General features: G+C 75.3%; 69 protein-coding genes (1 of these 69 running past the window's edge). 34 read left to right on the forward strand and 35 right to left on the reverse strand.

Annotation, left to right across the window (positions count from 1 at the left end; genetic code table 11):
- Positions 1-16 precede the first annotated feature (16 nt).
- Positions 17-1642 carry a tannase/feruloyl esterase family alpha/beta hydrolase gene (locus tag AC3EVP_RS22580; RefSeq protein ID WP_435132329.1) on the reverse strand — a complete coding sequence of 542 codons (1626 nt, stop codon included), beginning with the start codon at positions 1640-1642 and terminating at the stop codon, positions 17-19.
- A gap of 426 nt (positions 1643-2068) precedes the next feature.
- Here AC3EVP_RS22580 and AC3EVP_RS22585 point away from each other — a divergent pair, with 426 nt between their 5' ends.
- The 8 genes from AC3EVP_RS22585 to AC3EVP_RS22620 all read left to right on the forward strand — a co-directional run bounded on the left by AC3EVP_RS22585 (position 2069) and on the right by AC3EVP_RS22620 (position 9012).
- Positions 2069-3703, forward strand: a complete 1635-nt coding sequence (locus AC3EVP_RS22585; protein ID WP_435132332.1) for an ABC-F family ATP-binding cassette domain-containing protein — start codon at positions 2069-2071, stop codon at positions 3701-3703.
- Positions 3704-3783: 80 nt separating this feature from the next.
- The gene (locus tag AC3EVP_RS22590) at positions 3784-5514 is read left to right on the forward strand and encodes an ABC-F family ATP-binding cassette domain-containing protein (RefSeq protein ID WP_435132335.1); all 1731 of its coding nucleotides are present in this window, start codon (positions 3784-3786) and stop codon (positions 5512-5514) included.
- Between the two features lie 66 nt (positions 5515-5580).
- The gene (locus tag AC3EVP_RS22595; protein ID WP_435132338.1) at positions 5581-5850 is read left to right on the forward strand and encodes a hypothetical protein; all 270 of its coding nucleotides are present in this window, start codon (positions 5581-5583) and stop codon (positions 5848-5850) included.
- A gap of 77 nt (positions 5851-5927) precedes the next feature.
- A complete protein-coding gene (locus tag AC3EVP_RS22600) occupies positions 5928-6686 on the forward strand; it encodes a TetR/AcrR family transcriptional regulator (protein ID WP_435132341.1) in 759 nt (252 codons plus the stop codon).
- Between the two features lie 117 nt (positions 6687-6803).
- Positions 6804-7427 carry a hypothetical protein gene (locus AC3EVP_RS22605; protein ID WP_435132343.1) on the forward strand — a complete coding sequence of 208 codons (624 nt, stop codon included), beginning with the start codon at positions 6804-6806 and terminating at the stop codon, positions 7425-7427.
- A gap of 132 nt (positions 7428-7559) precedes the next feature.
- The gene (locus tag AC3EVP_RS22610) at positions 7560-7889 is read left to right on the forward strand and encodes a hypothetical protein (RefSeq protein ID WP_435132346.1); all 330 of its coding nucleotides are present in this window, start codon (positions 7560-7562) and stop codon (positions 7887-7889) included.
- 93 nt (positions 7890-7982) lie between these two features.
- Positions 7983-8201: a hypothetical protein gene (locus AC3EVP_RS22615; RefSeq protein ID WP_435132348.1), complete on the forward strand. Its 219-nt coding sequence runs from the start codon at positions 7983-7985 to the stop codon at positions 8199-8201.
- 214 nt (positions 8202-8415) lie between these two features.
- Positions 8416-9012, forward strand: a complete 597-nt coding sequence (locus tag AC3EVP_RS22620) for a hypothetical protein (protein WP_435132351.1) — start codon at positions 8416-8418, stop codon at positions 9010-9012.
- A gap of 35 nt (positions 9013-9047) precedes the next feature.
- On the opposite strand, the gene AC3EVP_RS22625 is transcribed toward AC3EVP_RS22620, so the two are convergent.
- Positions 9048-9473, reverse strand: a complete 426-nt coding sequence (locus AC3EVP_RS22625) for an Ohr family peroxiredoxin (RefSeq protein ID WP_435132353.1) — start codon at positions 9471-9473, stop codon at positions 9048-9050.
- Positions 9474-9766: 293 nt separating this feature from the next.
- Between AC3EVP_RS22625 and AC3EVP_RS22630 the strand changes: the two genes are divergently transcribed.
- Positions 9767-11056: an alpha/beta fold hydrolase gene (locus tag AC3EVP_RS22630; protein ID WP_435132567.1), complete on the forward strand. Its 1290-nt coding sequence runs from the start codon at positions 9767-9769 to the stop codon at positions 11054-11056.
- Between the two features lie 96 nt (positions 11057-11152).
- Here the strand turns inward: AC3EVP_RS22630 and AC3EVP_RS22635 are convergent, their stop codons facing one another.
- From AC3EVP_RS22635 to AC3EVP_RS22650, 4 genes are all read right to left on the reverse strand, one after another.
- Positions 11153-11617 carry a MarR family winged helix-turn-helix transcriptional regulator gene (locus AC3EVP_RS22635; protein WP_335979304.1) on the reverse strand — a complete coding sequence of 155 codons (465 nt, stop codon included), beginning with the start codon at positions 11615-11617 and terminating at the stop codon, positions 11153-11155.
- Positions 11618-11666: 49 nt separating this feature from the next.
- Positions 11667-12416 (reverse strand): SDR family oxidoreductase, encoded by a 750-nt coding sequence (locus AC3EVP_RS22640; RefSeq protein ID WP_335979302.1) that lies wholly within the window; start codon positions 12414-12416, stop codon positions 11667-11669.
- Positions 12417-12519: 103 nt separating this feature from the next.
- A complete protein-coding gene (locus AC3EVP_RS22645; RefSeq protein WP_435132356.1) occupies positions 12520-14253 on the reverse strand; it encodes an LppU/SCO3897 family protein in 1734 nt (577 codons plus the stop codon).
- 22 nt (positions 14254-14275) lie between these two features.
- Positions 14276-16618, reverse strand: a complete 2343-nt coding sequence (locus AC3EVP_RS22650) for a DNA/RNA non-specific endonuclease (RefSeq protein ID WP_435132359.1) — start codon at positions 16616-16618, stop codon at positions 14276-14278.
- 313 nt (positions 16619-16931) lie between these two features.
- On the opposite strand from AC3EVP_RS22650, the gene AC3EVP_RS22655 reads away from it, so the two are divergent.
- Entirely contained in the window at positions 16932-17906 is a 975-nt protein-coding gene (locus AC3EVP_RS22655; RefSeq protein WP_435132362.1) for an STM4015 family protein, read from the forward strand.
- Between the two features lie 94 nt (positions 17907-18000).
- Positions 18001-18783 carry a class I SAM-dependent methyltransferase gene (locus tag AC3EVP_RS22660; protein ID WP_435132365.1) on the forward strand — a complete coding sequence of 261 codons (783 nt, stop codon included), beginning with the start codon at positions 18001-18003 and terminating at the stop codon, positions 18781-18783.
- Positions 18784-19009: 226 nt separating this feature from the next.
- Here the strand turns inward: AC3EVP_RS22660 and AC3EVP_RS22665 are convergent, their stop codons facing one another.
- From AC3EVP_RS22665 to AC3EVP_RS22695, 7 genes are all read right to left on the reverse strand, one after another.
- Entirely contained in the window at positions 19010-20011 is a 1002-nt protein-coding gene (locus AC3EVP_RS22665) for a sugar phosphate isomerase/epimerase family protein (protein WP_435132368.1), read from the reverse strand.
- Complete coding sequence (locus tag AC3EVP_RS22670; protein WP_435132370.1) at positions 20008-21105, reverse strand: sugar phosphate isomerase/epimerase family protein; 1098 nt, start codon at positions 21103-21105, stop codon at positions 20008-20010. The genes AC3EVP_RS22665 and AC3EVP_RS22670 overlap by 4 nt, the downstream gene beginning before the upstream one ends.
- Positions 21106-21190: 85 nt before the next feature.
- A complete protein-coding gene (locus tag AC3EVP_RS22675; protein WP_435132372.1) occupies positions 21191-21982 on the reverse strand; it encodes an ABC transporter ATP-binding protein in 792 nt (263 codons plus the stop codon).
- The gene (locus AC3EVP_RS22680; protein ID WP_435132375.1) at positions 21979-22968 is read right to left on the reverse strand and encodes an ABC transporter ATP-binding protein; all 990 of its coding nucleotides are present in this window, start codon (positions 22966-22968) and stop codon (positions 21979-21981) included. Before AC3EVP_RS22680 ends, AC3EVP_RS22675 begins: the two co-directional genes overlap by 4 nt.
- Positions 22965-23981, reverse strand: coding sequence for an ABC transporter permease (locus tag AC3EVP_RS22685; protein WP_435132377.1), 1017 nt, complete (start codon positions 23979-23981; stop codon positions 22965-22967). Before AC3EVP_RS22685 ends, AC3EVP_RS22680 begins: the two co-directional genes overlap by 4 nt.
- Positions 23978-25015 carry an ABC transporter permease gene (locus tag AC3EVP_RS22690; protein ID WP_335979279.1) on the reverse strand — a complete coding sequence of 346 codons (1038 nt, stop codon included), beginning with the start codon at positions 25013-25015 and terminating at the stop codon, positions 23978-23980. The genes AC3EVP_RS22685 and AC3EVP_RS22690 overlap by 4 nt, the downstream gene beginning before the upstream one ends.
- Entirely contained in the window at positions 25015-26616 is a 1602-nt protein-coding gene (locus tag AC3EVP_RS22695; RefSeq protein ID WP_435132379.1) for an ABC transporter substrate-binding protein, read from the reverse strand. Before AC3EVP_RS22695 ends, AC3EVP_RS22690 begins: the two co-directional genes overlap by 1 nt.
- Positions 26617-26896: 280 nt before the next feature.
- On the opposite strand from AC3EVP_RS22695, the gene AC3EVP_RS22700 reads away from it, so the two are divergent.
- Genes AC3EVP_RS22700 through AC3EVP_RS22720 form a run of 5 tightly spaced genes read left to right on the forward strand, consistent with a single transcriptional unit; the run spans position 26897 to position 32942 of the window.
- A complete protein-coding gene (locus tag AC3EVP_RS22700) occupies positions 26897-27646 on the forward strand; it encodes an aspartate/glutamate racemase family protein (protein WP_435132382.1) in 750 nt (249 codons plus the stop codon).
- A gap of 50 nt (positions 27647-27696) precedes the next feature.
- Positions 27697-29511 carry a 2-oxo-4-hydroxy-4-carboxy-5-ureidoimidazoline decarboxylase gene (locus AC3EVP_RS22705; protein WP_435132385.1) on the forward strand — a complete coding sequence of 605 codons (1815 nt, stop codon included), beginning with the start codon at positions 27697-27699 and terminating at the stop codon, positions 29509-29511.
- Complete coding sequence (locus AC3EVP_RS22710) at positions 29508-30212, forward strand: GntR family transcriptional regulator (RefSeq protein WP_335979271.1); 705 nt, start codon at positions 29508-29510, stop codon at positions 30210-30212. The genes AC3EVP_RS22705 and AC3EVP_RS22710 overlap by 4 nt, the downstream gene beginning before the upstream one ends.
- A 1-nt stretch (position 30213) precedes the next feature.
- Positions 30214-31485, forward strand: a complete 1272-nt coding sequence (locus tag AC3EVP_RS22715; protein ID WP_435132388.1) for an amidohydrolase — start codon at positions 30214-30216, stop codon at positions 31483-31485.
- Positions 31482-32942 (forward strand): chlorohydrolase family protein, encoded by a 1461-nt coding sequence (locus AC3EVP_RS22720; RefSeq protein WP_435132390.1) that lies wholly within the window; start codon positions 31482-31484, stop codon positions 32940-32942. The genes AC3EVP_RS22715 and AC3EVP_RS22720 overlap by 4 nt, the downstream gene beginning before the upstream one ends.
- A 22-nt stretch (positions 32943-32964) precedes the next feature.
- Here the strand turns inward: AC3EVP_RS22720 and AC3EVP_RS22725 are convergent, their stop codons facing one another.
- Positions 32965-33396: a hypothetical protein gene (locus tag AC3EVP_RS22725; protein WP_435132392.1), complete on the reverse strand. Its 432-nt coding sequence runs from the start codon at positions 33394-33396 to the stop codon at positions 32965-32967.
- Positions 33397-33610: 214 nt separating this feature from the next.
- Between AC3EVP_RS22725 and AC3EVP_RS22730 the strand changes: the two genes are divergently transcribed.
- A complete protein-coding gene (locus AC3EVP_RS22730; RefSeq protein WP_435132395.1) occupies positions 33611-35017 on the forward strand; it encodes a cupin domain-containing protein in 1407 nt (468 codons plus the stop codon).
- A 68-nt stretch (positions 35018-35085) separates the two neighbouring features.
- A complete protein-coding gene (locus AC3EVP_RS22735) occupies positions 35086-36147 on the forward strand; it encodes a YqcI/YcgG family protein (RefSeq protein WP_435132398.1) in 1062 nt (353 codons plus the stop codon).
- A gap of 111 nt (positions 36148-36258) precedes the next feature.
- Here the strand turns inward: AC3EVP_RS22735 and AC3EVP_RS22740 are convergent, their stop codons facing one another.
- Positions 36259-37005 carry a TetR/AcrR family transcriptional regulator gene (locus tag AC3EVP_RS22740; RefSeq protein WP_435132401.1) on the reverse strand — a complete coding sequence of 249 codons (747 nt, stop codon included), beginning with the start codon at positions 37003-37005 and terminating at the stop codon, positions 36259-36261.
- A 139-nt stretch (positions 37006-37144) separates the two neighbouring features.
- Here AC3EVP_RS22740 and AC3EVP_RS22745 point away from each other — a divergent pair, with 139 nt between their 5' ends.
- Positions 37145-38056, forward strand: a complete 912-nt coding sequence (locus AC3EVP_RS22745; RefSeq protein ID WP_435132403.1) for a siderophore-interacting protein — start codon at positions 37145-37147, stop codon at positions 38054-38056.
- A 126-nt stretch (positions 38057-38182) separates the two neighbouring features.
- Entirely contained in the window at positions 38183-38761 is a 579-nt protein-coding gene (locus AC3EVP_RS22750; RefSeq protein ID WP_435132405.1) for a GNAT family N-acetyltransferase, read from the forward strand.
- Between the two features lie 111 nt (positions 38762-38872).
- Here AC3EVP_RS22750 and AC3EVP_RS22755 read toward each other — a convergent pair whose 3' ends face one another.
- Both AC3EVP_RS22755 and AC3EVP_RS22760 read right to left on the reverse strand, forming a co-directional pair.
- Positions 38873-40486, reverse strand: coding sequence for a (2,3-dihydroxybenzoyl)adenylate synthase (locus AC3EVP_RS22755; protein ID WP_435132407.1), 1614 nt, complete (start codon positions 40484-40486; stop codon positions 38873-38875).
- 124 nt (positions 40487-40610) lie between these two features.
- Positions 40611-41969 (reverse strand): salicylate synthase, encoded by a 1359-nt coding sequence (locus tag AC3EVP_RS22760; protein WP_435132409.1) that lies wholly within the window; start codon positions 41967-41969, stop codon positions 40611-40613.
- A 280-nt stretch (positions 41970-42249) separates the two neighbouring features.
- Between AC3EVP_RS22760 and AC3EVP_RS22765 the strand changes: the two genes are divergently transcribed.
- The 8 genes from AC3EVP_RS22765 (at position 42250) to AC3EVP_RS22800 (ending at position 65177) form a co-directional block, all read left to right on the forward strand.
- A complete protein-coding gene (locus AC3EVP_RS22765) occupies positions 42250-42615 on the forward strand; it encodes a phosphopantetheine-binding protein (RefSeq protein ID WP_435132412.1) in 366 nt (121 codons plus the stop codon).
- Positions 42612-43418, forward strand: coding sequence for a thioesterase II family protein (locus AC3EVP_RS22770; RefSeq protein ID WP_335979253.1), 807 nt, complete (start codon positions 42612-42614; stop codon positions 43416-43418). The genes AC3EVP_RS22765 and AC3EVP_RS22770 overlap by 4 nt, the downstream gene beginning before the upstream one ends.
- 138 nt (positions 43419-43556) lie before the next feature.
- Positions 43557-45737, forward strand: a complete 2181-nt coding sequence (locus tag AC3EVP_RS22775; RefSeq protein ID WP_435132414.1) for a beta-ketoacyl synthase N-terminal-like domain-containing protein — start codon at positions 43557-43559, stop codon at positions 45735-45737.
- Positions 45738-46080: 343 nt separating this feature from the next.
- Positions 46081-49506, forward strand: a complete 3426-nt coding sequence (locus AC3EVP_RS22780) for a non-ribosomal peptide synthetase (protein WP_435132417.1) — start codon at positions 46081-46083, stop codon at positions 49504-49506.
- On the forward strand, positions 49503-52904 hold the full coding sequence (locus tag AC3EVP_RS22785) for a non-ribosomal peptide synthetase (RefSeq protein ID WP_435132420.1): 3402 nt from the start codon (positions 49503-49505) through the stop codon (positions 52902-52904). Before AC3EVP_RS22780 ends, AC3EVP_RS22785 begins: the two co-directional genes overlap by 4 nt.
- Positions 52901-59008: a condensation domain-containing protein gene (locus AC3EVP_RS22790; protein ID WP_435132423.1), complete on the forward strand. Its 6108-nt coding sequence runs from the start codon at positions 52901-52903 to the stop codon at positions 59006-59008. The genes AC3EVP_RS22785 and AC3EVP_RS22790 overlap by 4 nt, the downstream gene beginning before the upstream one ends.
- Before the next feature lie 8 nt (positions 59009-59016).
- Complete coding sequence (locus AC3EVP_RS22795) at positions 59017-64695, forward strand: SDR family NAD(P)-dependent oxidoreductase (RefSeq protein ID WP_435132426.1); 5679 nt, start codon at positions 59017-59019, stop codon at positions 64693-64695.
- 59 nt (positions 64696-64754) lie between these two features.
- Positions 64755-65177 carry a hypothetical protein gene (locus AC3EVP_RS22800; protein ID WP_435132429.1) on the forward strand — a complete coding sequence of 141 codons (423 nt, stop codon included), beginning with the start codon at positions 64755-64757 and terminating at the stop codon, positions 65175-65177.
- On the opposite strand, the gene AC3EVP_RS22805 is transcribed toward AC3EVP_RS22800, so the two are convergent.
- Positions 65174-65656 carry a Fic family protein gene (locus tag AC3EVP_RS22805; protein WP_435132432.1) on the reverse strand — a complete coding sequence of 161 codons (483 nt, stop codon included), beginning with the start codon at positions 65654-65656 and terminating at the stop codon, positions 65174-65176. The genes AC3EVP_RS22800 and AC3EVP_RS22805 overlap by 4 nt on opposite strands.
- Positions 65657-65890: 234 nt before the next feature.
- Between AC3EVP_RS22805 and AC3EVP_RS22810 the strand changes: the two genes are divergently transcribed.
- Positions 65891-66964 (forward strand): BUD32 family EKC/KEOPS complex subunit, encoded by a 1074-nt coding sequence (locus AC3EVP_RS22810; protein ID WP_435132435.1) that lies wholly within the window; start codon positions 65891-65893, stop codon positions 66962-66964.
- Between the two features lie 83 nt (positions 66965-67047).
- On the opposite strand, the gene AC3EVP_RS22815 is transcribed toward AC3EVP_RS22810, so the two are convergent.
- Genes AC3EVP_RS22815 through AC3EVP_RS22830 form a run of 4 tightly spaced genes read right to left on the reverse strand, consistent with a single transcriptional unit; the run spans position 67048 to position 71076 of the window.
- A complete protein-coding gene (locus AC3EVP_RS22815; protein ID WP_335979236.1) occupies positions 67048-68052 on the reverse strand; it encodes an ABC transporter substrate-binding protein in 1005 nt (334 codons plus the stop codon).
- A 17-nt stretch (positions 68053-68069) separates the two neighbouring features.
- Positions 68070-68912, reverse strand: coding sequence for an ABC transporter ATP-binding protein (locus AC3EVP_RS22820; RefSeq protein WP_435132438.1), 843 nt, complete (start codon positions 68910-68912; stop codon positions 68070-68072).
- Positions 68909-70009 (reverse strand): FecCD family ABC transporter permease, encoded by a 1101-nt coding sequence (locus AC3EVP_RS22825; protein ID WP_435132441.1) that lies wholly within the window; start codon positions 70007-70009, stop codon positions 68909-68911. The genes AC3EVP_RS22820 and AC3EVP_RS22825 overlap by 4 nt, the downstream gene beginning before the upstream one ends.
- Positions 70006-71076, reverse strand: coding sequence for a FecCD family ABC transporter permease (locus tag AC3EVP_RS22830; RefSeq protein ID WP_435132444.1), 1071 nt, complete (start codon positions 71074-71076; stop codon positions 70006-70008). The genes AC3EVP_RS22825 and AC3EVP_RS22830 overlap by 4 nt, the downstream gene beginning before the upstream one ends.
- 24 nt (positions 71077-71100) lie before the next feature.
- Here AC3EVP_RS22830 and AC3EVP_RS22835 point away from each other — a divergent pair, with 24 nt between their 5' ends.
- From AC3EVP_RS22835 to AC3EVP_RS22855, 5 genes are all read left to right on the forward strand, one after another.
- Positions 71101-71910: a siderophore-interacting protein gene (locus tag AC3EVP_RS22835; protein WP_435132447.1), complete on the forward strand. Its 810-nt coding sequence runs from the start codon at positions 71101-71103 to the stop codon at positions 71908-71910.
- Between the two features lie 274 nt (positions 71911-72184).
- Positions 72185-73885 carry a glycine betaine/L-proline transporter ProP gene (gene proP, locus AC3EVP_RS22840; RefSeq protein WP_435132450.1) on the forward strand — a complete coding sequence of 567 codons (1701 nt, stop codon included), beginning with the start codon at positions 72185-72187 and terminating at the stop codon, positions 73883-73885.
- A gap of 109 nt (positions 73886-73994) precedes the next feature.
- Positions 73995-77084, forward strand: a complete 3090-nt coding sequence (locus tag AC3EVP_RS22845; protein ID WP_435132452.1) for a helix-turn-helix transcriptional regulator — start codon at positions 73995-73997, stop codon at positions 77082-77084.
- A 266-nt stretch (positions 77085-77350) separates the two neighbouring features.
- Positions 77351-81352, forward strand: a complete 4002-nt coding sequence (locus tag AC3EVP_RS22850) for a carboxypeptidase regulatory-like domain-containing protein (RefSeq protein ID WP_435132455.1) — start codon at positions 77351-77353, stop codon at positions 81350-81352.
- Positions 81353-81509: 157 nt separating this feature from the next.
- Complete coding sequence (locus tag AC3EVP_RS22855; protein WP_335979219.1) at positions 81510-81962, forward strand: protein kilB; 453 nt, start codon at positions 81510-81512, stop codon at positions 81960-81962.
- A gap of 99 nt (positions 81963-82061) precedes the next feature.
- Here AC3EVP_RS22855 and AC3EVP_RS22860 read toward each other — a convergent pair whose 3' ends face one another.
- The 13 genes from AC3EVP_RS22860 to AC3EVP_RS22920 form a co-directional block, all read right to left on the reverse strand.
- Positions 82062-93587, reverse strand: a complete 11526-nt coding sequence (locus tag AC3EVP_RS22860) for a WXG100-like domain-containing protein (RefSeq protein ID WP_435132458.1) — start codon at positions 93585-93587, stop codon at positions 82062-82064.
- Positions 93584-93973, reverse strand: coding sequence for a WXG100 family type VII secretion target (locus AC3EVP_RS22865; RefSeq protein WP_435132461.1), 390 nt, complete (start codon positions 93971-93973; stop codon positions 93584-93586). The genes AC3EVP_RS22860 and AC3EVP_RS22865 overlap by 4 nt, the downstream gene beginning before the upstream one ends.
- 86 nt (positions 93974-94059) lie before the next feature.
- The gene (locus tag AC3EVP_RS22870) at positions 94060-94497 is read right to left on the reverse strand and encodes a YbaB/EbfC family nucleoid-associated protein (RefSeq protein ID WP_335979212.1); all 438 of its coding nucleotides are present in this window, start codon (positions 94495-94497) and stop codon (positions 94060-94062) included.
- Between the two features lie 83 nt (positions 94498-94580).
- The gene (locus AC3EVP_RS22875; protein ID WP_435132464.1) at positions 94581-98138 is read right to left on the reverse strand and encodes a WXG100 family type VII secretion target; all 3558 of its coding nucleotides are present in this window, start codon (positions 98136-98138) and stop codon (positions 94581-94583) included.
- 150 nt (positions 98139-98288) lie between these two features.
- Positions 98289-98855: a hypothetical protein gene (locus AC3EVP_RS22880; protein ID WP_335979209.1), complete on the reverse strand. Its 567-nt coding sequence runs from the start codon at positions 98853-98855 to the stop codon at positions 98289-98291.
- A 6-nt stretch (positions 98856-98861) separates the two neighbouring features.
- The gene (locus AC3EVP_RS22885; RefSeq protein ID WP_335979207.1) at positions 98862-99149 is read right to left on the reverse strand and encodes a WXG100 family type VII secretion target; all 288 of its coding nucleotides are present in this window, start codon (positions 99147-99149) and stop codon (positions 98862-98864) included.
- A 72-nt stretch (positions 99150-99221) separates the two neighbouring features.
- Entirely contained in the window at positions 99222-99557 is a 336-nt protein-coding gene (locus AC3EVP_RS22890) for a WXG100 family type VII secretion target (protein WP_202238224.1), read from the reverse strand.
- 90 nt (positions 99558-99647) lie between these two features.
- On the reverse strand, positions 99648-102944 hold the full coding sequence (locus tag AC3EVP_RS22895; RefSeq protein ID WP_435132468.1) for a right-handed parallel beta-helix repeat-containing protein: 3297 nt from the start codon (positions 102942-102944) through the stop codon (positions 99648-99650).
- Positions 102941-106450 carry a hypothetical protein gene (locus tag AC3EVP_RS22900; RefSeq protein ID WP_435132471.1) on the reverse strand — a complete coding sequence of 1170 codons (3510 nt, stop codon included), beginning with the start codon at positions 106448-106450 and terminating at the stop codon, positions 102941-102943. The genes AC3EVP_RS22895 and AC3EVP_RS22900 overlap by 4 nt, the downstream gene beginning before the upstream one ends.
- Positions 106443-107819 carry a type VII secretion protein EccB gene (gene eccB, locus AC3EVP_RS22905; RefSeq protein ID WP_435132474.1) on the reverse strand — a complete coding sequence of 459 codons (1377 nt, stop codon included), beginning with the start codon at positions 107817-107819 and terminating at the stop codon, positions 106443-106445. Before eccB ends, AC3EVP_RS22900 begins: the two co-directional genes overlap by 8 nt.
- Positions 107820-107852: 33 nt before the next feature.
- Positions 107853-109253 carry a type VII secretion integral membrane protein EccD gene (gene eccD, locus AC3EVP_RS22910; RefSeq protein WP_335979200.1) on the reverse strand — a complete coding sequence of 467 codons (1401 nt, stop codon included), beginning with the start codon at positions 109251-109253 and terminating at the stop codon, positions 107853-107855.
- Positions 109254-109380: 127 nt separating this feature from the next.
- Entirely contained in the window at positions 109381-113328 is a 3948-nt protein-coding gene (eccCa, locus tag AC3EVP_RS22915; RefSeq protein ID WP_435132477.1) for a type VII secretion protein EccCa, read from the reverse strand.
- A gap of 1516 nt (positions 113329-114844) precedes the next feature.
- Positions 114845-115343, reverse strand: the 3' portion of a protein-coding gene (locus tag AC3EVP_RS22920) for a glycoside hydrolase family 30 protein (protein ID WP_435132480.1). It continues 1604 nt past the right edge of the window; the window shows 499 of its 2103 coding nt (coding positions 1605-2103); its start codon lies beyond the right edge, outside the window; it ends in the stop codon at positions 114845-114847.

The following is a 115343-nucleotide window of genomic DNA, read 5'->3' on the forward strand; positions in this document are numbered from 1 at the left end:
GTCGCCGGCTGCGCGGTCAGTGCCGGTGGGACGGGTCGACGCAGTGGAAGCCGGCGGCGGTGGCCGGGTCGCTGTGGCCGTCGTAGCGGCTGACCTGGGGATAGGTGCACAGGTTGCGGGTGACGGACTGCCCGGCGGCGTTGGTGAGGGTGGCGGGCAGGGTCTTGGGCGCCTTGCCGTGCTCGACCCAGGCGGTCACCGCGGCGAGGCCGTCGGTGGTGCCGTCGATGCCGTTGAGTCCGCAGTGGCTGGTGCCGGGTGCGAGGAAGAGGCGGTAGAAGTCGCCGGTCTTCGCCGCGCCGCCGGTCTTCTGCTGGACCTGGTGGAGGTACTGCACGGTGCCTTGCGCGGGGATGTACTGGTCGGCCTCGCCCTGCCAGGTCAGCAGCTTGCCGCCGGCGTCGCGGAAGGCGGTCAGGTCGGGGTCGTCGGTGCCGATCACCTGGTCGTACTCGGCCTCGGACTGCCGGAAGAGCTGGGTGAACCGGCTGTAGGTGATGGTGGACAGGTCCAGGGAGGGGTCCTTCGCCACCCACAGCTGGACCCAGGCGGCGGGCACCTGGAAGGGCGCGCCCTTGACGTTGCCGTCGGCGTCGGGCGCGGTGACACCGGCCAGGCCGCTGATGTCGGCGCCGATCGGGGTGCCGGCCCACAGCTTCCGGCCGGACGTGGTGCGCGGGCCGTCCCAGATCTTCCGGACGACGGTGGCGTCGGCGGCGGTGACGGTCAGGTCCTTGCCGTCGCATGCGACGGTGGTGCCGATCAGCGTGCGGGGGTCGAAGTCGCAGCGGTCGGGGTCCTCGACCAGGCCGTCCTGGACGCCGTCCAGCTTGTCGCAGGCCTTGACCGCGGCCGAGGTGAAGGCGTTGAACTCGCAGGCGGTCGGGTAGGTCTTCTCGTTGTTCATGACGACCTGCGGCCACAGGGTGGCGACTTCGAACTCGTCCCAGTTGACGGCGGGCGCGTCAGCCACGATGCCGTCGTAGTCGTCCGGGTAGCGCTGGGCCTCCATGTAGCCCTCGCGCCCGCCGGTGGAGCAGCCGGTGAAGTAGGAGTAGGCCGGGCCCTGGCCGTAGACGCCGTTGACGACTTCCTTGCCGACGACCGACGCCTCGTGCTGGGAGCGGGAGGCGAAGTTCTCCAGCAGGGCGGTGTTGACCTGGCCCTTGCTGTTCAGGGCCCAGCTGGTGTCGAGGGCGTCGCCGACGCCGGCGTCGGTGCTGACGGCGGCGTAGCCGCTCTTGACGGCGTCGGCCAGGCCGACGCCGTTGTCACCGGCGAGGAAGGCGCTGCCGCCCAGGCCCTGGAAGCGGCCGTTCCAGCCGGTGGCGGGCAGCCAGGTCTGCACGGTGGCGTGGTCGCCCTGGCCGGGGTGGGTGAGGGTGACGGTGACCTGGCAGTAGGCGGGGACGTCCGTGGCGGTGCCGCCGAGGACGCCGGTGCCCTGGACGGTGCCGCCGGCCCGGCTGACCGCGGTCACGGACTCGACCCTGGTGCCCGAGGGGGCCTTCACCGACGGTGCGGTGCAGCTGAACGCGGCGGGGACGGTGCTGTGCCGGGGCGTGGCCGACGCCGTCGGCAGGTACACGCCCGCCGCGGCCAGGGGTACGCCGGCCGCGAGGAGGGTCAGGAGTCGTTTCAAGGGTTTCTCCAAACAGTGAGTGTGCACCTGGGTGTGCGGCCCGGGGCCGTCTTCGCCGAAGACCGATCAGACCGTATCACCGCTTTGAGTGGTGACGAAAGACGGATCGGCGCGGGGTAGTTCGCGTCCGTCGGGACGTGGACACACGTGTGTTTTGCGGAGGACATGTGACCCCGCGGCCCCGCGGGGTGCGCCGTCCACCGGTGGAGATCCGGAAACTGCTAGACTTCGCGGCAGGTAGATCCACGAGTCGAGGAGTCACGAACGTGGCGGGTGAGGACGACATCTCCGGGTGAGCCCCGGACCTGACGGCCATCGGACGCGCTGAGCGCGCCTTCCTGGTGGCCTGGTTTGTCGTATCTCGTCTCCCCCATCTGCCCAGGGCGGAAGTCTGCCTTCTGCCCGCAAGCCGTCGAGGTCACCTCCATGTCCGACGCGTCCATCGTCTGCTCAAACCTCTCCTTCGCCTGGCCGGACGACACCCCCGTCTTCCACGAGCTGTCCTTCACGCTCCCGGCCGGCCGCACCGGCCTGGTCGCCCCCAACGGCGCCGGCAAGTCCACCCTGCTCAAGCTGATCGCCGGCCGGCTGCGGCCCACCGCCGGCTCGGTGACGGTCAACGGCACGCTGGGCTACCTCCCGCAGTCCCTGCCGCTCACCGGCGGCCTGACCGTCGCCGAAGTGCTCGGCGTCGCCGACGCGATCCGCGCGCTGGACGCCGTGGAGTCCGGGGACGTGAGCGAGGAGCACTTCACCGCCATCGGCGACGACTGGGACATCGAGGAGCGCACCCGCGCCCAGCTCGACCGCCTGGGCCTTTCCGGCCTCGCGCTGGACCGCACCCTGCACACCCTCAGCGGCGGCCAGATCGTCTCGCTGGGCCTGGCCGCCCAGCTGCTCAAGCGCCCCGACGTGCTGCTGCTCGACGAGCCCACCAACAACCTCGACCTGCCCGCCCGCCACCACCTCCACGACGTGCTCGCCGACTTCTCCGGCTGCCTGCTGCTGGTCAGCCACGACCGCGCCCTGCTGGACCGCATGGACCGCATCGCCGAACCGGGCAGCAGTGAACTACGCCTGTACGGCGGCGACTTCACCGCGTACGAGGAGGCGGTGCGGGCCGAGCAGGAGGTCGCCGAGAAGAACGTCCGCAACGCCGAACAGGACCTCAAGCGCGAAAAGCGGGAGATGCAGCAGGCCCGCGAACGCGCCGAGCGGCGGGCGAGCAACGCCGCGAAGAACCTCAAGAACGCCGGGCTGCCCAAGATCTTCGCGGGCACCATGAAGCGCGGCGCCCAGGAGGCGGCGGGCCGCTCCGGCACGCTGCACGCCTCACGGGTCGGCGAGGCGAAGGCCCGGCTCGACGAGGCCGGCCGCGCCCTGCGCGACGAGCAGCGCCTGACCCTGGAGCTGCCCGACACCCAGGTGCCGGCCGGGCGCAACCTCTTCCTCGGTACGGCGATGCAGGTGCGGCTCGGCGAGCGGGACGTCTTCGCGCCCGGCGGCGTCGACCTGACCGTCCGCGGCCCGGAGCGCATCGCGCTGGTCGGGCCCAACGGCGCCGGGAAGACCACCCTGCTGCGGCTGGTCACCGGCGAACTCGCCCCCGGCAGCGGGGAGATCCGGCGCAACGACGGCCGGATCGCCTACCTCTCCCAGCGGCTGGACCTGCTGGACGTGGACCGCACCGTGGCGGAGAACTTCGCGGACTTCGCCCCCGCGCGGCCCGAGGCGGAGCGGATGAACCTGCTCGCCCGCTTCCTGTTCCGCGGCGCGCGCGCCCATCTGCCGGTGGGTGTGCTCTCCGGCGGCGAGCGGCTGCGCGCCACCCTGGCGTGCGTGCTGTGCGCGCAGCCCGCGCCGCACCTGCTGCTGCTCGACGAGCCGACCAACAACCTCGACCTGGTCAGCGCCGGCCAGCTGGAGGGCGCGCTCAACTCCTACCAGGGCGCCTTCCTGGTGGTCAGCCACGACGAGCGGTTCCTCGCCGCGATCGGGGTGGACCGGTGGCTGCGTCTGGCCGGCGGGGCGCTGACGGAGGCGGCCGCGCCCGAGGTGTGAGCCGCCGGTGTGCGACCGGGCCCGCGTGCGAGGCTCCACGCCCCGCGGGCCGCCCCCGACCACTTGGAACGGTTCCCGCCATGCCCCATCCTGCCCTCATCGCCGACGGCCTGGTCCGCGTCCTCGGCGACCGCCGCGTCCTGGACGACGTCTCGCTGACCGCCTCCCCCGGCCACCGGATCGGCCTGATCGGGGAGAACGGCGCCGGGAAGTCCACCCTGCTGCGGCTGCTCTCCGGTGCGGACGAGCCCGACGCGGGCAGCGTCACCCGCCCCGCCGACCTCGGCTTCCTGCACCAGGAGATGCCGTACGACGCCGCCACCGCGGTTGCCGCGGTGCTCGACGACGCGCTGCGCGAGGCCCGCGAGGACCTGGCCGTGCTGGACCGGCTCGGCGCGGAGCTGGCCGCCGTCCCCGAGGGCGACGCCCGCCACCAGGTGCTGCTGGACGCCTACGGCAGGCGCCTGGAGCAGGCCCAGGACCGGGAGTCCTGGGACGCCGACCGCCGCGCGGCCCTGGTGCTGGAGGGACTGGGCCTGGGCGCGCTCCCCCACGACCGCACGCTCGGCTCGCTGTCCGGCGGGCAGCGCGGGCGGCTGGCGCTGGCCGCGCTGCTGGTGCGGCGGCCCTCGGCGCTGCTGCTGGACGAGCCGACCAACCACCTCGACGACGGCGCCGCCGCCTTCCTCCAGGAGCAGCTGCGCGCCCTGCCCGGCGCGGTGGTGCTCGCCAGCCACGACCGGGTGTTCCTCGACGCGGTCTGCACCGACCTGGTCGATCTCGATCCGGCGGTGGCCGGCCCGGTCCGCTTCGGCGGCAACTACAGCGCCTACCTGGCCGTCCGCCGCGCCGAACGGGCGCGCTGGGAGCGCCGGTACGCCGAGGAGCAGCAGGAACTGGCGCGGCTGCGGGTCTCGGCGGAGGTGACCGCGCACCGGGTCGCGCCGGACCGCGGGCCGCGCGACCACGAGAAGATGGGGTACGGCCACCGGGCCGGCCGGGTGCAGAGCCAGGTCTCGCGCCGGGTGCGGGACGCCGCGCGGCGGCTGGCGGAGCTGGAGCGGGCCCAGGTCGCCCGGCCGCCCCGGCCGCTGCGCTTCGCGGCAGCCGCGCTGGCCGCCACCGCCGGGCCGGACGCGGGGCCGGCGGTGGCGCTGCGCGAGGTGCGGGTGCCGGGGCGGCTGGCGGTGGCGGCGTTGGAGGTGCCGGCGGCCGACCGGCTGCTGATCACGGGCGGCAACGGGGCGGGCAAGTCGACGCTGCTCGCGGTGCTGGCCGGGCAGCTGCTCGCCGAGGGCGAGGTGCGGGCGCGCCCGGGGCTGACGGTCGGGCTGCTCACCCAGGACACCTCCTTCGCCCGGCCCGACCGCACGGCCCGGGACACCTACGAGCGGGCACTGGGTGCGCGGCGGGCGCAGGAGGTGCCGCTCGCCGCGCTGGGCCTGATGCACGCGGCGGATCTGGACCGGCCGGTGGGGCAGCTGTCCGTCGGGCAGCGCAGGCGGCTGGCGCTGGCGTTGCTGGTGGCGCGCCCGCCGCAGTTGCTGCTGCTGGACGAGCCGACCAACCACCTTTCGCCGCTGCTGTGCGACGAGTTGGAGGCCGCGCTCGGGCCCGGCCCCGGCGCGATCGTGGTCGCCAGCCACGACCGCTGGCTGCGCGGCCGGTGGCGGGGGCGCGAACTGCGCCTGGCGCAGGGGCACGTGGTGTATGAGCAGCCGGCGCGGGAGCGGGAGCGGGAGCGGGAGGCGGAGGCGGGCTCGGGGGCGGGGTCGGAGCGAACGTCGGCGCCAGCGGCGGGGTCGGAGTGAGCGGCGGGCAGCCGGGCGCAGCAGCGCGGCCATGACCCGGCGGAAGACGTCGGTGAGGACGTCGCGTTGCGCACCGGCGTCGTCCGGCGGTTCGGAGCGCGGGGCGGCGAGGAGGAGGAAGAAGAAGCGGAGGCCGGCGGTGAGGCGCTCGACGTCGGCGGCGACCGCCTCGATCGGGTGCAGGCCGGTCAGCTCGTGTCCGCGCGCGCCGCGCAGGACGTACCGGGCCCCCGGGGGTTGGGTGCGGCGGGGTCCGGGCAGCCGGCCGGCGGTTCCCGACGACGCCTGCCGATGTGGCGGCGGGAGGTGTGCGCCGCGTCGGCCAAGTGGCCGTAGGGCGGGCGGTGGGGCCGCCCCGCCTGCGGGCATCACCGATCGGACCAGTGATGGAGCATGCCTGATAGCGTCCCTCCATGACGACGGAGCCGCCGCCGCAGCAGGCCGTGCCCACCGTGCGGCAGAAGATCGTGCTGGCCGCCGCGCACCTGCTGGAGGCGGAGGGGCCGGAGGCGGTCTCGGCGCGGGCCGTGGCCGCCCGCGCGGGCGTGCCGACGCCGTCGATCTTCCGGATCTTCGGGGACACGGACGGGCTGCTGGAGGAGGTCGCCGAGCACGGCTTCCGGCACTATCTCGCGGCGAAGGCCGAGGTGCTCGCCGGGTCCGACCCGGTCCAGGCACTGCGGGACGCGTGGGACCTGCATGTCCGCTTCGGCCTGGACCACCCCCGGTACTACGCGCTGGTCTACGGCCAGGTCCGCCCCGGTCACCTGCCGCGGGCCGGGCTGCGGACCGCCGCCAGGCTGCGCGGGATGGTGGCGCGGGTCGCCGCCGCCGGGCGGCTGCGCACGAGTGTCGAGTCGGCGACCCAGGTGCTGCACTCCGGCGGGGTGGGCACGGTCCTGACGCTGACCGCCCTGCCCGAGGACGAGCGCGACCTCAGGATCTCCGCCGCGTCCCGCGAGATGGCGCTCGCCGCCCTCACCCTGCCGCCCGCCGCGGCCGGTGCCGCCGCCGGTGTCACCGCCCCCGGCGGCGCGGTGGCGTACGGCGCCAGGGCCCTGACGGCCGCGCTCGGGCGGGAGGGCACCGAACTCCTCAGCGCCGCCGAGCGGGCCCTGCTCGCCGAGTGGCTCGACCGGTTGTCCGGCGCGCACCGCTCGGCCGGCTCCTGACCTGCGGCCTGCGCCCGCACCGCGCCGCCGTACGCTTCTGCCGCATCCACGGCCCCCCGGAGCCGCTTCCGGACCGCGCCCGCTCATGGGCCCGAGCCCAGCCAGGAGCCCCGCCCCATGCAGACGTTCACGCCGCCGCGGCCCCCGGCGTACCGGGCCGCGCGACCGCGCGAGAAGAGCGCCCTGCTCCTGTCGCACGTCCTCGCGCCGGCCAACCTGGTCATCGCGCTGCTGCCGCTGATCGGCTGGCACAGCACGCGCAGTTGGCAGGGCGCCGCGTGGGGCCTGCTCGCGACGGTCTTCTGCGGGGCGGTGCCGATCGGCATCGTGGCCATGGGGGTGCGCCGCGGGGCGCTGACCGACGCGCACATCCGGGTCCGCCGCCAGCGCCTGGTGCCCATGGGCGCGAGTCTGCTGTCCGTCGTGGCCGGAATGGCGCTGCTGTACGGGGCGCACGCGCCGCGCGCCGTCCTGGCCCTGGTCGTCTCGATGCTCGTGGGCCTGGTGCTGTCCCTGGCGGTCACGGCCTGGTGGCAGATCTCCCTGCACAACTCGGTGGCGGGCGGCACCGTCATCGTCCTGGCCCTGGCCTTCGGGCCGGTGGTGCTGGCGGTCGCGGTGGTGGGCGCCGCGGCGATCGGCTGGTCGCGTCTGGCGCTGCGCGCCCATACGGTGGCCCAGGTCGTGGCCGGGACCGCGCTGGGGGCCGCCTCGGGCCTGGTCTTCGCGCTGCTGCGCTGAGCCTGGGCGCAGGCGTGGGCATGGGCGCGAATATGTGTGCACATGTGCGGGGGGACGGCCCCGGCACACCTGGGTGGCCGCCGTTGTCGGGGCCGCGTACGACAACATGTCACCCGCGGTTAGGGTGTGCCCATGACTTCTGCGCACAAGGGCCTCGTTCTCGATTTCGGCGGGGTGCTGACCACGCCGCTGCTGCCCTCCGTCCTCGCCTTCGAGCGGCGCGAGGGGCTGGCCGAACACGCCGCGGTGCGGGTGCTGCTGGGCGACGCGGAGACGGTGCGGCGCACCGAGGCGCTGGAGCGCGGGGCGCTCACCCAGGCCGAGTGGAACGAGGGCGCCGCCGCGCTGCTGGGTGTCCCGCCCGCGAACCTGCTGGGCCGGCTCTTCGCAGACCTGCGTCCGGAGGCATCCGTCATCGCCGCGGCGGCGGCCGCCCGGGCGAGCGGCAGTTGCGGCGCATGAGGGAAGTCCAGGGCTGCTCATATGTTTCTCGGCCCGGGTGCCCCGGAAGTGTGCCCGGTCCGGCACGGCGGGTGCCCGTGCGCTTGCCCGCCGGTGCACGGCCGGTACGCCGAGCGCCGGGCGGCCGGTCCGGCCCGGCTGAAGATCGCCGGCGACGGCACCACCGCCCTGTTCGAGCCGCCGGTGCCGCCGTCGGCCCAGTGGCTGCGGCAGGCCTGCGCGCGGGTGCCGCCCGGGCAGGAGGGGGCCGTACTGGGCTGGGACGCGTTCGCCGCGGGCCAGCTCACCGACCCGGACGTGTCGGCCGGCTGAGCGCTGCCACCGCGGAACGGTCCGGGAGGACCGGACGGTAGGTGTGAGTGCGGTGTCGAAACCCCGTATTTGCCACCCATGACGGGTGCGGGAATGATAGGTGGATGCACATGGGCGCCTGTTCCCACGGCCCCGGCGTCAGCGCGCTCGCCGGCGTGGAGCTGTCGGCCCGGGTACTAAGCGCAGCCCATCCACGCCAAGGGAGTGAACGGCCGTGACCAGCCAGTCCGCCTCCACACTCCGATCGCGGTACGTCGAGCAAGCCGCGTCGGACCTGGAAGAAAACCGCCGAGTGCAGCACGAACTGGCCGAGCGGATCAAGGTGTTGCGGCAGGAGGAGGCGCTGCTGCTCGACATCCTCACGCTCGCCGAGCGGCTGGGCCCCTCGGCCGAGTCCGCTCCGCTACCGGAACAGGCGCACGGCGAGGCCGAGTTCGCCGTGCCCGCGGAGAGCCCTGCGCCCGCGGAGAAGCCCGCACCGGCTGCGAAAGCCGCACCTGCTGCGAAGGCCGCGCGGGCGGGCGGGACGTCGGGCGGCGGGGCCGGCCGCGTCAGGCGGGCCGCGAACCGGCCGCTCCTGGGCGACCTGCTGACGCAGCTGCTCGGTACCTACCAGGAGCCGCGGCTGGCGAAGGAGCTGCGGGAGGAGCTGATGGCGAAGCACCCGGAGCGCACCCCGACTCCTCAGGTGGTGCGCAACACCCTGGAGGCGCTGGTGGCCAAGGGCCGTATCCGCCGGCACAAGCAGCAGCGCTCGGTGATGTACTCGCTGGTGCCTTCCGCGCGGTCGGCCGCCGCCGCCAAGAGCTGACCTTCTGCCCCGGCGCGGGGCGGCAACGCCAGGCGTCAGGCCACGGAGACGTGGACGGTCACGGGCACGTTGCCGCGGGTGGCCTTGGAGTACGGGCAGATCCGCTCGGCGGCCGCCGCCAGTTCCTCGGCCGTGGCCTGGTCGACCCCGCCGAGGAAGGGGTTCAGCACGGCGGTGAGGTGGAACTCGCCGTCGTCGCCGTGCACCAAGGTCATCTCGGTGGTGATGTCGGTGCTGGTGAGCTTGATCTTCCGCTCGGCCGCCGCGCGGCGCAGCGCCCCGAGGAAGCAGGCGCCCCAGCCCGCCGCGAAGAGCTGCTCGGGGTTGGTGGCGCCGCCCGCGCCGCCCAGCTCCTTGGGGTGGGCCAGGCTCGTGTCGATCAGTCCGTCCTCGGAGCGGACCTTGCCGCCGTTGCGGCCCTCGCCGGTGACGGTGACGCGGGCGGTGTAGGTGACGGTCATGGGGTTCCCATCTGCGTATGTGTGTGAGCAGGGTGCGTCGTCATATGTGCTCGCATCGGCGGGATTTTATCACCGGCTCAAGCAGTGACGTCACTCTGACATCGATCACGTCACCCGTCAATACGGTGACGCGCGGGCGGGGTCGGCACAGGTTCCGGGCGCGGGGGTATGGTCCCCTGGTGGCCTCGGCCATGCGCGGCGCGCGGGCGTCCGCGCAGATCAGCACCGTCACACCGTCACGAAAGCGCGCCGGCCGGGTCCGGCCGCGGCAGCGGAGAAAGGCACGCGAGCACATGAGCGGCACCGTCAGCTACACCGTCCCCGGCATGCGGATCAGCGAGCAGTCCGTCGAGGTGCCGCTGGACTGGTCCGATCCGGCCCGCGGCACGATCGAGGTGTTCGTCCGGGAGATCGTCGACCCGGCGCGGGCCGGTGAGGACCTGCCGTGCCTGGTGTACCTCCAGGGCGGGCCGGGCGGGAAGGGGCCGCGCCCGGTGGACCGGGGCGGCTGGCTGGGGGTGGCGCTCGAGGACTACCGGGTGGTGCTGCTCGACCAGCGCGGCACCGGCCGCAGCAGCCGCGTGGACGGCCGCCGGATGGCCGCGTTCGCCTCGGCGCAGGAGGGCGCGGACTACCTGGCCTGCTTCCGCGCGGACGCGATCGTCGCCGACCACGAGCATGTCCGCAAGACCCTCTACGGCGGCCGGCGCTGGTCCACGCTCGGCCAGTCGTACGGCGGATTCCTCACCATGAGCTACCTCTCGCGCGCGCCCGAGGCGCTGAGCGCCTGCTACGTCACCGGCGGGCTGCCCGCGCTCGAACCGTCGGCGGCCGAGGTCTACCGGCGCACCTACCCGCGGGCGGCGGCGAAGAACGCGCTGCTGTACCGGCGCTACCCGCACCTGGTCGAGCAGGTCGCCCGTGTCGCGGACCGGCTGGCGGCGGGCGGGGTGCTGCTGCCGGACGGCGACGTGCTGACCGTCCGCCGCTTCCAGTCGCTCGGCGTCGACCTCGGGATGAAGCCCGGGCACGAGCGCCTGCACTGGCTGCTGGAGGACGCCTGGAGCGGCGGGGAGCTGTCGGCGTCCTTCCTGCACCAGGTGCTGGCCCGCACCTCCTTCACCGGCAACCCCCTGTACGCGGCGCTCCAGGAGAGCATCTACGGCCACGGGCCGGGGCCGACCGGCTGGGCCGCGCAGGCCGAACACGCCCGCCACCCGCACTTCGCCGAGGACGCCCGGCCGCTGCTGTTCACCGGCGAGATGATCTACCCCTGGATGTTCGAGGAGATCGCCGAGCTGCGCCCCTTCCGCGCGGCGGTCGAGTTGCTCGCCGCGCGCGAGAGCTGGCCGCCGCTGTACGACGCGCCGCGCCTGGCCGCCAACGAGGTGCCGGTCGCCGCCGCCGTCTACCACGACGACCTCTACGTGGACGCGCAGTTGCAGCTGGACACCGCGGCCCGGGTGGGCAACGCCCAGGCGTGGGTGACCAACGAGTACGAGCACGACGGCGTCGGCGACCAGCGGGTCTTCACGCGGCTGCGGGAGCTGGTCCGGCAGACCGGCGGCGGCATCGCCGGCTGACCGCCGCGGGCGATCCTTTTGGATGACGCGTCACCCATATGGGCGGGGTACGGCACGGTCCGAGCCGCGGTTCGGCGCCCCGGTCGGGGCGGGGCTTCAGCGGTCGGTGCCGGCCTGGTCGATGACCGTCTCGCAGATCTCGGCGAGCATCGTGACCTGGCCGGGCGTCAGGTGGTCCAGCAGCAGGCGCCGGACGTCCTCGACATGGCGGGGGGCCGCGGCCTCGATCGCGGCGCGCCCGGCCGGGGTGATCGCGACGTAGGCGCCGCGGCCGTCCTCGGCGCAGTCCTCGCGGGCGAGGATGCCGCGCTTGGCCATGCGGCCGAGGTGGTGGGAGGTCCGGCTCTTCTCCCACCCGAGCACCTTGGTGAGTTCGGCGATGCGCAGCCGGCCGCCGGGCACGCGGCTGAGCTCCGCCAGGACGGAGTAGTCCGACCCGGACAGCCCGAACTCGCTCTGCATGACCCGCCCGGCCTCGCCCACCAGCAGGTCGTGCATGCGCAGCATGCCGCGCCAGGCCCGTTCCTCGACCGGGGTGAGCCAGCGGGGTGCGGTGTCCATGGACGCATCGTACGAGAAACGCGGTGCCACCGGTGGCCGCCGGCGGGCGTCAGACCTGGTTGGCGCCGCCGTCGACGTACATCTCGGTGCCGGTGACGAAGCTCGACTCGGCGGTGGCGAGGAAGAGCGCGAGGCTCGCGACCTCCTCGGGCCGGCCCATGCGGCCCAGCGGCACCCCGGCGGCCAGCGCCTCGCGCAGTTGGGCGGCCTGCTCCTCGTCGGGGGCGAGGCCGTTGACGCCGGGCGTGGTGATCGGGCCGGGGACGACGGTGTTGACGCGGATGCCGCGGCCGCGCAGTTCGTTCGCCCAGGTCCGGGCGAAGGAGCGGATCGCGGCCTTGGAGGCGGCGTAGACGCCGAACGCCTCGCCGCCGACCGTGGCGGCGGCGGAGCCGGTGAGGATCACCGAGGCGCCGTCGGCCAGCAGCGGCAGGGCCTTCTGCACGGTGAAGAGGGTGCCCTTGACGTTGGTGGCGAAGGTCGCGTCGAAGTGCTCCTCGGTGACCTCCTCCAGCCTGGCGAACTCGCCGCCGCCGGCGTTGGCGAACAGCACGTCGATACGGTCCCCGGCCTCGGCGACGGTGGCGTAGAGGCGGTCGAGGTCCGCGAGGTCGGCGCTGTCGGCGCGCACGGCCGTCACCTTCCCGCCGATCTGCGCGGCCGCCCGGTCCAGGACGTCCTTGCGCCGCCCGGTGACGTACACGTGCGCGCCCTCCCGGCTGAAGCGCTCCGCGGTGGCCAGCCCGATGCCGGTGGTGCCGCCGGTGACCACGACCGTCTTGCCGTCCAGCTGTCCCATGACGCACTCCCTTGTCTGTTCAGGTCCCACCAACCCTAAGCAGAGGTGGGTGACACGTCAACCAAATCTGGACGGCGCCGGTGCCAGGTCACCAGAGAGGCGGCTACATGTCGGGGAGGCCGTGGCGCTTGTAGATCGCCTGGCCGCAGATGCTGGTGCCGTTGTCGGTCTGCCAGGTGTGGGAGTCGGTGCAGGCGCCGCCTGGGACCGCGCCGTCGTAGACGTCGGTGAGGCGGACGATGTACTGGTAGTCGTCGGGGATGCCCGCGTCGCAGGGGGTGGCGGCGTTGAAGTAGATCGACAGCGAGTCGCCTTTCTTCTCGGCGTACATGCACTGCCCGGTCACGTAGTTGCGGTTCAGGCAGAGATCGGTGTCGGTGTCGTCGTCGTTGCTGTGGTACCAGGTCATGTCATCGTCGTCGCCGCACTCGTCGGACGCGACGGAGGTGACGACGTAGTAGGCGCCGGGGTCGGAGCAGTCGGTTGTCTCCGGAGTGGACGGGGTCCAGTCCAAGTCCTCGTCGTTGTAGTTGCTCAGGCAGTCGTCGGCGGTGACGGCGCCGAACGCCTCGTCCTCGGCGCTGAGCGGGGGGACGGTGTCGGTGGGGTCCGCTCCCCCGCTGTCACTGCTGTCGCCGCTGTCGTACGCGTCGCTGTCGTCGTAGGAGCCGTCGTCGCCGTACGAGCTGTCGTCGCTGGTGGTGGCGGTGGTCCGGGCGGTGTCGGTCGTGCTGTGGGAGCCGCTGTGCGCGGCCGCGACCGCGATCAGCACGACGAGCGCCACGCACGCGGCGATGGCCACCAGCCACCGCTGGACCGTCGCGTTGCCGCCGGAGAAGGCACCGGGCGGACGTACGGTGCCTGGCGCCGGGACCGCCGGCGGCTGCGCGGCCGGGGCGGGCGGCCGGTTCGGCGTGGCGGCGCCGGAGGACGGGACGGTGGCGGGAGCGGTCGACGCGGTGGCGGCGGTGGCGGTGAGTTGCTCGGCCCACGCGCCCGGGCTGGGCCGCCGGGCCGGGTCGGGGTCGAGCCCGGCGCGGGCGAGTTCGGCCAGCGCGGGGCTGACCGCGGTGAGCACGGCGGGGTCGCGGGCGGTCTGGTGGCGGGCGAAGAGCCGGACGGCCAGCAGCGCCAGCTTGTGCACGTCGCTGGTCCGGGTGGCCTTCTCCTCCCCGGCGGGGACCTGCCAGTCGGGGGTCTCGGCCTGCGGCAGCACGCTGGCGCCGCGCAGGCGCATGGCGTCGCAGTCGATGAGGAAGCACTCGGGCCGCGGGTCGGTGGTGAACAGCAGGTTCTTCGGCGAGAGGTCGCCGACGGTGATGCCGATCCGGTGCAGCCGGTCCAGGGTGGCGGCCAGGTCGGCCAGGAGCAGCAGCCGGTCCCGCTCGCTGATGGTCAGGCCGATCCGGGCCACGTAGCCGTCGTCGTTGAGCAGGTACTCCAGGTTCGCCAGGCGCGAGCCGCCCGCGGCGGCGCCGGCCATGCCCCGGTAGGCGAAGCGGAAGCGGTCGGGCACGGCGCGCATCAGGAACCCGCGGGCGCGGCCGTCGCGTTCGACGACCGCGGCGGGCCAGGCCGCCTTGCCGCACAGCCACCGCGCGTCGGCGCCGGACAGCTCGCGCAGCAGGCCGACCTGCGCCGCCAGCGCGTCGGCGTCCAGGTCGGGCAGCACGGCCGCGGCGTACTCCTTGTACACCACGTCCCAACCGCCGTCCGGGGCGTGCTTGTTGATCCTCCGGCCGGGGACCTCGTACACGGTTCCCTGGCCGCCGGTGCCCAGCCGCTCGGCCAGGACGAGGGTGCCGTGGTCGACGGCGGGCTTGCGCTCCTCGCTCATCGCGGTGTGTCCCTCCCCGGGTTCAGTTGCCGATGTCGGTCAGGCCGCCGCCGGCCTCGACCACGTTGAGGACGGTGCGGGAGATGGCCTCGCGGGGCACTCCGGCCGGGGTGTAGCAGACGGCGATCATCACGAAGCCCTTGGGGATGCTGCTGTCGGCCGCCGCGTAGAACGGCTCGACGAGGTAGCGGACGGCGCCGTCCGGCTGCCGGGCGAGGACGCCGGCGACCTCGCTCTCGAAGCCCGACATGCCGAGCGCGCCGTTGTTGCTCACCCGCTGGCCGCAGGGGCTGAGGTTCGCCTTCAGCTTGTTGGAGCCGCCGAACCGCGCCGCCACGATGTGGCAGCGTGCGAGGTCCTCGTCGGGGTTCAGGCCGAGCCGGCGCACCGCGAGGCGGGCCTCGTACCAGCCGAACGGGTCGGCCTTCTTCTCCTTGCTGCTGTTGCTGGGCGGGTCCTTCAGGCAGGCCTGGCCGGTCTCGCTGCGCCCGGCGTGCCCGGTGGTGTTGAGAATCCAGCCGGCGCCGTTGGGCTTCGCGCCGGACGGGCGGGAGCGGGTGCAGTCCTCGGCCTCGTCGGGGTCGTCGTCGGTCAGGGCCTCGTGTGCGGCCACGTCGGCCGGGGAGGGCGCGGCGTCGAGCTGCTGCTCCTCCTGCTGCGTCTGCTCCAGCGCGGCGGTGTCCACCTGCGCCAGCACCAGGGTGGTGGCGTCGGCGAGGGAGTGGACGTCGTACGGGACGGGGGCGCCGGTCGCCTGGGCCTCCGCCTGCGCCTGCTGCTTCTTCTGCGCTTCCTGCGTCGCGTAGACCGGCCCGGCGGCGGAGTCGTGGCAGGAGATCTCGCCGGCGCTGTCCAACGGCATCTGAGCGGTGGCGGTGCAGCTGCCGGCCGCTTCACCGTCGACCGTGACGGTGGCCGACAGCTGGACGGTCACCCGGCCGCTGGTGATGCGCCGCCTGGCCTCGCTGGTGGGGGTGATGGAGGTGATGTGGATGTCCACGTCGCAGCCGGCGTCGGAGCAGGCCAGCTCAGGCTGGTCGACCACCTTCGCCGAGACCCCGGCGTCGACGGCGTCGGCCAGCTCCGCGGTATCGTCGCGGATCTCCTTGCGCAGGGTGCTGTTCTCGGCCGCCGTCAGGTAGCTGACGGTGAAGGCGTCCGCGGTGGTCGCGGTGGTCGCGGTGGCCAGCGTGTAGAGGGCGGTGGGGGCCGCGGTCACGGGGGCGGTGGGGGCCGACGTCCCGGGGGCTGCGGGGGCTCCTGCCGCGGGGCTCGGCAGGAGAGGGGTGCGCAGGGCGGCCTGCTGGCCGGTGGTGCCGGCGTCGGACGTGCCAGTCGTATCCGTCGTACCGGTGCCGGCGGTCTCGGCGCCGGACCCGTTCGGCACGAACTCCAGCAGCCGGTGCGGGCTCGCGCTCGACACGTAAAGGTCGCCCTGGGGCGTGGTCGCCTCGATCGCGGGCACGCCGTCGACGTACCGGGTCGCCGGGTGGTCGCCGGGCAGGACCGTCGCGTCGCTGTCGAGCGCGGCCAGCAGCAGGTTGGCGAGGGTGGCGGGGCTCTGCCCGGCGTCGGGGGTGCGGTCGGTGCCGGTCCCGGGGTCCTTCGCGGCTCCCGCGACCCACTTGCCCGCGAGGTCGGAGCCACCGCCGGTGCCGGCGGCGTCGGAGGAGGGCGCGCCGGGCATCTTGACGTAGGTGGTGCCGCCGACGTTGAGCGTGGTGACGCTGGTCCCGTCGACGGTGGTCTCGCCGAGGGCCTCGCCGGTGGCGGTGGCCCGGGAGGAGGACCAGGTGGCGCCGGCTCCGGCGGGGCGGTACCCCACGCCCGGCTGGAGGGCCAGGTCCACCAGGGCGGCCGCGAACGGGGCCCGGCCGTCCGGGTGTTGCGTGCCGGAGCCGTGCCAGGTCAGCAGGCCCGCGGCCAGGGCGGCGGCGACGCCGGCGGCCACGAGGGCCGCCCAGCGGACGCGTGCGGTCGGGGAGGTGAGCGGGGCGGGAGCGGGGGCGGGGGCGGGACCGGCAGCGGAGGGTGCGGGTGCCGGTTGCGCGGCCGGGCTGCTCCACGTCGAGGTGCCGCGGCCGTGCCCGGCCGGGCCGGCGGAGGCGGTGGGTGCGGAGGCGGCGGGCACGGAGGCGGCGGGCGCCGCCGGTACGGACCTCGGGGCAGGCGCGCTGGGCGCCTTGGGTGTGGCCGCGGGTGTGGCGGCCTGTGCGCCGGACTGCGCCAGGGACGGCGGCGTCAGGCGCTTGCTGCGGGACGGCTGCGCGGGCCTGCCCAGCGGCGGCGGCACCGCGCGGGGCGTCTGCCGCCACGTCGGCAACGTCGGCTCGTCGGCGTCCTGCCGCCAGTAGTGATCCCCCATCTTGGGCTCCGCTCGGTGTCGTTCCTCGGCGTTCTCCGGCGCCGGCGTCCGGCCCCTGCCGCGGTTCCGCCACCGCGGCACGACGCGTGCCGGACGGTTCGCCACCGCACCAGAACGCTAGGAACGGCCGATGAAATCGTGGTGAAACGGCTCGGGCGCCGCCCGGCCCCGTCGGTGGCGGCTGGTACAACTGCTGTCCGGCGCACCGCACTTGGGCGCGTACGCCGTGAACCGGCCCGCGGGCGGCGGGCCGCACCTCCACCCGGACCTCCACCCGGACCTCCACCCGACCCGACTCCCGGGAGCAGCGCGGATGCGCACCAAGGACCAGCACCTCGACGAGCTGTACGGCCTGCCCGTCCTCACCTTCCCCGGCCCCGGCGCGGCCGGGGAACTGCCCGCGGCGGACGCCGTGGCGTGGCGGATCGGCCGGGAGATGTGGACGTCGGAGGAGCTGTGGCGGGAGGACTTCGCGCGCTTCTGCGCCGAGGTCGACCTCGGCCGGGTGCGGGCGCTGGTCGTCGGGGCGTGGGAGGACCCGGAGGACACCGACCCGTCGGAGGCCATCGACGCGCTGGTGGCCGTACGCGACCGGCTGCCCGCGCTGCGCGCGCTGTTCCTCGGGGACATCACCGACAAGGAGTGCCACCTCGCGCGGATCAGCCAGACCGACGTCACCCCGCTGCCGGCCGCCTTCCCCGCGCTGGAGGAGTTCGGGGTGCGGGCGGGCTGGGGCATGAGCCTGGGCCGGGAACTCCGGCTGGACTTCCCCGCGCTGCGCCATGCCGCGCTGCGCCGGCTGACCGTCCAGAGCGCGGGGATGCCGGCGGCGGCCGTACGCGGCATCGCGGCGAGCGGCCTGCCCGCGTTGGAGCACCTCGAACTGTGGCTGGGCGACGCGGAGTTCGGCGCCGACCACGAGGTGGCCGACCTGGCGCCGATCCTGTCCGGCGCGCGGCTGCCCCGGCTGCGGCACCTGGCCCTGCGCAACAGCCGGATGCAGGACGAGGTCGCCGCCGCGGTGGCGAGCGCGCCGCTGGTGCCCCGGCTCGACGTCCTCGACCTGTCGTGGGGCGCCCTGACCGACGACGGCGCCGCCGCACTCCTGGACGGGCAGCCGCTGACCCACCTGAAGAAGCTGGACCTGCACTTCAACTTCCTCGGCGAGGCCATGCGCCGGCGCGTCCACCAGGCGCTCGAACCGGCCGGCGTCGAGGTCGACACCGACCCCGGCGCGGCGGACGGCGCCCTGGACCCCGAGATCTGCGCGGGCCCGGTGAGTTACTGACCGCTACCGGTCTGGGGCGCGGGTGCTGCGCACGGCCGCCGGGGGGCCGTGATCTACTGCCGTCCGGACGTCCGAACCGACGGAGGCACCCGCCATGGCCACTCCTTCCCCCTCCACCCCGGACCGCGCGGCCTCCTTCGGCCTCGTCGCCGAGGACTACGGCAGGCTGCGCCCGGCCCCGCCGGACGAGGCGATCGACTGGATGCTGCCGGAACACCCGTCCGACGTCCTCGACCTGGCCGCCGGCGCCGGCACCCTCACCGCGCTGCTGCCGTCCCGCGTCCGGCAGGTGCACGCGGTCGAACCGGACGACCGGATGCGCGCCGTGCTCGCCGGCCGCCTGCCCGGCGCCGACGTCCGGGCCGGCACCGCGGAGTCGATCCCGCTGCCGGACGCGTGCGTGGACGGGGTGATCGTCGCCTCCGCGTGGCACTGGTTCGACACCGGCCGGGCGGTCCCCGAGATCGCCCGCGTGCTGCGGCCCGGCGGCCGGCTGGGCATCGTCTGGAACGGTATCGACCGCGGCGTCGACTGGGTGGACCGCTGGTCGAGCGGCCTCGGCGACCACGGCGGCCAGCCCGCCCCCGAGGGCCGCGTCGCCCGCCGGGGCGAGCTGCTGCGGGCGGCGCTGGAGGCGCCGGACTCCCCCTTCGGCGGCCTGGAGCACGCCGTCTTCACCACCACCCGGCGCAGCACCCCCGCGCAGACCACGGCGCTGCTCGGCACCTACAGCCGCGTCATCCTCCTGCCCGAGGCCGAGCGCGAAGCCCACCTCGCCCGGGCCCTCGACGCGCTGTGCGCCGAGCTCGGCATCGGGCCCGACGACACCTTCGCCCTCCCCTTCCGGGCCCTGGCGTGGCGCACCACCCGCCGCTGACGGCTGGTCGGCGGGGGCCGGACCTGGTGGGGGCGGAAGGTGCGGCGCGGGCCGCCGCCGCTCGTCGTCGTGATCTGACAGGGGCCCGCCGCCGGTCCGGCGGTTCCGGCCGGGCCGCCGTGCGGTGGGATCGCGGGCCGCGAGGCGGCAGGTCCCGCACTAACGAAGGACCGCAAGGCATGACCTGTGCCCGGACATCCCGGGGCGACCGGCTGCGGCGCTTCCCTCACCGCCCGGCGGGTGCACCGCGCGGCGGCTGCTGCGTCTGCGGGAGGCCGGGTAGCGCGGCCAGCCGGGCCAGGCCCGCGGTCCGCCGGTGGGCGAGGTCGGCGGCGGGCGCCGGGGGTGCACCGGTGGCGGTGGCGGCGACGGCGGCGAACTCGGCCGGGGTGAGGTCGGGGTGGCGGTCGATCCATCCGGGGTCGGCGAACGGCATGTCCAGGGCGGCGCGGTGCAGGTCCAGGACGAGTCGGGGCGGCGCGGGCGCACGCCCCGACGCGAGCGCGGCCAGCACCGCGGGCCAGTCCACGCGGCCCTCGCCGAGCGGGCGCATCCGGCGTTCCAGGCCGCGGGAGGTCCAGGCGGTGTCCGCGTCGTCGAGGAAGACGGTGTGGGTCCAGTCGGCGACCCGCGCGGCCGCGGCGACCGGGTCCTCCAGCCGGCACAGCACGTTGACCGGGCTGTAGCCGACCAGGAGGCCGCCGTGGCCGACCTGCTCGCGGAAGCGGGCCAGTTCGAAGGTGGTCATCTCCTCGTGGGTCTTCAGCACCATCGGGAGCCCGTGGTCGGCGCAGCGTTCGGCGAGCCGGCGGACCAGGGGCGCGGTGGCGGCGAGCTGGTCGGCCCAGGGCGGTGCGGTGCTGAAGCGGTCCTCCTCGGTGCCGACGGTGAAGTGCGCGGACTCCGCGCCCAGCCGCGCGGCGGCCCGCACCATGCGGTGCAGGCCGGCTTCGAGGTCGCCGTGGCCGAGTCGGAGCGCGTCGCCGGCGCGCTCCGGCCGGGTGGTGTTGACCGCGCCGAGGCCGACGGCCACGGTGACGTCCGCCGCGCCGAGGGCGGCCCGGGCGGTGTCGAGCGCGGCGCCGTCCAGGTCCGTGTCCACCCACTGTGGGCCGGGCAGGTGGCAGCGGCGCAGGCCGAGGGCGTGCAGCGCGGCCACCATCCCGTCCAGGGTGCCGGGGGCGCCGGGCAGGTCGCGCAGGACGATGCCGCGCGGGTCGCCGCTCATGCCCGCGTCGCCGCCGCGTCCAGCGCGATGCCGTGGCTCTCGGCCGCCGCCCGCACGTGGTCGAGCGAGGTGTGGACGTAGGCCCAGGCGTCCTCCAGGGTCCAGGACGCGGCGGCGTACGCGGCGTGTCCGGGGACCTCTCCTGCGGCCACGCGCTCCTCGTGCCGCTGGACCAGCAGGAAGTAGGCGGCGAGTTCCCCGGAGGTCAGGTCGGGGTGGCCGGCCATCCACTCGGGTTCGTAGACGGAGATCGCCGCGCGGCGGTCGGCGCCGCGGCGCGGCAGATGCGGGGCGCCGCCGTAGTCGCGCACTTCGAGGGAGAGGTTCAGGTCGGGGTTGGCCTCGTACAGGATCGGCAGGATCGCGCCGATGTCCACGCAGCCGTCGCCGACCGGCCGCATCTGGAAGGCGAGTCCGTCGGGGCGGCGGAAGAGGGCGGCGTCCTTGATGTGGGTCTGGCGGACGTAGGGGGCGATGCGGCGGGCGGCCAGGACCGGGTCCTCGGCGCGCTGGAGGACGTTGGCGGTGTCGAAGGTGATGCCGAGGGTGTCGGGTCCGACGGTCTCGACCAGGCGGACGAGTTCGAAGGTGGTGATCTCCTCGTGGGTCTCGAGGTTGATGTGGAGGCCCAGGTCCCGGGCGATGGGTGCGAGGGTGGTCAGGAAGCGGCCGGTGGCGGCGAGTTGGTCGCTCCAGGGGACGTCGGTGCGGAACCGGTCGTAGGCGAACCGGCCCTCGTACGGCTTGATGGTGGCGGTCTCGCCCCACAGTTCGGTGATGCCGACGGCGGCGGCCGCCTCCATCATGCGGCGGAATCCGGCGACGGTGTCGCCGTCGCCGAGGGCGCGCAGTTCGGGCGACTCGGCGGTGTTGTACGGGTTGACCTTGCCGAGGCCGGCTTCGAGGTAGAGGCCCAGTTCGTCGGCGCGGGTGCGCACGTCGGCCAGCTCGCCGGGGTCGAGGGTGTCGCTGAGGTGCAGCAGGGTGCGGAAGAACAGTCCCGCCAGGCCGTGTTCGGCGGCGCGTTCGAGTTGCTGCACGGCGGTGTACTTCGCCGATTCGGGGAGCTTGAGGGCGTCGCTTCCGAGCCGCATGGCGGCTCCTTTCTGCGCGGGGCGGCTCTGCCCCGGGGTTCCGGGGAGAGCAGCGGGAAGGGGGAGGAGCGGGAAGGGGAGCAGGTCAGGTGCGGGCGGCGAGCGCCCGGTCGGGGTCGGGGGCCGCGTCGAGCAGCCGGCGGGTGTAGGGGTGCCGGGGGTCGGCGAGGATCTGCTCCCGGGGGCCCTCCTCGACGATCCGGCCGGCTTGCAGGACGTACACCCGCGAGCACAGGTGGTCGACGACGGCGAGGTCGTGGGAGACGAAGAGGAGGGACAGGCCGAGCTGTTCGCGCATGTCGAGCAGGAGGTTGAGCACCTGGGCCTGCACGGACACGTCGAGCGCGGAGACGGGCTCGTCGCACACCAGCAGCCGGGGCGAGACCGCCAGCGCCCGGGCGATCGCGATCCGCTGGAGCTGCCCGCCGGAGAAGGAGGCGGGGTGGCGGTCCTGGTGGCCGGGGTTGATGCCGACGGTCTCCAGGAGTTCGGCGACCTTCTCGCGGCGGGCGGCGGCGGGCAGCTCGCGCCGGTGGACGAGCAGTCCCTCGGCGACGAGTTGGTGGGCGGTCATCCGCGGGTTGAGGCTGCCGGCGGGGTCCTGGTGGACCATCTGCACCTCGCGGCGGTAGCCGCGCAGCGCGTTGCGGCCCATCGTCAGCAGGTTGCGGCCGTCGAAGGCCAGCGACCCGGCGTCGGGCTGCGCCAGCCTCATCACGCACCGCAGCAGCGTGGACTTGCCCGAGCCGGACTCGCCGACCAGGCCGACCACTTCGCCCTGGCCGACCGTCAGGTCCACGTCGGTGAGGGCCTGGTGGGCCGGGCGGCCCGGGGACCGGTAGGTCTTGGACAGTCCGTCGACGGCGAGCAGGCTCATGCGGGTGCTCCTTGGGCCGGGCGGGCGGGGTCGGCGGTGACCGGGCAGGCGGCGCGGTGCGGGCCGGACTCCGGCTGGGGTACGGGCCTGCTGGTGCGGCAGGCGTCCTCGGCGAGCGGGCAGCGCGGGTGGAAGGCGCAGCCGCCGGGGCGCGCGGCGGGGTCGGGCGGGGTGCCGGGCAGCGCGGTGAGGCGGTGCCGGTGGGCGCCCAGCCGCGGCACCGCGCCGAGCAGGGCCCGGGTGTAGGGGTGGCGCGGTGTCTCCAGCAGCGGCCGTACGGGGGCGGACTCCACGACGCGGCCGGAGTACAGGACCTCCACCCGGTCGGCGAAGGAGGCGACCACGCCCACGTCGTGGGTGATGAGCAGCACGGCGAGGCCGCGTTCGCGCGAGACGGTGGTGAGCAGTTCCATCACCTGCTGCTGGACGCGCGCGTCCAGGGCGGTGGTCGGTTCGTCGGCGAGCAGCAGGGCCGGCCGGCAGACCAGCGCCATGGCCAGGGCGACGCGTTGGCGCAGGCCGCCGGAGAACTCGTGCGGGTAGGCGCGGGCGCGGCGTTCGGCGTCGGGGACGCCGAGTTCGCCGAGCATGGCGGCGGCGCGGCGGCGGGCCTGCTTGCGGGGGACGGAGCGGGCCAGCAGCGGTTCGGCGACCTGGTCGCCGACGGTCATCAGGGGGTTGAGGGCCGCCAGCGGGTCCTGGGTGACCATGGCGACGCGGCTGCCGCGCAGCCGGGTGAGGTCGCGTTCGGGCAGGTCGAGCAGTTCGCGGCCGTCGAGGCGGACGCTGCCGGTGAGTGTGACGGAGTCGTCCAGCCGCATCAGGGCGCGGGCGGTGACGGACTTGCCGGAGCCGGACTCGCCGACCAGGGCGAGGCGTTCGCCCGCGTCGATGCCGAAGGAGAGGTCCTCGACGAGGGGGACGGGGCGGCCGCCGGGGCCGGTGGCGGTGATGTGCAGGGCGTTGACATCGAGCAGGCGGGTCACGGCCGGCTCCCCTCGGCGTGTCCAGCGGTGCCGGTGGTGGTCCCGGTGCCGGCGGACGGGTCGGCGGACGGGTCGGCCGCGGTGAGGGCGTCGGCGGCGCTCGCGGCGCGGGCGCGCAGCGCGGGGTCGGTACGCAGGTGCAGCATGTCGCCGAGCAGCCCGAAGGCGGCGGTGGTCACCGCGATGGCCAGGCCCGGGAAGAGCGCGGTCCACCAGGCCGTGGAGACGTATCCCTTGGCGCTGTTCACCATGGCGCCCCACTCCGCGGAGGGCGGTTGGGCGCCGGCGCCCACGAAGGACAGGGCGCCGATGACCAGGACGGTGTTGCCGATGTCGCCGGCCCACTTCACCCACACCGCGGGCAGCGAGTTCGGCAGGATGTGGCGGGCCATCAGCCGTACGGGCCCGACGCCGAGGGTGCGGGCGCCCTCGATGTAGGGCAGGGCGCTGGTCTCGGCGATGATGCCGCGCAGCAGCCGGGCGGTCATCGGCCAGCCGGTGAGGATGAGGGCGACGATCGCGGACTTGAGTCCGGCGCCGAGTGCGGCGGTGACCGCGAGCGCGAAGACCAGGCCGGGGAAGGCGAGGACGACGTCGGTGAAGCGCATCAGCGCCTCGTCGACCAGGCGCGGGCCGAGCGCGGCGGCGACGGCGACGAGCGTGCCGAGCAGCGCGTAGCCCAGGACGATCACCACCGAGGACAGCAGAGTGGTGCGGGCACCGGCCACGATGCGCCAGGCGATGTCGCGGCCCTGGTCGTCGGTGCCGAGCAGGTGCGCGCCGCTGGGGGCGTGCCGGGCGAGGTCGATGTGCGAGGTGTACACGTCGGGTGCCAGCAGCGGCCCGACGACGGCGACGAGCAGCAGGAGCGCGACGAGGGCGACGGTGGCGGTGTCGAGCAGCGGGTTGGGGCCCGAGCGCAGGCCCCAGGCCGTCTTCGGCCGGCGGCGCAGCGGGGGGCGGCGGCCGGGCCGGGGCCGGGGCGCGGCGGAGGTGAGGGTGGCCATGGTCATGCTCCGATCGCGGTGGCGCGCACGCGCGGGTCGCGGACGATCTGGATCAGGTCGACGACGAGGCTGGTGGCGACGACGATCACGCCGATGACCAGCACGCCGCCCTCGACGGAGACGGTGTCCTTCTGCGCGACGGCGTTGGTGAGGAAGGCGCCGAGGCCGCTGCGGCCGAAGACGGACTCCACCAGCACCGCGCCGCCGAAGAGGTAGCCGAACTCGATGCCGAGCAGGATCACCACCGGGGTGAGGGCCTGAGGCAGGACGTGCCGGCGGATCAGCCGCCCGCGCGGCACTCCCCCGGCGCGGGCGACCAGCACGTGCTCGCGGGTCAGGACGCGCAGCAGTTCGGCGCGGGCGACCCGGTAGGTCATGCCGATCTGCGGCACGGCGAGCACCAGGGCGGGCAGGAACAGGTGCTGGACGGCGTCCCAGGCTGCGGCGGGGTTCCCGGCGAGCAGCGCGTCGAGCACGGTGGACCCGGTCACGCGCGGCACGTCGTACCAGGCGGACAGCGAGCCGGAGATGGGCAGGAGGCCCAGCCGGGAGCCCAGCAGGTACTGGAGCATCAGGGCCAGCCAGAAGACGGGCAGGCCCGCGCAGGCCACGACCAGGACGCGGCGTACGGCGTCCCCGGCGCCGCGGTCGCGCAGCGCGGACAGCGCTGCCAGCGGGAGGGCGACGGCCACGCTGATCACCAGGGCGGCGACGACGAGTTCGGCGGTGCCGGGCAGTACGTCCCAGACGGCCTTGGCGACCGGCCCCTGGGTGGAACCGGACGTGCCCAGGTCACCGCGGGCGATCCGGCCGAGGTAGCGCAGCCACTGCACCAGCAGCGGGGAGTCCAGGCCCAGCCGCTGCCGGGCCGCGGCCACCTGGGCGTCGGTGGCACCGGTGCCCGCGGCCACCCGGGCCTCGTCGCCGGGGACGAGCTTGAGCAGGAGGAAGACCACGGTGGCCAGGGTGACCAGGGTCGCGGCCGCGCCCAGCAGGCGGCGCAGCGCCCACAGCGCGGTGGCGGTGGCGGGCCTTCTCATCAGCTCGCCCTGCCCGCGCCGACCGTCAGGTCCCGCAGGGAGACGCCGCCGGCGGCTGCGGGGGTGGTGACGCCGCCGATGTCGGCGCGGCCGGCGTAGGTGTTGTCGATGGTGTAGAGCGGCATCGAGGCGGCGTCGGCGTCGATGGTCTTCTGTGCGTCCTCGTACAGGCCGCAGCGGGTGGCGGCGTCGGCGGAGCGGGCGGCCTGGTCCAGCAGGGCGTCGACCTTGGCGTCGTGGTAGGCGCCCTTGTTGGTGCCGGTCGCGGCGGAGGAGTAGGTGTCGGCCACCATGACGCCGGCGTCCGGGTAGGGGGCGGACTCGGTCAGCAGCATGATGTCGGGGATCTTCGCCGGGTCGTCGAGCATGGTCAGGTAGTCGGCGAAGGCGATCGGCTGGAGCTTGAGGGTGACGCCGATCTGCTTCAGGTCGGACTGGAGCAGGGTGGCCTCGCCGGCCTGCTCGGCGAAGGCCGGCTGGTAGCGCATGGTGAGGGTCTTGCTCTTCAGGCCGGCGGCGGCCAGGTCCTTCTTCGCCGCGGCCAGGTCCTGGTGGACGGCGGGCAGTTTCGGGCGGCAGGTCATGTTGGTGGGCAGCGGGCCGTCGGCGAGGGTGCCGCGGCCGGCGCGGATGTTCTTCAGGCCGCCCGCGTAGTCGTAGGCCGCGCGCAGCGCCTCGCGCAGGGACTTGTCGGCGAGCGGACCGTGGGAGGTGTTGAAGTAGATGACGGCCTGGCCGCCGGATATGTCCTGCGTCTGGAGGCCCGCGCTCTTCAGGTCGGCGGCGGAGTCCGGGGAGACCTGGCCGAGGTCGACGGTGCCGGCCTTCAACTCGTCGCGGACGGTGGCGAACTCGTCGATGCGGCGCATGGTGAAGGTGCGCGGGCGGTCGTCCTCGAAGTCCCAGTAGCGGGCGTAGCGGGTGGTGGTGTAGGTGCCGGCGGACGCGGACTTCAGGGTGTAGGGGCCGGAGCCGGCGTCGTGGTCCAGTAGGTAGGACTGGCCGCGGTCGCTGCCGGCGTGCTGCTTCACCAGGGCGGAGTCGACGATGTAGACGCGGCTGAGCGCGCCGAGGAAGAGCGGGTCGGCCTTCTTCAGCCGCAGCGTCAGGTGGTGGGCGTCGGTGACCTGGGCGGAGGCGTAGGTGCTGATCTGGGCGGCGATCCCGGATTTCAGGTCGCGGTAGCGGTCGAGGCTGTAGGCGACGTCGGCGGCGGTCAGCGGGGTGCCGTCGTGGAAGGTGACGCCGTCGCGCAGGGTGATGGAGACGCTGGTCAGGTCCTTGGCGTAGGTGGAGGCGGTGGCCAGGCGCGGGACCATCCGGCCCTTGCTGTCGTAGCCGACGAGCGTGTCGTACAGCAGCTGGTCGACGTTGTCGGTCTGGGCGTAGCTGGACTGCGCGGGGTCCAGGGTCGTGACCTCGTTGCGGTAGGCGTAGACGAGGCTGCTGCTGCCCGCGCCGGAGGTGGAGCCGCCGCCTGCGGTGCTGCCCGCGGTGCAGGCGGTGGCACCCAGCAGGGTGGTGGCGACGACGGTGACGGCCAGCCGGCGGGACCTGGCCGGGGCGGGCGGGGCGAGGTGCGACCGCAGGAACGCTGACATGGAAAGGCTCCTCACCTGAGAGACGGGTGTCCTCGAAGCGGGCGCCGCCGCCGCGCGGTGCGCCCTCGGGCTGCCGCGACGGCGGCCCGGAATGCCAGGACGGTATACCGTTTTGTATGAGCGATCCGACGACATCAGGTAAAACCCGTGTTACATGGCTCGTCCGACCGCGAGACCTTTCCCGGACATGCGATTCTGGTATACAGATGGGGTTGGAGCGGGGCGCCGGACCGGCGCCGGCTCCCCCACCACGGCCCCCGACAGCGAGGCGAAGACACCCATGCGCGTGCTAGTGGTCAACTGCAACACCTCGACGGCCATGACCCGGGGCATCGAGGCCGTGGCGCGCGCGGCGGCCCGGCCCGGCACGGACGTCGTGGCCGTCCAGCCCTCCTGGGGTGTGGAGTCCGCCGAGGGCTACTACGACAGCTTCATCTCCGCGGCGGCCGTGCTGGACCTGCTGAGCACCACCGCGGAGCGGTTCGACGCCGTGGTGATGGCCGGATTCGGCGAGCACGGGCGGGAAGGGGCGCGGCAGTTGCTGCGCGTACCGGTCGTGGACATCACCGAGGCCGCCGCCCAGCTCGCCTGCCTGCTGGGCTCGCGCTACGGCGTGGTCACCACGGTGCCGCAGGCCGTCGCGCCGGTCCGCGACAGCCTGCGGACCGCCGGGCTGCTGGAGCGCTGCGCGGGCGTGCGCGCCTGCGACATCGGGGTCCTCGCGCTCGACGACGACATGGCGCGCACCGCGGACTCGCTCGCCGTCGAGGGCCGGCGGCTGCTGGCGGAGGGCGCGGACGTGCTGGTGCTGGGCTGCGCGGGGATGGGCGGGCTGGACGCCCGCCTGGAGGCAGTGCTCGGGGTGCCGGTCGTGGACGGGGTGGCCGCGGCCGTCGCGCTCGCCGAGGCGCTGGTCGGCCTCGGCAAGCGCACCACGGCCGCCGGGCCCTACACGCCGCCGGCCGCCAAGCACCGCCCCGGCTGGCCGGCTGCCCTCGCCGCGCTCACGGCGCCGGCCCCCACCCGCTGACCTCCGCTCCCCGCCCGCCTCCTGCCCTTCGTGCCTGAACTGGAGTTGGAATGCTCAATCCCGAACGCCGGCCGCATGTCCCCGGCAGCCACGCGGTCAGCCCGGTGAACTTCGACCCGCAGGTACTGGCGGAGTTCGACTTCCCCGCGCCGCTGCGGCTGATCGACTCCACGCTGCGCAAGACGCTCTTCACCGCCGGGCACACCACCTCCCGGCTCGGATTCCAGCGCATCGCCGAGGCGCTGACCGAGCTGGGTGTGCGCGAGGAGAGCATCAACGTCAACTGGACCGGGGCGACGTACCCGGCCCCGCAGGACTGGGCGCTGCTGGAGGCGGTCGTCGAGGGCGGCTTCCCGTTCCGGCTCAACGTCTACACCGACACGCTCGTCGGCAACGGCCGCGACCACCAGCCGGTCTCGATGCGGCAGACCGTCGACATGCTCGCCGCGGCGGGCGTGACCACCGCCGCCCCGGGCATCCTGCAGGCGCCGGACGACGACGCGCAGAAACGCCAACTCGACGAGCTGGAGGAGTACTTCGCCTACGCCGGGCAGGCCGGCCTGGACACCACCATCACCTTCGCGCAGGTCGGGCGGCGCGACTTCGACCGGATGCTGGCCATGGCCGACCACGCGGTGCGGCTCGGCGCGCGCCGGCTTGACCTGATGGACTCCACCAGCAGCCTCGCCCCCGAGGCGATGAAGCGCTTCGTGCGCCGCTTCCGGGCCGGGCTGGCCCGGCAGGTGCCGCTGACGATGCACGTCCACGACGAGTTCGGGCTCGCCACCGCGGGCGCGATCGCCGCGGCCACCGCGGGCGCCCACCCGGACGTCGCCATGAACGGCATGTCCTACCGCTGCGGCTTCGCCCCGCTGGAGGAGGTGGTACTCGCGCTGGAGACCCTCTACGGCGTGGACACCGGCCTGCGGCTGGAGCGCATCCAGCACGTCGCCCGGGTGGTGGCCCGCGAGTCGGGTGTGCCGCTGCCGCCGCTGAAGCCGCTGACCGGCGGCTACGCCTACCTCAAGCACATGCCCGGCGACGTGGCCGCCGCCCTCACGCAGGGGCAGGACGCCTTCCCCCCGGTCAGCCACGGCCTGGTGCCGGCCCGGATGGGGCAGGAGATGACGTGGGTGTGGGGTGGCCTCAGCTCCGAGGGCATGGTGCGGGCGCTCGCCGCGCAGCAGGGCCACGACGACCTGACCGGCGCGGAGACCCGGGCCCTGCGCCGCTGCCTGGACGCCGCGGTCGCGGCCGTGCCCGCCTACCCGCGGTGGCTGTCGCCGCAGCAGGCGGCCGCGCGCTTCGACGCGGTGCTGGCGGGCCTGCGGCAGGTGCCGGAACCGGCGTCGGCGCGCCGGGCGTTGCACGCCGCGAACCCGCACGGGCCCTGGCGGGAGCGGGTGCTGGCGCGGGCCGGGGACTCCGCGACCGTCGCCGAACTCGTCGACGCGGCCTGGCAGGAGGTCGAGGCGGCGCCGGCGGCGGACCTGGTGGCGATGCTGGCCCACTGCAAGCCGATGGCGGCCGAGCCGGAGCGGGCCGAACCGCACCAGGACGGTGCGGCGGCCGAGGCGCGGGCGGTGCGCGACGGGATGTCGGCGCGCGAGGAGTCCGGTGTGCTGGACGCCGACGGCGCCGTGCGCCGCCTCGTCGCCGAACTCGCCGCGGGCTACGAGCGCGACCTCGGCTTCCGCTACGTGCTCTCCAGCGCCGGGCTCGGCGCGCAGGACGTGCTGATGGACGTACGCATCCGCTCCGGGCGCGAGGAGGAGGTCGAACTGCACCGCGCGCGCCGGGAGTTGCGCACCATCATCGACAATCGTCTGGCCCAGCTGCTGATCCTTGCGGAGGTTACCCCATGACCAGCCGGCCCGCCGGAGACACCGCTGCCGGCCCGCCCGCGGCCCGCCCCTCGTCCGCCGAACCCTCGCTGGCCGCGCAGACCTACACCGCGCTGCGCCGCCGCATCCTGGTCGGCACCTATCCGCAGGGGTCGCGACTGCCGGAGCAGAAGATCGCCGAGGACCTGTCGGTCTCGCGGGTGCCGCTGCGCGAGGCGATCCAGCAGTTGGAGACCGACAGCCTGGTCCGCACGGTGCCGCGGCGCGGCGCCGTGGTGGACACCTGGACCACGCAGGCCGTCCACGACCTGTTCGACGTCCGGCTGGCGCTGGAGGTCTCCGCCGCGGGGCTCGCCGCCCGGCGGATGGCACAGGGCCAGGACGCGACCGACATGGAGGCCGCGCTCGCCCGCTCGCACCGCTACCTGGACGGCGCCGGCGGGCACGACGACCTCAGCGTGGCCGAGGCGAGCGCCGCCTTCCACCAGGCGGTCGTGCTCAGCACCGGCAACGCCCTGATGTCCTCGCTGATGAACGCGGTCGTCAGCCGCATGGTGTGGCTGTTCTACCTGACCTCCGGCCGCGACCAGAACCTCGCCTGCCAGGAGCACCACGAACTGTTCGACGCGATCCGCTCCGGCCACCAGCGCACCGCCGAGTCGGTGGCGTACGCGCACATCGAGCGCGGCCGCATCCCGACCCTGAGCGCTTTCGGGAAGTGACATGACCCAGCACGACCAGCGGCCCGGCCACCGGGCCGGCAGCCTGCTCCTGACCGGCGCCCGCCCGTGGGGCGGCGACGCCGTCGACGTCCTGATCCGCGACGGCGCCGTCGCCGCCGTGACTCCCCCGGGCGCCGCCGCGCCCGCCGGACCGGGCACGCCCGCGCTGGACGCGCCCGTGCTGGACGCGGCCGGCCGGCTGCTGCTGCCCGCCTTCAGCGACACCCACGTCCACCTGGACTCCAACCGGGTCGGGCTGCCCTGGCGCCCGAACGACTCCCCGGGCGGCATCTGGCCCAACGTCCTGCACGACCGCGCCCACTGGCGTACGGCGGAGACCTCGATCGAGGAGCGCGCCCGGCACCTGCTGGGCGTGCTCGTCGCCCACGGCACCACGCGGGTCCGGTCGTTCGCGCAGATCGACGCCGACGCGGGGCTGGAGCGCTTCGCGGCGGTGCGCGCCGCGCGCGAGCACCACGCGGGCCGCGCCGAGGTGCAGATCGTGGCGTTCCCGCAGGCGGGGCTCCTGCGCGAGCCGGGGGTGTCCGAGCTGATGGCGCGGGCACTGGAGGAGGGCGCCGACGTGGTCGGCGGCATCGACCCCTGCGCGCTGGACGGCGACCCGGTGCGGCACCTGGACATCGTCTTCGGGCTGGCCGAGCGGTTCGGCGCGCCGGTGGACATCCATCTGCACGAGCCGGGCGAACTGGGCCTGTTCAGCCTGGCGAAGATCATGGAGCGCACTGCGGCCCTGGGGATGGCCGGGCAGGTCACCGTCTCGCACGCCTTCGCGCTCGCGCACCTGCCGGAGCCGAAGCTGCAAGGGGCCCTGGAACGGATGGCGGAGCTGGACATCGCCGTGACCACTTGCGCGCCGGCCGGTCCGAACACGCTGCCGCTGACGAAGCTCACCGGGGCGGGCCTGCGGGTCGGTCTCGGCGACGACGGCCAGCGCGACTACTGGTCGCCGTACGGAAACGGCGACCTGCTCGACCGGACCTGGCAGCTGGCCTTCACCAACGGCTTCCGCAACGACCCGCAGGTGGAGCACGCGCTCGCCGTCGCCACCGCCGGGGGCGCCCGCATCGTCTCGGGCACGGCGCCGCGGCCGGGCGGCGGCCCGTACCCGGGGGTCGCGGTGGGCGACCCGGCGGACTTCGTGCTGCTGGACGCGCAGGCGCCCGCGGCGGCCGTGATGGACCGGCCGCGCGGCCGGGTGGTGCTGCGCCGCGGCCGGGTGGTGGCCGTGGACCTGATGCTGGTCGACGCGTGATCCGGCTGCGCGCCGACCACGTCCTGGCCTGGGCGGGCGCGGACCACGTGCTGCTGCGTGACGGCGAGGTGGCCGTGGACGGCGGCCGGATCGTGGCTGTCGGGCCGCGGACGACGGCGGCGCCGGGCGTGGAGGTCGTGGAGCTGGGGGCGGCGCTGCTGATGCCGGGGCTGATCGACCTCGACGCGCTCGCCGACATCGACCACGCCCTGCTGGACTCCTTCGGCGACCCCCAGCTCGCGCGGGACCTCAACTGGTCGCAGCGGTACGCCGCCGACGGCCCGCGGGAGGTGTTCAGCCGGGCGGAGAAGGCCTTCGTGCGCCGGTACGCCTTCGTCCAGTTGCTGCTGCACGGCGTCACCACCGCGATGCCGATCGCCGCGGAGACGCACAGCGGCTGGGCCGAGACCTACGACGAGGCCGTGGACATGGCGGACGAGGCCCGCGCGCTCGGGCTGCGCTGCTATCTCGGGCCCAGTTACCGGTCCGGAGTCAACGTGGTGCGCGCGGACGGCACCGCGGCGGTGTGGTGGGACGAGGCGGCCGGGCGGGCCGGTTTCGACGGCGCGGTGCGCTTCGCGCGCCTGCTGCGTGAGCGGGGCGACGACCTGCTGCGCCCGGTCCTGCTGCCCTGCCGGATCGAGACGGTGACGGACGAGTTGCTGACCGCCACCGCCGAGGCGGCGCGCACTTTGGACGTCAAGGTCCGGCTGCACTGCCTGCAAGGCGTCGGCGAGCGGGCCCGGCTGGCCGAACAGGGGCGCGGCGACCCGCTGTCGGTGCTGGCGCGGACCGGGCTGCTGGGCGGACGGCTGCTGGTGCCGCACGGCATCCACCTCGACGCGCACTCCTCGGTCGGCGCGGGCACCGACCGGGACCTGGCGCGGCTGGCGGCCCACCAGGTCAGTGTCATCCACTGCCCGTTGACCTCGGCCCGCTACGGCTCGGCCATGGAGACCTTCGCCCGTTACCGGGCGGCGGGGGTGAACATCGCGCTGGGTACCGACTCCTTCCCGCCGGACCTGGTGCGCGGCATGGACTTCGGGGTCAACCTCGCGAAGGTGCAGAGCGGCCGGCTGGACACGGCCACGCCCGCGGACTACGTACGGGCGGCCACCGTGGCCGGGGCGCGGGCGCTGGGGCGCGCGGACCTGGGCCGGATCGCGCCGGGCGCACAGGCCGACCTGGTCGCCTTCGCGCTGGACGACCTGCGGGACGGGGTGCTCGACGATCCGGTCCGCACCCTGCTGAACAACAGCAGCGCCCGCGCCGCCCGCCTGTCGATGGTCGCCGGGCGCGTGGTCGTCCGGGACGGGCGGGTGCCGGGGGTGGACGCGGCCGCCCTGCGGGCGCGGGCGCAGGAGCTGTTCGGGCGGATGAAGGCCGGCTACGGGGTGCGGGACCGGCGGGGGCGTTCACCGGAGCACCTGTTCCCGCCGAGCTTCCCGCTGTCCTGAACTCCGGTGCGCGCGGGGGGCGTCAGCGGCGGTCGTAGCGCAGGTCGGGCCGGCGCAGGACGTCGCCGATCCAGTCGAGGGTGAAGGCCGCCAACTCCCGTGGGGGGCCGGTACGGCGGCGCGGCTCGATGCCCGGCCACTCCTGCGTGGGCTGGAGGCTGCAGAGGTGCAGTTCGGTGCAGAGCACGCTGTCCGCCTCCAGGCAGGCGCCGACGGCGAAGCCGTGGACCCGCTGCCAGGGCAGGTCCACCACCAGCCGCATCTCGTCGTGCTCGGCGGTGTTGCCGTCGTCGTCCGGTTCGTCGTGCGGGAAGAACAGCACGAACGTGTCGTCGGGCCGGCAGGGCCAGTCGGCGGCCCCGGCCCGTACCAGGCGCAGGAACTCCCGTTGTGACGCCGCGCACGTCGCCGGGGTGGGGTCGTCCTCGTCGAAGGAGAACCAGAGGGGGTCCATGCCGGGAGCGTAGGGCGGTGCGGCCCGGTCGTACGACGGGTTTACCCCGCGGGGCGGGCGGGGGCGGGGACTTGACGGCGCCCATCTCTAAGGTAAGGCTTACCTAAGCATTAAATGACAGCGTGTTGCGCCGCCCGGACACGCGGCGCCGCCCTGCCCGTACGCCCTATCAGCCCCAACCTCCCCAACCGCCCGATCCGTCTGGAGGACCGACATGCCCCTGGAGCACTCGGAGACCATCGCCCAGCTCGCGAACGGTGAACTCAACGACGTCGTCAAGGCGTTCGCCGCGAACCCCGCGTACCGGGCCGCCGAGTGGGAGGAGCTCACCACCGAGCAGAACCCCTACCGCCGGCCGGTGCGCCCGGACGACCTGGCGTGGCTGGACTACGGCCGGAAGATGCCGGCGGCCAAGGCGCTCAAGCTGAGCGCGCTGCTCGGCCACCGGATGCTGCGCAACGTCTACGACAGCGGCCTGCTCTTCCTGCCGCCCGCCGCCGACGAGGCCGCCGGGCGCGACGCGGCCACGTTCTACAGCGACGAGAACCGCGTGCTCGGCGCGCTCGCCGCCCCGATCCTGGAGCAGCACCTGTTCAGCCTGCTGGACGGCGAGCGCAAGCCGCTGCCCGGCTACTCCCCCGACCAGGTCGCCACCGCCGTGCAGGAGTACCACCAGCAGCGGCTGGCCGAGCCGAACCGCGCGTTCACCACCGCGCTGGGCACCAAGGACCGCAAGGCGTCGGCGACGTTCGTGCTGCTCCAGCTGACCGCCTACCTCCCGGCGGCCTACCTCGCCACCGGGCGGGCCGCACTCGGCGAGTTCGACGCCGCCCACCCGGGCGCGCGCACCGCGCTGCTGGACGACTACCGCACCTGGGCGGGGCTGCACGAGGAGTACCGGGCCCTGGTGGAGGGCGGCGGCCTGAAGACCACCACGGGCGCCTACTGGCAGCTGTACCTGGGCACGTCGCTGGCCCGGGGCAACCACCTGCACTGGCTCTCCCGCGACCGCGAGCGCTACCCGGAGTTCCTGGGCGCGCTGGTGCAGCACAGCATCGACCGGGCGGTGACCGCGGCCCGCCTGGCCGAGGTCTTCGAGGACGGCCTCGGCGTACGCTCCGGGCTGCTGCCGCACCTGGCCGAACAGACCAGCCACCTGCGGGAGTCCACCGACCGCTGGATCGCGCCGCTGCACCGCCTGTACGGGCCGGCCGGCGTGGAGCGCTTCCACCACGGCTTCGCGGACGCCGCCTGGTTCGCGCAGCTGTGGGACGAGGACCTGGCGCTCCAGCTCGCCTGGGCCGACGACATCCCGCTGCACCAGGAGAAGGCCGAGCGCATCCACCGCCACATCCAGGACAACGGCATCACCGTCGACCTCGACACCTTCGTGGAGAGCCACGAGGAGACCTCGACCACCCATGTGCACAACGAGCACCGGCTGGTGATGGTCGAGCGCGGCGAGATGCACTTCTGGAACAACGTCACGCACAAGATCGACCTGCACGAGGGCGACAAGGTGCTCATCCCGGTGTCGCGGCTGCACGGCTCCACGGTGCTGTCCGGCGAGTGCACCTACCACCAGCCGATCATCCCCGAGGAGATGTACGCCCGGTTCTGACCGCCGGCCGCCTCCGGTCCCCGGCGACCGCGCCGGAAGCCCTCCGACCCGGGATGGAGTCCCCCAGCATGCCCTCCCCTGTGCCCGACGCCCCTTCCTCCCGCCTCCCCTCCGACGGTCCCTCCTCCCAGGGCCTCACCTCCGACGGCCCCTCCCCCGGCGCTCCCGCCGGCTCCGGCTCCGCCTCCCCCCGCCCGGCGGCCCCCGGGGTGCGGACCCTCGGCGACGTGCCGGACTGGGGCCCGGCCGCCGCCTCGGACCTGCTGGCCACCCTGGTCGGCACCGAGCAGCCCTTCCCCTGCACCTTCGCGGTCGCCGCCGCCAAGAAGGAGTCCCTGCGCTTCGGCTTCGTCGGCAGCGCGCACGACCCGGCCGCGTGGGCGCCGCTCGCCGGCATCCTGCGCGAGTACCTCGACATCTACCGCGACCTGGGCAAGGACACCTCGCTGGTGGTGTTCTTCGGGCCGCCCGAGGAGCACCCGCTCGGCCTGGCCGAGTACTTCCACCGCTTCTGGGCGGTGCTCCAGCACCTGCACGACGGCGACACCGAGCCGTGGCCGGCCGGCACCCCGCTGGACCCCGAGGACCTGTGGTGGGAGTTCAGCTTCGCCGGCACCGAGATCTTCGTGGTCTGCAACACCCCCGCGCACGTCGACCGGCACAGCCGGCACAGCCCGCACTTCATGATCACCTTCCAGCCGCGCTGGGTCTTCGAGGGCCTGGAGCCGCACACCCCGCGCGGGGCCAGGGCCCGCCAGGTGATCCGCAACCGCATCCGACGCTTCGACGGCATGGAGCCGGCCCCGCAGCTCGGCAACCACGGCGAGGAGGGCAACCGCGAGTGGCGGCAGTACTTCCTGCCCGACAGCCCCGAGGGCAGCACCCCCTCCTGCCCGTTCCTGGCCCGGGCCGGTGCCCGTGAGCCGGCCGCGACCGGCGGCAGCCACCTGGTGCTGGTCAACGACGAGGGCCAGTCCTCGCTGTGGCCGGCGGCCGTCCCGGTGCCGCCGCACTGGCACCCGACCGGCGTACGCGGCTCGCGCGAGGCGTGCCTGGCGTATGTGGTGCGGGTGTGGACGGACATGCGCCCGGCCTCCTCGCGCCGGCGCGACCTCGATCCGGTGGGGTAGCGCGGCGCGGGACCGTACCGGGGGCGGGGACGCGAACTCCCGCCGCCGGTAGGGCCGCGAGTGGGGGCGTCGTACGGGCGGTCCGCAGCCGTACGGACGGTGCGCCGGTCCTTACCCGGCGCCCGGGGCCAAGGGGGCGAGGCCGTCCAGCAGCACGTCGAGCTTGCGGGCGAACCAGCGCTCCGGCTCGCCCCGGACGATGCCGGCCAGCGCCTCCCGCAGCCGCGGGTCGATCTCCTCCAGCGCGTCCGGCAGTTGTTCGCGCCGCAGTTCGGCCGCCCGCTGCGGGGTCGTGGCCTCCCCGTCGTCCCCGCTGCCCTGCCCGGCCAGGAAGAACATCAGCACCTGCTCGTGGACGACGTCGTGCGCCAGGATCGCGCTCTCGGCGCGGAAGCCGGCGTCCACCAGGCGGCTGACGACGCGCCCGTTCACCTTGCCGTACGCCTCGGAGTTGCCGCGCAGCGAGACGATGTGCCCGGCCAGGCCCGGGTGCCGCTCCAGCAGCCGGTAGGTCGCCCACGCGTGCGCCGCCAGGTCCTGGCGCCAACTCCCGGTCGGCTCGGGCCAGTCCGCGGCCGCGACGACCGCGTCCACGGTGGCCGCGACGAGGTCGTCGCGCGTGGCGAAGTAGCGGTAGAGCGTGGAGTGCTTGGTGCCCAGGCGCTGGGCGACGGTGCTCATGCCGAGCCTGCCGAAGCCGACGGTGACGGCCGCGCGGACGATCGCCTCGCGGTCGACCTGCGGCGGGCGGCCCAGCCGAGGGGTGCGCGGGGCCCGCCCCGCGGCCGGCGGCGCCTGGGTCCGTCCCGGCGGGGCCTGGGTCCGGCGCGGCGGGGCCGGCTCGCTCTTCCCGGTCATGGGCTCATTCTTCCCCAGCGGCCCCGACCTGGGCGAACCCGCCCGCCAGCCACCTTTAGCGACAGCCCGTTGCCAATGACTTTGGTAAGGCATACCTTTCTTTCGTTGCCCCGCTCGCCCGCGACCGTACGGAGTACCCATGCCCCCGATCCAGGAGGAGCTGCGCCTGCGCACCCGGCAGACCCGGCCGCGGGTCCGGGTCCGCCGCGCGCAGGTGCTGCGCACCGCCGAGCTGACCGCGCGGATGCGCCGGATCACCGTCGGCGGCCCGGACCTGGCCGGCTGCGCGGAGGGCGGACTGCCCGCCGACGCATGGAAGTTCATGCTCCCGCCGGCCGGGCGCCGCACCGTGGACCTGCCGGCGGCCGGCCCCGACGGCGCCCCCACCTACCCGCCGGGCGCTCACCCGCCGGTGCTGCGCGCCTTCACCGCGCGCCGGGTCGACCCGGACCGCAACGAACTGACGGTGGACGTGGTGCTGCACGGCGACACCCCCGCGAGCGGGTGGGCGCGCACCGCCCTGCCGGGCGACGAGGTCGCGCTCGCCGGTCCCCGGCACGACTTCGCCCCCTGCGCACAGGCCGCCTGGCATCTGCTGGCCGGTGACGAGACGGCGCTGCCCGCGATCGCGGCGATCCTCGAGGCGCTGCCCGACGGCACCCCTGTGGTGGCGCTCATCGAGGTCGACGGCCCGGCCGACCGGCTCGAACTGGCCGCGCCCGCCGGCGCGGACGTGCGCTGGCTCTACCGCGACGGCCTGCCGGCCGGGCCCGGCGGGCCCCTGGAGAAGGCGGTGCGCGACATCGGCCGGCCCTTCGCCGGGGCCCAGGCGTGGGTCGGCGCCGAGGCGGGCGCCGCCCGCGCGATCCGCCGCTGCCTGCTCGACGAACGCGGCCTGCCGCGGCCCCAGTTGCAGGCATCGGCGTACTGGAAGCGGGAGTTGACCAGCGACGAGCGGGACGTCGAGGTCCTTGCCGCGTACCAGGCCGCGGTGGCCGCCGGCGGCGACCCCTTCGACCCGTCCCTCACCACCGAAGCCGACCTGGCCTAAGGGACGCCTCCTTCGTGGGTGGGCCGCCTCCGTCCGCCGGCTCGCTCATCTCGCGGTCGGGCCGGCCGGCGGAATCGAGCGCCCCGTTGACGTGGTGGCGAGCCCCTCGCGGGCTGCCCTGTCCCTTTGATCCGCAGCGTGATCGAATGGGGGATGACCTCATTCTGGACCGGTTCACGGGTCCGCTTGCGCGGCATCGAGGCGGAGGATTCGACCGCGCTCATGCGCTTCGCTTCCGACGAGGAAGGGCTGGGTGACTTGCTGCACCCACCGCGCCCCGCCGAGTACTTCACGACCCGGGCGCAGGAAGGCGCCGCCGCCGCACCGGGCGGTGACCGCTTCGCCTTGGTCATCGAATCGGTCGAGACCGGCCAGGCTGTCGGGGTTGTGGCCTCGCACCGGGCGGACCCGAACATGGGCTGGTTCGAGTACGGGGTGACACTGGGTGCGGATCACCGCCGGAAGGGCTACGCGACCGAAGCGGTGGTCATACTGCTGCGGTTCATGTTCGCCGAGCGGCGCTATCACAAGTGCGAGGCGCGGATACTCGACCACAACGAGGCATCACTCGCGCTTCACCGCAGGATCGGGTTCGTCGAGGAAGGACGCCTTCGCGATCGGGCGTATTACGGCGGCCGGCATCACGATCTGGTCGTGATGGGTATCCTCGCCGCCGAGTTCATCCAGCTCCATCCAGCGCGCTGACCACGTCCAGGGCCCGGACATGACCGTCAGCCCTCTTTCGTCCGCTGTCACATGGCCCGGCACCGGCCCCGCGGCCCTTGCCTGGCGGCGGGTGGGACGGGGGGTGGCCCCTCAAGGCGCGGTGGGGAGGGATTTGCGGTCGAGTTTGCCGATCGCGGTGAGGGGGAGGGCGGGGAGGGCGGTGAGGCGGTCGGGGGTTTTGAAGGCGGCCACGCCGCGGTCGCGGAGGAAGGCGGCAAGTTGCGCGGGGGTGGGGCAAGGGGCGCCGTCGGCCAGGACGACGAACGCGGTGATGCGCTCGCCGAGTACGGTGTCGCGCTCGCCGACGACGGCGGCCTGCCGTACGGCCGGGTGGGCGGCGAGGTGCTCCTCGACCTCCTCGGCGGAGACCTTCTCCCCGGCGCGGTTGATGACGTCCTTCACGCGCCCCTCGACCGCGAGGTTGCCGCCGGGCAGGCTGCGCACGAGGTCGCCGGTGCGATACCACCCGCCGGTGAACGTACGGGAGTTGTGCTCGGGCAGCCGGTAGTAGCCGCGCAGCGTGTAGGGGCCGCGGGTGAGCAGTTCGCCGACGGCGCCCTGCGGGACGGGGCGCCCGTCGGAGTCGACGACCCGCACTTCGTCGCCGGGGCTGAGCGGGCGGCCCTGGCAGGACAGCACCAGTTCCTCGGGGTCGTCGGGCCGGGTCAGGCACAGCAGCCCCTCGGCCATGCCGAAGACCTGCTGGAGGGTGCAGCCGAGCACGGGCCGGACCCGCGCGGCCGTGGCGGCGTCGGGCCGGGCGCCGCCGACCTGGAGCAGCCGCAGGCTGGAGAGGTCCTCGGGCAGCCACTCCTGCGCGTCGAGCCACATCGCCAGCAGCGACGGCACGAGCGCGGTGGCGGTGACGCGCTCCTCGGCGACCAGCCGCAGCGACTCCTGCGGGCTCGGGTCGTCGGGGAGGACCACGGTGCCGCCGACCGCGAGGGTGCCGAGGACCCCGGGGCAGGCGAGCGCGAAGTTGTGGGCGGCCGGGAGGGCGGCGAGGTAGACGGTGCCGCGGTCGAAGCCGCAGACCTCGGCGGCGGCGCGGGCGTTGTACGCGTAGTCGTCGTGGGTGCGCGGGATGAGTTTGGGCAGGCCGGTGGTGCCGCCGGACAGCAGGAAGAGGGCCGCGTCGCCGGAGGGGCCGGGCGGGGGCAGCGGGGTGTGCCGCAGGGTGCGGCCGGCGCGTTCCACGGCGTCGAGCGCGGTGAACTCCTGGGCGTCGCCGGCCACGAGGACGTGCCGCAGGGCGACGCCGCTCAGCGCGGCCACCCGGCGGGCGGTGTCGCGGTGGTCGTGGCCGAGGTAGCGGTCGGCGGTGAGGTAGGCGCGCGCGCCGGCGAAGCCGCACAGGTGGGCGATCTCGCGTTCGCGGTGGGCGGGCAGGGCGTAGACCGGCAGGGCGCCGATCCGCAGCAGGGCGAAGGTGGCGAGGACGAACTCGGGCCGGTTGGGCAGGTGGACCACGACGCGGTCGCCGCGGGCCAGCCCGAGTGCGAGCAGCCCGCGGGCGAGGTCGTCGGCGCGGGTGTCGAGTTCCCGGTAGCCGATACGGGCGCCGCGGGCCACCAGCGCGGTGCGGTCGCCGTGTTCGGCGGCGGCGCGGCGCAGCAGCTCGCCGAGCGGTTCCCCCTTCCAGTAGCCGTCGCGGCGGTGGCGGTCGGCTTCCTCGGCGGGCCAGGGTACGCATCCGGACAGCATGCGGGTCCTCTCGGCGGGTTCGCGTGCGGGCAGGGCGGCGGGACAGGACAGCGGGACAGCGGGACGGCGGGACGGCGGAAGGGCGGCCAGGGACGGCGCCGGGAAGGGCGTCGGCGGGCGCGGGTCAGGGTCCCGGCACCAGGTGGGGCGCGACGCTGGCGAGCTTCTCGCAGGTCTCGCGGTACTCCCGGGCAGGCCGGGAGACCCCGACGATGCCCGCGCCGGCCCGCAGCCAGGTGCGGCCTTGGTGGGTGTAGACGGTGCGCAGCGCGAGCGCGGCGTCGAGGTCGCCGTCGGCGGTGGCGCGCAGCACGGCGCCGGAGTACAGGCCGCGGGCCGGTTCGTGGGCGGCGATCACCTCGTACGCCGCGGGTTTGGGGATGCCGGAGGCGGTGACGGCGGGGAAGAGCGCGGCCAGGGCGTCCCAGCGGGTGCGGTCCGCGCGCAGCCGGCCGCGGACCCGGGAGCCGAGGTGGCGGACGCTGCCGCGCTCCTTGACCGCCATGAACTCCTCGACGGCCACGCTGCCGGGTGCGCACAGGGCGCGCATCTCGGTGTCGGCGAGCTGGACGGACACGGCGTGCTCGTAGATCTCCTTGACGTCGGTGCGCAGTTCGGCGGCGGCGCGGGCGTCGCGCTCGGGGTCGCCGGTGTGGCGGGCGCGGGTGCCGGCCAGCGGCTGGGAGGTGACGAGGCCGTCGGCGCCGACCTCGGCGACGGTCTCGGGGCTGAAGCCGGCGGCGCGCAGGTCCGGCAGGTCGAGCAGGAAGGAGCGGGCGGGGGTGTTGGCGCGGCGCCCGGCCGCATAGGTGGCGGGGAAGTCCAGCGCGAAGGGCACTTCGACGCGGCGGGAGAGGATGACCTTCTCCAGGTCGCCGCGGTTGATGCGGGCGACGGCGTCGGCGACGGCCTGTTCGTAGGCGGCCGGGCCCTCGGCCTCCACGTCGAGGGGGCGGGCGGGGCGGGCGGTTTCGGTGCTGGGGGTGCGGGCGGCGGCCAGGACGCGCTGGAGCAGGTCGGGTGCGGCGCAGCGTACGTCGAGCCCGCCGGTGCCGATCTCGGCCTCGACGGCGGGTACGAAGGCGTGGGCGAGCGGCTGTTCGGGGTCGGCCGGGGTGCGGCCGATCGCGGCGGCGGCGCTCTCGAAGGCGACCCAGCCGTAGGCGCGCCAGTCGGCGACGGGTGCGGTGGCCAGGGCGGCGCCGAGTTCCTGTGCGGCGTGGCCGCAGGTGCGCGGGGCCGCGCGGCGCTCGCCGTTCCACTCGGTCTCGACGCGGTCCTGGCGGACCGTCACCTCGCCGAGGGCGCCGGCGGCGAACCACCAGCGGCCGTCCTGCTCGTAGACGGCGCAGCGGTCGGCGAGGCGGGACCGGGCGAGCCGGACGGCGGTGGCGAGGGGGTCGGGGACTCCGGCGGCCCGGGTGTGCAGGTAGCGCGGGGCCGGGGCGGGGGCGTGGGCGGGGGCGGGGGCGTGAGGGGCCACGGGGGACCGTCCTGTGTCGTCTGGCGGCGGGGGCGCGGTGCGGGGCGCCACGGTGCGGGGTGCGGACCGGGCGGCGGAACGGGCACGGCGGGTCGGGCGGATCGGCGGGAAGCCGTGTGCATACTGACACATTGTCGCGAATTACTAAGGCAAGCCTTGCCTAACCGCACTGAGCCTAACTAGCATCCGCCGGTGTGTCCACGTGTGATCCGCGGCGGACACCGCCGTACGAGGCCCCGGCCGCGCCGCCGCGGTGCCGTCCACCGAGCGAGGGAGACCTGTGACGCCGCCCGATCCGAGCAGCCCGCCCACCGCACCCGACCCCGCCGCACCAGCCCCCTCCGCGCCCGGCCCGGGCCCCCACCCGAGCCCCGATCCGGACTCCGACCCGGCATCCGACCCGCGGCTCGACCTGGAGCGGCTGCGCGCCACCGTCGCCGACGTCCTCGGCGTGGCGCCCGAGCAGGTCGGCGACGACGACAACCTTCTGGAACTCGGCGTCGAGTCGGTCCGCGTGATGGCGATCTCCGCCCGACTGCGCAGGTACCGGCTGCGGATCGGCTACGCGCGGATGATCGAGGAGCCGACCTTGCGGGCGTGGTGGCGGCTGATCGCCGAGGCCGCGGGCGACAGGGCCGCCGGATGAGGGCGCCGGACGCCACCCGCTCGCCGTGGCTGCGCGCCTTCCGCCCGCTCGGCCCGGACGCGCCGGCCCTGGTGCTCTTCCCGCACGCCGGGGGCAGCGCGGGCTTCTACCGCTCGCTCGCCGTCCGGTTCGGGCCGGAGGTGGACGTACGCGCCGTGCAGTACCCGGGGCGCGAGGCCCGCGCCGGGGAGGCGCTCGTCGACGCCATGGACGTGCTCGCCGACCGCGTGACCGAGGCGCTGCTCCCGCTGACCGGGCGGCGGCTGGCGATCCTCGGCCACAGCATGGGAGCGCTGGTCGCCTACGAGGTGACGCGCCGTCTGGAAGCGCAAGGCGCCCTCGTGGAACGGCTGTTCGCCTCCGCGCGGCACCCTCCGCACCTCCACGACCCGGCCTGCCACGACCCCGGTTACCACGCCCCGCCCGACCGCGAACGGCTGCGGCACCTGCTCGACGACGGCGCCTTCGCCGAGATGCTGCGCGACACCGGCGGCACCCCAGCCGCGCTGCTGGACCAACCGGAGATGCGCGACTACCTGCTGCCCATCGTCCGCAACGACTACCGGCTGGTGGAGACCTACCGGCCCGCCCCCGGGCCGGCGCTGCGCACCGGCGTGGTGTCGATCGCCGCCGAGGGCGACGGCACCGTGACCGCCGCGCAGGTCGAGGGGTGGCGGCGCACCACCCAGGGGCCGTTCGAGCATCTGACCTTCCCCGGCGGCCACTTCTACCTGCTGGAGCGCCCGGACACCCTCGCCGCCGCGGTGCTCACCCGGCTCGGCTGGGGCGCCTCCGCGCACTGACCGCGTACTGACCACGTACGACCACGCACCGACCACCGCCCGCGGCGCCGCGGCCGTACGGACTCGTACGCGGACCCCCGCGCGCCCCCGCCCCCGCACGCCTCCAACGACACCCAACCCACAAGGGAGTTGACCATCGTGGCTGCCGGCACACCGCTGCCCGCCGGTTCCGTGGACCCCGTCGCCGTCGTCGGCATGGCCGTCCGCCTGCCGGGCGCCGACACACCCGAGGACTTCTGGCGCAACCTGCGGGCCGGCACCGAGTCGCTCACCTCGTCCACCGACGAGGACCTGGCCGAGGCCGGGCTGCCACCCTCGGCCGCCGCCGACCCCGCGCGGGTCAGGACCCGCCCGGTGCTGGAGGGCGCCGAGTTCTTCGACGCGGCCTTCTTCGGCTACAGCCCCGGCGACGCCGACGTCATGGACCCGCAGCACCGGCTGTTCCTGGAGTGCGCGTGGGAGGCGCTGGAGTCGGCCGGCTACGACCCGCGCGGCCTGGCCGAGCGCGCGGTGAGCGTCTTCGGCGGCACCGGCCCGGACAGCTACTTCCTCCACCACCTGCACCCGCACCGGCGCGCGGCCGGGCCGGGCGCCGGGCCGGTGCAGCACCTGCTGGGCAACAGCGCGGACTTCCTCGCGCCGCGGGTGTCCTACGTCCTGGACCTGACCGGGCCGAGCGTGACCGTGCAGGCCGGCTGCTCCACCTCCCTGGTCGCCGTCCACCTCGCGGTGCAGAGCCTGCTCACGGGCGAGTCGGACCTCGCGCTGGCCGGCGGCGCGACCGTCTACTTCCCGCAGCGGGCCGGATACGTCCACCGCGAGGGCGGCGTCAACTCGCCGGACGGGCACTGCCGGGCCTTCGACGCGGCCGCGGCCGGCACCACGCCCGGCGACGGGGTCGCCGTCCTCGCGCTGCGCCGGCTGTCCGACGCGCGGGCCGCCGGGGACCCGGTGCTCGGGCTGATCCGCGGCACCGCGGTCAACAACGACGGCGGGGGCAAGGCCGGCTTCACCGCGCCCGCGGTGGACCCGCAGACCGACGTCGCCGCCGAAGCGCTGGCGCTGGCCGGGCTCGAACCGGCCGACATCGACTACCTGGAGGCCCACGGCACCGGCACCCCGATGGGCGACGCGCTGGAGGTCACCGCGCTCGCGGAGGCGTACGCCTCGGCCGGGCCCGGCAGGTTGCGCCTGGGCACCCACAAGCCGAACGTCGGCGACACCTGGGCGGCGGCGGGCGCGGTGGGGCTGGTCAAGGTGCTGCTGTCGTTGGCCCACGAGGAACTGCCGCCGCTGGCCAACTGGCAGCGGCCGCACCCGGAGATCGACTTCGCGCGCACTCCGTTCCGGCTCGCCGCGGAGGCGAGCGCCTGGCCGCGCGGGGAGCGGCCGCGGCGCGCGGCGGTGCACACGTTCGGGATCGGCGGGACCAACGCCCACGTGGTGCTCCAGGAGGCGCCGCCCGCGCCCGCCCGGCCCGGGCCGCCCGCGCCCCGAGCGGGCCGGGTGCACGTCCTGCCGCTGTCGGCGCGCAGCGACGGGGCGGTCCGGGCGCAGGCCGCCCGGCTGGCCGCGCACCTGGAGCGGCACCCCGAACTGCCGCTCGACGCGGTGGCGTTCACGCTGCTGACCGGGCGGGCCCGGTTCGCCCGCCGCGCCGCGGTCCTCGCCGGTGACCGCGACGGCGCGCTGGCCGCGCTGCGGGTGCTGGCCGCGGGCGGCACGCCGTCGTACGGCCCCGGGTGGGCGGTGCTGCGCCCCGGCGGCGGAGCGGCGGAGCCGGCTGCCGAGGAGTCGTACGGGGAAGCAGCCGCGCTGCGGCAGGCGGCCGCCTGGGTGGCCGGCGGCGAGGGCGAGCCCGCGGTCGCCCCCGACGGGGTACGGCAGCGGGTCGTGCTGCCCACCTACCCCTTCGAGCGGGCCCGGCACTGGGTCGCGCCCCCGCCGTACGCGGGGGAGCCGGGGGCGGCGGGGGCGGCGGCCGGGCAGCCGCATCCGCGGCCCGCGCTGGAGAACGCGTACGCGGCGCCGTCCGACCGGCTGGAGGAACTCGTCGCGGGCGCGTGGGGCGATGCCCTGGGCATCTCCGGCATCGGCCGCGACGACAACTTCTTCGACCTCGGCGGCCACTCCCTGCTCGCGGCCCACGTCACCGCCACCCTGCGCGGTGTGCTGCCGGTCCCGACCGACGCAACCGACCTGCTGGCCGCCCCGCCCACCCCGGCCGGCCACGCCGACCGCCTCCGCGACCGCCTGCACACCGCGCTCGGCGCCCTGACCGACGACGAAGCGGCCGCCCTCGCGGCGAAGTTGGCGTGAGGCGTGCCCGGCACCGCTCCCCCGCGGTCGTCGGCCCGGCGGGCCCTACCGGCCAGGCGCCGCGGGGAACGCCGCCGGTCGGGTGCCTGCTCGGACGCGTACGACGGCGCCCCCGGCACGGAAGCCCGGCGGGCCGGACAGCGTCGGCGGTGGGCGCGTGCCGCGCCGCATGCCGGGGGCCGGGTGGTGCGGCGGTCCGGCCCGGGGCCGCGGCGCACCGCCGTACGCCTCCCCCGCGGCCGGGGCCCCTTGGCTTCGCGCCCTGACCCCACCTCTTGACCCCACCTCTTGACCCGACCCCTTGACTCCACCCCCTCACCCGAACGGAAGCCGGGAGACAGGCATGACCGACGAACGCTCGCAGGAATCGCCCGGGCAGCACGGGCTGTCCGACGCCAAGCAGCGGCTCCTGGACCGGTGGCTGGCCGGTGCCGCCCGGCCGGAGGGCATCGGCCGCAGCGGCGGGCAGGGGCCGGTGCCGGCCACCGCGGCCCAGCGCCGGATGTGGGTGCACGCGAGGCTGCTGCCCGGCACCGCCGCGTACAACATCGGGCAGGCCGTACGCCTGACCGGACCGCTCGACGTGGTCGCGCTGCGCCGGGTGCTGGCCGAACTGCTGGAGCGCCACGAGGCGTTGCGCACCACGCTCGCCGAAGCCGACGGCGTGGTGCGGCAGGTGGTGGCGCCGTCGCTCGAACTGCCGTGGGCCGAGGCCGACTCCGGGGGCGACCGGAGCGGTGAGGCGGCGTGGATCGGCGCGCTGGACACCGAGCCGTTCGACCTGGAGCTGGGCCCGCTGGTGCGGTTCGGCCTGCTGCGGCACTCCTCGACCGAGCACGTCCTGATGCTGGTGGTGCACCACGCGGTCGCCGACGGGCTGTCGCTCGCGGTGCTGCTGCGTGAACTCTTCACGCTGTACGAGGCGTTCACCTCCGGTCTGCCGAGCCCGCTGCCCGCGCCGCAGGTCACCTACCGGGACTACGCGCGCTGGCGCGAGGAGCGGGAGGCGGGTCCGGAATACGCGGCCCATCTCGCGGCGTGGCGCGAGGAGTTGGGCGGACAGCCGCCGCGGCTGGACCTGCCCGCGGACCGGCCGCGCCCGCAGGTCGCCGGCTCCCGGGCGGTCTCGCACCGCTTCACGCTGGCGCCCGAGGTGTGGTCGGCGGTGCGGGAGTTGGCGCGCGGCCATGACGCGACGCCGTACATGGCGGTAGTGGCCGCGTTCACGGTGCTGCTGCACCGCTACACCGGGCAGCAGGCGGTGCCGGTGGGCTCGGTCGTCCACGGCCGGGAGCGGCCCGAACTGCGGGACGCGGTGGGCTGCTTCGCGGACACGGTGGTGCTGCGCACGCGGGTGGAGCCGGAGCTGCCGTTCGGGGAACTGCTGGACCGGGTGCGGGGCACCTGCCATGAGGCGTACGCGCGGCAGGAGGTGTCGCTGGACGCGGTCGCCGCCGAGCTGCGCTGGGACCGTTCGGCCGGTGCCGGGCCGCTGCCGCAGGTGCTCGCGGTGATGCAGAGCCCGCCGCGGGGGGCGCGGGTGGCGGGGCTGCGGGCGGAGCCGGTGGAGCAGGAGGTGGACTCGGCGCGCTTCGACCTGGTGCTCAACTGCTGGGAGGACGGCGGCACGCTGCACGGCGCGGTCACCGGCAACGCCGACCTGTACGACGCGGCGACGGTGGCCAGGACCGCCGGGCACCTGGTGCGGCTGCTGGGCGACGTCGCCGGGCGCGGCGGGCAGGCGGCGGTCGGCGCGCTGGAGGTGGTGCCGGACGAGGAGCGGGAACTGCTGCTGCGCTGGGGCCGCCCGGTGGAGGGCGACGACCCGCTGGTGGACCGGGACCTGGCCGCGCTGGTGCGGGAGGCGGCGCTGCGCGACCCGGGCGCGGTGGCCGTGGAGTGCGGCGGACAGTCCCTCACCTATGGGGAGTTGGAGGCGCGGGCGGCGGTGCTCGCGGCGCGGCTGCGGGCGGCGGGGGCGGGTCCTGACACGCTGGTCGGGGTGCTGCTGGAGCGTTCGGTGGACCTGGTGGTGGCGCTGCTGGCGGTGCTGACGTCGCAGGCCGCGTTCGTGCCGCTGGAGGTGTCGTGGCCGGCGGCGCGGGTCCGGGAGATCACCGAGCGGTGCGGGCTGGCGCTGGTGGTCGGCGCGGCGGACGCGGACCGGCTGCTGGCCGGCAGCGGCGTGGCGGTGGTCCGGCCGGACGCGGACGGCGAAGGCCCGGACGGGGAGGCGGAGTGGGCGCCGTCGGGACCGGCCGACATGGAGCGGATCGCGTACGTGATCCACACCTCGGGCTCCACCGGCACCCCGAAGGGCGTGATGATCCGGCAGCAGGCGATCTGCAACCGGATGCTGTGGCAGATCGGGAAGCTGGGCCTGCGGCCGGACGACGCGGTGCTGCACAAGGCGCCGCTGGGCTTCGACATATCGGTCAACGAGATCTTCCTGCCGCTGGTGGCCGGTGCCCGGCTGGTGGTGGCCGAGCCGGGCGACGACGGCGACGTGGACCGGCTGCTGGCGACGGTCGAACAGCGCGGGGTGACGTTCCTGTACATCGTGGCCTCGATGCTGGATGTGCTGCTGGAGCGGCCCGGCGCGGCGGCCGGGCTGCGTTCGCTGCGGCATCTGTGGTGCGGCGGCGAGGCGTTGACGGCCGAACTGTACGCGCGGTTCCGCGCGGTCTCGCCGGCCCGGATGTACCACGGCTACGGCCCGGCGGAGACGACGATCGGGGTCAGCTGCCGGGTGTTCGAGCCGTCGGAGTCCGCTCGGCGCGTCACCATCGGCCGGCCCAACCCCAACGCTCGGCTGTATGTGCTGGACGCGGCGCTGCGGCCGGTGCCGGTGGGGGTCGGCGGCGAACTGCACGTCGGCGGGCTGCCGTTGGCCCGCGGCTATCTCGGCGACCCGGAGCGGACCGCAGAGTCGTTCATCGCGGACCCGTACGCGGACACGCCCGGTGCCCGGATGTACCGCACCGGGGACCTGGCGCGGTTCACCGCGGACGGCGAGATCGAGTTCCTGGGGCGCGTGGACGACCAGGTGAAGATCCGCGGGTTCCGGGTGGAGCCGGGCGAGGTCGCCGCGGCGCTGGCCCGGCATCCGGCGGTGCGGCAGGCGGCGGTGCTGGCGCGTACGGCGGCGGGCGGCGGGCACGAGCTGGTCGGGTACGCCTCGGTGCGCACCGGTGAGGACGGTGCGCAGGGCGCGCAGGCGCCCGGCGGGGAGGAGCTGCGGGGCTGGCTGGCCGGGCTGCTGCCGGCGCACGCGGTGCCGCGCGCGGTCCTGCTGCTGGCCGACCTGCCGCTGACCACCGCGGGCAAGGTCGACCGCAGGGCGCTGGCCGCGCTGCCGCTGCCGGTCTCCGGCACCGAGGGGGGCTGGACCGCGCCGGCGGCCGGCACACAGGACGAGGTGGCGCGGATCTGGGCCGAGCTGCTGGAGGTGGAGAAGGTCGGCGCGCACGACAACTTCTTCGACCTGGGCGGCCATTCGCTGCTGGTGGTCCGGGCGCAGACGCTCATCGAGCAGCGGATCGGGGTGAAGGTGCCGCTGCTGACGCTCTTCTCGAACGCGACGGTGGCCCGGCTGGCGGCCTTTCTCGACGCGGGCGGCGGGGCGGGGCCGGGGGGTGAGGAGGCGCCGGGCGAGGCGGGCGCGCAGGCCCGGGCCCGGGCGTTGCGCGGCCGGGAGGCGCTGTCGGCGCGCCGGTCGCGCCGCCCGCAGGGCCGTCCGCAGGTCCCGGCGGCCGGGGAGGGCGCGTGAGGGCCGCCGGGCAGGGCGCGGGGGCGGAGGGCGCCGGAGCGCACAGCACCGCAACGGGCGGCGCGACCACGGACGGCTCGGCCGCGGGCGGCGCGTTCCCGCTGACCGACACCCAGCAGGCGTACCTGGTCGGCCGCGGCGACGCCTACCCGCTGGGCAATGTGAGCACGCACGCCTACCTGGAGCTGGAAGGGCCGCTGGAGGTGGGGCGGTTCGTGCGGGCGTGGCGGCTGCTGGTGGACCGGCACGGGATGCTGCGCACCGTGGTGGACCCGGCCCGGCAGGAGCAGCGGGAGCTTGCGGAGGTGCCGGACCCGCCGGTCGAGGTGCTGGACCTGCGGGAGCGTACGGAGCAGGAGGTGGCCGCGGCGCTCGCGTCGGTGCGCGAGCGGCTGTCGCACGAGGTGCGCCCGGCCGGGGTGTGGCCGCTGTTCTCCGTCGTGGTGTGCCTGCTGGCGGGCGGCACCTGCCGGGTGCACGTCGGCTTCGACGGGTTGACCGTCGACTGGGCGAGCTGGCACGTGATGTACCGGGACCTGGCCGCCTACTACGACGACCCGGCCGCCGAACTTCCGCCGCTGCCCGTCGACTTCGCGGGCTACCTGCGGCAGCGGGCGGCCCTCGCGGATACGGGGGCGCCGGCGGCGGAGGAGTTCTGGGAGCGGCGGCTGCCGGAGCTGCCCCCGGCGCCCGCGCTGCCGCTGCGGGCCGACCCGGACACCGTGCGCTGCCCGCGCTTCGTGCGCCGTCAGGCCGTGCTCGACCCGGAGACGTGGGCGCGGCTGCGGCGGCGCGGGGCCGCGGCCGGGCTGACCCCGACCGGTGTGGTGCTCGCCGCCTACGCCGAGGTTATTGCCCGCTGGAGTTCCACCGACCGCTTCACGCTCAACGTGCCGAGCATGAACCGCGACCCCTCGGTGCCCGGCGCGGCCGAGCTGGTGGGCGAGTTCGCGTCCTTCACGCTGGTCGAGGCCGACCACGCCGGCGCGGACGGCTTCGCCGTACGCGCCCGGGCGCTTCAGCGGCGGCTGCTGGAGGGGCTGGAGCACGGCGCGGCGGGCGGGGTGCGGCTGCTGCGCCGGCTGACGCGGCTGCGCGGCGGGGAGCGGGCCCGGATGCCGGTGGTGCTGACCAGCACCCTCGCGCTGGCCGAGCCCGAACCGCACGTCCTGGAGCGCTCGTTGCGGCACGTGTACGGGATCACGCAGACCCCGCAGGTGTATCTGGACGCGCAGGTGGAGGAGCGGCGCGGCAGCCTGGCGTGCAACTGGGACGCGGTGGAGGAGCTGTTCGAACCCGGCGTGCTGGACGCGATGTTCGGGGCGTGGACGTCGCTGCTGCGGCGGCTCGCCGACGACGAGGGGCTGTGGGAGCGGGACGACGTCGGGCTGCTGCCCGCCGGGCAGGCCGCGCGGCGCGAGGCGGCGCAGGGCCCGGTGGTGCCGGTGCCGCGGGAGCTGGTCCAGGACGCGTTCCTGCGGCAGGCCGCGGCCCGCCCGGACGCGCCGGCGGTCGTCAGCGCGTCGGGCACGCTGAACTACGGCGATCTGCTGGCGCGGGCGGCGCGGCTGGCGCGGCGGCTGCGGGACCTGCCCGGGGTGGCGCCGGGCGCGCTGGTGGCGCTGCTGCTGGAGAAGGGCGAGGAGCAGGTGGTGGCGGCGCTGGGGGTGCTGCTGGCGGGCTGCGCGTATGTGCCGCTGGACCCGGAGTCCCCGCCGGGCCGCCTCGCGCGGCTGATGGAGACGGCCGGGGCCGCGGCGGTGGTCACGCACGGGCCGCCGGCCGGTGCGGTGCCGCCCGGGGCGCGGCCGGTGCTGCGCACGGACGAACCGGCGCGGGCGGACGAGCCGGCGCGGGCGGATACCGGCGCCGGGCTGCCGCCGTCGGACCGTACGCCGGGCGACCTGGCGTACGTGCTGTTCACCTCGGGCACGACCGGGGAGCCCAAAGGGGTGATGATCGAGCACCGGGGGGTCGTCAACTGCCTGCGGGCGACGGCCGAGCGGTTCGGGCTCGGGCCGGACGACCGGTGCCTGGGGCTGACGGCTCTGCACCACGACATGTCGCTGTTCGACGTCTTCGGCGTGCTGGGTGCGGGCGGCACGCTGGTGCTGCCGAGCCCCGAGCGGCGCACCGACCCCGCGCACTGGCTGGAGCTGATGGCCCGGCACCGGGTGACGGTGTGGAACTCGGTGCCCGCGATGATGGAGATGCTGCTCGCGCGGCTGGCCGACACCGGCGGGGCCCGCACCGACGACCCGGCGGCTCTGCGGCTGGCCTTCCTCGGCGGGGACTGGGTGCCGCTGGCGGCCGTACGGGAGCTGGGCGAGCGGTTCCCGGCGGCCCGGGCGGTGTCGGTGGGCGGCCCGACCGAGACCACGCTGTGGAACATCTGGTACGACATCGGGCGGCCCGGCCCGCACTGGACCTCCGTGCCGTACGGCACGCCGATCGCCAACACCCGCTACCACGTGCTGGACAGCGCGCTGCGGGACCGCCCGGACGGCGTCACCGGGGAGCTGTACTGCTCGGGTCCCGGTGTGGCGCGCGGCTACCTCGGCGATCCGCCCGCCGACCGCGCGGCCTTCGTCACCCACCCGCGGACCGGGGAGCGCCTGTACCGCAGCGGCGACCTGGGCCGCTACCGGGCGGACGGCGTCATCGAGTTCGCCGGGCGCGCGGACGGCCAGGTGCAGATCGCCGGGCGGCGGGTGGAGCCGGCCGAGGTGGAGGCGGCGCTCGCGGCGCATCCGGGGGTGGCCCGGGCCGCGGTGGTGCCGGTGCGGCGCGAGGCGGCGGCCGGCCACCGCGGGCTGGCCGCGTTCGCGGTGCCGGCCGGCGGGCGGGCGGCGCCCGGCCCGGCGCAGCTGCGGGCCCATCTGGAGGGGCTGCTGCCGGAGTATCTGGTGCCCGGCAGCATCGTGGTCTGCCAGGCGCTGCCGCTGACCGGCAACGGCAAGGTGGACCGGGAGGCGCTGGCGCGTCAGGCGGCGGCCGCTCCCCCGGCCGCCGCACGCAGCGACGACGACGGCGACGACGACGGCGGGGAGTCCGGCGACCCGCTGGTCGAACTGCTCGCCAGGACCTGGGCCGCAGCGCTCGGGCTGCCCCGCGTCGGGCCGCACGACAACTTCTTCGCGCTCGGCGGGGACTCGCTGGTCGGCGCCCGCATCCTGGCCCGGCTGCGCGACGCCTTCCCCGACGAGCGGCTGTCCCCGCGCGCCCTCATGGCCACCTCGGACGTGGCGGCCATGGCGCGGGTGCTGGCCGAGGAGGAGGCCGAGCCGGGCCGGATGGCGCAGATCGCCGCGGTCCACCTGTATGTGGCCGACCTGTCGCCGGAGGACCTGGACGCGGCGCTGGCGGCCGAGCAGGCGCCGCCGGGGGGTGCGTCGTGACCGGCGCGGCGCCCCCGGACCCGCGCCGGGCCGAGCTGCTGCGCCGTGCCCTGGCCGCCCGCGGCCTTCCCGCCGCGGCGCCGCCGCCCACCGGTGCCCCGGGCGGGCGGCTGCCGGCGCCGCTGTCCACGGCGCAGCGGCGCATGTGGTTCCTGCACCGGCTGGCACCGGACGACCCGGCCTACCACCTCACGGTCGGGGTGCGGCTGAGCGGCGCGCTGGACGCCGGGCGGCTGCGGGCGGCGTTCGAGGCGGTCACGCACCGGCACGAGGTGCTGCGGACGGTCTACCGGGGCGACGCCGGCCGGGAGCCGGTGCAGATCGCCGCGCCCGAGGGCACCCCGCTCCCGTTCGAGCAGCGTGAACTGCCGCCCGGCCGGCCGCGCCCGGCGGTCGAGGAGGGCGTCCGGGCGTGGGCGGGGCGGCCGTTCGACCTGGGGCGGGACCTGCCGCTGCGGCTGCTGCTCCTGCGCACCGGTGCGCAGAAGCACCTGCTGTTCCTGACGATCCATCACATCGCCTGCGACGACCTGTCCTGGCAGGTGCTGCTCGGCGAGGTGTCGGCCGCCTACCGCGGCGACCCGCAGGGCCCGCCCGCATCCCGGCAGTACGCGGACTTCGCCCGCTGGGAGGCCGAGGAGCTGTCCGGACCGGCGTACGAGGCGTCCCGCGCGTACTGGCGGGAGCTGCTGGCCGGCCCGCCCGGGACCGTACGGCTGCCCGCCGACCAGCCGCGCCCGCCGGGCCCGCCGAGCCGGGGCGTCCGGCGTCGAGCGGCGGTCTCCCCCGGCGCGGCCGCGCGGATCAGGGAGCTGGCGCGCCGGGCGCGGGCGTCGCCGTACATGGTGCTGCTGGCGGCCGCGGCGCTGCTGCTGCGCCGCTGCGGCTCCACCGGACCGGTGGCGTTCGGCACACCGGTGGTGCGGCGGCCGCGCCCGGAGTTCGAGCCGCTGGTCGGCAACTTCGGCAACGTGATGGTGCTGCCGGTCGACGTGGGCGGGCCGGGCGGGGAGCCGGAGCCGCGCGCGCTGCTGGAGCAGGTGCGCGAGGTGTGCGCGCAGGCGTACGCGCACCAGCACGTGCCGTACGAGACGGTGGTCGCCGATGTGCGGCCGGACCGGGGCGGCGGCGTGCCGCGGCTGTTCGACGTGATGTTCTCCTACCGTTCGCACCTGCTCGGCGGGCTGGACCTGCCGGGGGTGGAGTGCGCGGAGTACCCGGTCGACCCGGGCACGTCGCGGTTCGACCTGGTGCTCGACGTGGCGGACACCGGCGGGCCGCATGGCAGCGGCGGCAGCGGCGGCATGTCCGTGACCGTCACCGCCCGCGCCGACATGTTCACCGCCGCCACCACGCAGCGCCTGGCCGACCGGTTCGCCGCCCTCGTCGAGGAGCTGGCCGCCGGCGGCGAGCCGGGCGCGACCCCACCACTGCCGACCGGCGAGGGCGCTGTCGCGCGCCCGCGCCGCGAAGGGACGACACCCGCCATGCCCGACACCTCCGCCGCCGCGGGCGGCCCCGCGTACGCGCCCGGCCCTGGCCCTGGCCCTGGCCCCGACTACGATCCCGACCTCGACATCGCCGTCATCGGCATGGCCGGCCGCTTCCCCGGCGCGGCGAGCCTGGAGGAGTTCTGGGCGGGCCTGGCCGCCGGGCACGAGGCGGTGTCCTCCTTCACCGCGGAGGAGTTCACCGCCGCCGGCAACGACCCGCGCGAGCTGGACGATCCGGGCCTGGTGCGCAAGGAGGCCGCGGTCGAGGGCATCGAGCTGTTCGACGCGGACTTCTTCGGCTACCGGCCCTCGGAGGCCGAACTCCTCGACCCGCAGCAGCGGTTGTTCCTGGAGGTCGCCTACCACGCGCTCCAGCAGGCCGGCTGCTCCCCGCGCGAGCACCCCGGGCCGATCGGGGTGTACGCGGGCGCGAGCCAGAGCCGCTACTTCCTGGAGCGGGTGCACCCGCACATCGCGGACGCGCCGCGCTCGCTGGCGCTGCTGCCCGCGCAGTCGGCCAACGCGCCGGGCACCTTCGCCACCCGGGTCAGCTACGAACTTGGCCTGACCGGGCCGGGCATCACCGTGGCGACCGCCTGCTCCACCTCGCTGGTCGCGCTGCACCTGGCCTGCCGGGACCTGCTGGACCACGCCTGCGACGTGGCGCTGGCCGGCGGCGCCTGCCTCAACCCCCGCCCGCACACCGGCTACCACCACCTCCCCGACGGCCCGCTGTCGCCGGACGCGCGCTGCCGCGCCTTCGACGCAGGCGCGAACGGCATGTTCCCCGGCGACGGCGTGGGAGTGGTGGTGCTCAAGCGGCTGGCCGACGCCCTCGCCGACGGCGACCCGATCCGGGCGGTCGTCAAGGGCTCGGCGGTCAACAACGACGGCGACCGCAAGGCGGGCTTCTCCGCGCCCAGCGCGGCCGGCCAGCGCGAGGTGATCCTCGCCGCGCACGCCGCCGCGGGCGTCGCGGCGGCCGACATCGGCTACGTGGAGGCCCATGGCACCGGCACCCCGGTCGGCGACCCGATCGAACTGAAGGCGCTGCTGGAGGCGTTCGCGGCCGACCCGGACACCGCGGCGCGGCCCGGCTCCTGCGCGCTGGGCTCGGTGAAGACGAACATCGGGCACCTGGACGCCGCCGCGGGCATCGCCGGGATCATCAAGACCGTCCTTGCTCTGGAGCACGAACTGCTCCCGCCCAGCCTGCACTTCGAGCGACCCAACCCGCTGATCCCGCTGGAGGGCAGCCCGTTTCGGGTCGTCAGCGAGCCGACCGCGTGGCCGCGCACCCCGGGCGCACCGCGGCTGGCCGGGGTCAGCGCCTTCGGGATCGGCGGCACCAACGCCCATGTCGTCCTCCAGGAGGCGCCGCCGCGGCCCGCCCCGGCCGCCGGCACCCGCCGCCACCACCTGCTGACCGTCTCCGCCAAGTCGCCGCAGGCGCTGGCCGACAGCGCTGCGCAGCTCGCCGACTGGCTGACCGAGCACCCGGACCTGGCACCGGCCGACGTGGCCCAGACGCTGCGGTCGGGCCGCGAGGAGTTCGACCACCGCCTGGCCGTCACCGCCGCCGACCTGCCGGGGGCGGTGCGGGCGCTGCGGGAGGGCGCCGGCCGCGCCGGCCGGGCGGCCGCGCCCCGCCCGGTGGCGCTGCTCTTCCCGGGCGGGGGCACCCACTTCGCCGGGATGGGCGCCGAACTCGACGGTGTCGAGCCGGTGTTCACCGCGGAACTGGACCGGGCCGCGGCCGTCATGGCCGGCCACGGCCGCGATCTGCGGGCCGAACTGGCGCAAGGCGGCGCCGGGTTCGTCGGAGTGGTCGCCACCGGTTACGCGATCGCCCGCCAGTTGGAGGCGTACGGCGTCAGGCCGGTGGCGCTGCTCGGGCACAGCCTGGGCGAGTACACCGCGGCCTGCGTGGCCGGGGTGATGTCGCTCCAGGACGCGCTGCCGCTGGTCGCCGCGCGCGAGCGGCTGATGGCCGAGGCGGGCGGCGCCACGCTGAGCGTGCTGCTCGGCGAGGAGCAGGTGCGGGCCCGGCTGACCGGGAGCCTGTCGGTCGCGGCGGTCAACGGGCCGCTGCACTGCTCGGTGTCGGGCCCGGTGGCCGAGGTCGAGGAGCTGGAGCGGCGACTGGCCGAGGACGGCGTGGACTGCTCGCGGCTGCGGCTGGCCACCGCCGTGCACTCGGCGCTGCTGGAGCCGGTGCTGCCCCGGTACGCGCAGGCGCTGGCCGGGGTGGCGCTGCACGCGCCGCGCATCCCGATCGTCTCGAACATCAGCGCCGCGCCGCTGACCGACCAGGAGGCGACCGACCCGGCGTACTGGCTGCGCCACACCCGGCACACCGTCCGCTTCGCCGACGGCCTGGCCGCCCTGCACCGCGAACGCGGCGGCCCGGTCCTGGTCGAGGTCGGCCCGGGCCGCGGCCTGACCCGCCTGGCCGCACTCCAGCTCGGCGACGGCGCCACGGCGGTGCCTGCCATGCGCCACCCCCGGGACGGCTACGGCGACGGCGAGGCGCTGACCGCCGCGCTCGGCGCGGTGTGGGCGGCCGGCGGCACCATCGACCGGCACGCCCCCTACGGCGACCGGCCGCCGCGCCGGGTGCCGCTGCCCGGCTACGCCTTCCAGCGGCGCCGCTTCTGGATCGACCCGCCGCCGCGCGACGCGGCGCCGGCCGGCACCTACCTGGTGCCCGACGGGCTGCACGACCCGGCGTTCGGCCGTGCCCTGGAGCTGGCCGCCGGCGGCAGCCGGCTGCTGGTCGCGGGCGGCGGGCCGGACGAGCCGGCGGCGGCCGTCGCGCACCTCGACCCGGCCGCCGAGTCCGCCGCGCTCGCCGCGGACGACACGCTGCTGCGCGGCCGGATCGCCGTCGCGCACCCGCCGGCCGGCCTGACCAGCGTCATGGACGCCCTGTGCGCCCGCCACATCATGTGCTTCCTGCACCGCGCCGGGGTGCGCACCGCGGGCGGGACCGCCACCACCGCCGAGGAGGTCGCCGCGACCGTCCGCGTCACACCCGGCTACCGGCCGTTCCTCGACGCGATGCTCGCGGTGCTGGCCGAGGACGGGTACGTCACCCGGGACGGTGAGAGGGTCGTCTTCCGCACCCGGCCCGGGGACGCCGCCGACCTCGGCGCGGAGCCCGGCATCGAGGAGCTGGAGGCCCTGGTCCGCTCCCAGTACCCCGACCGCGCCGACGAGGTGGAGCTGCTGCGGCGCTGCGCCGAGCGCTACCCGGACGTGCTGTCCGGCGCCGTCGAGGGGCACCAGGTGCTGCTGCCCGACGGCGAGGGGGACATCGCGCAGGAGGTGGTGGACCAGCGGATCGGCAGCAGCGACGTCGCCGTCCACACCCGGCTGGTGGCGCAGGCGGTGGCCCGCCTCGCCCGGCAGGCGCGCGGCGGGCGGCTGCGGGTCCTGGAGGTCGGCGCCGGGCGCGGCTACCTGACCTGGGACGTCGTCGAGGCGCTGAAGGGCGTGCCGGGCGTGGAGTACCACTTCACCGACCTGGGCCGGTCCTTCGTGCTGGCCGGGCAGCGCACGGCGGCCGAACGCGGCGCGGACTTCATGCGGTTCGGGGTGCTGGACGTCTCCCGCGACCCGGCGCCGCAGGGCTTTCCCGCCGGCGGCTTCGACGTGGTGCTCGCCTTCAACGTGCTGCACGCCACGCCCGACCTGCGCGACACGCTGGGCCATGTCCGGTCCCTGCTCGCCGACGGCGGGCGGCTGTTCCTGCTGGAGGCCGCCGGTCAGCGGCGCCCGTCGATGCTGACCGCGGGCCTCTTCGCGGGCTGGTGGTACTTCCGCGACGACCTGCGCGTGCACTCCCCGCTGCTGCCGCCGGAGGGCTGGCGCGACCTGCTCGGCGCGCGCGGCTTCGAGGACGTGCGGATCTTCCCGCACGAGCCGGGCCTGCTGGCGGCCGCCGACCACGCGCTGCTCACCGCGCGCGCCCCGCTGTGCGACGCCGCCGCCGAACGGGCCGCGCGCATACGGCGGTTGGAGGAGGCCGGCGGCAGCGTCGAGGTCATCGCGCCTGAGGCGGCGCGCGGCCTGACAGCGGCGCTCGGCGCGGTGCTGGACACGCCGGAGCCGGTGGTGCTGCGGCTGATGGAGTCCGCGGCCCGCACGCCGGCGGCCGAACGCCCGGGTGAACGCCCGGGTGAACGCCCGGCTTCCGAACACCCGGCTGCCGAAGGTCCGGGCGCCGCGCCGCCCGCGGGGGGCGGGCTGTACGGCGGCGGGACGGCGTTCAACGCCCGCCCGCCGCTGGAGACGCCCTACGTCGAGCCGCGCGACGACCTGGAGCGGACGGTCGCCCGCACCTGGGCGGCGGTCCTCGGCGTCGACCGGGTCGGCGTCCACGACGACTTCTTCGACCTGGGCGGCGAGTCCCTGCTCGCCATGCAGCTCGTCACCCGGCTGCGCGAGGAGCTGGACGTGGCGCTGTCCGTGAGGTCCTTCTTCGACGCGGGCGAGCCCACCGTCGCGGTGCTGGCCGCGCTGATCGGGCGTTCCCGCGCCGCGGGCCCCGCGCCCGCCGCCATCACCCGGAGCCCGCGCCGGGCCAAGACCCCCACCGCGCAGGAGTGAGAGCCCGCATGTCCACCGAACCCGCACCGTCCGTGCAGGCCTCGCAGCCCGCACACCCCGCGCAGCCCGCGCCCGCCGCGTCCGCCGCCCCGCTGGAGTTCCCCGCCTCCTACGACCAGGAGCGCATGTGGTTCTTCCACCGGCTCGACCCGGGCAACCCCACGTACAACGTGCCGCTGGTGCTGCGGCTGCGCGGTGCCCTCGACGCCGGGCGGCTGGGCCGCGCGCTGCGGCGGGTGGTCGACCGCCACGAGATCCTGCGCACCACCTACGCGGCCGGACCGGACGGCGCCCTGCGCCAGTTCGTGCACGAACGCGTCGACGTCCCCCTGGAGTCGGTGGCCCTGGACGGCCCCGCGCCCGCCGAACCGGTGACGGCCGACCCGGCGGTGCGGGCGCACCTGCGCGAGACGGTCCGCGCGCCGTTCGACCTCACCGCCGAACCACCGCTGCGGGCCCGGCTGGTGCGGCTGGCAGGCGACGACCACCTGTTGGTGTGCTGCGTGCACCACATCGCCACCGACGGCTGGTCGCTCGGGCTGCTGGTCACCGAACTCGACGCGTTCTACCGCGCCGACGCGGGCGACGGCGACGGCTCCGGCTCCGGCTCCGGCTCCGGCTCCGGCTCCGGCTCCGGCTCCGGCTCCGGCTCCGGCTCCCGCGAACTCCCGCCGGGCCTCGCGGAGTTGCCGATCCAGTACGCCGACTACGCCGAGTGGCAGCGCGCGACCCTCACCCCGCAGGCGCTGGCCGACCGCTACGACCACTGGCGCGAGGTCCTCGCGGGCCTGCCGCCGCGGATCGCCCTGCCGACCGACCGGCCGCGCCCCGCGGAGCCGACCTTCCGCGGCGCCCGGGTCGACTTCGACCTGCCCGCCGAGGCCGCGGCCGGCATCCGCGCCCTCGCCCGCCGCCACGGCGCCACCTTGCACATGACGCTGCTCGCGGGCTGGAACGCCCTGCTGCACCGCTACGGCGCCGGTTCGCGGATCGTCGTCGGCACGCTGCTGGCCAACCGGGACAACGCGCAACTCGCGCCGCTCATGGGCCTGTTCGTCAACACCCTCCCGGTGCGGGTGGATGTGGACCCCGCGCAGCCCTTCACCGCGCTGCTGGCGGCCGTACGGGCGGCCGCGCTCGACGTGCAGGCCCACCAGGACACCCCCGTGGACGGGCTGGTGCGCGCGCTCGGCGCCGACCCGGGCGCGGGCGCGGGAGCCGGCGGGAACCCGCTGTTCCAGGTCCTGTTCGCCCTCCAGAACTTCGCCGACCAGCGGCTGCGCCTCGGCGGTCTCGATGTCGAACGCCTCGACGACGAGGAGGAGTCCACCCGGTTCGACCTCGAACTGCACCTGTGGGAGCACCCCGACCGCCTGCACGGCTCCCTCGTCTTCGACACCGACCTGTTCGACCCGGCGACCGCCGAGCGGATCGCCGGCCACTACCGCCACCTGCTGGCCGCCGCCGTCCGCGACCCCGGCACCCCCGTCGGCCGCCTCTCGCTGCGGTCCGCCGCGCGGGAGCGGGAGTTGGCCGGCGTGATGGCGCGCGGCGGGCTCCTGGTGCGCGACCCGGCCGGGCTCCTGCCGCCCGAGGGCGTGCCCGGCGAGGTCCACAACTCCGGCGGCGAGCCCACCGGGCAGCGCGGTGTCCTCGAACCCGGCGGCACCGTACGGCTGTTGGACGCGGTCGGCTTCGACGGCGTGGTGCCCGCGCGGGTGGACATCGGCGGGCGCCGGGTCGAACCGGCCGCCGTCGAGGAGGAGTTGCTGCGGGCCGCGCCCGCCCTGGCGGACGTGGCGGTCGTGCCGCGGACGAGCACGGCGGGCCCGCCGGAGCTGCTCGCCTACGTGGTGCCCGCCGGGCCGGTGGACCTCGGCGCGCTGGCCGCGCACCTGCCGGTGCCCGGCTGCGTGCTGCCCGTCGCGCGCCTGCCGCTGACGCCCGACGGAGCCGTGGACGTCCCCGCGCTCCTGCGCCTGCCGGTCGCCGATCCGGCCGAGGCCCACCGCCTCGAAGCCCGCCTCCGTGCCGCCCACCCCGCCGTTCCCCTCGCCGTCCTCCCCACACCCACCGCACCGCCCGCCCTCCCCCGCGTCCCGCGCCCCGAGCCGGCCGCCCCCGTTCCGCAGCCGGCTGCCCCGCCCGCCTCCACTGCCGCGGACGGCTCCCCCGCAGGCCGGCCGCAGGCGCTCGCCGACGGCGGCCCGCCGGTCGCCCCGGTGGACCGTACGCTCGGCGACACGCTGGCGCGGGTGGCCAAGGCGGCGACCGGGGGGATCGTCGTGATCGGGGAGGACGGCGAGGAGACCGGCCTGTCCTACGGCGACTTGCAAGGGCGGGCGCTGCGCGTGCTGGCCGGGCTGCGGGCGCTCGGGGTGGGCCCGGGCGACCGGGTGCTGCTCCAGTTGGAGGAGCACGCCGCTTTCCTGACGGTGCTGTGGGCGTGCCTGCTGGGCGGGCAGGTGGCGGTGCCGCTGGCGGTGCCCGCCGACTACGCCGCCGGTGACGCGGCGTGCGGGCGGCTCAGGGGCGCGTGGGAGGCGCTGGAGCACCCGTTGGTGGTGGCCGCGGACGCGCGGCTGGCGGAGCTGCGGGCGGCGGGGGCGGACTGGCCCGGTCTGCGGGCCGCGGGGGCGGACGGGCTGTCCGCGCACGAGCCCGCGCGGCCGCGCCCGGCCGACCCGGACGACCCGGTGCTGCTGATGCTGACCTCCGGCAGCACCGGCCGGCCGAAGGCGGTGGTGCTGCGGCACCGCAACGTGCTGGCGCGCAGCGCCGCGACCGCGGCCGCGAACGGGCTCGGCGCGGACGAGGTGTCGGTGAACTGGCTGCCGCTGGACCACGTGGGCGGGGTGGTGATGTTCCACCTGCGGGACACGTATCTCGGCTGCCGCCAGGTGCACGCGCCCGCCCGCTGGGTGCTGCGGGACCCCTTGCGCTGGCTGGAGTTGGCGCACCGGCACCGCGCGAGCGTGACGTGGGCGCCGAACTTCGCGTTCGGGCTGGTCGGCGACCGGGCGGCCGAGCTGCCGGCGCGCGGGGCGGACTGGGACCTGTCGCGGCTGCGGTTCGTGATGAACGCCGGTGAGGCGATCGTGCCGCGGGTGGCGCGGCGCTGGCTGCGGCTGCTCGCGCCGTTCGGGCTGCCGGGCACCGCGATGCGCCCGGCGTGGGGGATGTCCGAGACGTCGTCCGCGGTGGTGTACTCCGACCGGTTCACGCTCGCCGGGACATCGGACGACGACGCGTTCGCGGAGGTCGGCGCGCCCCTGCCGGGGACCGCGGCGCGGATCGTGGACGGGCCGCAGCAGGCGCCGCGGGTGCTGGCCGAGGGCGCGGTGGGGCGGCTCCAGGTGCGCGGCACCACCGTGACGACCGGTTACCTGGCGGCGCCGGAGCAGAATTCGGCGGCGTTCACCGGTGACGGCTGGTTCGACACCGGGGACCTGGGCCGGATCGTCGGCGGCCGGCTGACGCTGACCGGCCGGGCGAAGGACGTGGTGATCCTCAACGGCGTCAACCACCACAGCCACGAGATCGAGGCGGCGGTGGAGGAACTGGACTGCGTGGAGCCGTCGTTCACCGCGGCGGTGGCGGTGCGGCCGCCCGGGTCCGGCGGTGACGAGCTGGCGGTGTTCTTCCACCCGCGGGGCGCGGCCGGGCCGGAGGAGGTCGCGCGGCGGGTGCGGCACGCGGTGCTGGACCGGATCGGCGTCAATCCGCGCTTCGTGCTGGCGGTCGCGCGTGCGCAGGTGCCGAAGACGGAGATCGGGAAGATCCAGCGGGCGGCGCTGCGGGCCCGTTTCGAGGCGGGCGCGTTCACCGCGGCGCAGCAGGCGGCCACGCTGCCGGACCACTTCCACCGGCCGGTGTGGGTGCCGCGCGCGCTGCCGCCGCGGCCGTCGGCGCCTGCCCTGGACGGCCCCGTCCTGGTGCTGCCGGACTCCGGCGGCCTCGCCGGGCGCCTGGCGGCGCTGCTGCGGGCCGCGGGGCGCGAGGTGGTGGTGGCCGAGGGGCCCGGCGGCGACGCCCCCGTAGGCCTGCTGCCGGCGGCCGTGGTGGACCTGCGCTGCTACGACCGGCCGTCGGGCGCTTCCGCGCGGGGCGAGCTGCACGCGCTGCTGGGGCTGATCCGGCGGTGCGGGCCGGCCGGTGCGGTGTACGCGGTGACCAGCGGTGCGGTCGCGGGGCTGCCGCAGGAGGTGCCGGACGTCGAACGGGCGCCGCTGGCCGGACTGTTGGCGACGCTCGGCCAGGAGCTGCCGGGGGCCCGGGTGGTCCAGCTGGATGTGCTGCCGGGTGACGCGGACGAGGTCGCGGCGCTGCTGGCCGCGGAGGTGGGGCGGCTGCCGCGCGAGCGTGCGGTGGCCTACCGCGGGGGCCGGCGGCTGGCCCGGAGGCTGGTGCCCGCGCGGGCGGGGAGCGGGGCCGGACGTGCGCCGTTCCGCGCGGGCGGGCGCTACCTGCTGACGGGCGGCGCGGGCGGCGTCGGGCGGCTGCTGGCAGCGGAGTTGGCCGCGTCGTACGGTGCGCGGGTGCTGTGCCTGGGGCGCGGGCCCCGGCCGCCGGCGCTCGATCCGGCGGCGGAGTACGTCCGCGCGGATGTCACGGACGCCGGGGCCGTGGGCCGGGTCGTACGGGAGGCGGAGGCGCGGTGGGGGGCGCCGCTGGACGGGGTGCTGCACCTGGCGGGCTCCTACCGGGAGGTGCCGCTCGACGCGTGCGCGCCCGCCGATCTCGACGCGGCGCTGGCCGCGAAGGCCGACGGGGCGCGGGTGCTGGCCGAACTGCTGGGCGGGCGGCGGGGGTTGCTGTTCGTCGCGTTCTCCTCGGTGAACGGCCTGTTCGGTGGCGCGTCGGTGGCGGGCTACTCGGCGGCCTCGGCCTACCTGGACGCGCTCGCAGGCGCGCTGCGGGAGCGCGGCCTTGACGCGTACAGCCTGGGGTGGAGCATGTGGGACGAGACCGGGATGAGCGCGGGCCACCCGATGAAGAGCCTGACGCGGGCGCGGGGCTACCGGGTGCTGCCGCCGGACGAGGCGCTGGCCTCGCTCGTGGTGGCGCTCGGCCTCGACGCGCCGCACCAGCTGGTGGGGCTGGACCCGGGCCGCCCGTGGGTGGCCTCCCAACTCGGCGGCGGTTCGGCGGTGTTGACGGAGCTGTCGGTGCACGCCGAGGCGGAGCCCGCGCTCGGTGCGGCGGCGCCCGACCGGTTCGGCACGCCGTCCGCGGCGCCGCGGGTCGTGGTCGGTCCGCTGCCGCTGGACCCGGTCACCGGCGAGGTGGACCGGGAGCGGCTGGCGAAGTCCGGTGCCGCGTCGGCCACGCAGGCGGGCGCGGGGGCAGGTACGGGCACCGGCTCTGCGGACGGCGCTCCGCGCGACGGCCTGGAGTCGGTGATCGCCGCCGTGTGGGCCGAGGTGCTGGGCGTTTCGGGGATCACCCGCGGCGCGAGCTTCTTCGACCTGGGCGGCGGCTCCCTGCAGGCCACCCGCGTCCACGGGCTGCTCCAGGACCGCCTGCACCGCGACATCCCCCTGGTGGAGCTCTTCCGCCGCCCCATCCTCCGCGCCCTCGCCGAAGCCCTCGCCCCCGCTCCCGCCTCCTCCACTCCCCCGCCCGCCCCCGGCACCCGCGGCCGCTCCCGCGCCGCCCGCCGCCTCCGCGCCACCCCCAAGCCCTGACCCCGAGGGAGGGGCCCGGCCGCCCGGGCCCCTCCCGGTCCTGCGCATAGGGTGTCGTCATGCCCCTGAGCCGCATGGTCCTCTCGTCCGGTCGCTCGATCGACCTCACCGAGCTGCGCATGTCCTCGACCTACGCGGGGGTGCTGGAGGGCTACCCGAGCAAACTCTTCAACGACCGTACGGTCAGGCGCCTTCGACGTCGGGCCGAAGCCGCCTTCCCCTCCGCGCCGGTCCACCTCCTGCCCCCCACCCGCAGCTACCCGGACAGTCCCGCCGGCCCCTTCGGCCCGGTCGAGGTGCTGCCCTCCGTGACGTGCATCGGCGTCTTCGACTCGACGGTGGTCTCCCCCGTACTCGACCCGGTCCTGCACCGCTCCACCCTCACCGTGGCCTGGTTCCAGCCGACCCCGTCCCCCGAGCACGCCGATCCCGCCCTCCACACCCTTCCCTGGGACACCCTGGCCGGCGACTACGCGCTCTAGCCGCCCGTGTCCGGCGCCCCGTGAGAACGCTTTCGCTCCGCCGCGGTGGTCAGGATGCCGAGCAGCACCGCGAGGTCGGCCGCTCCCTCGGCGTCGTCGGCCCAGCGCATGACCGCCACCGGACGGGCATCCCGGAGGAAGACGCCTTCCCGTGCCAGGAGGAAGGCCAACGCCAGCATGGCGGCACGGGCGTTGCCGTCCTCGAACGGATGGAAGAAGAGGACGTCGAGGTAGGCACGGGCCGCGCGTGCGGGCAGCGGCAGATCCGCGTGCGTGCTCTCGGACAGGCAGCGCTCGAAGCGCGTCCGTGTGCCGGGGGCGAGGCCGTAGCGCTCCTGCCCGCCCTTCGCGAAGGCGGGTGCCGGACGGAACCCGACGGACTGGCGGCCCAGCACGGTCCGCTGCCACCCCGCCAGGAGCGCGAAGCTCAGCGGAACGCCCTGCCGCGCATCGGCGAAAGCCGCGTCAAGGGCTGCCATGACCCGTGCGGCCCCCTCGGCGTCGCGTCGGCCCCGCCCGCGTCGGCCGCGGAGGCGGGCAGGGGGCGGGCGCTGGTGTCGGCTCGGCGGACGGCGCTCCGCGCGAGGGCCCGGAGTCGGTGATCGCCCGGGCCCGTCGGCTCTTCGACCGACCGACCGACCAACTGACCGGTCGCGTCCGTCGGTCTGCCATGATCGGCCGCGGTCGGTCGGGGTGTCGTTCGGGAGGTGCTCGTGGGTGTGATCGGGTCAGGGCGGTCCGCGCGGGTGGCCGCCTACGCGGAGGTGGGTGCGCGGCTGTCGCTGTGGAGCGACCGGCGGCTGGGGGAGGCGGTAGCCGCCGCGCCGGGCCTGGGTTCCGGCATCGGCGGCAGGTCGGCGGAGATGGAGGTGGAGGGGAGGCGGGTCTTCGTCAAGCGGGTCCCGTTGACGGACCTCGAGTTGCGGCCGGCGCATGTGCGGTCCACCGCCAACGTCTTCGGCCTTCCGCTCTTCTACCAGTACGGCGTCGGGTCGGCCGGTTTCGGCGCCTGGCGCGAGCTGGCGACGCACATCATGACGACCGGTTGGGTGCTGGGGGACGCGTACGCGGGGTTCCCGCTGCTGTATCACTGGCGGGTGCTGCCGGACGCTCCCCCCACCGGCTTCGCCGACGAGTTCGGGGGCGTGGCGGGGGCGGTGGCGCACTGGGACGGCTCGCCGGCGGTGCGCAACCGCCTGGAAGCGATCGGGGGGTCGTCCGCCAGCCTGGTGCTCTTCCTGGAGCATGTGCCGAGGACGCTGGGCGCGTGGCTGGGCGAGGCACGGGCCGGGCAGGAGAAGGAGGTCCGCTCGCCCTACCTGTGGGTGGAGGAGGAACTGCGCCGGGGAACGGAGTTCATGAGCGCGCGCGGGCTGGTCCACTTCGACGCGCACTTCTCCAACCTGCTCACCGACGGCCGGCGGGTCTACTTCGCCGACTTCGGGCTGGCCTTGAGCCGCGACTTCGAACTGTCGGCGGAGGAGCACGCCTTCCTCGCCGACCACCTCGTCTACGACCGCAGCTACGCACCGGGCCACCTGCTGCGCCATCACCTGCCCGACGGCGTGCGCGGCGGCGCCGACCACGGCGCCTTCCTGCGCGCATGGGTCGCGGGCCGCCGGCCGCCCGGTGTGCCGGCCGACCTCGGCGCGGTCATCAGCCGCCACGCCCGGCACGCGATCGTCCTGGACGACTTCCACCGCCGCCTGATCGCGCAGAGCAAAGCCACCCCCTTCCCCGCAGCCGAGGTCCGGCGCGCCATGGGCGACGTACCGTCGGCACGCTGAGGAGGCGCCCCGCCCACACCGACCGCCCGAGCCAGGCTGTCGGGCCGTCGGTCCGTCGGTCCGTCGGTCCGGCCGCCTAACGGTCAGCCGGTGACCGGCTTCGCGGCGTCGATCCACCCGGCGAGCTGGTTCATGTAGCCCGCCTGGGAGACGTAGTCGAGCGTCGCCGACAGCCACGGGTGGACCTGGCCCGCGGCCAGCGCCGGGCTCTGCTTGACGGTCGGCTGCTTGGCCAACTGGGCCCGGTCGTAGCCGTCCTGCTCCAGCAGCCAGAGGTCGCCGCCGACCTGGCCGGCGTTCTCCCAGCTGTAGTCGGCCCAGTAGAAGCCCTCGGGCTCGGGCGCGAAGAACTTCACGCCGAGGTCGGAGTAGAGCCGCAGCGCCGGGTCGTCCTGGTACTTGGCGGCGTTGATGCCGTCGCTGTCGGCGTAGATCGCCGCGACGGTGACCGGGTGCGCCGCGGCGGCCTTCCGCAGCCGGTCCGAGGCCGCGTCATAGGTGGCCTTGGCCTTGGCGACCGTCGCGGCGTCGGCGCCGAGCGCGGTGGCGAGCTTGGTGGTGTGCGCCACGACGTCGGCGCCGTCGCCGCCGATCAGGATCGTGATGACAGGGGCGATCGCCTCGACCTGCTTCTGCTGGGCGAGGTCCTTGAAGCCGTAGTCGGGCTGGGTGGTGTCGATCGTGCCCTTCTCGTCGGTCGGGTATGCCTCGGAGACGATGACGTCGGGGCGGGCCGCCGCGAGCTTCTCGACGTCGATCTCGCCGGCGACCGATCCGACCTGCTGGACGCCGGAGGTGTCGAGCCCGTCGAAGCGGGCGTCGGCCTTGAACGTGGCGTAGCCCCAGGCGGCGACGGGCTCGATGCCGTAGTGCATGAGGGGGACGATCTCGTCGTTCATGCCCGCCACGCGCTGCGGCGCGTGGTCGAGGGTGACGGTCTTGCCGAGGTCGTCGGTGAAGGTCCAGCGCTGGGAGGACGCCGACGCGGCGCTGTCCGCGCCGGAGTTCGACGAGGAGCAGGCGGCCAGAGCGGCGATCAGAGCCAGGGCGAGGAGCGGGAGCAGGCGGAGGCGTGGAAGGTTCGACATAGTGAGCTTAGGTTAGCCTAACCTTCCTCGTCCTCCTCCGGCAGCACCAGCGGAGTGCCGGTCACCGGGTCGGGCACCACCCGCGCGCGCAGCCCGAACGCCCGCCGCAGCAGCTCCGGTCGCAGCACCTCGGCCGGCTTCCCGTCGGCGAGCACGCCCCCTTCGCCGAGGGCCACCAGCCGGTCGGAGTAGCGGGCCGCCAGCCCCAGGTCGTGCAGCACCATCACGACGGTGGTGCCCGACACGCGGTTGGTCCGCCGCACCAGTCGCAGCACCTCCAGCTGGTGCGCGAGGTCGAGGTAGGTCGTCGGCTCGTCCAGCAGCAGGGTCGGCGCCTCCTGCGCGAGCACCAGGGCGATCCAGGCGCGCTGCCGCTGACCGCCCGACAGCTCCGTCACCGCCCGGTCGGCCACCTCGGCGAGCCCGGTGTCGGCCAGCACCCGCGTCACCACCGCGTCGTCCGCGGGCGTCCACGGCCGGGCCCAGCTCTGGTGCGGGTTGCGGCCGCGCATCACCAGGTCCCGTACGCTCGTGCCGGCCGGGGCCACCGGGCTCTGCGGCAGGATCGCCAACCGGCGCGCCACCGCGCGCGAGCGGTACGTGCGCAGGGGCTCGCCGTCCAGCAGGATCGTGCCCGTGCGCGGGGCCAGCAGCCGCCCGAACGCCTTGAGCAGGGTGGACTTGCCGCAGCCGTTCGCCCCGACCAGCGTGGTGACGGTGCCGGCCTCGATGTCCAGGTCCACGCCCTGGAGCACGGTGCGCCCGTCGTAGCCCAGGCACACACCGCGGGCCTGGAGCACGGGTACGGCGCCGCCGGCCCCGGATACGGGTACGGACTCGGGTACGGGTGCGGCGGTCATGCCGTCATCTCCTTGCGGTGTCTGACCAGCAGCCAGATCAGGTACGGCGCGCCGACCACGGTCGTGACGATCCCGACCGGCACGTCCCACGGGAAGACCGTGCGCGCGAGCGTGTCGGCCAGCAGCACCAGGCAGGTGCCGGTCAGCCCGGACAGCAGCAGCGGCGGGCGCGCGGTCCCGGCCGCGCGCACCGCGATCTGGGGCGCCACGAACGCGACGAACCCCACCGGGCCGGCCGCCGCGACCGCGGCCGCCGTGAGCAGCACGGTCAGGCCGACCACGACCGCGCGGTGCAGTTGGACCGGCAGTCCGACGCCCCGCGCGATGCCGTCCCCCAGGTGCGAGACGGCCAGCGCGGCCGACCCGGCGAGCGCGAGCGGCACCAGCACGGCCACCGCGGCCAGCAGCGGCCGCACCCCGTCCCACGACGCGCCGGACAGCGAGCCGACCAACCACTGCGAGGCGGCCGTCGCCTGGGTGACGCGGGCGCGCACCAGCAGATAGCTGGTGCCGGCGTCGAGCATCGCCGCCACCCCGATGCCCACCAGCACCAGGCGGTAGCCCTCCACACCGCCGCCGCGCCACCCCAGTCCGTACACCACGGCCGCGGCCGCGACCGCGCCCAGCGCCGCGGTGGCCGGCATGCCCGCGCCCAGCAGCGTCCCGCCGACGCTCTCCCCGCCGCCGCCGAGCACCACGGCCGCGACCGCGCCCAGCGACGCCCCCGACGACACCCCGACGACGTCGGGCGTGGCCAGCGGGTTGCGGGTGACCGTCTGCATCAACGCCCCTGCCACGCCCAGCGCCAGGCCCACCAGCGCGCCGGTGAGCACCCGCGGCAGCCGCAGGGTGACCACGATGAGCCGGTCGAAGCTGTCGCCCCGCCCGGCCAGCGTCCGCAGGATGTCGGGCACCGACACCTGCGCCCCGCCGACCGCGATCGCGGTCACCACCAGCGCGAGGGCGAGCAGCGCGGCCGCGGCCGTGGCCGCCAGCACCCGCGGCCGCCACGCGAACCCGAACGGCCCGACCAGGACGCCGTGCCGCCCCGCGGCCCCGGCAACTCCCGCGGGTGCGGCGGGCTGTACGGCGGTCACAGGCTGACCAGCGAGCGGCGGCGGGCGACCACGACGAAGAACGGCCCGCCGACGACGGCGAGCATGATGCCGACCTGGACCTCGGAGGCGCCGCCGATCTCGCGGCCGGCGATGTCCGCGACCAGGACGACCAGACAGCCGACGAGGGCCGCGGCGGGCAGCAGCAGCCGGTGTCCGGCGCCGACCAGCGCACGGGCCAGGTGCGGAACGACCAGGCCGACGAAGGCGATCGGGCCGGCGGCGGCCGTGGCGGCGGCGGTGAGCAGGGTGATCGCGGCCAGGCCGGTGCCGCGGGCGACGAGCAGGTTCTCGCCGAGGCCGCGCGCGAGGTCCTCCCCCTCGGCGAGGTTGTCCAGGGCACGGGTGTTGAGCGCGGCGAGCAGCAGCCCGGCGGCGGCGAAGGGCAGCGTGGCCCACACGTCGTGGAGTTGGCGGCCGGACAGCGAGCCGACCACCCACAGCTGGTAGGCGCGCAGGCTGTCGCGGTCGGCGAGGGTCAGGAAGGACGTGATCGCGCCGAGCAGCGCGGAGACCGCGGTGCCGGCGATGGCCAGCGGCACCGGGTTCGCGGTGGCGCTGCCGGCGACGGTGATCGCGAAGGCGGCCAGGCTCGCCAGGAGGGCGCCGGCCAGCGCCAGGCCCACCGACGCGGCCGGGCCGGACAGGCCCAGCACCACGATGCCGAGGACGACGGCGAGCCCGGCGCCGGCCGAGACGCCGAACAGGCCGGGGTCGGCCAGGGGGTTGCGGGTGTGGCCCTGCATGACGCTGCCCGCCACGCCCAGGCAGACCCCGGCGATCAGGCCGATGACCGTACGCGGCACCCGCGAGCCGTAGACGACGGCGGCGTCGGTGCCGGAGCCGGGGTGGAGCAGTCCGTGCAGCACCGCTGCGGGGGTGAGCGGATTGCTGCCCAGCAGAAGGCTCGCGACGCACACGGCGGCCACGGCCACGGCCAGCGCGCCGAGGGATCTCCCACCGGCGGCACGGAACCGGGACAGGGACGGGGACGGGAACGGCCGGCGGGTCCGCTGCGGCGGCTCGGCCGGCTCCGTAGCTACGATCACGAAAGTTAGCTTAGCCTTACCTTCATGAGCACTCGCGCACGCACCCTCACCCGTGAATCCCAGCTGTTCCGTGCCTCGGTCGTGTCGACCACGCGCCTGACCCCGAACATGCAGCGCGTGACCGTACGCGGCGACGAGCTGCGGGACTTCCCCTGGCGCGGCTACGACCACTGGTTCCGGCTGTTCCTGCGCCACCCGCACCAGGAGCGCTTCCACGTGCCGGAGGCGGGCGGCGAGAAGTGGTGGCAGCCCTACCTCGCCATGCCCGACGAGGTGCGGCCGCACTGCGCCAACTACACGGTCGCCGACTTCCGCGCCGAGGACGGCGAGTTGGACATCGACGTGGTGGTGCACCGCGGCCCGGACGGCGAGTTGGCCGGCACCGTCGCCATCTGGGCCTGCTCGACCGGGCACGGCGAAGAGCTCGCACTGATCGACCAGGGCATCCTGTTCGACCCGCCCGCCGACGCCTCCAGCGTGCTGCTGGTCGCCGACGAGTCCGGCCTGCCCGCGGTCGCCGGCATCCTGCGCTCGCTGGCGCCCGACACCGTCGGCCGGGTCTTCCAGGAGGTGCCCACCGACGGCGACCGCCGCACCCTGGCCGGCCCGCCCGGCGTACGCGTCGAGTGGATACCGCGCACCGACCCGGGCACCGCGCCCGGCAGCGCCGCGCTGGCCGCCCTGCGCGCCCACCGGGACATCGACCCGGACGGGTACGCCTTCGTCGTCGGCGAGCAGACGCTCGCCACCGAGGGCCGCCGCCACCTGCACCGCGCGGGCATGCCGAAGGACCGCATCACCTTCTCCGGCTTCTGGAAGTCCGAGCAGCACTGACGCCCGCGGGAGCGCCGCCGCGCACGGTCGGCTCCTGGATGACCGGACGAACGGGCGACCGGACGACTCGACAACCGGACGACCGGCGAGGGCGGCGGGCCCGCGGCGGGCCCGGTCGCTGACCGTTCGGCCCTCCTCTCCTGGGGTGAACGGCGGTTGCGCCTGAGCCGGTGCGGGCGGCCGGGCCGATAGGAAGGAACAGGGCACGACCTGGCGCGACGGACGCCCGCGCCGGCCCCCGACCCGGGCCGACCGCCCGGAGAAGGGCGACGGTATGGACGCGCGCCGAAGGCGACCGGGCGGACCCGAACGGGCCCGGCGGCAGGAACGCAGGCAGCGGCAGCAGCAGCGCCAGCGCGAGCGGCGCCGCGAGCAGGCCCGCCCGGCAGGCGGCGAACGGGACTTGGAGACCTCCCGCGAGCGCGCCCGGGAGCGGGCACAGAGCAACCCGGAGAAACGGTCCGCCCAGCGGGTCGACCAGCTCTACCGCACGCTGCTGCGCCGCCGCAAGCACCCGCTGAGCCCGTCGGACGTGGCCGTCGCGGACCTGCCGAAGGTGCGGCTGGCGGTGACCGCGGCCGCGCTCGGCAACACCATGGAGTGGTTCGACTTCGGCGTCTACGCCTACCTCGCCGACACCCTCGGCAAGGTGTTCTTCCCCGCCAGCAGCCCCGGGACGCAGGTGGTGTCCACCTTCGCCACCTTCGCCGCCGCCTTCCTCGTCCGGCCGCTGGGCGGGCTGGTGTTCGGCCCGCTCGGCGACCGGATCGGACGGCAGCGGGTACTGGCGATCACCATGATCATGATGGCCGCGAGCACCTTCGCGGTCGGCGTGCTGCCCAGCTACTCCTCCGCCGGGCTGCTGGCGCCGCTGCTCCTGCTGGTGTGCCGGCTGGTGCAGGGCTTCTCCACCGGCGGCGAGTACGCGGGCGCGACCACGTACATCGCCGAGTACGCGCCCGACAAGCGCCGCGGCTTCCTCGGCAGTTGGCTCGACTTCGGCACCTTCATCGGCTACTCGCTCGGCTCGGGCCTGGTCACCGTGCTGACGCTCACCGCGGGGTCGGACGGCCTGGAGCACTGGGCGTGGCGGATTCCGTTCTGGGTCGCCGGGCCGCTGGGCGTGACCGGCCTGTACATGCGGCTGAAGCTGGAGGACACGCCCGCGTTCAAGGAGGAGGTCGAGCAGGCGGCGCACGCGGCGCCGGGCGAGGACAGCCCGGTGGAGCAGGCGCGGCAGTCCGGCGGCGGACGGCTGAAGGAGATCTTCACCGACCACTGGCAGGCGGTGCTGATCTGCATGGGGCTGGTGCTGCTGTACAACGTCACCAACTACATGGTCACCTCCTACCTGCCGACGTACATGACCTCCACCCTCGACTTCGGGTCCACCACCGCGCAGTTGATGGTGCTGGCCACGATGCTGCTGGTGGTCCTGACGATCACCGCGGTCGGCCGCGGCTCGGACCGCTGGGGGCGCAGGCCGCTGTTCATGACCGGCAGCATCGCGCTGGTCGCCCTGTCGGCGCCGGCGTTCCTGCTGATCCGGCAGGGCGGGATCGCGCTGCCGGCGGTCGGCTGCGCGGTGCTCGGCCTGCTGCTGGTGACCTTCGCGGGCACCTCCGCGGCCACGCTGCCCGCCCTGTTCCCGACCCGCATGCGCTACGGCGCGCTGTCCATCGCGTTCAACATCTCCGTCTCGCTCTTCGGCGGCACCACCCCGCTGTTCGCCTCCGCGCTAGTCGAGGCGACCGGCAACAACATGATCCCGGCGTACTACCTGATGGTCGCCGGGGTGATCGGCTTCGTCTCCACGCTGTTCCTGCGCGAGACCGCGGGCAAGCCGCTGCCGGGCTCGCGGGCGATGGCCGAGACCCCCGGGCAGGCCCGGCGGCTGGTGGCACGCAGCCGTACGGCCGCGGGGCGGCAGGCGCGGGACATGTGGATCAGGCTCCGCGGCCGCGGCCGCGGCTGAGCGCCGGGCCTGCCCTGCTGGCGCGGGTGCGCGCCGGTGCACGAGAATCGGCCGGTCGGTCGAGGCAGCGGGGAGCGGGGAGCGGCGGGGGGACAGGAGGCGGGTGGGCGTGGGGGCGGACGCGGGCGCAGGCGCGGGGGTGGGCGTGGAGACGCCCGGGGAGCCGGCCGTACCCGGGGAGCAGGGCGGGGGCCTGCGGCGGCCCCGGTTCGTCGGGCGCGCGGCCGAACTCGCGCAGCTCACCGAGGCGTTGGCGCACCCGCCCGCGTTCGTCGTGGTCGAGGGCGAGGCGGGCATCGGCAAGAGCCGCCTGGTACGGGAGGCGGTACGGGCGGCCGGTGCCGAGACGGAGTGCGGCCGGGCCCCGATCGGCACGCTGTACGTGCGGTGCCCGCCGTACGCCGGGCATTTCACGCTGGCGCCGGTGGTGGACGCCCTGCGGCAGGCCGCGCCCGGTGTCCGCGGCGCAGGACTGTCCGCGGTGGGGGCGGCGCTGCGGCCGCTGTTCCCGGAGTGGGCGCGTGATCTGCCGCCCGTGCCGCCCGGCCTGGTGGACCCCGGCGCCGCGGCGCACCAGCGGCTGCGGGCGCTCGCGGAGCTGCTGGACCGGCTGGAGGTGCGGACGCTGGTGGTGCAGGACGCGCACCGGGCCGATGCGGGCACGCTGGACTTCCTGGTGCACCTCCTGGCGGCCCGGCCGCGGCGGGTGAGTGTGGTGCTGACCTGGTGCCCGGGCGAAGTGCCCGCGGCTTCGCCGCTGTTGCGGCTGACCGCCCGCCCGCCGGAGGACGGGGGCCGGGCCCGGGTCGTACTCGGCGGCCTGCCGGAGGCGGACGCCGCCGCGCTGGTGTCCTCGATGCTCGGCGGGGAGCGGGTGTCGCCCGGTCTCGCGCGGGCCCTGTACGGCTGGACCGAGGGGGTGCCGCTGGCGCTGGCGGAGTGCGTGCGGCTGCTGCGCGAACGGCGCGACCTGGTGCTGCGCGGCGGGCAGTGGGCGCGCCGCGGCCGCCGCGAGATCGAGGTGCCGGCCGCGATCGGTGACGCGGTGCGCGAGCGCGCCGCCCGGCTGGACGCGGACGCGCGGCGGGTGCTGCTGGCCGCGGCCGTCCTGGGTGAACCGGCCGACGCGCAGGTCCTGGCCGCCGTCAGCGGACTGCCCGCGGCGGACTGGCCCGCGGCGGTCGGCCGAGCCCTGGCCGCCGGGCTCCTCGACGACGCCTTCCCCGCCGCTGCCGGCCGCGTCGGCGCCGCGCCGCACCAGGCCGGCCCGCCCCTGATCGGCTTCCGGCACGCCCTGGCGGCCAGGACCGTCTACGCGCAAGCGACCGCCCCCGAGCGCGGCGCCGCGCACCGCAGGGCCGCCGAGGCCCTGGCGGCCACCGCGCCGCGCCCGCTGACCGGTATCGCCCGCCACTTCCAGCTGGCCGGGGACGTCGAGCGCTGGGCTGCGTACGCCCGGCAGGCCGCCGACGCCGCGCTGGCCGCGGGCGACCACGCCGCCGCCGTCACCCTGCTGCACGCCCTGATCACCCGCCCCGCGCTGCCCGTCACCGACCTGGCCGCGCTCACCGCGAAGCTGCCGCTCCAGACCGCGACGGGCGCGACCGAGCGCGGCGGGATCGTCCGGACGCTGCGCGCGGCGCTGGCCGCGGGGTCCGGGAGCGGGCAGCTCGTGCCGCGCGAGCGGGCGGCGATCCGCGCGCAGCTCGGCCGGCTGCTGCTGGACGTCGGCGAACACGCCCAGGGCGCGGCCGAGTTCGAGCTCGCCATCCCCGACCTCGCCGAGGGCGGCTACGCGGTGGCGTACGGGATGACGATGCTCGGTATCCCGCTGCACGCGTCGTGGCCGGTCTCCACCCATCTGCGGTGGCTCAGGCGCGCCCACTCCGTCGCGGCGCTCGGCGCGGTCACGGCGGACCAGCAGCGCGTCCTGCACGTCAACCACGTGACCGCGCTGCTCAACCTCGGCGAGCAGAGCGGCTGGGAGCTGGCGCAGCAGCACGACGGCGACGAGTCGACGCCGCAGGCCGCCCGGCAGCACGCCCGCCTCCATCTCAACGCCGGCAGCCAGGGCCTGTACTGGGGGCTGTACGAGCAGGCCCGGCAGCATCTGGACCTCGCGGTCGACTGCGCCGAGCGGCACGGCTACCAGGGCCTGCACGACATGGCCGCCGCCACCAGGGACCATCTGGACTGGCGCACCGGGGCCTGGGAGGGCCTGGACCGGCGGCTGTCGCAGTGGGCGGCGGTGGGCGAGCCGATGATCCGGATCGACGCGCAGCTGGTCGGCGCGATGCTGCGGGCAGCCCGCTCGGGGCCGGACGCCGAGAGCGTCCGGGCGCTGCGTACGCTGCTGGCGGAGAGCCGGCAGCGCGGCGCGGCCGAGACGGTCGCCGAGGCGGCCGGGGCGCTGGCCCGGCTCACCGCCGATCCGGCACTGGTGCTGGCCGTCACCGGTGAGCCGGTGCGGCGGATGACCCGCAAGGGGCTGTGGCTGTGGGCCGCGGACCTGCTCCCGCCGCACCTCGGGGCGCTGCTGGCCACCGGCCGCCGCGCGGAGGCCGAGGCGCTGGCCGAGGCGTTCGCGCAGGGCGCCGCCGGGCGGTCGGTGCCGGTGCTGACCGCGGCGCTGGCCTGCTGCCGGGCGCTGCTCGCCGAGCCGCCCGACCTGTCCGGCGCGCCCGAGCGCGCCGCGGGGTCGGCCGCGAGCTGGCGGGCGGCGGCCGAAGCGTGGCAGGCGCTGCCGCGCCCCTATGACGCGGCGCAGGCCCGCGAGCGCGCCGCCCGCTGGCTGCTCGCCGCGGGGCAGCCGGGCGCCGCGGTGCGTGAACTGCACACCGTGGCAGAGGAGTTCGGCGCGCTCGGTGCGCGCCATGACGCGGCGCGGGTGGCGCGCACGCTGGCCGCGTCCGGGGCCGCGTCCGGGGCCGCGTCCGGCGAGCGGAGTGCGAAACGGCGTACCGGGCGCCGCGGTTACGGCGGTCTGCTGTCGCCGCGCGAGCAGGAGGTGGTCCGGCTGGTCGTGCGCGGGCTCACCAACCGGCAGATCGCGCAGGCCCTTTCGCGATCGCCGAAGACGATCGCCGCGCAGGTGAACTCCGCGATGCGCAAGTACGGCGTGACCACGCGCACGGCCCTCGCGGTGCGGTCGACGGGGAAGGCCGCGGCGGCCGGGCCGCCCGGCGCGGACCCCGCCTGAGTCGCGCCCCGCCCGCACCCCCGGTTCGACAGCGGTCAACGGGCCTGCGGGAGCGTCGCGTTGAGGAGATCACCGGCCGGTCCGCAGGCGTCACCCGGGCACCACCGTTAGGTCGGATGACCTAAACAACGGCCGCGCCGGGAGCCGGTGCGTTGACAACTTCCGGTGCCCGGGCGGCCAATGGGGTCTCGGTGACCACCCCCGTCGCCGTCGCCCCTGATCCCGCACCTCAGGCGACCTGTGCCCTCATCCACAGGAGTCGAGCTTTGCCCACCGCCACCACGACCGGCGCCACCGTACGGCGAAGAGCAGCCGCCGCCGTCGCCGGGCTCGGAGCCCTCGCGCTCACGCTGCTGGGCCTCCCGGCCCAGGCGCACGCCGCCGCGGCCCCGGCCACCGCCACCACCCCCACCGCCTCCACCAATGCGACCGCACGGACCGCCGCGGCGGCGACCGGCAGCGACGCGGCCTACCAGCGCAGCTGCGGCGAGGCCGCGAAGGGCCAGTTCGCCTGCTTCGCGCTGCGCCGCACCGACGTCAAAGCCGCCAAGGGCGTGCAGCCGCTCGTCGCCACCCCCTCCGGCTACGGCCCGAGCGACCTGACCAGCGCCTACAACCTGCCCGCCGACGGAGGCGCCGGCCAGACCGTCGCCATCGTCGACGCCTACGACGACCCCAGCGCCGAGGCGGACCTGTCGGTGTACCGGGCGCAGTACGGCCTGCCCGCGTGCACCTCCGCCGACGGCTGCTTCACCAAGGCCGACCAGCGCGGCGGCACCGACTACCCGGCGGCGAACGCCGGTTGGGCCTCGGAGATATCCCTCGACCTCGACATGGTCTCCGCGGTCGCCCCGGCCGCGAAGATCCTGCTGGTGGAGGCGGACAGCGCCGACATCGAGGCGCTGGGCGCGGCGGTGGACACCGCGGTGGCGCTCGGCGCGAAGTACGTCTCCAACTCCTACGGCACCGGCTACGACACCACGGCCGGGAGCGGCGAGTCGGCGACCGAGACGACCGAGGAGGACGCGCACTACGACCACCCGGGCGTGGCCGTCGTCGCCTCCTCGGGCGACTCGAAGTACGGCGTGAGCTACCCGGCGTCTTCGCAGTACGTCACCTCCGTCGGCGGCACCGCGCTGACCCGCGACAGCGGCAGCCCGCGCGGCTGGACCGAGTCGGTGTGGAACAACTCCTACGGCGGCCCCGGCTCCGGCTGCTCGCTCTACGAGCCGAAGCCCTCCTTCCAGTCCGGCACCGGCTGCGACAAGCGCGCGGTCGCGGACGTGTCCGCGGTGGCCGACCCGGTCACGGGCGTGGCGGTCTACCAGACCTACGGCGGCAGCGGCTGGAACGTCTTCGGCGGCACCAGCGCCGCGTCGCCGATCATCGCGGGCGTCTACGCCGACGCCGGCACCCCGGTCGCGGGCAGCTACCCCAACTCCTACCCGTACCTCGCCAGCGGCTCGGGCCTCAACGACGTGACCAGCGGCAGCAACGGCAGTTGCTCCCCGGCCGTGCTGTGCACCGCCGGCGCCGGCTACGACGGCCCGACCGGGCTGGGTACGCCGAACGGCCTGTCGGCCTTCCGCAGCGGGCCGCACGGCGAGGTCGAGGGCACCGTGACCGACGCCGCCACCGGCAAGGCCCTGGCGGGCGCCCGGGTGGCGGTGGACGGGTTCTCCGCGACCACCGGCACCGACGGCGGCTACCAGGTGACCGTGCCCGCCGGCAGCCACGGCATCACCGTCACGGCGTTCGGCTACGCCCCGGGCGGCGACACGGACGTGAGCGTCGACGACAACGCGACCGTCACCCGCGACTTCGCGCTCAAGGCCGTCGGCTCCCACACCGTCTCCGGCAAGGTCACCGACGGCTCCGGGCACGGCTGGCCGCTGTACGCGAAGCTCACCGTGGACGGCACCGCGCTGAGCACCTTCACCGACCCGGTCACCGGCGCCTACGCGCTGAAGCTGCCCGAGGGCGCCTCCTACACGCTGCACATCACCCCCGAGTACACCGGCTACCAGGCGGTGGCGAAGACCGTCACGGTCGGGAAGTCCGACCAGAAGGCGGACGTGGCCGTCCCCGTCGACCCGAACGCCGGTTCCACCCCGGGCTACCGGATCGAGGACACCGCGCCCGTCGAGGCGTTCGACTCGACCACCGCCGCACCCGACGGGTGGAGCGCCGCGAGCACGTCGCCGTACGCCACCGCCGGCTGGGAGTTCGACGACCCGGCGGGGCGCGGCAACCTCACCGGCGGTGACGGCGCGTTCGCCGTCGCGGACGCCAAGGCGTCGACGTCCCCCGCGTACATCACCGGCACGCTGGACAGCGCCTCCTACGACCTGAGCAGGATGTCCGCGCCCGAGCTGGACTTCGGCACCGCCTTCCAGCAGCAGTCCGGGGCGGTCCCGATCATCTCCGCCTCCACCGACGGCGGCAGCACCTGGAACCTCCTCTGGGTCGGCACGGGCTCACTGGGCGCCGGCTCGACGGTCGACATCCCGCTGACCTCCTACGCCGGCGCGTCCTCGCTCAGGGTCCGGTTCCAGATGACCTACTACGGCAGCGCCGACATGTACTGGGAGCTGGACGACGTCCAGGTCGGCGAGCGCACCCCGCAGGCCGTACCCGGCGGGCTGGTCGTCGGCACCGTCCGGGACGCCAACGACGGCTCCGCGGTGACCGGCGCGGCCCTTGACGTACCCGGCGCCGCCACGAAGGCGGTCTCGGCCGCCACTCCGGACGACCCGGCCGTCGGCGGCGGCCTGTACCACCTGTTCGCGCCGCGCACCGGCACGCACCAGGTCACCGCGGCCAAGGGCGGCTACACCAGTTCCTCCGCCGCGGTCCGGATCGCCGCGGACCGCACGGTCCGGCAGGACTACACGCTCAAGGCCGGCCGGCTCACCGTCACACCCGGCCGCGTCGACGCCGCCACGAAGCTCGGCGGCACCACCACGCAGCGCCTGACGGTCACCAACACCGGCACCGCCCCCGCCACGCTGCGCCTGGCCGAGCAGCCGGGCGACACCGAGGTGACCGGCGCCGGGACCCCCCTGAAGGAGACCAGGACCGACTACACCCCGACCCGCTCCGCGAAGGCCCAGGCGGGCCCCGCGAAGACCGGCACCTCCACCGGCACTTCCACCGGCACCGCGGCGGACGCGGGCACCGGCGGGACATGGCAGAGCGGCACCGCCTACCCGACGACCATCATGGACAACGCGGTGGCGGCCGACGGCGGCACGATCTACTCCGCGTTCGGCTACGACGGCTGGTCGGACACCGCCGCCATGTGGTCCATGGACCCGGCCACCGGCACCTGGACGCAGCGCGCGTCCGCCGCCGACACCCGCGAGTCGCCCGCCTACGGCTTCATCGACGGCAAGCTCTACGCCACCGGCGGCTGGGGGTCCGACTACCAGCCCGACGCCAAGCTGGAGATCTACGACCCCGCCACCGACACCTGGTCCACCGGCGCGAGCGTGCCCATCGCGTACGCCAGCAGCGGCAGCGGCGTGCTGGACGGCAAGCTGTACGTGGTCGGCGGCTGCGGCGGCGGCCACTGCGCCGGCACCGAGGTACAGGTCTACGACCCGGCCACCGACTCCTGGTCGGCGGCCGCGGACTACCCCGAGCCGATCGGCGCCGTCTCCTGCGGCGCCCTGTCCGGCACGCTCTACTGCGCCGGCGGCAGCAACGACGACGCCGACGTGTCCCACGCCTACTCCTACGACCCGGCGAAGAACGCCTGGACGGCCATCGCCGACCTGCCCTCCGCGATGTCCGCCACCGCCGGCACCGTCGCGGCCGGGCAGTTCGTCCTGACCACCGGCATCAGCGCAGGCGCCGCCACCAACAAGGGCTACGCCTACGACCCGGCCACGAACCGGTGGAGCAGCCTGCCCAACGCCCCCACCGCGACCTACGGCGCCGGAGCGGCGCCCGGCCTGTACAAGATCGGCGGCTCGACCCAGGTCGCCTCGCCGCTGTCGAACGTCGAGGTGCTGCCGGGCTACGGCCCGACCGGCGCCACGGACGTGCGCTGGCTGCGCGAGAGCCGCCGCACGCTCACGCTCCGCCCGGGGCAGCACGCCACCGTGACGGTCACGCTCACCGCCTCGGCGGCCGGCGGGATCACCAAGACCGGTGTGTATGACGCCGAGTTGCCCGCCACCTCGGACACGCCGTACCACGTGCCCGCGGTGCCGGTGACGCTGACGGTCAAGCCGTCGAAGGGCCACGGCGGGGGGAAGGGCTGACCCCTCCCCCGCACACCACGGCGGCGCGCCCCACCCGGGGCGCGCCGTCCGCCGTACCGGACGCGTTCCGCACGCTGCGGACGGGCGCCGAGGGCGGGGACAATCCTCATGTGATCGATCGTCACGTGATCGGCCGTCACAGTGAAGGAGTGTCCCGATGTGGTCCACCGTCATAGCCGTCCTCGGCACCCTGCTCGGCGGGGGGCTCACCGGGCTGCTCCAGAGCCGCGGAGAGCGGCGCTCCCGGCTGGCCGCCCGCACCGACGAGAAGGCGCGGGCACTGCGCACGGCCCTCGGCGAGCTGGTCGCCGCGCTCGGCGACCACCGCCGGGCGATGTGGCACCGCGAGGCACTGCGGCTGGACGGCGCGGCCCAACACACCTACGAGGCCGCCCGGATGGAGTCCCGCTCGACGCGCTCGGCGGTCACCGCGCCGCTGGTGGCTGTCTCGGTCATCGAGCCCGCCCTCGCACAGGTCGCCAAGGAGGCCGCGCAGGCCGCGTTCGACCTGCGCGACGCCCCGGACCGCGAGGAGCTGGCCGCGCGCCGCGAACGCGCGATCGCCGCGACCGACGTCCTGGTGGCCGCCGCGGGCCGCGCCATGGCCTGAGGCCCCCTGCCGGGCGCTCAGCGGAAGCGGATGGCCCTGAAAGCGCCGCACGGAACGACGCCCGCCCGTCTGCCGACAGCGGCGCGGCCCCGCCCCCGGTCAGACGGTCACCACCCCGCGCGGGTCGAAGAGCGTGACGGTCACCGCGCCGCCGGGGGCCTCCGCTGCGGTGGCCGGGGGCCACTCCAGGTCGGGGGTGGCGATGATCGCGATGTCCGCGGCGTCCGGCACGGGCTGCCCCGCGGCGCGCAGGGCGTCCAGCGCGCTCCGCAGCTCGGCCTGATAGGCGGCCGCGACCGCCCGTGCCCGGGCCTCGGCGAGCTGCATGGACCGGCCGAAGTGCGGCACGCCGTCGACCGGCACCACGGCCCGGTCCTCGATCCGGATCACCGGCGGCGGCCCGCCCCCGGCCACCGCCGCGGCGATCGCCGCGGCCGCCTCCCCCGCGCTGCCCGCCACCCACGCGCGCTGCTCCCCCGTCAACCGGACGTTCCCATCAACGACGGCGCCCCCGTCGGCCGGTGCGTCCCACACGGACGTCGGCCCCGACGACACCTGCACCGGCGCGCTGCCGAGTACGTCGGTGGTAGCGGTGATCGTGGCGGGGTGCGCGACCGGAGTGGGGTCCACCGCCTCCGCCGGCGGCGTGCTCGTGGCGGTCGAGGTCGAGGCGGACGTACTCACCGACGCCGGAGCTGCGGTCGAGGTCGTCACGGTCGTGCTCGCAGCCACCGGCGCCGTGGAGGCGTTCGTAGCCGTGCTCGCTCCCGGCACGGTCGTCGCCTCCGACGGGGCGAGATGCGGCGCGGGCATCGCCTCGACCACGGGCGCGGGCGCGGTGGGTGCCTTGACGGTGGGCGCAACCGCCACAGGCGCCGAAGTGGCCGCATCCGCCGGCCGCGTGGTCGAACCGGCCGCGACCGTCGACGCCGGAGCGGCGGTCACGTTCGTGGCCGTCACGGTCGTGCTCACCGCCGCCGGCACCGTGGACGCGTCCGTGGCCGTGCTCGTCACCGGCACGGTCGTCGTGTCCGTCGTGGTGGTCGTCGCCGGTGCCGTCGTGTCCGGGGTCGGGTCGGTGGACCAGTAGTAGGCGTGGTGGTCGGTGCTGGTAGGGGTGCCGTAGGTGCCGTTCTCGTCGTATTTCTGGAGGGTGACGCGGACGGGTTGGCGGAAGAGGCGCTGGGTGCCGTCGGTCTTGCCCTGGCCGGGCTTGTCGCCGGTGAGGCCGTGGGGGACGGTGGGTGGGGTGAGTTGGCGGCCGGGGACGCCGGGCGGGCGGGTGACGAGCGTGTCGGCGGTCAGCGCCTGGTCCCGGCTGAACTGGATCGAGTTGAGGCCGGGCAGCGGCACCGTCGCTCCCGGGTTGCGGGTGAGGAAGCTGACGTCGAGGGGGGCGACGCTGTAGGAGGCGCCGCGCCCGGCGCTCGTGGTCAGCTCGTCCTCGGTCGAGACGGTGACCTCGTCCTTGCCGTCCCCGCGGCGCCCGATCTCCTCCGCCTGGCCGGTCGGCTGCATCGTGACCTTCAGTCCGGTGCGGTGGTCCGGGCCGAGCGGTGCCGTACGGTAGCCGGCGGCCGGGTCCTTCAGGTGCGGGAAGACCGTGGACAGCGCCTGGCCGGAGAGCGCCTGGCGGGTCGAGATCTGCTGGGCGACCGGCGTGGTCTGCTCGGTGTGGAGCTGGTGCCCGGGTCCCAGCCGGGGGTCGTGGACGAAGGAGTTGACGACCTGGCGGGCCGCGTCGGGGGCCATGGCCCACGCGGCGTGGCCGAGCGCGCCGGTCGTCGCGTTCCACACCTGGGAGGCGGCCGAGCCGGTACGGCCGAGGACGCCGTCGCCCCACGGGCGGGGCGTGCCCAGCAGGTTGTGCGCGGAGTCCACCAGCCGCTCGGGGTGGTCGATACCGACCAGGTCGTGGCCGGAGGCGAAGTCCGCCTGCCACTGGGCGCGTTGACCGGGGGTGCCGTTCAGCGGTTGCAGTTCGACGCCGTTGCCCTGGGCGCTGCCGGACGGGTGCGGGGTCGCGGTCGTGGTGCCCGTCGTGCCCGCGGTCGCCGTCGTCGTCCCCGCGGGGGCGGTGCTCGTCATCGACTCGGGCACCCAGGCGGAGGCCCGCCAGTCGGGCCGTACGGGGCGCGGCGCGGGCAGGTTGACGAACCGGCTGGTGGCGTTGCGGCGGGTGACGGTGACGTCGAACCGCATGGGCGTGCTGAACTTGTGCAGGTCCTCCTTGGAGGTCGTCTTGTGCTCGACCTTGGTGGTCTGGCCGGAGGTGTGCGAGGTGTTGCCCTTGGTGTCGGCGCCCGCGGTGCCGGTGTTCGTCACGTTGTTCAGGTGGCTCTCGGCCGTCGGGGCGCGGTAGGAGACCCGTACGTTGCCGTCGCCGCCCGCGGACCAGGTGCGGCCGCTGTCGCCGGTGACGGCCTGGCTGCTGGCCACCTTGCGGGTCCAGCCGCCGTCGGACTGCCGTCCGTCGTGCTGCCAGCCCTCGGGGGTGCCCTTGACCAGCACCTGCGTCACGGTGCGCACGCCGTGGTGGTCGTCGACCCGGTGGACCAGGATGCCGGGTCCGACCAGGTCGTCGTAGTGCGCGCCGAGGTGGTCGGGGGTGATCACGTCCGCGAAGGGCAGCGCCGCCACGGGGACGTCGCCGAGCCCGTCGCCGGCCTCCAGGTCGCCGGGGGGCAGCGAGCCGCCGCGGATCTGGCGGTCGACCTCGCGCAGGATCTCGTCGGTGGAGGGGATCTCGATCCGGCTGCCGCCGCTGACGCCGTTCTCCAACGGGACGGAGCGGCGCGGCGGTTGCTGTGTGGTGCCGGTACCGGTGCCGGTCGTGGTGCCGGTACCGGTCGCGGTGCCGGCGCCGGTCGCGGTGGTGGTCGAGGTGCCGGGGTCCGTCGTCGTGGTCGGGCGGACGGGCGGGGTCAGCGCCTTGGCCTCGGCGTCGGAGAGCAGCACCCGCACCGGGTGGTTGTGGGCGACCGGCTCACCGTAGGTGACCTCGCCGGTGGAACTGGTCACCTTGCCCTGGAGGATGATCCGCGCGTCGCCCTCGTAGACGTGCCAGGGTCCCTTCTGGGTGGTCTTGTTGCTCGTGCTGAACGTGTGCTTGACCGCGTCCGCGGTGCTGCCGCCGTACGATCCCTTGCCGCGGATGCCGCCGCGCGCCTGGTACGTGGAGGTGTGCGGGTCCTTCGGGGTGGCGGGGAAGCGGCCGAAGTCGCCGCCGACACCGCCCTTTCCGGTCAGCGCGGACTTGTCCTGGACCTTGACCGATGTCTCGGTCTTCGTCTCGACGTCCAGCTTGCCGTCGCCGGAGAGCGTCTCGCGGTAGGTGAGGTTGGTCAGCTGGGTGCGCTGGGAGAGCCCGGCGGTGTCGCGGTTGCGGCCCGAACCCACGTGCTGGTCGGCGGTGTTGGTCCAGCCGCCGTGCGACGCCGAGACGTTCGCGCGCAGTTGGGACTGGGTCGCGAGCGGGTCGACCAGGTCGTGCAGGTTCGGGATGCGTACCGGCAGGACGGAGTTCCCTTGGGCGTGGCGGGTGTTGAAGGCGCTCTCGATCGCCTGGCGGGCGTGGTCGCGGTAGTCGTCGGCGCCGCCCACGTGGTCCACGAGGTGGTGGTCCGGCAGCTGCTGGACGGTCACGTGCGCGGGGGGCGCGTCGGTCGCCGGTGTCTCGGTCCGGCCGATGTCGACCGTGACGTGGCCGCCGCCGGTGTCGACGTGCTGCACCGCCTGGTGGTTGGGCTCGACCGGAAGCGTCGGCACCCGCAGCACCGGGTGGTCCGAGTCCTGACGCACCGTCAGGACGTCGAAGGAGACCGGGTAGGAGTAGCGGTCACGGTCGCCGGAGACCGTCAGGGTGCGCTTGACCTCGGTGCTGTCACCGACCGTCGTGCCGTGCGTCGGCGCGTACGTGCCGTCCGCGTTGACGTTGAAGAAGCCGCGGTTCAGGTCCATGTGGTCCAGCGAGCTGCGCAGGTTGCCGCTGCCCGCGACCACGTGCGAACTGCCCTGGGTGACCGCGCGTTCGCCGCCCGCGGTCCGGGTGAGCGTGTTCTTCGCAGTCGCGTTCTGCGTGCCCGTGTGGGTGCCGTCGCCGAGGTTGGCCTTCACCAGCACGTCGTACGTCTTCGCGTTCAGCAGCGGCAGGTGCGAGCTGTCCAGGCTGACCCGGAAGGTGCCGTCCACCAACTGGTGGCCACTCGCGCCGAGTTGGGAGGGCGCGATCTGCCTGCGCAGGTCCGCGAGGTTCGTGATCGCCTTGGGGGGGACGCGCACCGGCGGGTGGGCGCCGGAGGCGGTCCCGGCGGGCGGGTGGACGATGTGCGGCGGCGGCAGCACGCCGGGGGCCGTCTGCCACAGCGTCTGCACGATGTGGCGCTCCAACTGGTCGGAGCCGGGGAAGTCGGAGAAGGTCGTGCGCTGCACCAGCCCTGGACCGGCCAACTGCTGCCCGGGCGGCGGCTGCCGGGTGGCTGCGCCCGGGGCCGTGGCGGCGCTGGTCGCATCGGTGGAGGTGGCGGCGGACGTGGAGGTCGTGGCGGCTGGGGAGGCCGTGGAGGTGGTCGCGTTCTCCTGCGGGTGGGGCAGGACGCGTACGACGTCCCCGGTGGGTGCCCGCAGCGGCGGCTGGATCTGGACCACGTGGGCGCCGGGCGGCGGGGCGGCCGGCGTGTGGTCGGTGATCTCCTCGGTCGTGGTGGAGTGCAGGCCGTCGGTGCCCGGGGAGAACTGCTGGCGGGTGAGCCAGACCCGGAACCGCGTGGGGGTGTTCACCACGTCGGCCGGGCCCTTCTGCTCGACGCTCACGCCGTCCTCGACCCCGTGCGCCCCCTTCGCACCGTAAGCCGTCGTCTGCCCGTACGTGTACGTGCCCGTGCCGGTAAGCCACTTGGTCTCGCCCGCCGGGGTGCTGTGCCACACCTCGCCGGACGCGCCGCCGCCCGCGCCCAGCGCCCATCCGCTGCTCTGCGAGTGGTTGCGGGCCTGCTCGCCCTTGTTGCTCCACCCGGTGCTGGTGGTGGTGTCGGTGGTGTGCACCACCGTGGAGGTGTCCGGCTCCGCGGCCAACCGCAGAAAACCGGTGCCGCCGTCGGACAGCGTCAGCGGCTTGGACAGCAGACCGGGGCCCGAGACCTGCTCGAAGTGCTGGATGACGTGGTCGGTGTCGAGGAAGTCCACGATGTCCTGGTGGGCGGTGCCGCCCGGCTTCGCGTCCTTGGGCAGCGCGTCGAAGACCGCATCGCGGACGCCGCCCAGACCGGTGATCGTCAGCGGGTGCCCGGCGGCCGGCCCCGGCGCGCCGGTGCGCGGTGGCGCGGTCGCGGTGCCCGCAGCGGTGCCGTCGGCGGCCGTCGTGCCGGTACCGGACGTGGTGCGCGGGGGCGGGTTCCAGCCGTCCCAGGTGTGCGGACCGGTGGTGCCGCGCGGCGCGGTGCGCGGCACGTCGGCCCGCAACGGGCCGCTGATCGGGGCCGGTTGGGTCGCACCGTCCTGACCGCCGACCGTGAGCGCGTCCCCGTTGTGGTCCACCACCTGGACGTCGAACGTGGCCTGCGAGGTGTAACTGTCGGTCTTCCCGGTCAGTTTGACCTCGCCGGAGGTCTTCGCCGACGTGGAGCTGGTCGTCTCGGTGCCGTGGCTGGCGCCGCCGGCCTTCACCGCGCCGTTCACGAGCACGAACAGCTTGGGGTTCACCGGCTGCAGGAAGGCGGGGTTGTAGTCCAGCCCGGCCTGCGAACTCGTCAGCTCCGTCTTCACCTTGGGCGGGGCGTAGTCCGGCTCTGCCTTCACGTCCAGCCCGTCGCCGTCGTTCTCTTTGGCGGCGTCCCGGGTCGGGTCCAGCTGCCAGGGCGTGGTCTGCGCCCCGACCCGCACCTCATACGGCTTGCCGCCGACGTGGATCGGGAAGTGCCAGCCGCCGTTGACCATCTTCGGGTACTGCTTGCGGAAGTTCGCCGGGTCGAACTGCCCGTTCAGCCGCTGGACCACGAGCGGGTCGTTGCCCCGGTCGCCGAGGAGCGCCTGCACCCGCTGCCGGATCTCGTCCGGCCCGGGCGCCTCCACGATCCGCTTGCCGGCGAACGAGTTGTCCCGCCAGTCCCCGCTCAGCTGCGCGGGCGGCGGGTCCTCCGCGGGCTCCTTCACGGTCTGCGTCCCGGGCGGGGTCTCGTGGTCGGTGACCACGGGCGCGGTGTCGGTGCTGGTCGCCGTGCGGCCGGGGTCGGTCGTGGTGGTCGTGTGGCTGGGGTCGACCGTCGTGGACGTGTGGCTGTTGTCGGTCGTCGTGGTGGTGTGGCTGCGGTCGGTCGTCGTGTCGACGTGGTCCGTGCCGGTACTCGCTCCTGTATCCGTGCCCGTCGCCGTGAGCGGGTGCTCCTGCGGCGGGGTGACGGTGATCGTCGGCAAGTGCGGGTCCGGGGTGGCGGTCTCGGCGAAGGGGTCGGTGACCGGGTCCACGTACGCGTGGCTGCGGGTGACCGGCGGCACCTGGGCGCGGGCGGCCTGCCAGGCGGGGTCGTGGTGCGCGCCGGTGTGCGGGCCGGCGCCGGTCGCCGTGCCGGTCCCGGGATGCGGGATGTCGCCGTGGCCGCCGGTGAGCGCGCCGAGGAGCGAGACGTGGCGGCTGCCCAAGCCACCCTGTGGCAGGCCGTCGGGGGACGGCACATGGTAGTTGCCCATCAACCCGCCCGTGACGCCGCCGCTTTCGGGCGTGTCGGGGTCCTGGTACTCGTCCCGCAGGCCGAGTTGGTGCCCGATCTCGTGGGCGTACGCGATCGGGGGCGCCCCGGTGGGCCAGGTCGTCTGGTCCATGGCCGCGTTGGCGCCGCCGTGCGTCAGGTCGACCGTCAGGTGCGCCGGTTCGCCCGGCGGCACGGGTTCGACCGTGACGTGCAGGAGGTCGCCGTTGGGCATCCGGTAGCCGGGGTCGTTGAAGTACGTCTGGACGCCCTGCTGGACGCGGTTCAGCGTGTCCGCCACGCCGTCCGGGCCCGTCTCGCCCGGGTGGATGGACACCTTCACGGTGAGGTCGGTGTAGGGGGTGCCGCCGGAGGTGAACCGGCGCTGGTCGAAGGAGGAGTGCACCACGAACCGCGGCGCGTGGTTCAGCCGGGCGGGCGGCCGGACCGCGGCCGAGGACGTGGCGGTGGACGCCGTGTGGTCGACGGCCACGGGCGGTTCCACGGTGGACGGGTGCGCGGTGGACGGGTGCGCGGTGGACGGCTCGGTCGTCGTCTCGGTGCCGTGGTCAGCGGTGTGGTCGGTGGTCTGCTCGGTGCCGGGGCCGTACAACAGGTCGTCCAGCCCGGAGGTGTCGGGCACGGGGCTGCGGGCCGGATCGGTCCGGGCGCCGTCGCCGTCGCCCGTGCCGGTCGTCCCCGACGTCTGCTGCTCCGGCAGCGCCGGGCGCTCCTGGAGCGGGACCTGCTCCGATCCCGGGTGTGCGGCGGGCTGCGCGGTCGTGGGCCGGTCGTCGCCGCCTGCGGTCTGCTGCCGGACCGGGGTGGCGTGCGAGGTGGTGGCAGTGGTCTGGTCCGAGCCGCTGCCGTGCGAGGTGGTGAGCGGCTCCTCCAGGGCGGGTTGCGGCTGCTGCCGTGCGGGGGTGGACGCGGGCGCGGCCGCGGTGTCGGCGGGCGGGGCCGGCTCGTGGTGGTCGGCGGCCGGCTGCGGGCCGGCGCCGATCCGCCCGAGGTGCCCGGGGGCCTGCTGCCCGCCGATGCCCTGGCCGAGTTCCTGGGTGAGGTCCGAGGCCCGCTGGTCGTACGGCAGCGCGTGGTCGAGCTGGTCGCGCAGGTCGGAGACGTTCTGGCCGGACCGGGCGGCGGCGCCCGCGTTGCCCGACAGCAGGTCGCGGGTGTGCTGCTGCTCGGCGTTGCCGAGGTCCTGGCGGAGCTGGTCGATCCGCTGCTGGCGCTGCTGGTCCAACTGGTCCTGGTGGGCGGCACGCTGGTCGATCGCGCGTTGCGCGTCCTCAGGGGTGTTCGCGTCGTACACCTGGTTGCGCAGGTCGCGCGTCGTGGGGTCGTCCTCCAAGGCGTCGAGGCGCTGGCGCAGTTCGTCGTCGGAGGGCAGGCCGGCGCGGCCGTCATGACCCGGGCCGTCGGCGGTGTGTCCGGTGCCGGCGGTGGTCGCGGTGCCGGTGCCCGTGGTCGTCCGGGGCGCCGGGGCGGTGTCGCGCAGCTGGTCCAGGCGCTGCTGGAGGTTCTGGATCTGCTGCTGCTCGCGGTGGTCGTGCAGGGCGTCGAGCGCGGCGGCGGCCTCGTCGGGGCCGGCGGCGTGGCTGATCTGCTGGAGCAGCGCCTGCTCGTCGGGGCCGGTGTCGCCGCGCAGCGCGTCGAGGCGCTGGTTCAGGTCCTCGATGCTGCTCCGGCCGCCGCCCGTCTCGGGCACGTGGTCGGAGTTGAGCTGGTCCAGGCGCTGCTGGAGGGCCTGGTCGGTGCGGTGGTCCTGGAGTGCGGCGAGGGCGCGGGCCGCGTCGTCGGGGGTGGCGGCCCGGTCGACGGCTCGGGTCAGTGCGGCTTCGTGCGGGTCGGGCCCGTTCGGTTGGCCGCCCAACTGGCGGAGCCGGTCCTGGAGGTCCGCGGTCTGCTGGAGGTCGGCGAGCTGGGTGCGCAGCTGGTCCGCGTCGGGCCCGGTGGCGGTGGCGAGTTGGCGCCGTACGTCCTCCACGTCCGGGTGGTAGGGCTGGGGGGCGTCGCGGCCGGTCAGCGCCTCCACGGGGGCGTGCTGCTCGACGAAGTCGGTGTACTCGCGCAGGTGGCTGTCGAGCAGGGCAGGGTCGCCGCCGCGGTGGGCCTGCTCGACGGAGTTCACCAGGTGGTCCCAGGTGCCGCGGGCGGACTGCGGCGCCCGGGTGTTCTCGAAGCCGCCGGCCGCGTGCTGGCGGAAGTCCTCGTAGCGCTGGTTCAGCGCCGACGTCTCCACGTGGTCCCGGAACGACTGGAGGCCGCGGGTGGCCCCGCTCAGGTTGCCGTCGCGCGCCGCCTGGCTGACGGACTGCCGGTAGTTCTGGCGGTCCGGCGCCGACATGCCCGCGTCCCGCCCGGCGCGGTCCAACGCGTCCAGCCGCGCGTCGATGTGGGCGGTGGGCGAGACGAGCGGGGTCGTCGGCGCGTCGGGCGCGTCGTGGATCGGGTGCGCCGCGTCGCCGATCGGGTGGGTGGGGACCGTGAGGCCGTCCAGGTCGCCCAGGCCCCGGCCGCCGCCGGAGCCGCCCTCGGCGGACCCGTCGCCGTGACCGTTCGCGGCGGACGCGGCGGGAGCAGGCGCGGCCGGCGCGGGTGCGGGCGCCGGGGTGCTGCCCGGGGCGTGCGTCGGCACGTCGGGGAAGGTGTGCGGCTGGGCGGTCACCGCGGTGCCTGCCCCGCCCGGCGCCGCCACGGGTTCGACGGGTGCGACGTGCTGGACCGGCGCGGTGGTCGGGGTATGCGTCGGCACGTCGGGGAACGCCGGGCTGCCGCCGCTGCTCTCCCCGGGCACGCCGGTGGTGAGCGGCGCGTGCGGGGTCTCGGTGGGCGGGTCCGGGAGAGTGAGGTGGGTGCCGCCACCGGACGACTCGGCTGTCGTGATCGGTGCCGCGTGGGCCGGCGGTGTCTCGCCCCCGCTGGTCGTGACGGTGCTCCCGGTCGCGCCGCTCGCATGCCCGGTGCCGGTGCCGCCGGTGGTGGTGACCGTGGGTGCCCGCGGCGCCCGGGGAGCGACCTCGGACGGCCCGCCACGTGTGGCAGCGCTCTGCCCGGGGTCGGCGGCCCGGGTCGGCGCGGGGGCGCTCGTGCCCTGCCCGGTGCTGGTGCCGGCGGCGTCCGTACGGGCAGGGCCTGTTCCGGTCGGCGTCTGGGCCTGGTCCACATGCGCGGACGGCGCAGGCCCGCCCACCGCCACGTGCTCGGTCACCGGCGGCGCCGACGTGGCCCCGGACTGCGGGGCGTTGCTGCTCGCCGCGCTCGGCGTGCTGCTCGGCGCCGACTCCTGGTGCGGTCCGGTGGGAGCGGACTCCACCGGCACGTGCGTGCTGCCGCTGCCGCTGCCGCTGCCTGTGCCGTGCTGCGTCGGCGTGAAGACGTTCCCGCTGTTCCCGCTCTCGTGCGGCGCGCTCGTCCGGGTCTCGCCCGGCGCCCCGGAACCGGTCGTGCCGGTGGAGCCGGTGGAGCCGGTGGAGCCGGTGGAGCCGGTGGCGGGGAACGCCGTCGTGAAGCCGGGCAGCCCGTCCTGGCTCGTGCCGCCGTGCCCGCCGGACTCGCTGGTGCGCGTGTCGCTCTGCGTGCCGGTGCCGGTCGGGGCGACCCGCGAAGTAATGGTGCTGGTCCCGCCGTTGCCCGCGGCGGAGTCGGCGGTGTCCGCGGCCGGGTGCCCGGTGGCGGCGTCGCTACCCGCCCCCGTCGTACGGGTCCCGGTCGGCGGCGCGCTGCCATGCTCTGTGGCGGGTGCGGTGACCGGTGCGGTGGCGGGTGCGGTGGCGGGTGCGGTGGCGGGTGCGGTCGCAGGCGGCCGTTCGGTGCCTGGCTCGACCGCGGGCGGTGCGTGGCCGCTGCCCGACGTGGCGGACGCACTGACCTGCGAGGGCGCGTCGGAAGCGTGGCTGTCGCCGCCGGCGGTCCGTACGGTCGTACCGCCCGCACCGCCGAGGTTCGACCCGCCGGTGCCGCCCGTACCCGTACCGCCGGAACCGTGGCCGCTGCCGCCGATGTCCCCGCTGTTCCCGAACTCCCCGCCGCCCCCGAAGTCTCCGCCTGTCGACTTGTCGATCCCGTGCGGGTCGGGCAGGTCGATGGTGGTCGGCATGTGGAAGTCGAAGTCGTCGACCTTCGTCTCGTCTCCCCCGCCGCCGCGCCGCTTGCCGCCCCCGGCGATCGCGCCGATCGCCCCGGCCGCACCGCCGAACCCCAGGTCGGAGGGTTCGCCGCTGTGGAAGAGGGAGTTCAGCGCCGCGGTGCTGCCCACGCCGGAGATCCCGCCCAGCAGTCCCCGGCCGATCAGCGACGCGCCGAACTTCGGGAAGAAGGTGTCGCCCAGCCCGAAGGTGAGCCCGCCGATGGCGCCGCCGATCGCCCCGCTCTCGATGGCGGAGATCGTGTTCGCCACGCTCCAGGAGGTGCGGTCGCCCTTGAGCATCTGGATGCTCTGGATGACCGCGTCCATCCCGACCATCATGCCGACGCCGGTCGCGATCGACGTCAGCAGGCGGCGCAGCAGCATCCGCACGATGAGCCGTACGGACGTGATCAGCGCGGGGATGACCTCCGGCGCCCAGAACGACATCTGGGCGATCTCGGCTGCCAGCCACACGAGTTGCACCAGGATCATGTACTTCGCGTACTCCAGCTGCACCCCGGTGTTCCGGCCGAGCTTGCCGAGTTGGCCGGACGCCTCGGCCATGTCCGGGACGTTGGACTGGAGTTGCTTGACGAAGGACGCGAACTCGTCCGCGACGGAGCCGCCGATGCTGTGCAGCACGCCCCGGGTGGCGGGGGAGATCTCGCGGCTGATGGCGGCGAGCGCCTGTGCGGCCTCGTCCCAGGCCAGGCCGAGGCTGTGCATCTTGTCCTCGTCGCCCTTGGGCCAGGACTGGCCGACGGCCAGGCGGGCGACCCAGCCGAGTTCCGGGGGCAGGTTGATGCTCATGAGCGGCCTGACCGCTGCCGGCCGCCGCCGTCCCCGCCGCCGTCCGTCGTCTGGACCGGTTCGAGCGAACCGCCGAGCTGCCGCGCGGACTCGGAGTTGTCGGACTCGATGCGCTCGTAGCCGCTCGCCATGGTCCTCAAACCGTCGCCGGTGCTCCGCAGCACGTCGCCCGCGTCGAGTGTCGCGTCCAGGATCTGCCCCTTGGGCTTGGTGTACTGCCGCAGGAACGCCTCACCGCTCGCGTCCTCACCCCACGGCTCGCCGAGCGAACCGAGCTTCGACTCCAGGGTGCTGTGCACGTTCAGGAACCGCTGAGCCAGCTCCATCATGTAGGGCATCTGGGCCTGGAGGCCGTCGGTGTCGACCGAGAACGACTCGCCTGACATGGGAACTCCCTCGGGTGGGCGCGGAGATGGTCGCGGTGGTGGTGGGGCGGCGGGGTGGCGGAGCCGGCGCGGGCAGGTGGGCGCGGCTAGGGGCGGCCGGCGGCTCCCTCCGGGCGCCCGTTGTCGATGTAGTCCCGCACCTGGTCCGGCATCGCCGGGTCGTCGGGCAGGATCGCCTTCGGGTCGACCTCGCCGCGCAGCAGGTCGCCCACGGTCACTCCGGGCGGCAGCGCGAGCGAGGTGAGTTCGGCGACCTTCTCCAGCGCGTCGGCGCGGGCCTCGCGGATCGTGGACAGCAGCGCGTCGGCGAGTTCCTTGGGCGCCATCCGGTGGTAGGCGCCGGTCGGGAACTCGATGGCCGTCACGTCGCCCTGCGCGCCGACGGTCACCTTCACCGTCTGGCGCGGCGCGGTCGCGGTGCCGGTCACCTCGTTGATCTGCCGCCGGGTCTCGACGGCCTCGTCGCGCTGCTTGCGGTACAGCTCCAGGAGCTCTTCGATCTCCTGGTCGTACGGGGTGCTCATGGCTTCCTCTCCTCGCGTCGCCGCCGTGCCGAGCCGTTCCGGGTCCTTTCCGCGTCCTTCCGCGTCCTTTCCGCGGGGGCCGCTCAGTACACCCCGGGCGGGCCGTCGGCGGTCGGCGGGGCGCCCCAGGTGTCGCCTTCCTGCACCAGCAGGTCGGCGATGCCGCGCGTGGCGGTCTCCTCCTCGTCGGGCTCCTCGTGCGACGCCTCGGGCTCCTCCTCGTCCCAGTCGTCGTCCGGGGACGCGGCGGCGCAGGACAGCGGCTGGTCGGCCGGCGGCAGGACGGTCGTCTCGCCGCCCGCCGCGGGCCGGTTGGGGCGCCAGGTGGCCAGCGGCTGGTCGTCGCCCTCGGCCGTCTCGGGCCGCTCTGCCGTCTGTTGGGCACCCGCCGGGCCCATGCCCCAGGTGCCTTCGTCGGCGGTGGCGTACCCGGGCGCGCTGATCTCGGGCTCCTCCTCCGGGCGGCCCGCCCACAGCAGGGGTGCGAACGCCGCGCCCGCGACGCCCCAGGCGGCGGTGTCCTCCTCCGCCAGGTCGTCGTCGGAGGGGCGGAGTACGACCAGCGGGTCGCCGAGGTCGTCGGCGCCCGCCGTGTCGTACGGGGACGGGGCGGTGGCGTACCGCGCGTCGCCGTCGTGCTCCGGGGTCCCCGGCACAGCCGGGGCGGTCATCCCCGACGCGAGCGCGTCGGCGGCCAGCGCCTCGGGGGCCGCGGGTTCGGCGAACGCCTCGCCGGTCGGCTCCACGAGCGTGCCGTGCTCCTCGTCGTCCCCGCGGCCGGTCCCGCCAGGCGCCGCGAGCCCGCCCATCGGCAGGAACGGAGTGGCGGCTGCCGCGGCGGCGGGTACGGCGAGCCCTTCGGCCGTCGTCCCGCCCGTCTCCGCGGCCGCGGGCAGCCCGGACAGCGTGCCCGGTGCGGCCGGCACCTGGCCCGCCGTTTCGGCGTCCGGCGTGCCCGCGTCCGTCCACGGGTCCGCGCTCGGCGCCAGCAGTCCGGACGCGTCGGAGGACACGCCCTCCTCCCGGCCCGCGCCGCTGCCCGGCATACCGCCCGCTCCCGGCATCATCATGCCGGGCTCCCCGTTCGGGGCGGCTGCCGCCTGCTCCTCCTCCGCCACGTCCCCGGGCAGGTCGAGTGCGCCCTGCCCGCCGGGGACGTTCCCGGCCGCCGCGACCTCGCCGGACGCGGGGTCGTACGCGCCCGTCCACGGCTCGGCGGTCGGGTCGAGCAGCCCGGACGCGTCACTACGGTCCTGGCCACCCTGCTGCCCGGCCTGGGAGGCGCCACCCATCCCCGGCATGAACGGCATCCCACTCCCGGACGCCCCAACACCCCCCACATCACCGGCCACTTCGGACGACCCCGGGAACTCCGACGGCTCGAACCCCGCCAGATCCAACCCCCCATCCGCACCCACCGGCACCCCACCCGACGGCAACAACCCCTCCCCCGCCGTGCTCGCATCCCCCGACCACGGCTCGGCCGTCGGATCAAGCAGACCGGACGCGTCACTACGATCCTGGCCACCCTGCTGCCCGGCCTGGGAGGCGCCACCCATCCCCGGCATGAACGGCATCCCACTCCCGGACGCCCCAACACCCCCCACATCACCGGCCACTTCGGACGACCCCGGGAACTCCGACGGCTCATAACCCGCCAGATCCAACCCACCATCCGCACCCACCGGCACCCCACCCGACGGCAACAACCCCTCCCCCGCCGTATCCGCATCCCCCGACCACGGCTCCGCCGTCGGATCAAGCAGACCGGACGCGTCGCTGCGCTCCAGACCACCCTGCTGCCCCGCCTGCGAAGCCCCACCCATCCCCGGCATGAACGGCATCCCACTCCCGCTACTGCCGACACCCGCACTCGCCCCACCAAGGTCGGACGATCCCGGGAACTCCGACGGCTCGAACCCCGCCAGATCCAACCCGTCATCCGCACCCACCGGCACACCGCTGGAAGGCAGATACCCGTCGCCCGCCGTGCTCGCATCCCCCGACCACGGCTCCGCCGTCGGATCAAGCAACCCAGAAGCGTCACTACGCTCCAAACCACCCTGCTGCCCCGCCTGCGAAGCCCCACCCATCCCCGGCATGAACGGCATCCCACTGCCGCTGCCGCTGGTGAGGCCGGAGCCGCTGGACAGGCCGGTGGAGCCGGGGAACGCGGAGGGGCTGTAGCCGGGCGTGTCGGACTCCAGGCCGAGGTCGCCCGCGGTGGGCACGCTGCCGGCGGTGGAGGTGCTGCCGGGGAACGCGGACGGCGAGACGCTCTTGACGTCGCCGAGGCCGCCCAGGCCCGCCTCGTCGCCGAGCCCGCTGTCGTCGCCCAGGGCCGCGTCGCCGCCGATGCCGGTGTCGCCGGGGTAGTCGGCGGCGGTCGTGCCGTCGTCCCAGGTGCTGGGGTCCTCGGCGAGGTCGGAGCCGGGCAGGTCGCCGGTGCCGTCGACGCCGGTGCCGCCGGCGAAGCGCGAGGGCAGGGTGGTGAGGGGGGTCAGCCCGCCGAGTCCGGTGCCGTCGCCGACCCCGTCGGTGCCGCCGAGGCCGGAGCCGTCGCCCAGTCCGGAGCCGTCGCCGAGTCCGCCGGTGCCGTCGACACCGGTGCCGCCGTCGTACGCCGCCGGGTTGAGCGCGCTGTCCAGCGCGTTCGGGTCCAGGGTGCTGTTGTCGTCGCCGAGCCCGCCGAGCCCGGAGTCGTCACCGAGCCCGCTGCCGTCGCTCAGGCCCGAGCCGGGCCCGTTGGTGTCGAGGCTGCCGGAGTACGGAGAGGGCGCCAGCGCGTTCTCGGCGGCGGTGTAGCCGTCGGGGTCGGTCAGTGCCTCCGGCCCCTGCGCGTCGATCCCGGGTGTGTCGGTGTTGGCGAGCGGGCCGATCTCGGCGGGGGTGATGTCGCCGACCTGGTCGCCGGGGTCGGTGATGTCGTCCGGCGGGGTGTCGACCGGGGGCGTGTCGCCGGCGCCGGGGCCGGTGATGGTGCCGGGCGGGCGCACCGAGTCGATGGTCACCTGGTAGTCGGCGGCCAGGCTCTTCAGCACCTGGCGCATGTCGTGGTTGAGCATCTTGACCAGCTCGGGCTTCTTGCTGACCGGGATCAGGCCGTTGCTCATCGGCGTGACGCCCATCAAGGTCGCCTGGTTGGCGTACCAGACGTCGATCTCGTGGATCTTGTTCTGCGCGTTGGTGAGGTTGACGGCGTTGTCCGCCAGCTGCTGCGGCACGGAGTTGCCCGAGCCGCTGGTACCGCCGGAGAGCACGTCGGCGGTCGCGGCGACCTGTTTGGAGAACGTGCTCATCATGTCGTAGAAGGCGTCGGCGGCGTCGCCCTTCCACGGCCCGTTGTCCCCGGCGAGGGCTTTCGCCTGGTCCTGGAGGGCCTTGGCGACACCCGACAGCACCATCTGCACGTGGTAGAAGACGTTCGCCGCGTCCTGGAGGCTCTGCGGCGAGGCGACCGAAGCGGCGCGGTCGAGGTTGTCGGAGTCGTCCACACCCGCCGACATGCCGCGGATCGCGGCCTCGATCTGCTTCCAGTCCCAGCTGTCGTAGTCGGAGATCGAGCCGGTCGCCGTCGGGTCGCCGTAGATCGACCCGTCGTCGCCCTGCGAGAACCCGTTGCTGTCGTAGTCGGTGCCCATGTGCGCAAGTCCTCCGTCAATACGCCGTCGCTGTGCGCCGGTCCCGCCCGGCGGGGCGTCCGGTGGCCCGGGCCGCCCCGCCGGACGGGACACGTGCGCACGGCCTGCCGTCTCCGGCCCGCCGTGTCGCCCGCCGTCCGGTGCGGCCGCCTACGCGCCGGTCCCGCCGGTCCCGCCGCTCGATCCGCCCGCGTCGGTCAACAACACGGTGAAGTCCCCGCTCGTCGACTGCATGGCCTTGTCCAGGTCCGTGGACGTCATCTTGTTGGCGTCCTCCAACGTCGCGTAGTTCGACGCCAGTTGGCGGACGCCGTCGCGCAGGTCGCCCAGGCCCTGCACCAGGTCGGCCAGCACCTTGCCGTACTGGGCCTTGAGCCCGTCGTCGGCGTTGAGGCCGTTGACCTTCGTGCGGATCTGGTCGGCGTGGTAGAAGGCGCCCGGCGCGACGTTGATCGGGTCGAGCTTCTTCGCCGCTTCCTGCGTGGGCGTGATGAGCTTGTCGATGTTGTCCGCGAAGAGCTTCATCGACGGGGTGTCCACGCTCGTCCCCGAGCCGCTGCCGGAGCCGCCGGGTACCGTCGGCGCCGAGAACGGCGTGTCGTCGGAGTACGTGCCCTGCCCGTTCGGCAGCGTCGTGCCGCCGTCGTACTGCTCCGGCTTGTGCGCCGGCGGCGACGGGGTCGGGGGCAGGGTGCCGTCGAGGGTTCCGTAGGTCATGGCAGGTCAGCCCCAGAGCTGGACGCCCGCGCGCTCGCCCTGGGAGTAGTACTCGTTGATGTTGCCGAGCTGCTGGGTGGCCAGGGCCGCCTTCTGCGTCATGTCCGCGGCGGCGGCGTCCCACTGCGCCTTGACCTGGGCGTAGGTGGCCTGCGCGTCACTGGTCCACTCGGCGAGGTTGATCTTGGCCTGGTTGTCCAGGTCCTGGAGGGCCTGGTTGATGCGCTGCGTGATGGCGTTCATCTCGCCGACGATGACGTCGACCTGCTCCATCTGCACGGTGTACGTCGCCACGGGGGCTCCTTGGAGGAAAGAGGGTGGAACGGGCGTGGTGCGGTGATGCGGGGGTGCTGCGGTGCGGGCGGCTCAGAAGCCGGGCAGGCTGGTGACGCCGGACGCGATGTTCTGCGCGACCTGGTTGGCGGTCTGCTGGGTCTCCTCGTGGGTGTTCGCGTAGACGTTGGTGTTCTGCTGGAGCTTCTCCAGCATCGTCCGCAGCGCCTGGTTCACCTTGTTGAAGTCGTCCAGCCACGCCTGCATGGCGTTGCCGTAGATGGTGGAGGCGTCACCGGTCCAGCTGCCGCGCAGGCCATCGATCTGGCCGGCCATCTGGGCGTAGGAGGTGGCGCCGTCGTCCAGGGCGGTCTGGAAGGTGCCCTGGGCGGCGGTCATTCCCTGGAGTTCGACTGATGTCAGTGCCATGGTCGGGCGGTCCTCTCGTCGGTGTCGGGGTGGTGCTTCGGTGTCCCGGCCTGCCGCGGGTGGCGCTGGGTCGCGGCGGGCCGGAAGTCCTTACAGCCGGGCCAGCGGCTCGGGCCGCTGGTGCGGGGGTTCGGGCGGCGCGGCCGGGGGCGGCGCGCTCTCGTCGGGGGCGAGCACCGCGGCCTGCTCGGCTTCCGGCCGGGGCAGGTCGGCAGTGGTCACGGTGCGGGCCCGGGCGCCGGCGGCCAGGTGCTCGGCGAGGCGGTGCGCGCGGTGGGCGCCGACCGGCTCGGGCGAGCGGCCGAAGGTCTCGGCGAGCGCCTGGGCGGCGTCCTCGTCCAGCTGGAAGCCGTAGCCGCGCAGCCGGCGCCGCACCAGTTCCACGGACTGCTCGGGCGTGTAGGGCGCCAGCCGGACGTACTCGGCGAACCCCTGGGCGATGTCGGTGCGTTCGCGCATCAGGCCCATCAGGTGCTCGGGGGTGCCGATGAGCGCCAGTACGGTGTCGCCGGGCACCGCGACGATCCGGGCGAGCGCGCCGAGCACGGCCTCGCGGGACTGCGGGCTGCGCTGCTCGAACGCCTCGGTCCACTCCAGTACGAGCAGGCCGCCGCTGTTCTCCTCCAGCGCGGACGCCAGCCGCAGCAGCGGCTGTTCGGCCCAGCGGGCGGGCAGCGAGGACAGCCGCACATGCCGGGTGGCGCCGGTGGGCAGCAGCCCCAGTTCGGCCAGGCAGCGCCCGTAGAGCGCGGCCAGCGCGCGGCGGCCGCTGCCGGGCGGGCCTTCGAGCACCACGTTGGCGCGGACCGACAGCGGCTCCGGGCCGGCGCCGGGGCGCTGCTGGGCGGCGGCCAGCGCGCGCAGCCGGGTGCGCAGAGCCGCCCGGGCGGTGTCCAGGCCGGTGACGGCGGCCAGCCGCCGCAGGCCGGGCAGTTCGGGCAGTTCGGGTTCGGCGGCGCCGTCGGCGCCGCCGGGGGCGCTGGGCGCCTCGGTGACGTCCTCGCCGGTCAGGACGCTCAACGCGCTGTCGTCCTGGTGGGGTTGGGCGGACAGCCGGGTGGCCTGGCGGCCGATCATCTCCTCGAAGATCTTCCGGGCCACGCGGCCGTTGCCGAAGGTGTCGCCCTTGGGGACCTCCACGAAGTAGCGGTCGAGGGCCTCAAGGGCGCTGTCGTCCAGTTCGTAGTAGTGCTTGGCGCACAGGCCGCGCACGATGGTGACGAGTTCGTCCGGTGCGTAGTTGGGGAACTCGATGGTGCGCGCGAAGCGGGAGGCCATGCCGGGGTTGGAGGCGAGGAACTGGTCCATCTGCGCGGAGTAGCCGGCGACGATGACCACGATCTCGTCGCGGTGGTCCTCCATCAGCTTCATCAGCGTCTCGACGGCTTCCTGGCCGAAGTCGGGGCCGGAGCCGCGGGACTGGTTGGTCAGGGTGTACGCCTCGTCGATGAACAGGACGCCGCCGAGGGCCTTGGTGAAGACCTCGGTGGTCTTGATGGCGGTGCCGCCGATGATCTGCGCGACCAGGTCGGCCCGGGCGACCTCCACGATGTGGCCCTGGCGCAGGATGCCGAGTTCGGCCAGGACCGCGCCGTACAGGCGGGCGACGGTGGTCTTGCCGGTGCCGGGCGGGCCGGCGAAGACCAGGTGGCGGCTCATCGGCGGCATGGGCAGGCCCATCTCCATCCGCCGCTTGGTCATCTTGTTGAGGTCGATCAGGCCGGTGACCTCGCGTTTGACGCTCTCCAGGCCGACCAGCGACTGGAGTTCGGCGAGCGGTCCGGCGCCGGTGGCGCTCTGCACGACCGAGGCGGGACCGGGCCCGCCGAAGCCCCCGGAGCCGCCGTCCGCGGCGGTGGCGGTCAGCTCCTTGCCGCCGCCCGAACGCCCGCCGTGCGGCCCGGAGTCGTCGCGCAGGTCGCAGTCGTGGATGCCGACCGGCTCGGCGGTCTGCGAGCGGACGGCCTCGCCGGCGTTGTCGAAGACGGTGCAGTTGCTCAGCTCGGCGCGTGAACCGGCCGCGAGGTGCACGCCGTTGGCGGCGGCGCCGTGCACCCGGCAGCCGACGGCGGTCAGGGTGCCGCCGGCCACCCGCAGGCCGTCGCCGTCGGAGCCGCGGAACTCGCTGTCACGGGCGGTCAGTTGGCTGTCGGTGCCGACGACGACCGTGCCGCCCTCGATGATCGCTGACTCCAACTCGGCCTGCGCGGAGTCCGCGAGCGCCAGCGCGGTACCGCCCCCGACCCGCAGCCGCAGCTCCGACAGCCGGGCCGTGACCCGCTCCCCCAGCTCCATGCCGGCGGCGCCGGTCACCGCGACCTTGCCCTCGTCGAGGTCCAGCCGCGCGCCGTCCAGGGCCTGGACGGCGGGGCCGCCGTCGGCGACCGCGAGCCGGGTCAGCCGGATGGCGCCGCCGCCCAGCCGCAGCGCCGCGGTGGACGCGCCGCGCACGTCCAGCTCACCCGCGGCGACCTCGGCGCCGTCCTCGGTGAGGACACCCACCGGGGTGCCCTCGATCCGGCAGCGCTCCAGCACCGGCCGGCCGCCCGCCGCGGCGTGCAGCCCGACCTGCGCGGCCCCGCTGACCACGCAGTCGCGCAGCACCGGCGCGCTGTCCTTGACGTACACCGACTCGCCGCGCGAGCCGCTGAAGGTGCACTCGGTCAGGGTCGCGCCCGCGGTACTGGCCAGATACGCGTCCAGCCCGGCGCTGCCCGACACCTCGACGCGGGTCAACTCCGCCCGCCCGTCCTGCTCGACGGCCAGCGCGGGCTTGCCGCTGCCGGTAATCCGGGTGGACTCCACCACGACCGCGCCGCGGCCGTTGACGCACAGGCCGTTGCCCGCCGCGCGGTCCAGGGTCGACGAGCGCAGCGTCAACCGGCCCTGCTCGGCGACCACCACCGCGGAGGAGCCCGCCTCGGCGACGGTGGTGCGCTCCACCACGTTGCCGCCGCCGGAGGTCAGCACCACGCCGGCGCCCCGCGGGTTGGAGACCTGGCAGTCCCGCAGCGCCACCGTCCCGGTGTCCCACGCCAGCACCGCCGTCCACGCCTCGCCCGCCACCCGGCAGCCGTCCAGCGCGGCCTGCCCGCGGCGCACATCGAGCACCGGCGCCTCCGGGTCGGCGCCGCTGAGCAGCAGCCCGGACATCTGCACGGCCTCGGCGTCCACCACCACGGTGCTGCCCGCGGGGGCGTGCACATGGGCGGTGCCCCCGGCGCCGTCGGCGGCCAGCGTGACGGTCCGCACCAGGTGCAGCGCCTCGTCGTAGCGGCCCGGTCCCACCGTGATCAGCGCGCCCTCGGCGGCATCCGCGAGCGCCTCGGTCAGCGTCCGGTACGCGCCGGGCCGGTCCGGGGAGACCACAAGCACTTGCCGGTTCACTGCGTCGCTCCCTTGTCGTGCGCGCCCGCTGCGGGTGCGTCGGTACGGGCCCGGGCGCCCGGCCGGGGTGCCTCGGGCATCAGGCCGGGCGGGCTGTGCGGCGTACGGGGCCGGTCGGCGTCCGCGGCGACCGGCGTCCTCGGCAGGGCGGCCGCGGCCCGTTCCAGGCTCTCCAGGGCCCGTTCGTCCAGCGCCGTCCGCCCGGGGGCGACCCGGCCGTCCGCGCCGATCTCGGTCGCCGCCATCTCGCGGATCAGCACCAGGTCGCCCGCAGCGGCGGCCGGGCGCAGCACCTTGAACGTGGTGCCCGGCAGGAACACCACCCGGTCCGGCGCGGAGCCGTCCAGGAGGTTGGTGCGCCGCGCGGTCATCGACCACACCACGAACGTCGGGCGCTCGGCGACCTCCTGGATCGGCTGCGCGGAGGCGGCGCAGAACGACCACTCCGTCACCAGCCGCCCGTCGCGGTACCAGGCCCGCTCGGCGTCCGTCAGCTCCGCGCCCAGCACGGCGATGCCCCGGTACGACGGCAGCCGGCGCAGGCCCGACGCCACGCAGCGGGCCAGCGGCACGTGCGGCCCGACCCGCGCGGAGCGTACCGACGCGTCCACGCCCGCGCTGTTGCCCGTCAGGTACAGCCGCACCGCCACCAGGTCGATCAGCGCGTCCGTCGCCTTCTCGCGGCTGCCGCCCCGCAGCCCCGGCACCTCGGACATCACCCGCGACACGGTGCCCGCGGCCACGTCGTACTGGGCGCGGAACGTCTTGCGTACCCAGTCCCGCTCCCGTTCGATGCCCCGCTCCGGCGGCACCGCGCACGCGGCTCCCTTCGGCACGGGCTGCACCCGCACCCCGGAAGGAGCCGCGGGCGCGGGTGGGGTTCCGGCGGGGGCCGCGGGCGCGGGGGCCTTCTCGGCGGGGGCGCTGTCCGCGGCCGGCTGCGTCGGCGTGACTGGCGGTTCCACGGTCACCGGCGCCGCGGGGAACGCGCCCGCGGACTCCAACCGCAGCCCCGCGGGCCGCGCGGCCGGGGCGGGCGGGGCCGCCGCCGGTACGGCCGGTACGGCCGGGGTCACCGCCGGTGCGGCCGGGGCAGGCGGGGCCGCGGGCTCGGCCGCCACCGTCGGCGGGTCAAGCGGCATCGGGGGCGGTGCGACAGGCGGCGCGACGGGCGGCGTGCTCGGGGGCACGGGGAGGCCGCCCAGGAGGGGAAGTGTCCCCGGGGGCGGGGCGGCGGGACGTGGTACCTCGGCGCCGTTCGACGGCAACGCGTCCGGCTCTGCCGGCAGTTCGGGGGCAGCCGTCGGCTCGGTGTCCGCGGGCACGGCATCCGGGGACGGGGAGTCCGGGGACGGCGGAAAGATCGTGGCCGGGTGGGCCAGCGGCAGCGGGAGCCGCCGGATGGACGGCTGGTCCGCCTCCGGCATGGGCCGCATGGGTACGAGGACAGCGGGCGCCGCGGGCCCGGCGTTCACCGCCTCGGGCGGCGCCGGCGCGTTCTCCTCCGCAACGATCGTGTCCACAGCGCCCGTTGCTTCCGCCGGCTCCACCGGCTCCACCACCGCGGGCAACTCCACCGGCACCGGCGGCGCCAGCGCGCCCTCCTCCGCAACGACCCTGTCCGCTACGCCCGTTGCCACCACCGGCTCCACCGGCTCCACCGCCTCTGGCAGCTCCGGCATGCCCTCCCCCGCAACACCCGCGCCCGCCACGGCCGTTGCCCCCGCCGTCTCCGCCACCACCGCCTCGGATACGACCGCCTCGACCGCGAACGGCTCGGCCACCGCCGGCTCGGCCGGCACCGACTCGGTCGCCGTCGAGGTGACCCACCCCGTGGGAAGGCCCAGCCCCGCGGTGAGTTCGGGCAGCGGCCGGGGGCCGGCCGGCTCCGGTGCGGCGGCGGCACGTGCCGCCGGTGCGGGAGCGGACAGGTCCTCGGCGGCGGTGGCCCACACCTCCGCCTGGAACGGGCTCGTCACGGCGGCGGAAGCGGCGGCCTGAGTCGGGGCCGGGGCCGGGGACCCGAGGGTCACCTCGGCCTCGACCGCCTCTGCCGTCACGACATCGTTATCGGCAACGGCGTCCCGAGCAGAGCCCTCGACCGTGACCGGGGTCCAGGGCGCGGTGCCCGCGGGCCGGGTGGCCGGGGGGATCGCCGCGGTCACCGCTTCGTAGGGGTCGGGGACGGCGATCGGCTCGGCGTACCAGGCGCCGGTGTCGACGGCGGGGTCGTCGGCGGGTCGCAGGACGAAGCCGCCGCGGGCGTCGGCGCCCAGCCGCCAGAGCGCGTCCTCGGCCAACGCCCGCATGCGGGCGGCGAGTTCCGGGGAGCCGCGGTGGTAGAGGAAGAGCCGGTCGCCGGGGACGGGGGCGATCCGGCGGACGTCGTCGCCGTCGGCGGGCTCTTCCGGCGGGCGCATCCACAGCCCGCTCTGCACCACTTCGAGGACCGCGTCGAAGGCGTACTCGTAGACGCCCGGGGCGACCGGGTGGAAGCCGGGCAGCGGGGCGCGCACCCCGGCCAGCGCGGGCGGCGGCGCGCCCTCGGTGCCGCGCGGGCTGTAGAGGACCTCGCGGACGAACGTGGCGCCGCTGCCCGTACCCCCGCCCGCCGGGCTACTCGTCCGACCCCCGCCCGCCGCACCGGCGTCGGCCGCGTCCGCGTCGCCGGGCGCGGCGGGGTCGTCCTCGGCCGCTCCCGTGTACAGCACGACCTGGTGTTCCAGCGCGTCGGCGAGCTGCTGGCCGAGTGCCTCGCCCTCCTGCGGGAGCGCGACCGGGCCGTAGTGCACGAAGCGCACCCGGGAGCGGGTCGAGGGCAGCACGGTCTCCCAGAACCGCAGCACGTCCGCGAGGGGGACGGCCGGGCCGCCGGGGCAGCCGAGGACCACGGTCATCACGTCGGGGTCGACGGCGATGAGGCCGAAGAGCCTGCGGCGGTGGTCGTCGGCGCCGTCGGGCAGCGCGCCACGCACCCACACCCCGCAGGGCAGCGGTTCCACGACGGCGTAGGGGCTGGTGGCCCAGGGGCGGTCGGCCATGGAGAACTGCCAGCGGGGCTTGGGGAAGCCCATCGAGTCGTGCTCGACCGGGCGGCCGGGGCGCAGCCGCAGCCAGCCGGAGCCGTGGCCGCCGGGGATGTAGAGCCCGCCGCCCGCGGTGGGGAGCACCTCGCCGTCGGGCACCACGACGACCTTGCCGAGTTCCTCGGCGATCCGCTGGCCGGCCCGCCGGATCTCCGCGGAGGTGCCGTTGCCGAAGACCATCCGCAGGCTGCCGCCGCTGTCGGCCAGTGCGCGGACCATGGCGTCGGCGGCGGTATCCGGGGGGATGCCGGGGACGTCCACGACGACGACGGTGTGCTGGTCGTCGCGGGCGAGGGCGCCGGCGAAGCGCCAGGCGGCCTGGTCGTTGCGGCCCTTGGTCTGGAGGAGCAGTGCGTCGCCCGCCGGGCGGCACTGGAGTGCGGGGCCGGGCGGCAGCAGGGACTTGATGCTCTTAAACACCGCTGCCTCCCGTGCCGCTGGTACCCGGCTTGGTCAGTTCGGGGCCGGTGGGGAGCAGGGCGAGCAGGTCGTCGGGGAGCACCGAGACGAGTCCGGACAGGCCGAGCGCGGCGGTGGTGTCGTCGTTGGCCAGCCGGTAGGCGGTGCCGTCGTCGGTGATGAGGAAGGTCCGCGGGTGGGTGGCCTTCTTGAGCACCTCCTCGCGGCTGGCGGCGACGACGCCGTGGCCGGGCGGGACGACCACGGCGCGGCTGCCGGTGGCGGCGGCCCCGGTCTCCAGGACGACCTGCGAGTCGAGCGTGCGGCCGTCGACCTGCTGGGCCAGGCACACCGCCTGCCCGGTGCCGGCGACGGCGGGCGCGCCGGCCACGTCGGGCAGCGCGCCGGCCATGGCGGGGTCGTCGGCGATCTTCACGGCGGCCAGCGCGGAGGCGGGCACCTGGAGCGGCGCGGGGATGTGCGGTTGAGCGGCGAGCAGCGCGGACTCGGTGGCGGTGGTGCGGGCGACGCCGTCCCGGGTCATCACATAGTAGTGGCCCGCGCTCCCGGTCGGGTCGGACGAGGTGTCGGCCGCGCCGCCCGCCGCGGTGCCCGTGGTGAACAGCTGCCCGACGGTGACGGTGTGTCCGGCGACCTTCCCGGCGGGTTCGCCCAGTCCGGCGGGGCGGATCGCGGTGAGGGCGCGGCCGGTGGGCACCGCGGCGAGCCAGTCGGCGGGGGCGGCGGTCTGCCGGTCGGTGTCCAGGCCGAGCGCGAGCAGGGTGGCCTGGCCGGGGACGGGGTACTTGGTGCCCTTCCACAGCAGGTAGCGGGTGCCGTCGGGGCCGGCGAGCAGCGCCTGCCGGCCGGCGGGGACGGCGGTGGTGTGCCCGGCGGGGCTGAGGTCCAGGCTCTGCCCGCCGTTGAGTTCCGGGCGCAGGCAGCGGGTCCAGGTGTTGCCGAGCACCTCGGCGGGGGCGGGGACCTCGTCGGGTGCGCCGGGGATGCCGACGGCGGTGCCGTGCGGGATGCCCGACAGGTCCTGCTGGGAGACGGTGTGCGCGGTGGCGTGCCCGGCGAGCAGCAGCACCGAGGCGTAGTTGCGGACCGGGCGCAGCACGCCGCCCACGTACAGGTAGCGGTTGCCGGTCTCCTTCTCCACGATGTAGGCGCCCGAGGCGCGCCAGGAGTGGTCGGGGGCGGGCGCGATCAGGCCGTAGACGCCGAAGCCCACGCAGAGCAGGAGAACGATGCCCACGCCGAAGAAGGTGCCGAGCGAGGCGCGGCGGGTGGGGCTGTCGCCGCGGCCGGGGTCGCCGCTGACGAGTGCGGTGGCCAGTCGGCCGACGGCGAACTGGTAGGCCTGGACGTGGTCGCGGCGGGTCTGCACGGGTGGTCCTCCTCTCGGTTCCGGTCCGGGTGCTCAGCTCGTCATCTCGCGCAACCGCGCGTAGACGTGCAGGAGTTGCAGGAGCAGCGGCAGCAGCGCCATGGCGACGAGCATTTCGGTGATGTCGCCGCTGTGGCCCCATACGGGCAGCAGGCGGCCGGTGGGCAGCCGCCAGGCGGCGGCGAGCAGGGCGACGACGGTGAGCAGCAGGAGCGCGACGGCCACGCCGCGGTGGCCGGTGCCGCCGGTGGTCCACTGCTGGAGGAGCAGCAGCGCGAGGCCGCCGCCGGCGGCGATGACGGTGGGCACCCGCTGGAGGGTGCCGGTCAGGCCGCGGGAGCGCAGCAGCACCGCGGCGCCGAAGACCAGCGGCAGCGCCCAGCCGATCCAGCCGTGTTCATGGACCATGAACCAGAACACGACGCCGAAGCAGAGTGCGAAGCCGATGCTGAGGGCGTCGAGGTAGGAGGTGGCGGCGCGGACCCGGCGCTCGACCCGCTCCTGCGGTTCGGGCTCCACGTCCTCCTGCAACTCGGCTGCGTTGTGCGGCAGTTGGGGTACCCGCAGCCGGGCGGCGCGCAGGGTGATCCGGGGGGCGAAGTGGCCGAGGACGAACAGGGCGACGCCGGCCACGGCGACGGCCTGGCCGGTGCGCCAGTCGAAGGCGGTGCGCACTCCGATGGTGGCGGCCGTGGCGGCGGCGACGACGGCCGCGGTGCCGGGCACCAGGAAGGGCGTGGCGCGCAGGGCGACCAGTGCGACGGCGACCGCGGTGACGCACCCGGCGGTGACCAGCAGCCCGGGCACGCCCGGGTCGAAGCCGCCGCCGGGGCCGGTGCGGAAGGACAGTCCGGCGAGCGCCGCCATGGCCAGCGCGGCGATGCCGCCGGTCAGTACGGCGGCCGGGTCGGCCGTGAACCGGGCGCCGGTGACGGCGGCCGCGGTGAGGACCACGGCGGCGGCGCCCGCGCCGTATCCGGCGAAGTCGCCGGGGCCGCCGCTGAGCAGGGCGAGGGCGAGGAAGGCGGTGGCGAGCGCGGCCATCGTCAGGGCCAGCGCGCGGGTCAGTTCGGGGCGCCAGCGGCCGGGCAGGGCGCCCACGACGTGGGCGACGCCGTCGGCGATGTCGTCGAAGTGCAGGGTCGGCAGCGGTTCCTCGACCGGGCGCAGGTGGAGTACGTCGCCGTGGTGCAGGCCGAGTGCGTCGGGGGTGCCGTCGGGGTCGAGCGGCGGCTCGCCGAGGCGTTGCAGGGACCACGGCGTACCCCGGTCGCGCACGTCGGAGACGACGTGCTCCACGAGGACGGGCAGCAGCGCGGCCAGCGGCAGCGTGACGGGGATCGCCAGGTCGGCCCGGCCGCCGGGGCCGACGACGGTCACCCGGCACACCTCGGTGCCGGTGCCTGCTGCGGGTATCACGGAGGCACTGGTCATCGCGTCGCTCCTGTGCGGTGGGGCACGCCGCCGCCCCGGCCGCCGCGGGCGGCTCGGGGGGTGGCGACGGGGGTACGGTCGGCGGCGGCACTGCGGCGGTCGGGGGCGGCGTGGCGGCGGTTGCGGTTCACTCGGCGGCCACCAGTCCGGTCTGCATGAGCTTGACCGCGCGGCGGGTGACGAGTTGGGCGCGGCCGGCCGGCAGGGTGCGCGGCTTCGCCTCGCCGATGAACTTGCCCTCCTCCTTGGGATAGGAGAAGAGCAGGGCCGGGTTGCCCAGCTCCCACAGGCGGCGCAGCACCGGGTCCATCATGGCCCGCATCGCCCCGGAGGTGCTGCGGGCGACCACCAGGTGCAGCCCGATGTGCGGGGCCTGGGCCAGCAGCGGCACCAGCGGGGTCATCGGGGACGGGGCGCCGGGCGCGCCGGAGAACAGGTCGTAGTCGTCGATGAGCACGAACAGCAGCGGGCCGCTCCACCAGTCGCGGCGGGCCAGGTTCTCCGGTGAGATGTCGGCGCCGGGCACCCGCTTGCCGACCGACACCGCGGCGCTGGCGGCGAGTTGGCCGAGCGCGTCGCTGTCCACGACGTAGCCGACCCGGTACGCCTCGGGGACGGCGGTGAGCAGGCCGCGGCCGGGGTCGGCGACCATGATGCGGGCTTGCTCGGGGGTGTAGCGGGAGGTGATGGCGGCGATCACCAGCCGCAGCATGTTGGTCTTGCCGGTCTCGCTGTCGCCGAAGACCATCAGGTGCGGGGTGGTGGCGAAGTCGTGCCAGGCCGGTTCGAGGCGCTGTTCGTCCCAGCCCATGCAGACCCGCAGGTCGCCCTCGGCGGGCGGGAGTTGGGCGGCCGACAGCCGGCTGGGCAGCAGCCGGACGCCGGGGGCCGGCGTGCCGGTCCAGAAGGCGCCGATCTCCGCGACGGCCTCCTTGGTGGCCGCGGTCAGGTCCTCGGTGTGCGGGGAGCTGTCCAGGCGGGGCAGCGCGGCCAAGAAGTGGTGGCCGCCGGAGGTCAGGCCGCGGCCGGGCTGGTGCGGCACGGCCGCGGCGGCGCGGGCGCCGACCTCGGACTCCAGGGTGTCGCCGAGCCGCAGTTCGAACTTGGTGCCGAGCAGGTCGCGCAGCCGGGGCCGGAACTCCGACCAGCGCACCGCGGAGCCGATCACGTGGATGCCGAAGGACAGGCCGCGGGCGGCCATGTCGATGACGCGCGGCTCGATGTCCTCGTAGTCCTGGCGGAGCGTGCCCCAGCCGTCCACGACGAGGAACACGTCGCCGTAGGGGTCGTCGATCTCGCCGGCGGCGCGCTGGGCGCGGTAGCCGGCCATGGACTCCAGGCCGCGGGCGGCGAACTCGCTCTCGCGGCGCTCCAGGAGCTGGGTCAGTTCGGCGACGGTCCGCTGCACCCGGTCCCGGTCCAGGCGGGTGGCGACCGATCCGACGTGCGGCAGGCCGGAGGTGGACACCAGGCCGCCGCCGCCGAAGTCCAGGCAGTAGAACTGGATCTCCTGCGGGGTGTGGGTGACGGCCAGCGCCATCATCATGGTGCGCAGCATGGTGGACTTGCCGGTGCGCGGCGCGCCGACCAGGCCGACGTGGCCGTCGGCGCCGGACAGGTCGGCGGTGAGCAGGTCGCGGGACTGCTCGTAGGGCTTGTCGACCATGCCGATCGGGAAGCGCAGCGACGCCAGCCGCGGGTAGTCGGCGGCGCTCATGCCGCGCTCGGGGTCCGGCACGATCGCGGGCAGCACCTGGTCGAGGCTGACGGAGGAGTCCAGCGGCGGCAGCCACACCTGGCGGGCGGGCGGCCCGGCGTCCTCCAGCCGGTCGACGAGCACCTCGAGCAGGCTCTCCTGGCTGAGCGGTTCGCCGTCCGGGCCGACCTTCGGCCGGGCCTGCTCCTCGGCGGCCCTGGCCGCCTCGGCCAGCGCGGCTTCCTGCTCGGCGCGGGCGGAGAGCAGTTCGCCGGTGCGGTCCAGTCCGAAGGCGGTGACCTCCTGGGCGGCGCGCTGCTGCGCGGCGGGGTCGGCCCCGGCGGCGGGTTCGGGCGCCGGGCCGGAGACGTAGGCGGCCTTGAACCGTACGAGGTTGGTGGTGTCCACCTTCAGGTAGCCGTTGCCGGGCGCGGAGGGCAGTTCGTAGGCGTGGGAGACGCCGATGACGCTGCGGGACTCCATCGAGGAGAAGGTGCGCAGGGCCAGCCGGTAGGACAGATGGCCCTCGACCTTGTGGATGCGGCTCTCGTCCAGGCGCTGCGAGGCGAGCAGCAGGTGCACCCCGAGGCTGCGGCCGAGCCGACCGACGGACACGAACAGGTCCACGAACTCCGGTTTGCTGGCGAGCAGTTCGGAGAACTCGTCCACGATGATCAGCAGCGAGGGCAGGGGGGCGAGGGTGGCGCCGGCCAGCCGGGCCTTCTCGTAGTCGAAGAGCGAGGAGTGGCCGGCTTCGCGCAGGAGTTCCTGGCGGCGGATCATCTCGCCGTTGATGGAGTCCCGCATCCGGTCGACGAGGTGGATCTCGTCGGCGAGGTTGGTGATGACCGCGGAGGTGTGCGGGAGGCGGTCCATGTTGAGGAAGGTCGCGCCGCCCTTGAAGTCGACCAGCACCAGGTTGAGGACTTCGGAGGAGTGGGTGGCGGCCAGTCCCATCACCAGGGTGCGCAGCAGTTCGCTCTTGCCGGAGCCGGTGGCGCCGATGAGCAGGCCGTGCGGGCCCATGCCGCCCTGCGCGGACTCCTTGAGGTCGAGTTCCACCACCTCGCCCTCGTCGGTGACGCCGAGCGGGACCCGCAGCCGGGCCGACTGGCTCAGCCGGGGCCGCCACTTGGCGGTGGCGTCGAAGGTGCGCGGGTCGCGGATGTTCAGCAGCGACGTCAAGTCGAAGTCGGACTCCAGCGGCCGCTCGGTCAGGTCGATGGCGCCGCCGGTGCGCAGCGGTGCCAGGCCGCGGGCGAGGGTCTCGGCGGCGACGGCGCTGAGCGCGTCGGCGGAGGCGGACGCGGAGGCGTCGTCCCCGGCGGGGAAGCTGACGGTGCCGTCGCGGACGGTCAGCCGCAGCACGTCGTCGCCGCCGAGGAGGGTGCCGGTGGCGTCCAGCAGCAGGGTGTTGCGCAGTCCCTCGCCCAGCAGCCGCGAGCTGTCGGGCAGCCGGACACCCTGGGCGACGACCACGACGAAGGGCTCGGTGACGTTGGGCGAGGCGTCCGGGTCGTGGTCGGGGCGGTCGCGCACCTCGGGGCCGAGCAGCGCCATCAGCTCGTCGTGGTCGCCGGCGGCCAGCCGTACGGCGCCCGCGTCGTCCTGCTCGTCGGGGTGGGCGTTGTGCGGCAGCCACTTGACCCAGTCCCACTCGGCGCGGGCGGCCGGGCTGCCGAGCACGGCCACGCGCAGCTCGTCGGGGGCGTGCAGCACCGCCAGTTGGGCGATGATGGCCCGCATCAGCGCCAGCGCCTCCTGGCCGTCGCCGGCGAACTCCACCCGGGCGAAGCGCCGCAGCGCCACCGGGATCGGCAGGTCGGGCACGGTCTGGTGGGCGCGGGTGAAGCGGCGCAGCGAGATCGCGGTGAGGGGTTCGAGGTCCTCGACGGGCTTCGTCTGGGGCGGGAGGAAGGCCAGTTCGGCGCGGCGGATGCCCATGCCGATCCGGACCCGGGCGAAGTCCTCGTGGCTGGGCCGGCGTTCCCACAGCCGCGGCCCCATCGCGAACGCCCACAGCTCGCGCGGGTCGGGGTTGTCCCACAGCAGGGCGGCGCGCTGCTCGGCGGCGGCGGTACGGGCCTGGCGGCGCTTCTGCGCGAGGTAGCGGAGGTAGTCGCGGCGTTCGGCCCGCATCCGGCGGCGGCGTTCGGCGCTGCTGCGACCGACCTGGGTCAGCGTCATGCTGATCATCGCGACGCCCATCATCCCGGACATCATGTAGGTGGTCGGGCCCATGCTGCGGACGCTGAACATCAGCACCATGGCGCCGGCGCCCAGCCCCATCGGCAGATACAGCAGGGCCGAACCGAAGTCCACGCCGGCGGGTTCGCCCAATACCGGCGGCTCCGCGAGCTCCACCTGCCCGTCGGGCATCGGTGGCCCGTCGCGACGAGGTGAGCGCTTCACCGGCTTAATGGCCAACGCGGTGACTCCCGGTGTGATGGTGCATGCCGCTTCTTCCTGGGAGGCGACTATAGGGAATCCCGTCAGCGTTGCAACAGTCCCCCATTTCTTTTTTCACGCGCCCGACCTCTTGCCGTAACCGCTTCCCCGGGCCGTTCCGTGACCGGTTCGGCTGTCCGCATGCCCGCTTTGCACCGCGCGATCGGGCAGCGAAGGCTGTCTATTCCGGCCGCCGCCAACGGACGGCCCGCCGATAGCAACAGGCGATTATTCCCCGGGCATTCACCTTTAGTCCTCCGCACGTCGGTTACCTCGGGACCGGGTGGTCACGAAGTGGACACGGCGGTGTCGGCGGAAGGGACGCAGACTTCGAGACGGACGGCATCGCCGCAGGTGGGATGAGGTTTACGGATGCCGCCGCGCCCGTTCGCCAGGCACCCGGGCGACGTCGCCGGCGGTGGGCGGCAGCCGGTGATCGCCGCCCCGCGGCGGGCCCGCACCGCGTGTTTCACCGACTGTTTCACCATGCAACCGGTCAGCGCGGAAGCGCGCATCGGGCAGCCGGCCACCGGGAATCGGATCACCCGCGCGCCCCGCGGACCGACTCCGACTTCCTCCCCCACCGCGCACGGACGGGGAAAAGACGGCCCGAACAGCGCCTTCTGCGACCAAGAACCCAGTCGGGACAAAGGTCCCCACCGAGCCGACATCCGACAAAGCGGTCGCAGTCGGCTCACGGAACCCCGCCACCGGCCTCCGGGGCGGCCAGCTCAGGAGGGCCGGGGCAGACCACCCGCCCACCGCGGCCCGCGCGCCCACCGGTTTCGCACAGCCCGCACCGCCGGGAAGCCCGCGTCGGCCGGCGGGAACACCACATTCGCTTTCGGCCCACTCCAATTCGCTGCCCACGGCCCACTCCGCGCATTCCGCGAAGCGCCGCACCCATTTCCGCGGTGGCGAACTGCGGAGCCCATTCCACGAAATGGCAGGCCGCCGCCCATTCCGGCACCGAACATTGGCGCCCCCGGCCGCTGTTCCCTTCCCGCGGCACCCGCCGCCGGCGCCGCACCGGCCCGCCGGCACCGCCCCGCCATGGGCGCGCTCCCACCGCTCGACCTCTCCGCGTCCCCGCAGGCCGCAGGCTACCGGCCGGTACCGACACGTACGACGGGCGCCGTCGCGGCCAGGCCACGACGGCGCCCGTACGTAAGCCCACCAGGCAAGACGCGGTCCGTACCAATTACCGCGCATCCGGGAGCCATCACGACACGCCCGGGGTCTCCCCACTTTCTCCACGACCGGACGTGTGGTCGGCCGGGTGAAATACCGCCGACATGGTGGTGGCCACATGACTGCACTCGGTCACCGGAATTTCCCCAGTGCCCGGCGAGCGGTGCGAACCGCCCGCCGGGCACCCGGCCGCCGGACCGGCGCGGGAGTCGAAAACGGAACCCCCGCAGGTGCGTTGGCCGCGGCCGGCATCCGGCTAGGGAGCGGTGGGCACCGCGGTGGCGGTGAGGTCGTCGAACTGGGTCGCCGTCCCGTAGGTGTCCGTGCCCAGGCCCACCTGGCCCTGGGCATAAGTGGAGTCCGTGACGTCCGCGACGGCCGCACCGTCGATCCGCGCGGTGATCCGGGCGCCGACGAAGGTCAGTTGCAGTCGCGACCAGCTGTCCGCGGCGACCCCGGGAACCGTGCCCGAGGCGAGCACGCGGGTGGTCCTGTCCGGCGCGAGGACCTCCAGCGACCAGCTGCCGGAGTCCGCGAGCTTCAGGGAGTAGCCCTCCCACGCCGTGATCCGGCCGGCGCCCACCGTGTTGAGCTGACCGGCCACCCGGCCCATCAGCGTGGAGGTGGTGCCCTGCCCGATCCGTGCCTTGACCGACACCGTGTAGTCGCCCCACGTCGCGTCGCCCACCAGCGTGAGCGGGCTCGGCACCCGCGCCCACTGGATCGGCTGCCGGCTGATCATCTGCTGGAGGCAC

This window comes from Actinacidiphila sp. bgisy144 (assembly GCF_057708105.1).

Coding starts and splice junctions, on each gene's coding strand:
- AC3EVP_RS22880 (WP_335979209.1), bottom strand. CDS start 98,855: ATGACCTACGGAACCCTCGACGGCACCCTGCCCCCGACCCCGTCGCCG.
- AC3EVP_RS22585 (WP_435132332.1), top strand. CDS start 2,069: ATGTCCGACGCGTCCATCGTCTGCTCAAACCTCTCCTTCGCCTGGCCG.
- AC3EVP_RS22590 (WP_435132335.1), top strand. CDS start 3,784: ATGCCCCATCCTGCCCTCATCGCCGACGGCCTGGTCCGCGTCCTCGGC.
- AC3EVP_RS22795 (WP_435132426.1), top strand. CDS start 59,017: ATGTCCACCGAACCCGCACCGTCCGTGCAGGCCTCGCAGCCCGCACAC.
- AC3EVP_RS22650 (WP_435132359.1), bottom strand. CDS start 16,618: ATGGGGGATCACTACTGGCGGCAGGACGCCGACGAGCCGACGTTGCCG.
- AC3EVP_RS22660 (WP_435132365.1), top strand. CDS start 18,001: ATGGCCACTCCTTCCCCCTCCACCCCGGACCGCGCGGCCTCCTTCGGC.
- eccD (WP_335979200.1), bottom strand. CDS start 109,253: ATGACCAGTGCCTCCGTGATACCCGCAGCAGGCACCGGCACCGAGGTG.
- AC3EVP_RS22655 (WP_435132362.1), top strand. CDS start 16,932: ATGCGCACCAAGGACCAGCACCTCGACGAGCTGTACGGCCTGCCCGTC.
- AC3EVP_RS22730 (WP_435132395.1), top strand. CDS start 33,611: ATGCCCCTGGAGCACTCGGAGACCATCGCCCAGCTCGCGAACGGTGAA.
- AC3EVP_RS22715 (WP_435132388.1), top strand. CDS start 30,214: ATGACCCAGCACGACCAGCGGCCCGGCCACCGGGCCGGCAGCCTGCTC.
- AC3EVP_RS22685 (WP_435132377.1), bottom strand. CDS start 23,981: ATGACCATGGCCACCCTCACCTCCGCCGCGCCCCGGCCCCGGCCCGGC.
- AC3EVP_RS22640 (WP_335979302.1), bottom strand. CDS start 12,416: ATGGGACAGCTGGACGGCAAGACGGTCGTGGTCACCGGCGGCACCACC.
- proP (WP_435132450.1), top strand. CDS start 72,185: ATGGACGCGCGCCGAAGGCGACCGGGCGGACCCGAACGGGCCCGGCGG.
- AC3EVP_RS22675 (WP_435132372.1), bottom strand. CDS start 21,982: ATGAGCCTGCTCGCCGTCGACGGACTGTCCAAGACCTACCGGTCCCCG.
- AC3EVP_RS22635 (WP_335979304.1), bottom strand. CDS start 11,617: ATGGACACCGCACCCCGCTGGCTCACCCCGGTCGAGGAACGGGCCTGG.
- AC3EVP_RS22805 (WP_435132432.1), bottom strand. CDS start 65,656: ATGGCAGCCCTTGACGCGGCTTTCGCCGATGCGCGGCAGGGCGTTCCG.
- AC3EVP_RS22670 (WP_435132370.1), bottom strand. CDS start 21,105: ATGCGGCTCGGAAGCGACGCCCTCAAGCTCCCCGAATCGGCGAAGTAC.
- AC3EVP_RS22605 (WP_435132343.1), top strand. CDS start 6,804: ATGCAGACGTTCACGCCGCCGCGGCCCCCGGCGTACCGGGCCGCGCGA.
- AC3EVP_RS22695 (WP_435132379.1), bottom strand. CDS start 26,616: ATGTCAGCGTTCCTGCGGTCGCACCTCGCCCCGCCCGCCCCGGCCAGG.
- AC3EVP_RS22600 (WP_435132341.1), top strand. CDS start 5,928: ATGACGACGGAGCCGCCGCCGCAGCAGGCCGTGCCCACCGTGCGGCAG.
- AC3EVP_RS22755 (WP_435132407.1), bottom strand. CDS start 40,486: ATGCTGTCCGGATGCGTACCCTGGCCCGCCGAGGAAGCCGACCGCCAC.
- AC3EVP_RS22780 (WP_435132417.1), top strand. CDS start 46,081: ATGACCGACGAACGCTCGCAGGAATCGCCCGGGCAGCACGGGCTGTCC.
- AC3EVP_RS22725 (WP_435132392.1), bottom strand. CDS start 33,396: ATGGACCCCCTCTGGTTCTCCTTCGACGAGGACGACCCCACCCCGGCG.
- AC3EVP_RS22700 (WP_435132382.1), top strand. CDS start 26,897: ATGCGCGTGCTAGTGGTCAACTGCAACACCTCGACGGCCATGACCCGG.
- AC3EVP_RS22665 (WP_435132368.1), bottom strand. CDS start 20,011: ATGAGCGGCGACCCGCGCGGCATCGTCCTGCGCGACCTGCCCGGCGCC.
- AC3EVP_RS22835 (WP_435132447.1), top strand. CDS start 71,101: ATGAGCACTCGCGCACGCACCCTCACCCGTGAATCCCAGCTGTTCCGT.
- AC3EVP_RS22860 (WP_435132458.1), bottom strand. CDS start 93,587: ATGAGCATCAACCTGCCCCCGGAACTCGGCTGGGTCGCCCGCCTGGCC.
- AC3EVP_RS22625 (WP_435132353.1), bottom strand. CDS start 9,473: ATGACCGTCACCTACACCGCCCGCGTCACCGTCACCGGCGAGGGCCGC.
- AC3EVP_RS22870 (WP_335979212.1), bottom strand. CDS start 94,497: ATGAGCACCCCGTACGACCAGGAGATCGAAGAGCTCCTGGAGCTGTAC.
- AC3EVP_RS22890 (WP_202238224.1), bottom strand. CDS start 99,557: ATGGCACTGACATCAGTCGAACTCCAGGGAATGACCGCCGCCCAGGGC.
- AC3EVP_RS22815 (WP_335979236.1), bottom strand. CDS start 68,052: ATGTCGAACCTTCCACGCCTCCGCCTGCTCCCGCTCCTCGCCCTGGCT.
- AC3EVP_RS22800 (WP_435132429.1), top strand. CDS start 64,755: ATGCCCCTGAGCCGCATGGTCCTCTCGTCCGGTCGCTCGATCGACCTC.
- AC3EVP_RS22610 (WP_435132346.1), top strand. CDS start 7,560: ATGACTTCTGCGCACAAGGGCCTCGTTCTCGATTTCGGCGGGGTGCTG.
- AC3EVP_RS22710 (WP_335979271.1), top strand. CDS start 29,508: ATGACCAGCCGGCCCGCCGGAGACACCGCTGCCGGCCCGCCCGCGGCC.
- AC3EVP_RS22770 (WP_335979253.1), top strand. CDS start 42,612: ATGAGGGCGCCGGACGCCACCCGCTCGCCGTGGCTGCGCGCCTTCCGC.
- AC3EVP_RS22745 (WP_435132403.1), top strand. CDS start 37,145: ATGCCCCCGATCCAGGAGGAGCTGCGCCTGCGCACCCGGCAGACCCGG.
- AC3EVP_RS22820 (WP_435132438.1), bottom strand. CDS start 68,912: ATGACCGCCGCACCCGTACCCGAGTCCGTACCCGTATCCGGGGCCGGC.
- AC3EVP_RS22630 (WP_435132567.1), top strand. CDS start 9,767: ATGAGCGGCACCGTCAGCTACACCGTCCCCGGCATGCGGATCAGCGAG.
- AC3EVP_RS22645 (WP_435132356.1), bottom strand. CDS start 14,253: ATGAGCGAGGAGCGCAAGCCCGCCGTCGACCACGGCACCCTCGTCCTG.
- eccCa (WP_435132477.1), bottom strand. CDS start 113,328: ATGCCCGACGGGCAGGTGGAGCTCGCGGAGCCGCCGGTATTGGGCGAA.
- AC3EVP_RS22855 (WP_335979219.1), top strand. CDS start 81,510: ATGTGGTCCACCGTCATAGCCGTCCTCGGCACCCTGCTCGGCGGGGGG.
- AC3EVP_RS22865 (WP_435132461.1), bottom strand. CDS start 93,973: ATGTCAGGCGAGTCGTTCTCGGTCGACACCGACGGCCTCCAGGCCCAG.
- AC3EVP_RS22875 (WP_435132464.1), bottom strand. CDS start 98,138: ATGGGCACCGACTACGACAGCAACGGGTTCTCGCAGGGCGACGACGGG.
- AC3EVP_RS22735 (WP_435132398.1), top strand. CDS start 35,086: ATGCCCTCCCCTGTGCCCGACGCCCCTTCCTCCCGCCTCCCCTCCGAC.
- AC3EVP_RS22740 (WP_435132401.1), bottom strand. CDS start 37,005: ATGACCGGGAAGAGCGAGCCGGCCCCGCCGCGCCGGACCCAGGCCCCG.
- AC3EVP_RS22705 (WP_435132385.1), top strand. CDS start 27,697: ATGCTCAATCCCGAACGCCGGCCGCATGTCCCCGGCAGCCACGCGGTC.
- AC3EVP_RS22690 (WP_335979279.1), bottom strand. CDS start 25,015: ATGAGAAGGCCCGCCACCGCCACCGCGCTGTGGGCGCTGCGCCGCCTG.